The 100,002-nt window shown below is 71.3% G+C and carries 84 protein-coding genes and 6 pseudogenes; 46 read left to right on the top strand and 44 right to left on the bottom strand.

Going from position 1 to position 100,002, the window contains the following annotated elements; genetic code table 11:
- Positions 1-130 precede the first annotated feature (130 nt).
- The 5 genes and pseudogenes from ACWD1U_RS33460 to ACWD1U_RS33440 all read right to left on the bottom strand — a co-directional run.
- Positions 131-400 (bottom strand): annotated as a pseudogene (locus ACWD1U_RS33460) (efflux RND transporter permease subunit); the annotation flags it as partial.
- A 75-nt stretch (positions 401-475) separates the two neighbouring features.
- On the bottom strand, positions 476-1,159 hold the full coding sequence (locus tag ACWD1U_RS33455; RefSeq protein WP_451113121.1) for a response regulator: 684 nt from the start codon (positions 1,157-1,159) through the stop codon (positions 476-478).
- Positions 1,156-2,373: a sensor histidine kinase gene (locus tag ACWD1U_RS33450; RefSeq protein WP_451113120.1), complete on the bottom strand. Its 1,218-nt coding sequence runs from the start codon at positions 2,371-2,373 to the stop codon at positions 1,156-1,158. The genes ACWD1U_RS33455 and ACWD1U_RS33450 overlap by 4 nt, the downstream gene beginning before the upstream one ends.
- A gap of 111 nt (positions 2,374-2,484) precedes the next feature.
- Positions 2,485-2,763, bottom strand: a complete 279-nt coding sequence (gene pspAA, locus ACWD1U_RS33445) for a PspA-associated protein PspAA (protein ID WP_451113119.1) — start codon at positions 2,761-2,763, stop codon at positions 2,485-2,487.
- 23 nt (positions 2,764-2,786) lie between these two features.
- Positions 2,787-3,572, bottom strand: coding sequence for a PspA/IM30 family protein (locus ACWD1U_RS33440; protein ID WP_451113118.1), 786 nt, complete (start codon positions 3,570-3,572; stop codon positions 2,787-2,789).
- Between the two features lie 319 nt (positions 3,573-3,891).
- Here ACWD1U_RS33440 and ACWD1U_RS33435 point away from each other — a divergent pair, with 319 nt between their 5' ends.
- Together ACWD1U_RS33435 and ACWD1U_RS33430 are read left to right on the top strand one after the other, a co-directional pair.
- Positions 3,892-4,491 (top strand): DUF3043 domain-containing protein, encoded by a 600-nt coding sequence (locus tag ACWD1U_RS33435; protein ID WP_451113117.1) that lies wholly within the window; start codon positions 3,892-3,894, stop codon positions 4,489-4,491.
- 83 nt (positions 4,492-4,574) lie between these two features.
- Positions 4,575-5,276 carry a class I SAM-dependent methyltransferase gene (locus ACWD1U_RS33430; protein ID WP_451113116.1) on the top strand — a complete coding sequence of 234 codons (702 nt, stop codon included), beginning with the start codon at positions 4,575-4,577 and terminating at the stop codon, positions 5,274-5,276.
- Between the two features lie 156 nt (positions 5,277-5,432).
- Here the strand turns inward: ACWD1U_RS33430 and ACWD1U_RS33425 are convergent, their stop codons facing one another.
- Positions 5,433-5,645, bottom strand: a complete 213-nt coding sequence (locus ACWD1U_RS33425) for a hypothetical protein (RefSeq protein ID WP_451113115.1) — start codon at positions 5,643-5,645, stop codon at positions 5,433-5,435.
- A 240-nt stretch (positions 5,646-5,885) separates the two neighbouring features.
- Here ACWD1U_RS33425 and ACWD1U_RS33420 point away from each other — a divergent pair, with 240 nt between their 5' ends.
- Positions 5,886-7,085, top strand: a complete 1,200-nt coding sequence (locus ACWD1U_RS33420) for a bifunctional adenosylcobinamide kinase/adenosylcobinamide-phosphate guanylyltransferase (protein WP_451113114.1) — start codon at positions 5,886-5,888, stop codon at positions 7,083-7,085.
- Positions 7,086-7,277: 192 nt separating this feature from the next.
- On the opposite strand, the gene ACWD1U_RS33415 is transcribed toward ACWD1U_RS33420, so the two are convergent.
- The gene (locus ACWD1U_RS33415; RefSeq protein ID WP_451113113.1) at positions 7,278-8,324 is read right to left on the bottom strand and encodes a class I SAM-dependent methyltransferase; all 1,047 of its coding nucleotides are present in this window, start codon (positions 8,322-8,324) and stop codon (positions 7,278-7,280) included.
- A gap of 176 nt (positions 8,325-8,500) precedes the next feature.
- Here ACWD1U_RS33415 and cobT point away from each other — a divergent pair, with 176 nt between their 5' ends.
- Both cobT and ACWD1U_RS33405 read left to right on the top strand, forming a co-directional pair.
- On the top strand, positions 8,501-9,601 hold the full coding sequence (cobT, locus tag ACWD1U_RS33410; protein ID WP_451113112.1) for a nicotinate-nucleotide--dimethylbenzimidazole phosphoribosyltransferase: 1,101 nt from the start codon (positions 8,501-8,503) through the stop codon (positions 9,599-9,601).
- Positions 9,602-9,732: 131 nt separating this feature from the next.
- Positions 9,733-10,431 carry a hypothetical protein gene (locus tag ACWD1U_RS33405; RefSeq protein WP_451113111.1) on the top strand — a complete coding sequence of 233 codons (699 nt, stop codon included), beginning with the start codon at positions 9,733-9,735 and terminating at the stop codon, positions 10,429-10,431.
- Here the strand turns inward: ACWD1U_RS33405 and ACWD1U_RS33400 are convergent.
- Positions 10,371-11,132 (bottom strand): hypothetical protein, encoded by a 762-nt coding sequence (locus tag ACWD1U_RS33400; RefSeq protein WP_451113110.1) that lies wholly within the window; start codon positions 11,130-11,132, stop codon positions 10,371-10,373. The genes ACWD1U_RS33405 and ACWD1U_RS33400 overlap by 61 nt on opposite strands.
- Positions 11,133-11,192: 60 nt before the next feature.
- Between ACWD1U_RS33400 and ACWD1U_RS33395 the strand changes: the two genes are divergently transcribed.
- Entirely contained in the window at positions 11,193-11,975 is a 783-nt protein-coding gene (locus ACWD1U_RS33395; RefSeq protein ID WP_451113109.1) for an adenosylcobinamide-GDP ribazoletransferase, read from the top strand.
- Positions 11,976-12,191: 216 nt separating this feature from the next.
- On the opposite strand, the gene ACWD1U_RS33390 is transcribed toward ACWD1U_RS33395, so the two are convergent.
- The 5 genes from ACWD1U_RS33390 to ACWD1U_RS33370 form a co-directional block, all read right to left on the bottom strand.
- Positions 12,192-12,971 carry an endo alpha-1,4 polygalactosaminidase gene (locus ACWD1U_RS33390; protein WP_451113108.1) on the bottom strand — a complete coding sequence of 260 codons (780 nt, stop codon included), beginning with the start codon at positions 12,969-12,971 and terminating at the stop codon, positions 12,192-12,194.
- A complete protein-coding gene (locus tag ACWD1U_RS33385) occupies positions 12,968-13,627 on the bottom strand; it encodes a spherulation-specific family 4 protein (RefSeq protein ID WP_451113107.1) in 660 nt (219 codons plus the stop codon). The genes ACWD1U_RS33390 and ACWD1U_RS33385 overlap by 4 nt, the downstream gene beginning before the upstream one ends.
- The gene (locus tag ACWD1U_RS33380; RefSeq protein ID WP_451113106.1) at positions 13,624-15,132 is read right to left on the bottom strand and encodes a hypothetical protein; all 1,509 of its coding nucleotides are present in this window, start codon (positions 15,130-15,132) and stop codon (positions 13,624-13,626) included. The genes ACWD1U_RS33385 and ACWD1U_RS33380 overlap by 4 nt, the downstream gene beginning before the upstream one ends.
- Positions 15,129-16,652, bottom strand: coding sequence for a GT4 family glycosyltransferase PelF (gene pelF / locus ACWD1U_RS33375; protein ID WP_451113105.1), 1,524 nt, complete (start codon positions 16,650-16,652; stop codon positions 15,129-15,131). The genes ACWD1U_RS33380 and pelF overlap by 4 nt, the downstream gene beginning before the upstream one ends.
- Positions 16,653-16,798: 146 nt before the next feature.
- Positions 16,799-18,832 (bottom strand): hypothetical protein, encoded by a 2,034-nt coding sequence (locus ACWD1U_RS33370; RefSeq protein WP_451113104.1) that lies wholly within the window; start codon positions 18,830-18,832, stop codon positions 16,799-16,801.
- Between the two features lie 345 nt (positions 18,833-19,177).
- On the opposite strand from ACWD1U_RS33370, the gene ACWD1U_RS33365 reads away from it, so the two are divergent.
- The 5 genes from ACWD1U_RS33365 to aceE all read left to right on the top strand — a co-directional run bounded on the left by ACWD1U_RS33365 (position 19,178) and on the right by aceE (position 28,197).
- Positions 19,178-20,704, top strand: a complete 1,527-nt coding sequence (locus tag ACWD1U_RS33365; RefSeq protein WP_451113103.1) for a leucyl aminopeptidase — start codon at positions 19,178-19,180, stop codon at positions 20,702-20,704.
- Between the two features lie 379 nt (positions 20,705-21,083).
- The gene (gene lpdA / locus ACWD1U_RS33360) at positions 21,084-22,472 is read left to right on the top strand and encodes a dihydrolipoyl dehydrogenase (protein WP_451113102.1); all 1,389 of its coding nucleotides are present in this window, start codon (positions 21,084-21,086) and stop codon (positions 22,470-22,472) included.
- A 63-nt stretch (positions 22,473-22,535) separates the two neighbouring features.
- Positions 22,536-24,344 (top strand): 2-oxoglutarate dehydrogenase, E2 component, dihydrolipoamide succinyltransferase, encoded by a 1,809-nt coding sequence (sucB, locus tag ACWD1U_RS33355; protein WP_451113101.1) that lies wholly within the window; start codon positions 22,536-22,538, stop codon positions 24,342-24,344.
- Between the two features lie 259 nt (positions 24,345-24,603).
- Positions 24,604-25,227 (top strand): GntR family transcriptional regulator, encoded by a 624-nt coding sequence (locus ACWD1U_RS33350; protein WP_451113100.1) that lies wholly within the window; start codon positions 24,604-24,606, stop codon positions 25,225-25,227.
- Between the two features lie 267 nt (positions 25,228-25,494).
- On the top strand, positions 25,495-28,197 hold the full coding sequence (aceE, locus tag ACWD1U_RS33345) for a pyruvate dehydrogenase (acetyl-transferring), homodimeric type (RefSeq protein ID WP_451113099.1): 2,703 nt from the start codon (positions 25,495-25,497) through the stop codon (positions 28,195-28,197).
- A gap of 70 nt (positions 28,198-28,267) precedes the next feature.
- Here the strand turns inward: aceE and ACWD1U_RS33340 are convergent, their stop codons facing one another.
- Positions 28,268-28,408 (bottom strand): methionine/alanine import family NSS transporter small subunit, encoded by a 141-nt coding sequence (locus ACWD1U_RS33340; protein ID WP_451113098.1) that lies wholly within the window; start codon positions 28,406-28,408, stop codon positions 28,268-28,270.
- Positions 28,408-29,976 carry a sodium-dependent transporter gene (locus tag ACWD1U_RS33335; protein ID WP_451113097.1) on the bottom strand — a complete coding sequence of 523 codons (1,569 nt, stop codon included), beginning with the start codon at positions 29,974-29,976 and terminating at the stop codon, positions 28,408-28,410. The genes ACWD1U_RS33340 and ACWD1U_RS33335 overlap by 1 nt, the downstream gene beginning before the upstream one ends.
- A gap of 139 nt (positions 29,977-30,115) precedes the next feature.
- Here ACWD1U_RS33335 and ACWD1U_RS33330 point away from each other — a divergent pair, with 139 nt between their 5' ends.
- Together ACWD1U_RS33330 and ACWD1U_RS33325 are read left to right on the top strand one after the other, a co-directional pair.
- Positions 30,116-31,117: a helix-turn-helix transcriptional regulator gene (locus ACWD1U_RS33330; RefSeq protein ID WP_451113096.1), complete on the top strand. Its 1,002-nt coding sequence runs from the start codon at positions 30,116-30,118 to the stop codon at positions 31,115-31,117.
- Positions 31,118-31,173: 56 nt separating this feature from the next.
- Positions 31,174-31,692: a DUF4240 domain-containing protein gene (locus ACWD1U_RS33325; protein ID WP_451113124.1), complete on the top strand. Its 519-nt coding sequence runs from the start codon at positions 31,174-31,176 to the stop codon at positions 31,690-31,692.
- Here the strand turns inward: ACWD1U_RS33325 and ACWD1U_RS33320 are convergent, their stop codons facing one another.
- The gene (locus tag ACWD1U_RS33320) at positions 31,693-31,929 is read right to left on the bottom strand and encodes a hypothetical protein (RefSeq protein ID WP_451113095.1); all 237 of its coding nucleotides are present in this window, start codon (positions 31,927-31,929) and stop codon (positions 31,693-31,695) included. It abuts the gene before it with no gap.
- A complete protein-coding gene (locus ACWD1U_RS33315; RefSeq protein ID WP_451113123.1) occupies positions 31,926-32,777 on the bottom strand; it encodes a peptidoglycan recognition protein family protein in 852 nt (283 codons plus the stop codon). The genes ACWD1U_RS33320 and ACWD1U_RS33315 overlap by 4 nt, the downstream gene beginning before the upstream one ends.
- 327 nt (positions 32,778-33,104) lie before the next feature.
- Here ACWD1U_RS33315 and ACWD1U_RS33310 point away from each other — a divergent pair, with 327 nt between their 5' ends.
- Positions 33,105-34,289 carry a MarP family serine protease gene (locus tag ACWD1U_RS33310; RefSeq protein ID WP_451113094.1) on the top strand — a complete coding sequence of 395 codons (1,185 nt, stop codon included), beginning with the start codon at positions 33,105-33,107 and terminating at the stop codon, positions 34,287-34,289.
- Positions 34,290-34,296: 7 nt separating this feature from the next.
- Here the strand turns inward: ACWD1U_RS33310 and ACWD1U_RS33305 are convergent, their stop codons facing one another.
- Positions 34,297-34,794: an N-acetyltransferase family protein gene (locus ACWD1U_RS33305; RefSeq protein ID WP_451113093.1), complete on the bottom strand. Its 498-nt coding sequence runs from the start codon at positions 34,792-34,794 to the stop codon at positions 34,297-34,299.
- Positions 34,795-34,866: 72 nt separating this feature from the next.
- Between ACWD1U_RS33305 and ACWD1U_RS33300 the strand changes: the two genes are divergently transcribed.
- Complete coding sequence (locus ACWD1U_RS33300) at positions 34,867-35,769, top strand: TIGR01777 family oxidoreductase (protein ID WP_451113092.1); 903 nt, start codon at positions 34,867-34,869, stop codon at positions 35,767-35,769.
- Between the two features lie 185 nt (positions 35,770-35,954).
- Positions 35,955-37,361: an NAD(P)/FAD-dependent oxidoreductase gene (locus ACWD1U_RS33295; protein ID WP_451113091.1), complete on the top strand. Its 1,407-nt coding sequence runs from the start codon at positions 35,955-35,957 to the stop codon at positions 37,359-37,361.
- A gap of 71 nt (positions 37,362-37,432) precedes the next feature.
- Here the strand turns inward: ACWD1U_RS33295 and ACWD1U_RS33290 are convergent, their stop codons facing one another.
- Positions 37,433-38,905, bottom strand: a complete 1,473-nt coding sequence (locus tag ACWD1U_RS33290; protein WP_451113090.1) for a regulator — start codon at positions 38,903-38,905, stop codon at positions 37,433-37,435.
- Positions 38,906-39,138: 233 nt separating this feature from the next.
- Here ACWD1U_RS33290 and lipB point away from each other — a divergent pair, with 233 nt between their 5' ends.
- From lipB to ACWD1U_RS33270, 4 genes are all read left to right on the top strand, one after another.
- The gene (gene lipB / locus ACWD1U_RS33285; RefSeq protein ID WP_451113089.1) at positions 39,139-39,939 is read left to right on the top strand and encodes a lipoyl(octanoyl) transferase LipB; all 801 of its coding nucleotides are present in this window, start codon (positions 39,139-39,141) and stop codon (positions 39,937-39,939) included.
- 94 nt (positions 39,940-40,033) lie between these two features.
- Positions 40,034-40,999 carry a lipoyl synthase gene (gene lipA, locus ACWD1U_RS33280; protein WP_451113088.1) on the top strand — a complete coding sequence of 322 codons (966 nt, stop codon included), beginning with the start codon at positions 40,034-40,036 and terminating at the stop codon, positions 40,997-40,999.
- Between the two features lie 261 nt (positions 41,000-41,260).
- The gene (locus ACWD1U_RS33275) at positions 41,261-41,473 is read left to right on the top strand and encodes an SCO2195 family GlnR-regulated protein (protein ID WP_451113087.1); all 213 of its coding nucleotides are present in this window, start codon (positions 41,261-41,263) and stop codon (positions 41,471-41,473) included.
- Positions 41,474-41,551: 78 nt separating this feature from the next.
- Positions 41,552-42,256 (top strand): DUF4191 domain-containing protein, encoded by a 705-nt coding sequence (locus ACWD1U_RS33270; protein ID WP_451113086.1) that lies wholly within the window; start codon positions 41,552-41,554, stop codon positions 42,254-42,256.
- A 73-nt stretch (positions 42,257-42,329) separates the two neighbouring features.
- On the opposite strand, the gene ACWD1U_RS33265 is transcribed toward ACWD1U_RS33270, so the two are convergent.
- Positions 42,330-42,797 carry an RDD family protein gene (locus ACWD1U_RS33265; RefSeq protein ID WP_451113085.1) on the bottom strand — a complete coding sequence of 156 codons (468 nt, stop codon included), beginning with the start codon at positions 42,795-42,797 and terminating at the stop codon, positions 42,330-42,332.
- A 210-nt stretch (positions 42,798-43,007) separates the two neighbouring features.
- Here ACWD1U_RS33265 and glnA (ACWD1U_RS33260) point away from each other — a divergent pair, with 210 nt between their 5' ends.
- Together glnA (ACWD1U_RS33260) and ACWD1U_RS33255 are read left to right on the top strand one after the other, a co-directional pair.
- Positions 43,008-44,417 (top strand): type I glutamate--ammonia ligase, encoded by a 1,410-nt coding sequence (gene glnA / locus ACWD1U_RS33260; RefSeq protein ID WP_451113084.1) that lies wholly within the window; start codon positions 43,008-43,010, stop codon positions 44,415-44,417.
- Between the two features lie 143 nt (positions 44,418-44,560).
- Positions 44,561-44,821, top strand: coding sequence for an SCO2583/SCO2584 N-terminal domain-containing protein (locus ACWD1U_RS33255; protein WP_451113083.1), 261 nt, complete (start codon positions 44,561-44,563; stop codon positions 44,819-44,821).
- A 279-nt stretch (positions 44,822-45,100) separates the two neighbouring features.
- Here ACWD1U_RS33255 and ACWD1U_RS33250 read toward each other — a convergent pair whose 3' ends face one another.
- On the bottom strand, positions 45,101-45,697 hold the full coding sequence (locus ACWD1U_RS33250; protein ID WP_451113082.1) for a dihydrofolate reductase family protein: 597 nt from the start codon (positions 45,695-45,697) through the stop codon (positions 45,101-45,103).
- A 309-nt stretch (positions 45,698-46,006) separates the two neighbouring features.
- Here ACWD1U_RS33250 and ACWD1U_RS33245 point away from each other — a divergent pair.
- From ACWD1U_RS33245 to ACWD1U_RS33225, 5 genes and pseudogenes are all read left to right on the top strand, one after another.
- Positions 46,007-46,377: pseudogene (locus tag ACWD1U_RS33245) on the top strand (signal peptidase I).
- A 97-nt stretch (positions 46,378-46,474) separates the two neighbouring features.
- The gene (gene htpX, locus ACWD1U_RS33240) at positions 46,475-47,392 is read left to right on the top strand and encodes a zinc metalloprotease HtpX (RefSeq protein WP_451113081.1); all 918 of its coding nucleotides are present in this window, start codon (positions 46,475-46,477) and stop codon (positions 47,390-47,392) included.
- Positions 47,393-47,399: 7 nt separating this feature from the next.
- Positions 47,400-47,984, top strand: a complete 585-nt coding sequence (gene pspAB, locus ACWD1U_RS33235) for a PspA-associated protein PspAB (protein ID WP_451113080.1) — start codon at positions 47,400-47,402, stop codon at positions 47,982-47,984.
- Between the two features lie 57 nt (positions 47,985-48,041).
- Positions 48,042-49,685 carry an alpha/beta fold hydrolase gene (locus tag ACWD1U_RS33230; protein WP_451113079.1) on the top strand — a complete coding sequence of 548 codons (1,644 nt, stop codon included), beginning with the start codon at positions 48,042-48,044 and terminating at the stop codon, positions 49,683-49,685.
- 90 nt (positions 49,686-49,775) lie between these two features.
- Complete coding sequence (locus ACWD1U_RS33225) at positions 49,776-50,957, top strand: winged helix DNA-binding domain-containing protein (RefSeq protein WP_451113078.1); 1,182 nt, start codon at positions 49,776-49,778, stop codon at positions 50,955-50,957.
- A gap of 28 nt (positions 50,958-50,985) precedes the next feature.
- Here ACWD1U_RS33225 and ACWD1U_RS33220 read toward each other — a convergent pair whose 3' ends face one another.
- The gene (locus ACWD1U_RS33220; protein WP_451113077.1) at positions 50,986-51,597 is read right to left on the bottom strand and encodes a TetR/AcrR family transcriptional regulator; all 612 of its coding nucleotides are present in this window, start codon (positions 51,595-51,597) and stop codon (positions 50,986-50,988) included.
- 100 nt (positions 51,598-51,697) lie between these two features.
- Between ACWD1U_RS33220 and ACWD1U_RS33215 the strand changes: the two genes are divergently transcribed.
- Positions 51,698-52,753, top strand: a complete 1,056-nt coding sequence (locus ACWD1U_RS33215; RefSeq protein WP_451113076.1) for an aldo/keto reductase — start codon at positions 51,698-51,700, stop codon at positions 52,751-52,753.
- Between the two features lie 68 nt (positions 52,754-52,821).
- Here the strand turns inward: ACWD1U_RS33215 and ACWD1U_RS33210 are convergent, their stop codons facing one another.
- Positions 52,822-53,136, bottom strand: coding sequence for a hypothetical protein (locus ACWD1U_RS33210; protein ID WP_451113075.1), 315 nt, complete (start codon positions 53,134-53,136; stop codon positions 52,822-52,824).
- A 229-nt stretch (positions 53,137-53,365) separates the two neighbouring features.
- Between ACWD1U_RS33210 and ACWD1U_RS33205 the strand changes: the two genes are divergently transcribed.
- From ACWD1U_RS33205 to ACWD1U_RS33180, 6 genes and pseudogenes are all read left to right on the top strand, one after another.
- Positions 53,366-53,725 (top strand): arsenate reductase family protein, encoded by a 360-nt coding sequence (locus ACWD1U_RS33205; RefSeq protein ID WP_451113074.1) that lies wholly within the window; start codon positions 53,366-53,368, stop codon positions 53,723-53,725.
- A 220-nt stretch (positions 53,726-53,945) separates the two neighbouring features.
- Positions 53,946-54,977 (top strand): glutamine synthetase, encoded by a 1,032-nt coding sequence (gene glnII, locus ACWD1U_RS33200; protein ID WP_451113073.1) that lies wholly within the window; start codon positions 53,946-53,948, stop codon positions 54,975-54,977.
- 54 nt (positions 54,978-55,031) lie between these two features.
- Positions 55,032-55,332 (top strand): annotated as a pseudogene (locus tag ACWD1U_RS33195) (winged helix-turn-helix domain-containing protein); the annotation flags it as partial.
- 89 nt (positions 55,333-55,421) lie between these two features.
- The gene (locus ACWD1U_RS33190; protein ID WP_451113072.1) at positions 55,422-56,432 is read left to right on the top strand and encodes an NAD-dependent epimerase/dehydratase family protein; all 1,011 of its coding nucleotides are present in this window, start codon (positions 55,422-55,424) and stop codon (positions 56,430-56,432) included.
- Positions 56,433-56,444: 12 nt separating this feature from the next.
- Positions 56,445-56,846 (top strand): annotated as a pseudogene (locus tag ACWD1U_RS33185) (LuxR C-terminal-related transcriptional regulator); the annotation flags it as partial.
- Positions 56,847-57,048: 202 nt separating this feature from the next.
- Positions 57,049-58,587 (top strand): DUF1996 domain-containing protein, encoded by a 1,539-nt coding sequence (locus ACWD1U_RS33180; RefSeq protein WP_451113071.1) that lies wholly within the window; start codon positions 57,049-57,051, stop codon positions 58,585-58,587.
- Between the two features lie 69 nt (positions 58,588-58,656).
- On the opposite strand, the gene ACWD1U_RS33175 is transcribed toward ACWD1U_RS33180, so the two are convergent.
- The gene (locus tag ACWD1U_RS33175; protein ID WP_451113070.1) at positions 58,657-59,109 is read right to left on the bottom strand and encodes a hypothetical protein; all 453 of its coding nucleotides are present in this window, start codon (positions 59,107-59,109) and stop codon (positions 58,657-58,659) included.
- A gap of 164 nt (positions 59,110-59,273) precedes the next feature.
- Between ACWD1U_RS33175 and ACWD1U_RS33170 the strand changes: the two genes are divergently transcribed.
- The 3 genes from ACWD1U_RS33170 (at position 59,274) to ACWD1U_RS33160 (ending at position 62,556) form a co-directional block, all read left to right on the top strand.
- Positions 59,274-59,801, top strand: coding sequence for a tetratricopeptide repeat protein (locus tag ACWD1U_RS33170; protein WP_451113069.1), 528 nt, complete (start codon positions 59,274-59,276; stop codon positions 59,799-59,801).
- Positions 59,802-59,849: 48 nt separating this feature from the next.
- A complete protein-coding gene (locus tag ACWD1U_RS33165) occupies positions 59,850-61,772 on the top strand; it encodes a hypothetical protein (RefSeq protein ID WP_451113068.1) in 1,923 nt (640 codons plus the stop codon).
- Positions 61,773-61,866: 94 nt separating this feature from the next.
- The gene (locus ACWD1U_RS33160) at positions 61,867-62,556 is read left to right on the top strand and encodes a TetR/AcrR family transcriptional regulator (RefSeq protein ID WP_451113067.1); all 690 of its coding nucleotides are present in this window, start codon (positions 61,867-61,869) and stop codon (positions 62,554-62,556) included.
- Positions 62,557-62,782: 226 nt separating this feature from the next.
- Here ACWD1U_RS33160 and ACWD1U_RS33155 read toward each other — a convergent pair whose 3' ends face one another.
- From ACWD1U_RS33155 to ACWD1U_RS33130, 6 genes and pseudogenes are all read right to left on the bottom strand, one after another.
- Positions 62,783-63,139, bottom strand: a complete 357-nt coding sequence (locus ACWD1U_RS33155; RefSeq protein WP_451113066.1) for a 5-carboxymethyl-2-hydroxymuconate Delta-isomerase — start codon at positions 63,137-63,139, stop codon at positions 62,783-62,785.
- A gap of 156 nt (positions 63,140-63,295) precedes the next feature.
- The gene (gene pulA / locus ACWD1U_RS33150) at positions 63,296-68,689 is read right to left on the bottom strand and encodes a pullulanase-type alpha-1,6-glucosidase (protein WP_451113065.1); all 5,394 of its coding nucleotides are present in this window, start codon (positions 68,687-68,689) and stop codon (positions 63,296-63,298) included.
- A gap of 118 nt (positions 68,690-68,807) precedes the next feature.
- Positions 68,808-69,376 (bottom strand): annotated as a pseudogene (locus ACWD1U_RS33145) (non-reducing end alpha-L-arabinofuranosidase family hydrolase); the annotation flags it as partial.
- Positions 69,377-69,516: 140 nt separating this feature from the next.
- Positions 69,517-70,146 (bottom strand): annotated as a pseudogene (locus ACWD1U_RS33140) (glycoside hydrolase); the annotation flags it as partial.
- A 2-nt stretch (positions 70,147-70,148) separates the two neighbouring features.
- Positions 70,149-70,361, bottom strand: coding sequence for a DUF397 domain-containing protein (locus ACWD1U_RS33135; protein WP_451113064.1), 213 nt, complete (start codon positions 70,359-70,361; stop codon positions 70,149-70,151).
- A gap of 3 nt (positions 70,362-70,364) precedes the next feature.
- Positions 70,365-71,183, bottom strand: coding sequence for a helix-turn-helix domain-containing protein (locus ACWD1U_RS33130; RefSeq protein WP_451113063.1), 819 nt, complete (start codon positions 71,181-71,183; stop codon positions 70,365-70,367).
- A gap of 117 nt (positions 71,184-71,300) precedes the next feature.
- On the opposite strand from ACWD1U_RS33130, the gene ACWD1U_RS33125 reads away from it, so the two are divergent.
- Positions 71,301-71,585 carry a hypothetical protein gene (locus ACWD1U_RS33125; RefSeq protein WP_451113062.1) on the top strand — a complete coding sequence of 95 codons (285 nt, stop codon included), beginning with the start codon at positions 71,301-71,303 and terminating at the stop codon, positions 71,583-71,585.
- A 51-nt stretch (positions 71,586-71,636) separates the two neighbouring features.
- Here ACWD1U_RS33125 and ACWD1U_RS33120 read toward each other — a convergent pair whose 3' ends face one another.
- From ACWD1U_RS33120 to ACWD1U_RS33100, 5 genes are all read right to left on the bottom strand, one after another.
- The gene (locus tag ACWD1U_RS33120) at positions 71,637-73,010 is read right to left on the bottom strand and encodes an alpha-amylase (RefSeq protein WP_451113061.1); all 1,374 of its coding nucleotides are present in this window, start codon (positions 73,008-73,010) and stop codon (positions 71,637-71,639) included.
- Positions 73,011-73,129: 119 nt separating this feature from the next.
- Positions 73,130-74,887, bottom strand: coding sequence for a glycoside hydrolase family 13 protein (locus ACWD1U_RS33115; RefSeq protein WP_451113122.1), 1,758 nt, complete (start codon positions 74,885-74,887; stop codon positions 73,130-73,132).
- Positions 74,888-75,101: 214 nt separating this feature from the next.
- The gene (locus ACWD1U_RS33110; RefSeq protein ID WP_451113060.1) at positions 75,102-76,010 is read right to left on the bottom strand and encodes a sugar ABC transporter permease; all 909 of its coding nucleotides are present in this window, start codon (positions 76,008-76,010) and stop codon (positions 75,102-75,104) included.
- A 12-nt stretch (positions 76,011-76,022) separates the two neighbouring features.
- The gene (locus ACWD1U_RS33105) at positions 76,023-77,027 is read right to left on the bottom strand and encodes a carbohydrate ABC transporter permease (protein WP_451113059.1); all 1,005 of its coding nucleotides are present in this window, start codon (positions 77,025-77,027) and stop codon (positions 76,023-76,025) included.
- Positions 77,028-77,145: 118 nt separating this feature from the next.
- Entirely contained in the window at positions 77,146-78,414 is a 1,269-nt protein-coding gene (locus tag ACWD1U_RS33100) for an extracellular solute-binding protein (RefSeq protein ID WP_451113058.1), read from the bottom strand.
- Positions 78,415-78,806: 392 nt separating this feature from the next.
- Between ACWD1U_RS33100 and ACWD1U_RS33095 the strand changes: the two genes are divergently transcribed.
- Together ACWD1U_RS33095 and ACWD1U_RS33090 are read left to right on the top strand one after the other, a co-directional pair.
- On the top strand, positions 78,807-79,841 hold the full coding sequence (locus tag ACWD1U_RS33095) for a LacI family DNA-binding transcriptional regulator (protein WP_451113057.1): 1,035 nt from the start codon (positions 78,807-78,809) through the stop codon (positions 79,839-79,841).
- 93 nt (positions 79,842-79,934) lie between these two features.
- The gene (locus ACWD1U_RS33090) at positions 79,935-80,831 is read left to right on the top strand and encodes a phosphatase PAP2 family protein (RefSeq protein WP_451113056.1); all 897 of its coding nucleotides are present in this window, start codon (positions 79,935-79,937) and stop codon (positions 80,829-80,831) included.
- Between the two features lie 87 nt (positions 80,832-80,918).
- Here ACWD1U_RS33090 and ACWD1U_RS33085 read toward each other — a convergent pair whose 3' ends face one another.
- Positions 80,919-83,927 (bottom strand): bifunctional [glutamine synthetase] adenylyltransferase/[glutamine synthetase]-adenylyl-L-tyrosine phosphorylase, encoded by a 3,009-nt coding sequence (locus tag ACWD1U_RS33085; RefSeq protein WP_451113055.1) that lies wholly within the window; start codon positions 83,925-83,927, stop codon positions 80,919-80,921.
- A gap of 159 nt (positions 83,928-84,086) precedes the next feature.
- Between ACWD1U_RS33085 and ACWD1U_RS33080 the strand changes: the two genes are divergently transcribed.
- From ACWD1U_RS33080 to ACWD1U_RS33070, 3 genes are all read left to right on the top strand, one after another.
- A complete protein-coding gene (locus ACWD1U_RS33080; protein WP_451113054.1) occupies positions 84,087-84,599 on the top strand; it encodes a pyridoxamine 5'-phosphate oxidase family protein in 513 nt (170 codons plus the stop codon).
- 22 nt (positions 84,600-84,621) lie between these two features.
- Positions 84,622-85,071 (top strand): VOC family protein, encoded by a 450-nt coding sequence (locus ACWD1U_RS33075; RefSeq protein WP_451113053.1) that lies wholly within the window; start codon positions 84,622-84,624, stop codon positions 85,069-85,071.
- Positions 85,072-85,140: 69 nt separating this feature from the next.
- Complete coding sequence (locus ACWD1U_RS33070; RefSeq protein WP_451113052.1) at positions 85,141-85,767, top strand: glyoxalase; 627 nt, start codon at positions 85,141-85,143, stop codon at positions 85,765-85,767.
- 111 nt (positions 85,768-85,878) lie between these two features.
- Here ACWD1U_RS33070 and ACWD1U_RS33065 read toward each other — a convergent pair whose 3' ends face one another.
- The 4 genes from ACWD1U_RS33065 to ACWD1U_RS33050 form a co-directional block, all read right to left on the bottom strand.
- Positions 85,879-87,633: an NAD+ synthase gene (locus ACWD1U_RS33065; protein ID WP_451113051.1), complete on the bottom strand. Its 1,755-nt coding sequence runs from the start codon at positions 87,631-87,633 to the stop codon at positions 85,879-85,881.
- 77 nt (positions 87,634-87,710) lie between these two features.
- Complete coding sequence (locus ACWD1U_RS33060; RefSeq protein WP_451113050.1) at positions 87,711-89,654, bottom strand: S53 family peptidase; 1,944 nt, start codon at positions 89,652-89,654, stop codon at positions 87,711-87,713.
- Between the two features lie 159 nt (positions 89,655-89,813).
- Positions 89,814-90,434 carry a DUF305 domain-containing protein gene (locus ACWD1U_RS33055; protein ID WP_451113049.1) on the bottom strand — a complete coding sequence of 207 codons (621 nt, stop codon included), beginning with the start codon at positions 90,432-90,434 and terminating at the stop codon, positions 89,814-89,816.
- A complete protein-coding gene (locus ACWD1U_RS33050; RefSeq protein ID WP_451113048.1) occupies positions 90,431-91,096 on the bottom strand; it encodes a DUF3105 domain-containing protein in 666 nt (221 codons plus the stop codon). Before ACWD1U_RS33050 ends, ACWD1U_RS33055 begins: the two co-directional genes overlap by 4 nt.
- A gap of 621 nt (positions 91,097-91,717) precedes the next feature.
- On the opposite strand from ACWD1U_RS33050, the gene glnA (ACWD1U_RS33045) reads away from it, so the two are divergent.
- A complete protein-coding gene (glnA, locus tag ACWD1U_RS33045) occupies positions 91,718-93,079 on the top strand; it encodes a type I glutamate--ammonia ligase (RefSeq protein ID WP_369197339.1) in 1,362 nt (453 codons plus the stop codon).
- A 167-nt stretch (positions 93,080-93,246) separates the two neighbouring features.
- On the top strand, positions 93,247-93,558 hold the full coding sequence (locus ACWD1U_RS33040; RefSeq protein ID WP_451113047.1) for a hypothetical protein: 312 nt from the start codon (positions 93,247-93,249) through the stop codon (positions 93,556-93,558).
- Positions 93,559-93,829: 271 nt separating this feature from the next.
- On the opposite strand, the gene ACWD1U_RS33035 is transcribed toward ACWD1U_RS33040, so the two are convergent.
- From ACWD1U_RS33035 to ACWD1U_RS33020, 4 genes are all read right to left on the bottom strand, one after another.
- On the bottom strand, positions 93,830-95,047 hold the full coding sequence (locus ACWD1U_RS33035) for an MFS transporter (RefSeq protein WP_451113046.1): 1,218 nt from the start codon (positions 95,045-95,047) through the stop codon (positions 93,830-93,832).
- Between the two features lie 135 nt (positions 95,048-95,182).
- Positions 95,183-96,235, bottom strand: coding sequence for an endonuclease/exonuclease/phosphatase family protein (locus tag ACWD1U_RS33030; RefSeq protein WP_451113045.1), 1,053 nt, complete (start codon positions 96,233-96,235; stop codon positions 95,183-95,185).
- A 177-nt stretch (positions 96,236-96,412) separates the two neighbouring features.
- Positions 96,413-97,063, bottom strand: a complete 651-nt coding sequence (locus ACWD1U_RS33025) for a TetR/AcrR family transcriptional regulator (RefSeq protein ID WP_451113044.1) — start codon at positions 97,061-97,063, stop codon at positions 96,413-96,415.
- A 68-nt stretch (positions 97,064-97,131) separates the two neighbouring features.
- On the bottom strand, positions 97,132-98,733 hold the full coding sequence (locus tag ACWD1U_RS33020) for an MFS transporter (protein ID WP_451113043.1): 1,602 nt from the start codon (positions 98,731-98,733) through the stop codon (positions 97,132-97,134).
- Positions 98,734-98,933: 200 nt separating this feature from the next.
- Between ACWD1U_RS33020 and panB the strand changes: the two genes are divergently transcribed.
- Positions 98,934-99,806 carry a 3-methyl-2-oxobutanoate hydroxymethyltransferase gene (panB, locus tag ACWD1U_RS33015; protein ID WP_451113042.1) on the top strand — a complete coding sequence of 291 codons (873 nt, stop codon included), beginning with the start codon at positions 98,934-98,936 and terminating at the stop codon, positions 99,804-99,806.
- Positions 99,807-100,002: the final 196 nt, after the last annotated feature.

Genomic DNA, 100,002 nt, shown 5'->3' with positions numbered 1-100,002 from the left:
CAGCTTCCTGCGGCCCTGAGCCACCGTCCGGGTCTTGCGGATCTCGAACATCGCACCCCTGGGCTGGGGTGTTGCGACGATCGCTAGAACCTAAGGTGTCCGGGTGGGGCCTCACGTGTCCGTACGAGGATCAGACCTGCGCCGGCTCCGCCTCCTCGGCCGCCTCCGGGCGCTGGGCCGTAAGGCCCTTCTTCGCCGCCCGCTTCTTCGCCCGGCGCTCCTTGCGGAGCTCGAACATCGCGTACAGCGTCGGGACCAGCAGCAGCGTCAGCAGCGTCGACGTCACCAGGCCGCCGATCACGACCACGGCCAGCGGCGGGGCGATGAAGCCGCCCTCGCCGGTGATGCCGAGGGCCATCGGGAGCAGGGCGAAGATCGTCGCCAGGGCGGTCATGAGGATGGCACCTTCCGCTCCCTGGTCCAGCCGCTGATCCTGCTACGGCACATACTCCGGGCGCAGTACGCCCGGCCGGGCTCACTCCACCCTCGGACGGACCAGACCGGACTCGTACGCGATGACCACGAGCTGGGCCCGGTCCCGGGCGCCGAGTTTGGCCATGGCCCGGTTGACGTGCGTCTTCACCGTCAGCGGGCTGACCTCCAGCCGCTCGGCGATCTCGTCGTTGGAGTGGCCGCCCGCGACCAGGACCAGCACCTCGCGCTCCCGGACGGTGAGCGAGTCGAGCCGTTCGCCGCGGGCCGGGTCGCGGTCGCCGTCGGCCGGATCCTCCTGGGCCAGGAAGCGGGAGATCAGACCCGTGGTGGCCGCCGGGGACAGCAGGGCCTGGCCGCCGGCCGCGATCCGGATGGCGTTCAGCAGCTCCTCGGGCTCGGAGCCCTTGCCGAGGAAGCCGGAGGCGCCGGCGCGCAGCGACTGCACGACGTAGTCGTCGACCTCGAACGTCGTCAGGATGACCACGCGGACGTCGGTGAGCTCGGGGTCGGCGCTGATCAGGCGGGTCGCCGCGAGGCCGTCGGTGCCGGGCATGCGGATGTCCATCAGGACGACGTCGGCGCGCTGCTCCTTCGCCAGCCGGACCGCCTCGGCGCCGTCGAAGGCCTCGCCGACGACCTCCATGTCGGGCTCGGAGTCGACGAGCACACGAAAGGCGCTGCGGAGCAGCGCCTGGTCGTCGGCGAGCAGGACACGGATCGTCATGCGGGGTCCTCCCTGGTCGGTGTGCGGTTCTTGACCGGCAGGATCGCATGGACGCGGAAACCGCCGCCGTAGCGGGGACCGGTGGTCAGGGTGCCGCGCAGGGCGGTGACGCGCTCACGCATGCCGAGCAGCCCGTGGCCGCCGCCACTGCCCGGGGCCTCCTCGCCGCTGCCGTCGTCGAGGACGGTGATCTCGATGTTCGGTCCGACGCGTACGACGCTGACCTCGGCCTTGGCCTGGAGCCCGGCGTGCTTCTGCACATTGGTGAGCGCCTCCTGGATGATCCGGTAGGCGGCCAGGTCGACGGCTGCGGGCAGGGCGGTGCCCTGGTCGGCGCGGGCGACCTCGACACGCAGACCGGCGTTGCGGAAGGTACCGGTGAGTTCGTCGAGGCGGTCCAGGCCCGGGGCGGGTTCGGTGGGGGCCTCCGGGTCGCCGGACTGCCGGAGCAGGCCGACGGTGGCGCGCAGTTCGTTGAGCGCGGAGCGGCTCGCCTCACGGACGTGGGCGAGGGCCTCCTTGGCCTGGTCGGGGCGCTTGTCCATGACGTGCGCCGCGACGCCTGCCTGGACGTTGACCAGGGCGATGTGGTGGGCGACGACGTCGTGCAGGTCGCGGGCGATGCGCAGGCGTTCCTCGGCGACCCGGCGGCGGGCCTCCTCCTCGCGGGTGCGTTCGGCGCGTTCGGCGCGTTCGCGGATGGCCTGGACGAAGGCGCGGCGGCTGCGGACGGCGTCGCCCGCGGTGGCGCCGATGCCGGTCCAGGCGAAGATCGCGAGGTTCTCCTGGGCGTACCAGGGCAGGCTGCCGGCCGCCATGGCGGAGCCGGTCAGCACGGTCATGGTGAGCAGGCCGACCCGCCAGGTGGTGGGGCGGTCGGTGGTGGAGGCGACGGTGTAGAGGGCGATGACGGCGGACATCGCGACGGGGGCGCGGGGGTCGCCGGTGACGGACTCCAGGACCGAGCAGGCGCCGGTGAGGGCGAGGACCGTCATGGGGGCGCGGCGACGGAACACCAGGGCGGCGGCGCCGAGGGCCATGAGGAGGAGGCTGAGGGAGTCGGGGGTGCGCAGGGCCCAGCTGACGCTGTCGCGGTGCCGGGGCTCCACGAACGACCCGGCGACCATGCAGACCAGGACGGCCGCGGCCAGGACGGCGTCCATGGCCAGGGGATGTGCCGTGGCCTGGCATCTGGCCCGCTGGAGGGTGCTCACGGCTGTTTACGGTAGCCGGACCGGGGGCCGCGCCCCCAGCCCCCCGTCGGCCTGGACGGCCTCGTCCTCGATCGCCGGACGGGGGAGACGGACCAGCGGCGTTCGCGGCGCTCAGCCCGGAATCAGACCGTCGTCGCTCAGCAGCTCCCTGACTTCCTCCAGGGTCGCGTCGGAAGACGGCAGGATCAGTTCCGACGGTTCCAGGGAGTCGTCCGGCAGGGGTTCGCCCAGGTCGCGGACCCTGGCGAGCAGGGCGTGGAGGGTGCGGCGGAAGCCGGGGCCGTCGCCGTTCTCCATCTCCGCGAGGAGCTCGTCGTCCAGCTTGTTCAGCTCGGTGAGGTGGCCGTCGGCCAGCCTCACCTGGCCCTCCCCCATGATCCGTACGATCATGTCGCCCTCCTAGGCGTGGACCCCTACTGCTTGTCGAAGCGCGGTGTGTCCTGCGGCTGCTGCTGGGACTGCTGCTGGCTCGTGCCACCCTCGAGGGCCTGCTGCCCACCGCTCGAGCCGCCGGCCAGCTCGGCCTTCATGCGCTGCAGTTCCAGCTCTACATCCGTACCACCGGAGAGCCGGTCCAGCTCGGCCTGGAGGTCGTCCTTGTGCATGCCGGAGGGGTCCTCCAGGGCACCGGAGGCGAGCAGCTCGTCGATCGCGCCGGCGCGGGCCTGGAGCTGGGCCGTCTTGTCCTCGGCACGCTGGATCGCCAGGCCGACGTCGCCCATCTCCTCGGAGATGCCGGAGAAGGCCTCGCCGATCCGGGTCTGCGCCTGGGCCGCCGTGTACGTCGCCTTGATCGTCTCCTTCTTCGTACGGAAGGCATCGACCTTGGCCTGGAGCCGCTGGGCCGCGAGGGTGAGCTTCTCCTCCTCGCCCTGGAGCGTCGCGTGCTGCGTCTCCAGGTCGGTCACCTGCTGCTGGAGCGCGGCCCGGCGGGAGAGCGCCTCCCGGGCCAGGTCCTCACGGCCCAGCGCGAGCGCCTTGCGGCCCTGGTCCTCCAGCTTCCCGGACTGCGACTGCAGCTGGTTCAGCTGGAGTTCCAGGCGCTTGCGGCTGGTCGCCACGTCGGCGACGCCGCGGCGCACCTTCTGGAGCAGCTCCAGCTGCTTCTGGTACGAGTAATCGAGGGTCTCGCGCGGGTCCTCGGCCCGGTCAAGGGCCTTGTTCGCCTTCGCGCGGAAGATCATCCCCATACGCTTCATGACACCGCTCATGGGCTTCGCGCGCCCCCTTCTGACCGACTCCGGCTCCAGCTCCTGCGACAGAACCCACAGTACGGGCCCTGCATCCATTACCGCACTGTTCGGGGACGGATGCGCTCATCCCCAAGGACGACTGCGTACGCTCCCGCTCCGGCGTAGGGAGTAGGTGGTCCCCGGGGTTACCGGAGCCCTGCACCCCGGGAAACATCCGGAGGCGTACCCGACGTACCCCTCTGTCCCCTTATTGACGACTGGTGTTGCCGGATCGTTCCCCACGGAACTGGGGTCCATGCCCGGGAAGCCCGTACCCTTGGGTTTTGTGTTCCGTAGCCGTGCGAAGGATGAGAAGGCCCAGGCCGCCGACAAGGCGCCGGTGAACTTCTCCAAGCAGCCCCGCGACCCGCAGGCCCCGAAGGGCAGGCCCACGCCCAAGCGCAGTGAGGCCCAGTCCCAGCGCCGCAGCGTCGCCAACACGTCGATGACGCGCAAGGAGGCCGCCAAGCGCCAGCGCGAGGAGCGCCGCGCCGCGCTGGAGCGGCAGCGCCAGGCGCTGGCGAGCGGCGACGAGCGGTATCTGCCCGCGCGTGACAAGGGACCGGTCCGCCGGTTCGCACGCGACTTCGTCGACTCGCGGTTCAACATCGCGGAGTTCTTCCTGCCGATGGCCGTCGTCATCCTCGTGCTGAGCATGGTGCGGGTGGCGTCGCTGCAGAACGTCGCGCTGCTGCTGTGGCTCGTGGTGATCGTGCTGATCGTGCTCGACTCGTTCGTCTCGGCCTTCCGCCTGAAGAAGCAGCTGAACGAGCGCTTCGCGGGTGAGAACCGGCGCGGTGCGGTCGCCTACGCCCTGATGCGCTCCCTCCAGATGCGCCGGCTCCGGCTGCCGAAGCCCCAGGTCAAGCGCGGAGAGCGGCCCTGACCACGACGCCGTTCTCCGGGGGTGCGGCGGAGGCCTGGCTGGACAAGCTGGGCGGGCTTCGCGATGTCGTCCGCCAGGAGCTGGTGGCCCGCCAGCTGGACGAGCAGATAGTCGGGCGGTTCCCGGTCGGGCAGCGGCTGCGGGTGCTCGACGTGGGGATGGGGCAGGGCACGCAGGCGCTGCGGCTGGCCCGGGCCGGGCACCAGGTGACCGGTCTGGAGCAGGACCCGAAGATGATCGCTGCGGCACGGGAGTCCCTCGCGGGGGAACCGGAGGGCATCCGGGAGCGGATGCGGATCATCGAGGGCGACGGCCGGGACACCGGCGTGCACTTCCTGCCGGGCAGTTTCGACGTGGTGCTGTGCCACGGCGTCCTGATGTACGTGGAGGAGCCCGATCCGCTGCTGGCGGGCCTGGCCCGGATGCTGGCGCCCGGCGGGCTGCTGTCGCTGCTCGTGCGCAACGGGGACGCGCTCGCGATCCGGCCGGGGCTGTCCGGCGACTGGGCGGGCGCGCTGGCCGCGTTCGACACGGTCTCCTACCGCAACCGGCTGGGCCTCGACGTACGGGCCGACCGGCTGAAGGACCTGACGGCGACACTCGCCGGGATCGGGGCGCCGCTGCACGTCTGGTACGGGGTGCGCGTGTTCACGGACACCGCGGTGGACGGCGCGGAGGTCCCGGCCGACATCCGGACGCTGCTGGCGGTGGAGGAGAAGGCCGGACGGACGGATCCGTACCGCGGGGTGGCCGCGCTGCTGCACCTGTGCGGCGTACGGGGCTGACCACTCGAAAGAGGAGGTGGGCGAGGGCCGTCGGCCCCCGCCCCCGGGCTCAGGGGTCCTTGCACTATGCCCGCCCGGGTCGCGTGGCCTGGCACCGCGCCTCGCCGCGTTGCCGGACCACGCGACCTGGTCGGACGCTCATAGGGCGAGGACCCCTCAGGCCTCGGCCGCGTGCAGGCTCATCGGCCCGTAGATCTCCGTGGTGTCCTCGAACAGCCGCACCTGGTCGGCGCCGCCCTCCTTCAGGGCCTTCCAGTGCTCCCCGATCCAGGACTCGGCGTCCCCCTGAGTGGGGAACTCCTCCGGCGGCACCGCGGGCTGGACCTCCGTCCCGTCGGTCTTCTCGAACCGCCACGTCCATGCCGCCATGTACGCCTCCCATGTGTGTGAGCACACTGCACAGCGAAAAGCCGGAACACGGTCCGGCTCCTGACCAGAGCCTATGCGCTCCGCCGGGTGTGCCGTCACGGACTGCGGGTGACCCGTCGCGGGCGGGTTGCACCTCGAACGCCCTGCCGACCTCGCCCAAGGCGCCGTACGGGGCTCCCCGCGACGCTCCCCGGGGGCTCCAGGCGCGCAGGAGCCGCGCGGGCACGCGAAAATCAGTGCGTGGAACTCACTCTCCTCGGCACCGGCGCCCCCGCGGGTCTTCCCCGCCCCGACTGTCCCTGCGCGACCTGTGCGGTCGCCCTCGGCCCGGACGCGCGGGCGGCCACCGCGCTGCTCCTGGACGGGGGGCTGCTGCTCGACCTGACGCCCGGAGCGGCGTTCGCGGCGGCCCGGGCGGGCCGTTCCCTGACCGGTGTACGGCAGGTGCTGCTGTCGCATCCGCACGACGGGCCGGCGGTGGAGGTGCCGGCCGGGCTTCCGCAGCCCGGCCGGGTGCCGGACGGGCGGGAGTTGACGCTGCTGACGGGGCATCGGGTGCGGGCGGTGGCGCTGGACGCGCCGGGCACGGGGTACGCGGTGACCGGGCCGGAGGGGCAGCGGCTGCTGTATCTGCCGCCGGGCGGGGCGCCGGCCGGGCTCGAAGGACCGGCCGAGCCGTACGACATGGTCCTGGCGGATGTCGTGGGACGTCCGGACGCGCTGGCGAAGCTGAGGGCGGTGGGGGCGGTGGGGCCGACGACCGATGTGATCGCCGTCCATCTGGACCACGACGTGCCGCCCGGGCCGGAGCTCGGACGGCGGCTCGCCGCGGCCGGGGCGCGGGCCGTGCCGGACGGGGCGACGCTGGCGGTCGGGGCGTACGAGGACGTTCCGGACGTGCCGCGGCGGACGCTGGTGCTGGGCGGTGCTCGGTCGGGTAAGTCCGTGGAGGCCGAGCGGCGGCTGGAGGCCTTTCCGCACGTGCTGTACGTCGCGACGGGCGGGTCGCGGAACGGGGACGCCGAGTGGTCCTCGCGGGTTGCCGCGCACCGGGAGCGGCGGCCGGGGTCGTGGCAGACGGTGGAGACCTGCGATCTGGTGCCGTTGCTGGCGGAGGAGGGGCCGCCGGTGCTGGTCGACTGTCTGTCCTTGTGGCTGACGGATGCGATGGACTCCGTCGGGGCGTGGGACGACGCGGTGTGGGCGGAGCGGGGGGAGAAGGCTCTGCGGGAGCGGGTGCGGGAGCTCAACGAGGCGGTGCGGGCCACTCGGCGGACCGTTGTCGCCGTGTCGAACGAGGTGGGGTCGGGGATCGTGCCGGCCACCGCGTCGGGGCGGCGGTACCGGGATGAACTCGGGCGGCTGAACGCGGGGTTCGCGGACGAGTGCGAGCAGGTGCTGCTGGTGGTGGCGGGGCAGGCCGTGGTGCTGCGGGGCTGAGGGTGCTCGGCCCGGGGCTGAGGCCGGGCCTGGCGCGGCTCGGCGCGACGAGGTGCCGTCGTGCCGCCGGTGCCGCACCGGCGGCACGACCGCCGGCACCTGACCGGGAATCGGCGGGCCGCGGCTGAGCAGCGCCTGCGGCCCGCGGCTGAGGGGCGTCGGGGTCCCGGCTCGGCGGCGTCGCGTCCGCCGCTACGACGGTTTGAGGGCGATCAGCCGGTACGTGTTCGCGAAGCGGGTGCGGCGGGTCACCGGGGCGATGAGGTGGTCTGCCAGCGCTGCCAGGGCCACCACCGGGATGCCCGCGCGGAGGAGGGCCGTGCGGGTGTGCTGGTGGAGCTGGGGCGGGGGGACCGCCCGCCACGGGGTGTCCGGCGTGGGGAGGGCGTGGGAGAGGGCCAGGGCCGTGGCGCCGGCGAGGTCGTGGGGGATGTGGACGGCGCGGTGGTCCAGGGAAATGATCGTGCAGTCGGCCGCCTCCAGTTCGGCTCTGAGGTTCCGCGGCGGGAGCAGGTGGAGGTGGCGGGGCTGGTCGTAGGGGAGCCACCAGCGGCCCAGGAGGGCGGCGAAGGCGCTGCGGGGGCTCAGGGTCTCGATGAGCAGGTGGCCGCCGGGGCGCAGGACGGTCAGCGCGGCCCGGAGTTCCGCTCGGGGGTCCGGCGTGCCCTCCAGGTGGTGCAGCATGCTGACCACGTCGTAGCGGGCGCGCAGCGGCGTCACGATGCGGGGGTCCGTCAGGCGGCCCACGTGGGCCTCCTCCACCCGGTCGGCGGAGCGTGCGCGGACCACGCGGGGGGTCGGGTCCAGGCCGTCGAACGCGGTGTACGGGAAGTACCGCCGGGCCGTCGCGGGGAAGCTGGCGTGGCCCGTGCCGACGTCGAGCCAGCTCTCCGGCTCCCCGAAGCGCAGCATCGCGCGGGCTGCCGACCGGTGGCGGCGCGGGCTGCCGCGCAGGGCGAGCAGTCCGTCGCTGGCCGGGTCCCTGGGCGCCCCGCGCACGGTCCGGTGGTAGAGGGCGAGCCCCTCGGCCGTGAGCCGCGGGTTCTGGAAGGTGTGACCGCAGTCGCGGCACTCGTCGACGGTGAAACTGCCCGGCTTGTACTGCCGCAGGTCCCCCGTGCGCATCCGGTTGCGCAGCCGGGCGGAGCCGCACCAGGGGCAGTCCTCCCGGCGCGGTTCGTGGACCGGTGCGGTCGCTTGGGGGGCGGGCGGTGCGGAGGGGGCGGGATGTGCGGTCATGGGCGGCTCCCGGGCGCTAGGGCGTACGGCAGAGACGTTCAGCGATGAGAACCGCTTACGACAATCCTCTGCAAAACGGAACGTATGGGATGCCGATCTTGGGTGCAACGACGTCGTCCTGACGGAGTGGTGATGTGGCGCCGTGCTGTTCGACCGCTGCCGGTACTGTTCGGCGAATGAGCTCGCTTAATCTCGACGACTTCACCGATCTGATCGAGCGTCCGGACGGCGGGATCCGCCGTGACGCCGAGGCGCGCCGGGAGCGACAGATCGTGCCCCCCGGGTCGCTGGGCCGCCTCGACGACCTGGGCGAGTGGCTGGCGGCGGCGCAGTCCGCCGTGCCGGTGCGGCCGGTCGAACGGCCCCGGGTGGTGCTCTTCGCCGGTGACCACGGCGTCGCCGAGCTGGGCGTCTCGGCCCGTGCGGCGGGCGGCGCCGGGGAGTTGGTGCGCGAGGTGCTGGAGGGCGGCCGGCCGGTGTCGGTGCTCGCCCGGCGGCTGGGCGTGCCCGTGCGGATCGTCGACATGGCCCTGGACTGCGATCCGGAGGCCCTGCCCGAGGACGTCGTACGGCACCGGGTGCGGCGCGGGAGCGGGCGGATCGACATCGAGGACGCGCTGACCCTGGAGGAGGCCGAGGCGGCGTTCCGGGCCGGGGTCGCGGTGGCCGACGAGGAGGCCGATTCCGGTACGGATCTGGTGGTGCTCGGCGATGTCAGCGTCGGCGGGACCACGGCGGCGGGCGTGCTGGTCGCGGCTCTGTGCGGGGTCGACGCGTCGGTCGTCACCGGACGCGGGGGGCTGGCCATCGACGACCTGGCGTGGATGCGCAAGTGCGCGGCGATCCGGGACGCGCTGCGCCGGGCCCGGCCGGTGCTCGGGGACCAGTTGCAGCTGCTGGCGACCGTGGGCGGCGCGGACCTCGCGGCGATGACGGGCTTCCTGCTGCAGAGCGCGGTACGGAAGATGCCCGTGGTGCTCGACGGGGTGGTGACGGCCGCGTGCGCGCTGGTCGGGCAGCGGATCGCCTTCCGGGCGCCGGACTGGTGGCTGGCCGCGCACGACAGTGGGGAGCCCGGGCAGGCGAAGGCGCTGGACCGGATGGCGCTGGAGCCGCTGCTCACCCACGGCGTGACCGTCGGGGAGGGCGCCGGGGGCCTGTTGGCGCTGCCGCTCGTGCAGGCGGCTGCCGCGCTGGCGGCGGAGCTGCCCGAGAAGCCCAAGGAGTCGGAGGAGCCCGACGAGCCGCAGGCCTTCGAGGTTCCCTCCGGGCAGTGACGCTCGGAAGATCCAGGTCACCCGGGCCTGGCTCAACCTCGTTCCGTTCCGGTCGGTCTTGGAACACGGTGTCGGTTTGACTGAGTCGCAGACACCCTCAGACGTACCGACGCACGGACGAGGACGACCCGATGAGCTCGCTCGCCCGCGGGGCCCGCGCCGAATGGGGGCCGCTGTACGCCGCGGTGCGCGGGCCGCTGCGGGAGCGGCGGTGGCGGGCCGTGCCGATGGCCGGCACGGCCGTGTGCCTCACGGCCGTGCTGCACTTCGTGCACCAGCAGGCGTGGGGCTACCGGCTGGTGCAGAACGTGGGTGCCGTGCGGGCCGAGGACCCGCTGTGGCTCGCGCTGCTGCGGACACCGCTGTCGCTGTTCGTGCCCGCGCTGGATCTGCCGGTGTGGGGCGCGCTCGCACAGATCCTGCTGCTGTTCGGCTTCGCGGAGATCTGCCTGGGCCGGTGGCGGACCCTCGCCCTCGCCTACGTCGCCACGCTCGCGGGCACGCTGTACGCGCGCCTGGGCATCTGGCTGGGCCCGAACTCCCCGCTGGGTCTGCCCGCCTCGGACGCCTGGGTCGTGGACACGGGGCCGTCGGCGGCGGTGGTCGGCCTGGCCGTGTTCCTCGGATGGCGCTACCGCGCGTACGTCACGGCCGGGGTGGTGATCGCGGCGATGGCGGTCGAGGTCGCCGTGATGGAGAACCTCGCGGGTAAGGAGCACCTCGCGGCGATCGCCGCCGTGCTGGCGCTGTGCGCGGTCGGTGAGCTGCGTCAGCGGCGTTCGAGGGCCCGGGCCGGCTCGGGGTCGGGCGCGCCGCCGATCCAGTCCTGAAAGGCGCGCCGGGGGCCCGCCCAGCGGCGGTCGTGGTGGTAGGCGCGCAGGCCGGACTTGGCCCGGGCGCGGGGGCGGCGCCGGTAGAAGCGCTTGGCCCACGGGGAGCCCGGGCGGGCCAGCCGTACGGCGGCGACCAGGGCGACGAGGGGGATGATCACGCCCAGCACCGCGAGGCGGACCTTGCCCTTGAACAGGGCGATGAGCGCGAACAGGAAGTTCACGAGGACGTTCCCCAGGACGGCGGCGCGGTTCTGCTGCTGGTCCTCGGAGAGGTCGTCGACGCCCAGGGGCGAGAAGCCGATCAGGAGCAGTCCGACGAGGGAGGCGGTGAGGACGACCATCTCGACGCTCTTGCGGCCGTCCGGGGTCCAGTAGACGTCGGCGAGGTGCAGGATCAGGGCGAACTCGTCGAGGACGAGGCCCGCGCCGATGCCGAAGATCACCGCGGCCAGGCACGAACCGAAGCCGTGCCGGCCGCCGGCGACCGCGCCGAACCCGCCGACGAGCGTCAGGATGACCCCGGGGACCACATGGTGGACGTGGACGCCTCCGGTGCTGACGTTGCGGAAAGGCCCCTTGCCCGCCCGGATGAGGCGGGTGATGCCCCGGGTGATCACGAAGGTCAGCACGAACGCGACGAGGGCGAGGAGCAAGGGCAGCTTGCCGGGTTCGATGATGTCTCGCTCCAGCCATCCCATATGCGCACTTTATCCTCGGCTGCCGTTCCCGCTCTCCTGACCGGCCGGTAGCCTGCGCCGGTGCCCAGAACCTCACCCCTCGACGGTCTCCGCTTCGCCTTCGGCACCCTCACGGTGATCCCCGTGCGGGTGACCCGGTGGGACCGGCAGGCGGCGCGCGGCGGCATGCTGTGCGCCCCGCTGGCCGGGCTGGCGGTCGGTTCCGCCGCCGCCGTCCTCGGGCTGGTGCTGCTGTTCCTGGGGGCGGGCGCTCCGCTCGCCGCGGTGGCCGGCGTCGCCGTCCCCGCGGTGCTCACCCGAGGGCTGCATCTGGACGGGCTCGCGGACACCGCCGACGGGCTGGGCAGCGGGAGGCCCGCCGAGGACGCCCTGCGGATCATGAAGCAGTCGGACATCGGCCCGTTCGGGGTCATCACCCTCGTCCTGGTCCTCCTCGCCCAGGTCGCCGCGCTCACTCAGGCGTACGACGCCTCCTGGGCCCGGGGCGCCTTCGCCGCCGTGGTCTCCGCGACGGTCGCCCGGCTGGCGCTGACGCTGGCGGCCCGGGCCGGGGTGCCGGCGGCACGGCCGGAGGGGCTGGGGGCGGCGGTGGCGGGGGTGGTGCCGGTGCGGGGAGCGCTGGTCGCCGTCGTCGCCGTCGCGGGCGGGGGGATTGCGGCCGGCGCGGGCTTCGCAGCGTACGACGCGGCCCGGACCGTGCTCGCGGTCGCTCTCTCCCTGGCCGCCGCCGAAGCGCTCCTGCGACACTGCACACGCCGTTTCGGCGGGATCACCGGGGATGTCTTCGGCGGCCTGGCGGAGACGGCGGCGACCACGGCGCTGGTCGTCCTGTCACTGGGCTGAACGATCTCCCGGACTCCTCCTGCATCGCCTTCGACGCCTCGCAGGACCCGGGCTCACGCTGTGGAACAAGTCGGTGCCGTACGCCGGGCATCGTGCTGTCGGTGCCGGCGCGGGCGGTCGCCGTGGCGCTGTTCCCGCTGAACGCGCCGGCGGTCCTCTCCCCCGGCCGCCGATCCCTCGCCGACCGTGGCGGGCGGGTCGGACACGGGAGCGGCCTCAGCATGCCCGTCGCCAAGCCCCCAGTTCGTACTTCTTGAGCAGCGAACTCAGTCTCAAGCGGCGGGAGTCGGCGCAGAAGCGGCCGGTGGGCACCTCGTACTCGACGTGGAAGACGGCCTTGCCCGCCTCGACGAAGGGTTTCAGGGCCGCGCACTCGCCGTACTGGGCGCACTGTTCGTTGACCGCGAAGTCGAAGTCGCCGACCAGGTCCGTGATTTGGTCCAGGTCGTTCTTCAGGCCCACGGCCAGGCCTCGGTCGTGGGCGAGGCGGGCGACGAGGCGGTTGTAGCGGAGCTGGTCGGCGGCGGTGAGCGGGAAGCCGGTGTCGTTGCGGTAGCCGTCCATGTTGTCGGCCTCGACCGCGTCGAATCCCTTGTCGCGGCACATGTCGATCCGGGCCGCCATGAGCGGCTCCAGCACGTCGGTGCGGCGGATGTCGAGCCAGCGCTCGCCCTTCCAGCCGTTGCCGCGGCCGAGGACGGCCTTCGGGAACTTCGCCGCGTCCGGGCGGAACTCCTCCCAGGCGCCGGTGGACAGGTAGCAGATGACCTTGCGGCCGTCGTCGTGCAGCCGCGCGACCGTCTCCTCGGAGTGGTCGAAGCCGTCGATGTCGTAGACCGGCACGTCGACGGAGGTGTCCAGGCGCCCGCTGAGCTGCCACTGCCAGGCGGTGCCGGGGCGGGGCTGCCAGCGGGGGCCGGGTTTGTCGTCGGTGGTCTGCGTGCAGCCCGCGAGCAGCAGGACGAGCAGGGCGACGAGCGCAGGCGGGCGTCTCACGGGGCGTTCTCCGGGTTGTCCAGGGTGTACGGCAGGGTGCCCCAAGGATGGTCTCCGGTGCCGGGCACCGCGCAGTGCACCGCCGCTCCCCGCGCCCGGGCCAGGCTCGCCGGGTCGGCCCCGGGCGGCACGCCGTGGATGAGGTGGCACAGCCGTACGTCCGGGCCGCCGGGCCGGGGCTGCGGAGGCAGAGCGCGGTACGAGGACCAGGTGCCCTCGAAGGTGACCAGGACGTCGGCGATGCGGGCGTAGCAGGGGTGCGGTGTCGCGCCGTGGTTGAGGACGAGGGTGGCGCAGCCGGCACCCCAGGCCGCGACCGCGAGTTTCTGGTAGTGCTCGAACTCCTCGGGCCCGGACGGGACCTGGTCGAGGAAGGCGCCGTCCGTGCCGTACCAGTCGCGGTGCCGGGTGAGGTCGCGGACGGCGTCCGTGTGGGGGCGGCGGCCGTAGGCGGTGTCGGCGTAGCCGAGGACCCGGACCCCCGCGGCCCGCAGCCGCGCGGCGACCTCGGCGAAGGCCGGGTCCGGGCGGTCGCCGGGGCCGCTGGCCGGGTTGAGGACGACCCCGTAGAGGCGGGGTGCGGCGGCGACGATGGCGTCCCACTCGGCGGGGCGCACGGAGGGGTGTTCGTAGTACGGGACCAGGAGAGTGCTCATCGGTGGGCGGTTGCCCTCCCCAGCAGGCCGCACACCAGGGCGGCCTGGACGGCGGCGGCCGTGCCGTAGACGGCCGCACCGGCCAGGTGCGGATCGCCGGTGCGGGTGACCAGCAGCAGGGTCTGGGCGAGGGCGGCGGCGCAGCACACCGCCGTCGCGCCGGTCACCGCGCCGAACGACTGGAGCAGCAGCCCCGTCCACAGCACCACGCCCAGCAGGAGCAGTCCGGCCAGCCGTACACCGCCCGGGACCGGGGCGTGCGGCCACAGGGCGGAGGCGGCGAGGCTCAGTACGAGCAGGGCGGCGAGGTAGGCGGCCAGGCACTGCACGACCGTGCGGACCGTGGTCCGCCAGAAGTCCCGGGCGGTGCCGCTGGAGCGCAGTCCGGTGAGGCTGTCGCTGCGGAAGCGGTACAGCAGCCACTCGGCGGGGCCCATGCTGAGGGTGAGCGCCACGGCGGCGGGCGCGGCGACCGCGCCGGCCGTCCCGCCGGCGAGGACGTCGCCGAGGGCCGCGTACAGCACGAGGACACCGGTGCCGAGCCCGAACAGGGCGTACGGCAGGGAGCCGGTGAGCCGGGGGCCGGCGGGGCCGCGGTGTGCGGGGGCCGTGCCGAACGCGCCGAACGGGAGCAGGGCGACGAGCCCGGCAATCCGGCCGTCCCCGTCCTTCAGGGCGGGCGCCACCTCGCGCAGGGCCAGCAACGCGACCGCCGCCAGGGAGCCCGGCAGCAGGGCCAGGCTCGCGGCCTCGGGCAGCGGGTCGACCAGGGACAGGACGGCGCCCGCCGCCATCGGCGCCAGCGCGATCAGCAGCCGCCGTTCGCGGCCCATCACCAGCAGGACGGTCGCCGCCGCCAGATAGCAGGACTGCCCGGCGGCGAAGGCGACCACGGCCGGGGCGGCGGCGCCCGCGAACGCCAGGGCGACCAGCGAGCCGAGCAGCGCTCCGGCCGGGGCACCGAGCAGCAGGGCACGCCGGGCGGCCATCCGGTCGCCCAGTCCCAGCCACGCGTACGCCCGGTGGGCGAGGCCCTGGTTCCACGTCCAGCCGCACAGGGCGCCGGCCAGCAGCGGGACCGTGCCCGTGGGGAGTTTGAAGTCGCCCGGGCCGGTGAACAGGGGTGCGCCGAGGACGTAGGCGAGACCGGGCAGGGCGAAGACGACTCCGCGCAGCAGACAGCCGAGCAGGCCGATCCGCCAGGGGTCGTGGACCGGGCCGTCGGGCTCGGGGTAGCTGCGTTCGACGCGTTCGTAGAGGGTCTCGGCGAGCGCGAAGGAGTTCTTCACGCCGTACCGCTCGCGTATCTGGTCGTCGGAGAGGCCGTCGGACTCCAGCAGCGCGGCCACCTCGTCCGGGTGGACGGCCGCGGCCACGAAGTCCTCCAGACGGTCGGCCAGTTCGTCGACCGGTTCGGGCCGCGCCCAGCTGGGGGTGCGCTGCCGGGGGATGCCGGGGAGGCTGTCCGGGCGGGAGCCCGGGGGCAGCCAGACGCTTCCGCTCACCAGATGGCCCCGCCCGTCGCCACGGCCCCGTACCAGGGGTCGCGCAGTTCCAGGGTCCAGTCGGCCACGGTCTCCAGCGTCGGCTCGTACACCTCGTCCCCGCCCGCGAGTTCCTTGTAGATGGTGCGGAAGGCGTCCACCGAGCGGCGCAGCGTGAACCGGTCGATGACCCGCTGCCGCGACAACCGGCCCAGTTCCAGACGCCGTCGCTCGTCCTTGAGCAGGGTCAGCGCGGCGGCGGCCATCTTCTCCGGCTCGCGCGGGGGCACCACCAGGCCCGTGTCGCCGACCGCCTCACGCACGCCGCCGACATCCGTCGACACCGTCGTACGGCCGCACGACATGGCCTCGATGATGGAGAACGGGAAGCCCTCGGAGATCGACGACAGCATGACCAGATGCCCGGCCGCATAGGCGCGCCAGACCTCGCTGATGCGGCCCTCGAAGGTCAGGCCGTCGGTGACGCCCAGTTCGGCGGCGAGCTTCTCCAGCCGGGTGCGGTAGGCCTCGACGCCGGGCGGCACCGGGCCGAAGAGTCTGAGCCGGGTCGCCGGGATCTCCGCGCGCACCATCGCGTAGGCGCGGATGAGGGTCTCCAGGTCCTTGATGGGGTCGATCCGGCCGCACCAGGACAGGGTGGGGACCTCGGGCTCGGGGCCGGCGTGCGCGAAAGCGGCCGGGTCGACGCCGTTGTAGACGGTGCGGATCTTGTCGGAGGCGGCGCCGCCGCGCTCCTCCCAGCGGCGGTTGTACTGGTTGCACGGCGTGATCAGGTCGGCGGCGCGGTAGCCGTAGGAGTTCAGCTCGCGGTAGAAGCCGAGCATGAACGCCTTCACGGGCCAGCGCTGGGCGTCGCGGCGGTAGCCGAGGTAGCGCTCGCGCAGGTAGATGCCGTGCTCGGTGAGCAGGAACGGTACGCCGTCCAGGTGGCGGGCGGCGAGTGCGGGCAGGGTCGCGAGGCCGCTGCTGACGGCGTGTGCGACGGAGTCCTCGGGTATGCGGACGCCGAGCGGGCGCAGGGCGTGTTCCAGCAGGTCGGTCGCGGTCAGCGCGTCGTGCACGGTGGGGCGGGCGGCGGCCGTCGGCAGATGCGGCATGGTCCAGATCCACATCAGCGACCGCAGTGCCGACTCGGTGCGCAGCGCGGCCGAAAGGCGTCCGTCGCGGGCGAGTTCGGCCAGCTCCATCAGGGAATCGCCGAAGTCGGCGTGCGAGCCGGGGTCGAGGAAGGAGAGCAGGAAACGCTCGTAGGCCTCCGTGAAGCGGCGGCGGGCCCTGCCGTACGGGGGCCTTCCGCGGCCCGGGCGCGGGCCCCAGGTGGGGACCGAGGTGTGCGCGTAGACGTTGGGCGGCAGCTCCCAGGTGACGGGTTCGCGGCCGTTGCCGGTGAGCGAGACGATGTGGAAGTCCACCTCGGGCATGCCCTTGACGAGCTGGTCGCACCAGGTGCTGACGCCGCCGTGGACGTGCGGGTAGGTGCCTTCCGTGAGCATGGTGACATGACGGCCTGTTCGCCTCATGCGGTGTTTCCCCCTGTATTGCGGATGATGTGCGGGGAGCTGCCTGCCCGGATGCCGGGTGCGGGCTTCGTTCGGCTGGTCGCGCCCCCCGCGGCGGGGCCGCATACACATACGGCCCCGCGCCCCTTGGAAAAGGGCGTCGCCCTCTACGGCAACTTCAGCGTGAGGGCTGAGTTGAGTGCCGCCGGCGTCGTCCAGTCCGAGCGCGCTCCCGCGTACGGGGTGCCGAACGCTGCGGTGCCCAGCAGGGTTTGCTTCTGCGTGCCCTCCGGCGCGGTCACCGGGATCTGCGTCCCGGACGGTGCGGTGACCGTGACGGTGCCGCCGATCCGGTACGCCGTCACGCGGCCGGCGGCCAGGGCGGTCTGCCAGGCGGCGCGGCGCTGCACCTCGGTACCGATGGCGCTGTGCCGGGGGTTCTCCAGCGGGGTGTTGTCGGCGAACAGTGCCCGGTAGTCGTCGAGCACCTTCTCCATGACCGGGTAGAGCAGCCGGTCCTCGGCCAGGTTGGACTGGTGCGCGTAGTGCGGCCGGGGGTCGCCCGCGAGGGCGTGCCCGAGAGCGGTGCGCGTCTCCTGCGGGACGATGTGCTCGGCGTAGCCGGTGGCGGGGTCGAGCGGCTCGTCCAGGCAGGTCGAGGTCGGGTTGTCCTCGCAGACGCCGCTGCCGCCGTCGGCCCGCGAGGTGTAGACCCAGTTGTACTCGTCGGCCATCTCGGCGGCGGTGCCCACGTTGTAGTACACGTTCATCGGGTGACGCGGGACGGTCAGGGCGTTGCCGACCGCCCGCTGCTCGGGCTCGCGGGAGTTGTCCGAGGCGATCCACTTGACGCCGGTGTCGGCGAGGGCCCCGGCCAGGTTGGGGTTGTCGGCCGGCTGCTGGGGCAGGGTCTTCAGGCCCGAGTGCTCACCGGTGACCAGTTCGGCGCGGTCGACGGGGAGGCCCTTGCCCACCGCCCAGTCGTGGTTGTCGCGGATCTGCGCGGCGATCTCGGCGCGGCTCATGTACTTCGTCGAGCCGTCGGCGTTCTTCGCGCAGCTCCACGGCACGCTGGAGGTGTCCTGGACGCAGCCCAGGAAGGGGTGCGTGTAGGTGTGGTTGACCCAGCGGTACTGCGCCTTGTCGGCGAGCAGCCGGTCGGTGAGCGCGTCGGTGCCGCCGTGCTGGGCCTTCCACTCCTCGCCGGAGCCCGCGTTGTAGACCATGTCCATCGTGAAGCCGTGCTCGCGCTGCCACTGGGCTGCGTAGGCGGCGTCGTCCGCGGTCATGCGGATCGGCGTGGTGCCCTCGCCGTCGCCGCCCGCGCAGTCGAAGTCGCCCGGGGTGCAGTTGCGCTCGGTGTCCCAGCGGCTGTCCGGGGCGAACACGTCGTCGACGTGCACGGCGAAGGAGTGGCGGGTCCGGCCCAGGTGCACGCCCTGGGTGAGCCACTCGACGATGCCCCGGGCCAGCAGCCGGAACTGCTGCTGGTTGCCGTTGTAGGCGAACGTCACGACGAGTTCCCGGCGGCCGTCGTGTGCGTACTCGCCGACCAGGCTGCCGCGGCCGGTACCGCCTGGCACGGGGATGTCGACGTAGCTGGTGAAACCGGCGCGTGGCCGGGCGACGTAGCCGTAACTCTCCTGGACGGACGGGGCGTTGTCCTCGAACCGGAACGCGCCGTCGAGGTAGCCGAACCAGCCCGTCTTCCCGGCCGCCGTGACGGACGCCTCGCGCCCGTCGAGGGTCCCGGCCCAGCCGCCCTCACTGGTGTAGTCGAGGCCGACCTCCGGGTGGGCCCAGGTGTAGGCGTCGACCTGCGGGATGCCGTACGTCCGCTCGTAGGCCTCCAGTGCGGTCTGCTCGGCGGAGCCCGCGCCGAAAGGGGCCTCGTTCGGCAGGACGACGCCCTGGTACTTGGCGCGGGGCCGGCCGTTGACCGTGTCGCTCAGGAACGACTCGGTGATCTTCGGGCGGCCGGCGTCGTTCAGGTCGATCGTCGTGTACGGGACGCCCGTGTTCTTCAGCTGGGCGGTGACGGCCTTCACGGGGCTGTCGCCGTTGTCCACCACCAGCACCTTCAGATCGATGCGGGGTTCCTCGGCGGCCGCCGCCCCGGGCGCCGCCGCCCCGGACGTGATCATGCCTGCCGCGGTCATCGCGGCGGCCGTGTTCCTCCATCTGCGCGCACGCTGCGCCATGGTTCCTCCCCCAGAAGATCTCCGAGATCCTCTTGCGGTCGCACAGAGGAGGATCCGTGGAAATCATGCAAAGCGGTGAGCGGGACGCTCACCGGATCGCGATGAGTGTGACCCAGTTCACCGGTGTGAGGGATCGAGAAATGGCCACTACGCCACCGGCAGGGAACGCCCGCAGGAATGAGCGAACGGGGCCACGCGCGTAGTCTCGACGTCGAGTGTTCGCCGCACCGGGGAAGGCCCCGTGACCACCAGACCCTGAGGTCGGAATATGGTCGGCTGTCGGGCCCGGTCGACCCACACCGTTCGACCACCGCAACTTCACATCGGAAGCGAGATTTCACCACCGTGACTGCTCTCACTCTCAGCACCGCCGCGGCGCCCGGTCTGCGGGCCGACGCCATCGTGATCGGTGTCGCCAAGAGTGCCAAGGGGCCGGTCGTCGCACCGGGCGCCGAGGCCGTGGACAAGGCGTACGACGGCAGGCTCGCCGGCGTCCTGGAGACTCTCGGCGCCTCCGGTGCCGAGGGCGAGGTGACGAAGCTGCCGGCGCCGTCCGGCTTCAAGGCACCGCTCGTGCTGGCGGTGGGCCTGGGCGCGGTGCCCGAGAAGGACGCCGACTACGACACCGAGGTCCTGCGCAAGGCCGCCGGCGTCGCCGCCCGCGCCCTGGCCGGGTCAAAGAAGGCCGCCTTCGCCCTGCCGCTGACCGCCGCCGCGGACGCCGCCGCGATCGGGGAGGGCGCGCTGCTCGGCGCGTACTCCTTCGACGCATACAAGGACAACGGCAAGGACCCCAAGGCGAAGAACGGCAAGGGCCCTCTCGCCGAGGCCACCCTGCTCGGCGGCAAGCCCCGCGACAAGGCGTACAAGGCCGCGATCGAGCGGGCCGTCGCCGTGTCCGAGGAGCTCAACCGCGCCCGCGACCTGGTCAACACCCCGCCGAACGACCTGAACCCCGAGGCGTTCGCCGCGATCGCGCAGGCCGCGGCCAAGGAGCACGGCATCAAGGTGCAGGTGCTCGACGTGAAGGCCCTGGAGAAGGGCGGCTACGGGGGCATCCTCGGCGTCGGCGCCGGATCGGCGGCGGGACCGCGCCTGGTGAAGCTGTCGTACACCTCCTCCAAGGCCAAGAAGCACCTCGCGTTCGTCGGCAAGGGCATCACCTATGACTCGGGCGGCATCTCGCTGAAGCCGGCCGGTCACAACGAGACGATGAAGTGCGACATGAGCGGTGCGGCCGCGGTGTTCGCCGCGGTCGTCGCCGCCGCGCGCCTCGGCCTGGAGGTCAACGTCACCGGCTGGCTGGCGCTGGCCGAGAACATGCCCTCCGGGTCCGCGACCCGTCCGGGTGACGTGCTGCGGATGTACAGCGGCAAGACGGTCGAGGTGCTCAACACCGACGCGGAGGGCCGGCTGGTGCTGGCCGACGCGCTGTGGGCGGCGTCGCAGGAGAAGCCGGACGCGATCGTGGACGTGGCGACGCTGACCGGGGCGATGGTGCTGGCGCTGGGGAACCGGACGTTCGGGATCATGGGCAACGACGACGCGTTCCGCACGGCGCTGCACGAGGCGGCCGAGGAGGTCGGCGAGCCGGCCTGGCCGATGCCGATGCCGGAGCACCTGCGCAAGGGGATGGACTCGCCGACGGCCGACATCGCGAACATGGGCGAGCGGATGGGCGGCGGCCTGGTGGCCGGGCTGTTCCTGCGCGAGTTCGTGGGCGAGGGCATCACCTGGGCGCACCTCGACATCGCGGGGCCTGCCTTCAACGAGGGCGGGCCGTTCGGGTACACGCCGAAGGGCGGCACGGGCAGCGGTGTGCGGACGCTGGTGCGGCTGGCCGAGCTGACGGCTTCGGGCGACCTGGGCTGAGTTCGCCCCTTGGCTGATCTCGCCGGCTGTACGGCGAGTACGGGGGCGTGGGGGTTGTTCGCGCAGCTCCCCGCGCCCCTTTCGGGGCGTGACCCCGCTGTCCGTCGCAGGCGAGCTCGGGGGCTGGCCGGGCCCGTGCGACGGAGCCGCAGATCGAATACGGCCCCCGCCCCCTCGGTTCGCCGCCCTCTCGTCCGTCACATGTGAACGTGGGACGTCTCACACACCGGCCCGGCGTCTCTTTGTGTGTCGACAAGTGCGAAGATGGGGCTCGGCAGGACAGGGCCCCACCGAAGGGCCGAAGAACGAGCGGCCGGACACCAGCCGCCTGCCGGTCAGTGAAGACCGGCTCACGGCGCACATGCATGGAGGACGTGACGTGGCGAACGACGCCAGCACCGTTTTCGACCTAGTGATCCTCGGCGGTGGTAGCGGTGGTTACGCCGCGGCCCTGCGCGGGGCGCAGCTGGGCCTGGACGTCGCCCTGATCGAGAAGGACAAGGTCGGCGGCACCTGCCTGCACCGGGGTTGCATCCCCACCAAGGCCCTGCTGCACGCGGGAGAGATCGCCGACCAGGCCCGCGAGAGCGAGCAGTTCGGTGTGAAGGCCACTCTCGAGGGCATCGACATCGCCGGGGTCCACAAGTACAAGGACGGCGTCGTCGCCGGCCTGTACAAGGGCCTGCAGGGGCTCGTCGCCTCCCGCAAGGTGACCTACATCGAGGGTGAGGGCCGGCTGTCCTCCCCCACCTCCGTCGACGTGAACGGCCGCCGCGTCGAGGGCCGTCACGTCCTGCTCGCGACCGGCTCCGTGCCGAAGTCGCTGCCCGGCCTGGAGATCGACGGCGACCGGATCATCTCCTCCGACCACGCTCTCGTCCTGGACCGCGTGCCGAAGTCCGCGATCATCCTGGGCGGCGGTGTCATCGGCGTCGAGTTCGCCTCCGCGTGGAAGTCCTTCGGCACCGAGGTCACGATCGTCGAGGGCCTGAAGCACCTCGTCCCGGTCGAGGACGAGAACTCCTCCAAGCTCCTGGAGCGCGCGTTCCGCAAGCGCGGCATCAAGTTCAACCTGGGCACCTTCTTCGAGAAGGCCGAGTACACCCAGGACGGCGTCAAGGTCACCCTCGCCGACGGCAAGGAGTTCGAGGCCGAGGTCCTGCTGGTCGCCATCGGCCGCGGCCCGGTCTCCCAGGGCCTGGGCTACGAGGAGCAGGGCGTCGCCATGGACCGCGGCTACGTCCTGGTCGACGAGTACATGCGCACCAACGTGCCGACCATCTCCGCCGTCGGTGACCTCGTCCCGACCCTCCAGCTCGCGCACGTCGGCTTCGCCGAGGGCATCCTGGTGGCGGAGCGTCTGGCCGGTCTGAAGACCGTCCCGATCGACTACGACGGTGTCCCGCGGGTGACGTACTGCCACCCGGAGGTCGCCTCCGTCGGTATCACCGAGGCCAAGGCCAAGGAGGTCTACGGCGCGGACAAGGTCGTCGCTCTGAAGTACAACCTCGCGGGCAACGGCAGGAGCAAGATCCTGGGCACCGCGGGCGAGATCAAGCTCGTCCAGGTCAAGGACGGTGCCGTCGTCGGCGTCCACATGGTCGGCGACCGCATGGGCGAGCAGGTCGGCGAAGCCCAGCTGATCTACAACTGGGAGGCGCTGCCCGCCGAGGTCGCGCAGCTCATCCACGCCCACCCGACGCAGAACGAGGCGCTCGGCGAGGCCCACCTGGCCCTGGCCGGCAAGCCGCTCCACGCGCACGACTGACCCCTCGGTCGACGAACGCGACGACACAGACTTCCGTACTTTCCGTAAGGAGCAACCGAAACCATGGCGGTTTCCGTAACCCTTCCGGCGCTCGGCGAGAGCGTCACCGAGGGCACTGTCACCCGCTGGCTGAAGGCCGAGGGCGAGCGCGTCGAGGCCGACGAGCCGCTGCTCGAGGTGTCGACCGACAAGGTCGACACCGAGATCCCCTCGCCCGCAGCCGGTGTCCTGGCCTCCATCAAGGTCGCCGAGGACGAGACGGTCGAGGTCGGCGCCGAGCTGGCCCTGATCGACGACGGCAGCGGCGCGCCCGCCGCCGCCCCGGCCCCGCAGGCCGAGCAGGTCGCCGAGCCCGCTCCCGAGCCGGCCGCGGCCGCACCGTCCACCGAGCAGGCCGCCCCGGCGCCCGCTCCCACCGCCGACGCCGCCGCCGGCGGCGGCTCCGCCGAGGGCACGGACGTCGTCCTGCCCGCGCTCGGCGAGTCCGTCACCGAGGGCACCGTCACCCGCTGGCTGAAGTCGGTCGGTGACAGCGTCGAGGCCGACGAGCCGCTGCTCGAGGTCTCCACCGACAAGGTCGACACCGAGATCCCGGCGCCCACTTCGGGCACGCTGCTGGAGATCGTGGTCGGCGAGGACGAGACCGCCGAGGTCGGCGCCAAGCTCGCCGTCATCGGCGAGGCGGGTGCCGCTCCGGCCGCCGCCCCGGCGCAGGAGGCCCCGGCCGCCCCGGCCCAGCCCGAGCCCACCCCGGCTCCGGCTGCGGCTCCGGCTCCGGCTCCGGCGCAGCCCGCCCCGGCCCAGGAGGCCCCGGCCCCGCAGGCTCCGTCGGCCCCGGCCCCGCAGCAGCAGACCACCCCGGCTCCCGACCCGGCCCCCGCCGCTCCGGCGCCCGCCCCGGCCCCGGCTCAGGCCCCGGCCGCCGCCAAGCCGGCCGACGACGGCGCCTACGTCACCCCGCTGGTGCGCAAGCTCGCCGCCGAGCAGGGCGTCGACCTGTCCACCGTCCAGGGCACCGGCGTCGGCGGCCGTATCCGCAAGCAGGACGTCGTCGCCGCCGCCGAGGCCGCGAAGAGCGCCGCCGCCGCCCCGGCCCCCGCCGCCGCCGCTCCGTCGGCCGCGAAGAAGGCCCCGGCTCTGGAGGCGTCCCCGCTGCGCGGCCAGACCGTCAAGATGCCGCGGATCCGCAAGGTCATCGGCGACAACATGGTCAAGGCCCTGCACGAGCAGGCCCAACTGTCCTCGGTGGTCGAGGTCGACGTCACCCGCCTGATGAAGCTGCGCGCCCGTGCCAAGGACGCGTTCGCCTCGCGTGAGGGCGTCAAGCTCTCCCCGATGCCGTTCTTCGTCAAGGCCGCGGCCCAGGCGCTGAAGGCGCACGCGCCGATCAACGCCCGGATCAACGAGGCCGAGGGGACCATCACCTACTTCGACACCGAGAACATCGGTATCGCGGTGGACTCCGAGAAGGGCCTGATGACCCCGGTCATCAAGAACGCCGGTGACCTCAACCTCGCCGGTATCGCCAAGGCGACGGCCGAGCTCGCGGGCAAGGTCCGCGCCAACAAGATCACCCCGGACGAGCTGTCCGGCGCGACCTTCACCATCTCCAACACCGGGTCGCGCGGCGCGCTCTTCGACACGATCATCGTGCCGCCGGGCCAGGTCGCCATCCTCGGCATCGGCGCGACGGTCAAGCGCCCCGCCGTCATCGAGACGGAGGAGGGCACGGTCATCGGCGTCCGCGACATGACGTACCTGACCCTGTCCTACGACCACCGCCTGGTGGACGGCGCCGACGCCGCCCGCTACCTGACGGCGGTCAAGGCCATCCTGGAGGCGGGCGAGTTCGAGGTCGAACTCGGCCTCTGACCTCCAACGCCGGTACGGCTGTACGGTGCCCCCGCTCGGAGACCTCCGGGCGGGGGCGCTGTGTTGGGGTCGCGGGGAACTGCGCGACAAGCCACACACCACCGTCAGTCACACGACAACCCACACTCCAACGGCGGCCGAACAGCACCACTCCCTCATGTAAGGCTCGTCTCACCTGCACCAAAGCGCCGTCACCCACCCCACCCGCGGAGCGAACCCGCCGTATTGTCTAAGCGTCAATCCCGACTGAGGAGCCTTCATGACCGCGCCCGTCATCCACTCGCTACGCGAGCAGATCCGCGAGCACATCCTGGAGGGGATCATCAGCGGACGCTGGCAGCCGGGCGAGCGGATCGTCGAGCGCCGGATCGCCACCGAACTGGAGGTCAGCCAGACCCCGGTCCGTGAGGCACTGCGCGAGCTGGAGTCGCTGCGCCTGATCGAGTCGGCTCCGAACAAGGGCGTCCGCGTACGGAACCTGACCGCCGCCGACCTGGAGGAGAGCTACCCGGTCCGGGCAGGCCTGGAGGCCATCGCCGCGGAGCTGGCGGCCCAGTCCCTGTCGGAGGACTGCTCCGCACTGGAACCGCACGTCACCGCCCTGTACGAGGCCGACCGCAGGTCCGACGGCACGGGCCAGGTCCGCCACACCGTCGCGTTCCACCGCGAGCTGGTCCGCGCCGCCGGCAACTCCGTGCTGCTGCACACCTGGGAGGGCCTCGGCATCGAGGTGTTCACGGCCCTGTCGATCCGCTGGCTGGGCACCCGGCAGCAGTCGTACGCCGAGGAGCACGAGGAGCTGGTCGCCGCCTTCAAGCGCCGCGACCCCGGCATCGCCGAACTCGTGAAGGCCCACGTCCTGGGCTGCGCGCCCCGGGCGTGACACCCGAGCACGCCCCTGCTCAAACGCCTCCGACCTGCGAAAATCCTCCGGAAAGCCGTCACCGCGTGCCACCGCCGGAGGCACCCCGTGCCTACTTTCTCGTGATCAAGAGGTTTTGCCTGTCAACCCTTTGATCGATCATCGATCAGCGAGTTACAGTCGCCGACGGGCTTGCCACCCAAGCCCCAGCCCTGTCCTGCCAAAGACCAAGGGCACCCCCGATCCCCTTACGTGAGGGAACCCCCTTCGACTGAGGAAGGCGGCGACATGACCGACCCCAACGCCATCCAGCCGAGCGAGCTCGACCAGCTCCCGGACCGGGACCCGGAGGAGACCGCCGAATGGCAGGCCTCCCTGGACGCGGTCGCCACGGCGGCCGGGCCGCACCGGGCCGCGTATCTGATGCGGCGCACGCTGGAGCGCGCCGAGGGCGCCGGCATCGCGCTACCGAAGCTCCTCGAGACCGACTACGTCAACTCCATCCCCACATCCGCCGAGCCGGCCGTGCCCGGCGACGAGGCGATGGAGCAGCGGATCACCGCGTGGAACCGCTGGAACGCGGCCGCGATGGTGACCCGGGGCAGCAAGTACGGCGTCGGCGGCCACATCGCCACCTTCGCCTCCGCCGCCTGGCTGTACGAGACCGGCTTCAACCACTTCTTCAAGGGCAAGGAGGCCGACGGCTCCGGCGACCAGCTCTACATCCAGGGCCACGCCTCCCCCGGCATCTACGCCCGCGCGTTCCTCGACGGCCGCCTGAACGAGGAGCAGCTCGACAACTTCCGCCGCGAGTCGGGCGGCAACGGCCTGCCCTCCTACCCGCACCCGCGCCGCCTGCCCTGGCTGTGGGAGTTCCCGACGGTCTCGATGGGCCTGGGCCCGCTCTCCGCCATCTACCAGGCGCGCTTCAACCGCTACCTCACCAACCGCGGGATCAAGGACACCTCCGCCTCACACGTGTGGGCGTTCCTCGGTGACGGCGAGATGGACGAGCCCGAGTCGACCGCGGCCCTCGCGCTCGCGGCCCGTGAGGAGCTGGACAACCTCACGTTCGTCATCAACTGCAACCTGCAGCGCCTCGACGGCCCGGTCCGCGCCAACTTCAAGATCGTGCAGGAGCTGGAGGCCCAGTTCCGCGGTGCCGGCTGGAACGTCGTCAAAACGCTGTGGGGCACGGCCTGGGACGAGCTGTTCCAGCTCGACACCACGGGCGCGCTGGTACGCCGTCTGCGCCAGGTACCGGACGCGCAGATCCAGACGTACCAGACCCGCGACGCGGCGTACATCCGCCAGGACTTCTTCGGCGGCGACCCGGCGCTGGCGGAGATGGCGAAGCTGCTGAGCGACGACAAGATCCTCGAGTGCTTCCACCTCTCGCGCGGTGGTCACGAGGCCCGCAAGGTGTACGCCGCGTACAAGGCGGCCGTCGAGCACAAGGGCGCGCCGACCGTGATCCTGGCCCAGACGGTCAAGGGCCACACCCTCGGCGAGGGCTTCGCGTCGAAGAACGCAAACCACCAGATGAAGAAGCTGACGGTGGACGAGTTCAAGAACATGCGCGACCTGCTCGGCCTGCCGATCAAGGACAGCGACTTCGTCGACGGCGTGGTCCCCTACGGCCACCCGGGTGCCGACTCCCCCGAGGTCCGCTACCTCCAGGAGCGCCGCGCCGCCCTCGGCGGTCCGGCCCCGGCCCGCCGGGTCCACCCGGTCGCGCCGCTGCCCGCCCCGGCGGAGAAGGCGTTCGCGTCCTTCGACAAGGGCTCCGGCTCGCAGAACGTGGCCACCACCATGGCGTTCGTCCGCCTGGTGAAGGACCTGGTCCGCGACAAGGAGACCGGCAAGCGCTGGGTGCCGATCGTCCCGGACGAGGCGCGCACCTTCGGCATGGAGAGCCTCTTCCCGTCCCTCGGCATCTACTCGCCGAAGGGCCAGACGTACGAGCCGGTCGACCGCGACCAGCTGATGTACTACAAGGAGGCCGAGAACGGCCAGATCCTCAACGAGGGGATCACCGAGGCCGGTTCGATGGCCGACTTCATCGCCGCTTCGACGTCGTACGCGACGCACGGCGAGACGATGATCCCGTTCTACATCTTCTACTCGATGTTCGGCTGGCAGCGCACGGCCGACCAGATGTGGCAGCTCGGCGACCAGCTCGGCCGCGGCTTCCTCATCGGTGCGACGGCCGGCCGCACCACCCTGACCGGTGAGGGCCTGCAGCACGCCGACGGCCACTCCCCCGTCATCGCCGCGACCAACCCGGCGGCGCTGACGTACGACCCGGCGTTCGCCTACGAGGTCGCGGCCATCGTCAAGGAGGGCCTGCGCCGGATGTACGGCGAGGCGGCCCCGGGCGAGGACCAGAACGTCTTCTACTACCTGACCGTCTACAACGAGCCGCTGCCGCAGCCCGCGAAGCCGTCCGTCGACGGCATCGACGAGGGCATCGTCAAGGGCCTGTACCGCTTCAACACGGCGGAGTCGGCGGGCATCACGCCCCCGGCCGACGCCCCGCGCATCCAGCTGCTGGGCTCCGGTACGGCGATCCACTGGGCGCTCAAGGCGCAAGCGCTGCTCGCCGAGGAGTGGGGCGTGGCGGCCGACGTGTGGTCGGCGACGTCCTGGAGCGAGCTGCGCCGGGACGCCCTGGAGGCGGACGAGGCGCTGCTGCGCGGCGAGGAGCGGGTGCCGTTCCTCCGGCAGGCGCTCCAGGCTGCCGAGGGCCCGGTGCTGGCGGTCTCCGACTACATGCGCCAGGTCCCGGACCAGATCGCGCAGTGGGTCGAGCAGGACTGGTCCTCGCTGGGCGCCGACGGCTTCGGCCTCTCGGACACCCGTGAGGCGGCCCGCCGCCACTTCGGTGTCGACGCCGAGTCGATCGTCGTCGCGGCCCTGGCCCAGCTCGCCAGGCGCGGCGAGGTGAAGGCGACGGCCGTGAAGGAAGCGCGCGAGAAGTACGGTCTGTAAGGACGACGAAGCGGTCGCCGGCCCGCACGCTCCTGGGGCCGGCGGCCGCTTCCGTGGTACCGCCGGGAGACTACTCGGGGTGCGGGACCGTCGCCTCGTCGGCGGTCGGTCCCGGGTCGGGGTGGCGGCGGAGCTGGACGATGGCCAGCCCCAGGCCGCCCCAGACGATGAGGATCGCGATGATCATCATGATGATGGCGCCGCCGGACATCAGCGGTCCTCCTTTCCGTGCCGCTCGCCCTTTCGGTGGTCCTGGGCCTCCTCGAGGGTCTCGATGTCCAGGTCGCTCAGCCCGCCTTCAGCCGCCTTCCACGGGATGAGGGAGAGCAGCACGCCGACCACCAGCGCGGCGATCGCCACGCTCCAGCCCGCTCCCAGCAGGAAGTCGGTGGGGTAGCCCTCGTAGTTCTCGTCGAACTCCGAGCGCAGGCTGTCGATCATCATCCAGCCCAGCACCACGGGGGTGACGACGCCGAGGCAGATCCGCCACCAGTGGCCGAGCCGCATGGCGGAGGTGGCGTCGGCGTCACGTTGCAGTTCGGGCAGCTTGCGCATGAACCAGGCCACTGCGATCACACCGACCAGCGCGGCCATCGCGATGCCGTACTGGTTGATGAAGTGGTCGGAGGCGTCGAGCAGGTAGACGCCCTGATTGGTCGGGAACAGCAGGATGGAGGCCACCGCCACGGCGCCGCCCACGCCGAACACGGCGGGCACGCGGCGCATGCCGGTGCGGTCCTGCACGGCGCAGACCACCACCTGGACGATCGAGATCAGCGAGGACAGACCCGCGATCACCAGGGACACGAAGAACAGCACGCCGAAGGCACCGCCCAGCCACATCTGGGAGATGATCGTCGGGAAGGCGACGAACGCCAGCCCGAGCCCCGCGGTCGCCACGTCGCTGACGGGCACTCCCGCGGCCTGCGCCATGAAGCCCAGCGTGGCGAACACGCCGATGCCGGCGAGGATCTCGAAGGAACTGTTGGCGAACCCGGCGACCATGGCGGAGCCGGTGAGATCGGCGCGGCGCCGCAGGTAGGACGCGTAGGTGATCATGATGCCGAAGCCGATCGACAGCGAGAAGAAGATCTGGCCGTAGGCGGCCACCCAGACGCTGCCGTTGGTCAGCTCCGACCAGTCGGGCCGGAAGAAGGCGTCCAGCCCCCGCGCCGCACCGTCCAGGGTGAGGGCCCGGATCACCAGGGCGACGAAGAAGACCACCAGCAGCGGGATGAAGATCTTGTTGGCCTTCTCGATGCCGCGCCGGATGCCGAACGCCAGGATGCCCAGCACCGCCACCCAGACGGCGATGAGCGGCCACAGCACCCCGGAGACGTAGCCGGAGACGAAGCCCGGCTCCTCGGACGCCTTGAGGAAGCTGCCGAAGAGGAAGCCCTCCGGGTCGTCGCCCCAGGCCTGGTCGACGGAGAAGCCGACGTAGCGGACCGCCCAGGCGATGATGACCGCGTAGTACGTGGCGATCACGAAGGAGATCGCCACCTGCCACCACCCGATCGCCTCCGCCGGGCGGGCCATCTGCCGCAGCGCCGCGGGGGGCGAGGTCCGGTATCTGCGCCCGATCGCGTATTCCATGATGAGCAGGGGGATACCGGCGGTGAGCAGGGCGATGAGATAGGGGAAGAGGAAGGCGCCGCCGCCGTTCTCGTAGGCGACGGCCGGAAAGCGCCAGATGTTGCCGAGCCCGATGGCGGAGCCGATCGCCGCCAGCAGGAATCCCGTGCGTGTGGCCCATTGTTCGCGAGGCTGTTTCGCCATGTGTGTCCTCGTCGAGGGACGTCCTGTTGGATTCACCGAACCTCTGCATGCTGAACTCCGACCGACGCTAACAGCGGTGACGGCATGATCACAGGGTGTGTACAGCCAGGCAGGTGGCGCGCCCGGCACAATGGCGGTCATGCGTGCTGCCCGGCTGATCAAGATGGTGCTGCTGCTCCAGTCCCGGCCCGCCATGACGGCCGCCGAACTCGCCCGTGAGCTCGAGGTCTCGGAGCGGACGGTGACGCGGGACGCGCAGGCGCTGTCGGAGGCGGGCGTGCCGGTGTACGCGGACCGGGGCCGGGTCGGCGGGTACCGGCTGGTCGGCGGGTACCGCACGCGGCTGACCGGGCTGCACCGCAGCGAGGCCGAGGCACTGTTCCTGTCCGGGGTGCCGGGTGCCCTGCGCGAGATGGGTCTGGAGGACGCCGCCTCGGCCGCCCGGCTGAAAGTGTCGGCGGCGCTGCTGCCGTCCCTGCGGGACGCCTCGCGGACGGCGGCGCAGCGCTTCCATCTGGACGCGCCGAACTGGTTCAAGGAGCCGAAGACGCCCGCGCTGCTGCCGGCGGTCGCCGACGCGGTGTGGGACGACCGGCGGATCACCGCGCGTTACCGGCGCGGGGAGGACGAGGTCGTCCGGGAGCTGGAGCCGTACGGGCTCGTGCTGAAGGCGGGCGTCTGGTACCTGTGCGCACGGGTGGCCGGGGGCGGGTCCTTCCGGGTGTACCGGATCGACCGGTTCGAGGCGGTGGAGCCGGGCGCGGAGCGCTTCGAGCGGGAGCCGGAGTTCGACCTGCCCGCGTTCTGGGAGGAGCGGGCGGAGCAGTTCGCGCGGTCCATCCTGCGGGCGCGGGTCGTGGTGCGGCTGTCCCCCGACGGTGTGCGCGCACTGCCGTACGCCCTCGACTCGCTGTCCGCCCGGGAGGCCCTGACCGGCGCGGACGCCCCGGACGGCGACGGATGGGTGACGGTGGCCCTGCCGGTGGAGTCCGAGGAGGTCGCCCACACCCAGCTGACGGCGCTGGGGCCGGAGGTCGAGGTGCTGGCGCCCGAGAGCCTGCGCGAGCGGTTCGCCCGGGACGCGCTGCGGCTGGCCGGGCTGTACCGCTTCGGGCACGACGGCTCCGAGGGCGGCGCATAACGATCCCGCGCACTCCGGGTGCGCCCCTGTGCCCCAGGGCCGATGCTTGACCCGTGATGGACGAGACGGAGTTCTGGGAGCTGGTGGACGAGGCCCGGGAGGCCGCCGAGGGCGACCCCGAGGAGCAGGCCGACCTGCTCGTGGAGCGGCTCGCCCAGCTGGACCCGGACTCGGTCCTGGATTTCGCCCGGCACTTCGAGTCCCGCTACAACCGGGCCTACCGGTGGGACCTGTGGGGCGCCGCCTGGGTGCTGCTCGACGGGGCGAGCGACGACGCCTTCGACTTCTTCCGCTGCTGGCTGATCGGCCAGGGCCGCGAGGTCTTCGAGGGCGCCGTCCACGACCCGGACGCGCTCGCCGGTCTGCTGGGCGACTTCGACCAGGAGATCGACGGCGACGGCGAGGAGCTCGGCTACGCGGCGGACGAGGCCTACGAGCAGCTCACCGGCGTGGTCGCCCCCGATCTGGAGATCACTCCGGCGCCGCTGGAGCCGGAGGGCACGCCGCTCGACTTCGAGGACGAGGGGCTGCTCGCCGAGCGCTACCCGCGGCTCTGGGAGCGCTTCAGGGGCTGATCAGGCCACCTTGCGGCGGCTCGTGTCCGACGGGATGTGCGCCTGCGTCCGCTCCGCCTTCACCGCGTGGTGCAGGGGGGCCGCGTTGGCCTGGCCGAGAGCGGAGGCGGTGGCCGCGGCCGGTCCCAGGACGACGGTCGCGACCGCGCAGAGCACCGCCCAGGGGCCGCGCGTGGCCGCGGTCCGCGTTCCCGGGTTCCTGGGCTTCTCCGGGTTCTTCGTACGGCCGTCGTTCATGGTCCCCGCCTCCGGTCGGCTGCCTGTGGTGACGACCGTAGGGCGCCCGTATCTGAGGAGACCGCGCTTCCGCTGTGGCCTTCCTGTGCGTCTGCCGGCCGGCCCTGGAGCCGGGCGGCGAGCTGCCTGATCTCGGGCAGGCGGGCGTGCAGGGCGGCGCCCGGGCAGCTGGTCGTGTAGCCGTCGTTGTGGCCGGCCAGGGCGGGCAGCCTGGCCGTGGTGCCGGCCGCGTACCGGCTCAGGCCGTTGCTGGAGACCAGGCGGACGCCGGCCCGCGGGTCGGTGCCGGTCAGGCCCAGCTTCCAGGCGGACAGCGCGGCGACGGCCCGGATCAGGGGGCGCGGGACGGGCATGCCCGCGGTGAAGGTGCCGAGGGCGGCGATGCCCGTGGTGCGGTGGTTGAAGCCCTGGGTGTGGGCACCGGTGACGGCGCGTTCGACGCCGCCGGCGCGGCCCTCGTAGATGGTGCCGCAGCGGTCGACGACGAAGTTGTAGCCGATGTCGTCCCAGTCGCGGGTGCCGGTCTGGCCGGTGTACACGTCGCGGATGATGCGAGGCGCGTCGGCGCAGTCGTAGCCGTTGGGCGTGTCGGTGTGGTGGACGAAGACGGCGGCGACCCGGTCGTCGTAGCGGGGGCGGGGCTGCTTGCGGGCGGCGTCGCCCAGCCAGTGCGATCTCGGCACGATGTGCGGGCGCGGGGCGGTGTAGGGCGTGGCGGTGGGGCGGTGCGCGCCCGCGCGGGCGCCGGTCTCGGCGGCGTTCTCGACTCCGTGGGCGCACAGCACCAGGGCCACGACGGCGGCGATGCCCGGTAGGCAGCCGAGCAGCACCCGGGCCGCGCGCGGCATGCCGGCTGTGCCGGATGTCCCGGCGGCGCGGTGCCTGCGCGTACCCCGCCGTCTTCGGAAGGCACGCATGATCCCACTGTCGGACCGATCCGGTCCGTCCGCGATGTGTGATGTGCCACCTGGTGGAACCATCATCACGGTCCGCGGCGTTTCTCCGAATGCACGCGGGTGGCCGGTTCGATCATCCCGTGCGCGTACGACTGATCACCGGGCCCTTCCCCCGCGTACTAAGGGGTCCTTGCACGATGAGCGTCCGATCAGGCCGCGCGACCCGGGCGGGCACAGTGCAAGGACCCCTGAGGGGTTCCGAGAGAAAGGCAGCGTTGCGTGGACCTGCTCGACATCCTGCTGTTGCTGGTCGTCCTGGCCTACGCGGCGTCCGGGTACCGGCGTGGGCTGGTGGCCGGATGCGTGTCGCTGGCGGGCTTCGTGGGCGGTGCGGTCGTCGGCGTGTGGATCCTGCCGTGGGTGATGGGCCTGGTCGAGGCGGGGACGACGCAGGCCACGGTGACGGCGGTGTTCACCGTGCTGCTGCCGGCGGTGGTGGGGCACGAGCTGGCGGGCCGCCTCGCGCTGCGTCTGCGGCGGGAGCTGGACCACGGGCCGCTCAGAGCGGCGGACGGGATCGGCGGGGCCGTGGCCAACTCGGTGGCCGTGCTGATCGTGGCCTGGGTGGCCGCGAGCGTGCTGGGGGCGTCCTCGTCGCCTCTGGTCACCTCGGCGATCCGGGACTCGCGGCTGCTCGGCGCCGTGCAGCGGACCATGCCGGACACCACGCCGGCCTGGTTCTCGCGGGCCACCTCCGCGCTGACCCAGGCGGGCTTCCCGCAGGTCTTCAACCCCTTCGAGAACGAGTCGACGGCCGAGGTCGCGCGGCCCACCGGCGACAGCGTCACACCGGCCGCCACCAGCGCCGCCAAGCTGAGCACGGTGAAGATCGAGGGCGTCTCGGGCACCCAGGGCCGCGAGGGCAGCGGGTTCGTGTACGCGCCGGAGCACGTCATGACCAACGCCCATGTGGTGGCCGGCATCGACCAGCCGACGGTGCAGATCGGCGGGGTCGGGCGGACGTACGAGGCGCGGGTGGTGCTGTTCGACCCGAAGAAGGACGTGGCCGTGCTGTACGTGCCGGGTCTCGAGGCGCCCGTGCTGCGGTTCGACGACCACGCCGAGCGCGGCGACTCGGCGGTGGTCGCGGGCTACCCGCAGGACGGCGACCTGAACCTCCAGGCGGCGACGGTCGCGAACCGGGTGCGGGCGACGGGCCAGAACATCTACAACGACGGGACGGTCACCCGCGAGATCTACTCGATCCGCTCCACGGTCCGCCCCGGCAACTCCGGCGGCCCCCTGCTCACCACCGACGGCCGGGTGTTCGGCGTGGTCTTCGCCCGCTCCACCTCGGACGCCGAGACGGGCTACGTGCTGACGGCCGACGAGGTCGCCTCCGACGCGGAGCGCGCGGCGAACGCGACGGCGCCGGTGGACACGGGCGAGCTGGCCGAGTCGTAGCACCGGCTCACAGAAAGCGCCCCATGAACACGTCGTCGACGTACTCCCCGTCGAGCAGGAACTCCTCGGGCAGAATCCCCTCCACCACGAACCCCTCGGCCTCGTAGAGCTTGCGGGCCGGGGTGTTGTGGCCGAGGACGCGCAGGGTGAGGCGGCGGGCGCCCCGCCGGCGGGCATCGTCGACGGCGGCCCGGATCAGGGCCCGCCCGACACCCCGGCCGCGCGCGTTCTCCGCGACGGCGAAACCCTGGATCTGGCGGACGTGCCGGTTCGATTCGAGCGGCGTGGGGAAGCCGAGGCGGAGACAGCCCGCGAGCCGGTCCCCCAGTTCGGCGACGAGGCAGTCCTCGGGCGCGTGCCGCTCGCTGAAGAAGGGCGGGTAGGGCGGCTGCGGCTCGGGCGTCACGGCGTGCAGGTGCGACCAGGTGAGGCGGTCGAGCCGGGCCAGTTCCTCGCCGTCCCCGGGCATGGCGGTGCGGATGCGGACTTCGCGGGGCTCGGGCATGGGCGTCACCCTAGGTCGAGAAGGCCGTGGCCCGACAGCGGTTTTGGCGGGGCCGCCGGGCAGGATGGGGCCATGGAACGCTCACGAATCGCAGTGGCGGGTGCGTCCGGTCTCATCGGAGGCGCCCTGGTGCGGTCTCTGACCGCCGACGGGCACGAGGTGCACCGCCTGGTGCGGGGGACTCCTCGGGCGGCCGGAGAGGTCCGCTGGGACCCCGAGAGCGGGCAGGTGGACGCGGCCGGGCTCGCCGGGTGCGACGCGGTGGTCAACGTGGCGGGGGCCGGGGTCGGCGACCGGCGCTGGACGGACGCCTACAAGCAGCGGATCCGCGACAGCAGGGTGAACGGCACGGCGGCCCTCGCCCGGGCGGTCGCCTCGCTGGACGAGGGGGACCGGCCGCGGGTCTTGGTGAACGGCAGCGCCATCGGCTACTACGGCGAGACCGGGGACCGGACCGTGGACGAGAGCGCGCCGGCGGGTAAGGGTTTCCTGCCCGAGCTGTGCGTGGAGTGGGAGGCCGCCGCCGCCCCCGCCCAGGAGGCCGGCGTCCGCACGGTGTTCACCCGGACCGGGCTTGTCGTCTCCCGCGAGGGCGGTGCGTGGGGGCGGCTGTTCCCGCTGTTCCGGGCCGGGCTCGGCGGACGCATGGGCGACGGGCGGCAGTACTGGTCGTTCGTCGCGCTGCACGACGAGATCGCGGCGATCCGGCATCTCATCGACACCGACGGCCTGTCAGGGCCGTTCAACATCACCGCCCCGAACCCCCTGACGAACCGTGAGATCACGGCGGCGATGGGGCGCGTGCTGCACCGCCCGACGCTGTTCGCCGTGCCCGCGCCCGTGCTGCGGACCGTGCTCGGCGAGATGGCCGGGGACGTGCTCGGCAGCGCCCGGGTACTGCCGACGCGACTGCTGGAGTCGGGCTTCCGGTTCGCCTTCCCGGAGATCGAGGGGGCGATCCGGGCGGCGCTGTGACACTAGCCCCTGCGATCACGAGATGCCCTCCGGCGCCCGTATGCGACCGCTGTGCGACCGTGCCCTGTCGATGCGCGACTCCCCCTGACTGATCACCGCCCTACCCTCGACCAGAACTCGCGTATCCCTGGGGCCTGTTGAGGGCATGACGTCTCCAGCGCCCGCGCAACCTCGAGGAGGGGCACGTGCTTGAGCCCGCGTACCAGGCGGACGTGGTCGTCGTGGGAGCCGGGGTCGCCGGACTCTCGGCCGCGCACCGGCTGACCAGCGCTGGAGTGACGACCACGGTCCTGGAGGCCGCCCATCACGTCGGCGGCCGCATGGCCACGGAGAAGATCGACGGCTTCCGGCTCGACAGGGTCGGCCAGTTGCTGTCCACGGCGTATCCCGAACTACGGCTGACACCCGGCCTGGGCGGACTGGTGCTGCGCCCCTTCGCGCCCGGAGTGCTGCTGCACGGCGACGGCCGCCACCATCGCGCGGGCGTCCAGTCGGGCGCAGGGGGTGCACGGGGCGCACTGCACGCGGTCCGTGCGCTGGCGAGTGCGCCCCGGTCGCCGTCCGCGCCCAGGCCGCCCAGGAAGCCGGTGGCCGTGCCCGGCCGGCAGGTATCCGTGCCCCGCAGCCGGTCCGGCGCCCCGCTCGGCACGGCCGTCGACCAGGCCCGCCTCGGCGCCGCCCTGACCCGGCTGGCGGACACACCCGCCGAACGGCTGCTGGCCCGCCCGGAGTTGCCGGCCGGTGAGGCCCTCGCGGCCCGCGGACTGCCCGCCCGGACGATCGACGGCTTCCTGCGTCCGCTGCTCGCGGCCCTGCTGTGCGACCCGGGCCTGACGACGTCCAGCCGGTGCGCGGACCTCGCGCTGCGCGCCTTCGCGAGCGGTCGGCTGTGCGTGCCGGAGGGCGGCGCGGAGGCCCTGCCGGAGCTGCTGGCGCGGACGCTGCCTGCGGGCACGGTGCACACCGGCGTGCGAGTCACCTCCGTCTCCACGACCTCGGTGACCACCGCGGAGCACGGTGAGATCCGCTGCCGGGCGGTGCTGGTGGCGACGGACGCCCGGGCCGCGGCCGGGCTGCTGCCCGGGTTGCGGGTGCCGGAGTTCCATCCGGTGACGGTGGTGCACCACACGACCGACGAGCCGCCGGGGACGGGGGCGTCGCTGTTGCTCGACGCGGATCTCGGCGGGCCGGTCGCGCATACGGCGGTGGTCAGCCAGGTCGATCCGTCCCGGGCCCCGGCCGGGCGGGCACTGGTGTCGTCGACGGTGCTGGGGCGTGCGCCCGGGGATGTCGACACCGCTGTGCGGATGCATCTGGCGCGGCTGTACGGGATGTCGACGGCCCGGTGGGAGACGTTGGCCGTGCACCGGACGGTGGAGGCGGTGCCGGCGATGCGGCCGCCGCATGATCTGCGGCGGCCGGTGCGGTTGATCGCCGGGCTCTATGTGTGCGGGGATCACCGGGACACCAGCACCGTCCAAGGCGCCCTGCACTCCGGGCATCGGGCTTCGGCGGCCATTCTGGCGGATCTGGGGGCCGGGCGGTCCATGCATGCCGCCGATCCCCTGCCGACTGTGCCGCGGGCCGCGTAGGTGCTTCGCCGGGTGCGGGTGCGTGGAGATCGCGATCGCCCGCGGCTGCCCGTACCCCGCGAGAAGGCGCCTCACCCGAGGGCCGCCACCTTGTCGCGGTACGTCCGCACGGGCGCCGCGTCCTTGTAGGGCTCCAGTCTCCGCTCGAAGTCCCTGACGTACTCCACGGCCCGCACCGAGCGCATCTCCGCCGCCTGGCCCGCCGCCTCCGCCCCCAGCCGGCAGGCCTGGTCGATCTCGCCCAGGCCGAGGCGGGCGGTGGCGAGGACGACGCGGCAGAAGAGGCGACTGCGGGCGTAGGAGGGGGCCCGGAGCTGGAGTGAGCGTTCCGCGTGCTGGGCGGCGGCGCGGAACTGCTGCAGGTCGCGGTGGCAGTGGCCGAACTCGTCGGCGAGCTGGGCCTCGTCGAAGAACTTCACCCAGTGCGGTACGTCGTCCCCGGGCCGGGCCGTCTCCAGGGCGCGCTCGGCTCGGACCAGGGCGGCGGTGCAGGCCCGGACCTCGCCGAGCACCCCGTGCCCGCGCGCCTCGGAGGCGTGCAGCAGGGCCTGCAGGACGGGCGGGCCGGAGGTGCCGACGCCCTGCTGGGCCACCCGGGCGAGCTGTACGGCCTCCCGGCCGTGCCCGAGGTAGACGGCCTGGCGGCTCATGGTGACCAGTACGTACGCCCCGTACGTCCGGTCCCCGGCCGCCTGGGCGAGCCGGAGCGCCTGCACGAAGTAGCGCTGGGCCAGGCCGTGCGCGGCGATGTCGTACGAGGTCCAGCCGGCGAGCCGGGTCAGGTCGGCGGCGGCCGCGAACAGCCGGCGGCCGGTCTGCTCGCCGTAGGTGCCGCGCAGCATCGGCTCGCACTCGTGCTCCAGGTAGCGCACGAGGGCCTGGCGGGCGTGGCCGCCGCCGTAGGCGTCGTCGAGGGTGCGGAAGAGCTCGCCGACCGAGCGCAGGGCGGCGATGTCGCCGGCGGTGACCTTCTGGCCGGGTCCGCGTTCGGCCGGGCCGCGTCGGCGGGGCGGGGACGCCGCGTCCTGCTCGGCCGGGGGGCGGAGAGCGGGGCGGCCCTGCGCCGGGATGCGGGCGGCTGCCGGCTCGCCCCGGGCGACCTTCTCGTCGGCCCGGCCGATCAGCCAGTCCCGGCTGGGCACGACGAGCCCGGCCGGGGTGAAGGCGATCTTGCGGAGCTCGGCGTGGCTGCCGGAGTCCTTGCGCCACAGCCCGCTGACGATGTCGACGGCCTCCTCGGGGGTGGCGGCGAACTCCAACCCGGCGTAGACGGGGGCACAGGCGTCCAGGCCGAGGTCCTGGGCGGTGAGGCGGCGGCCCAGGCGCCGGGTGAAGACCTCGGCGATCAGGGCGGGCGTGGTCCCCCGGGGCTGCTGACCGCGCAGCCATCGGGTGACGGAGGTCTTGTCGTATCTCAGGTCGAGCCCGTGTTCGACACCGAGCTGGTCCACGCGACGGGCGAGTCCCGCGTTGGAGAACCCCGCTTCTGCGATGAGCGCGGCGAGCTGTCGGTTGGGGGTGCGCTGCGCGGGTCGTTCCGTCATCTGCGGTGCGGTCTCCTGCCTTCCGGCCTTCGTGCGCGGATTGCCTGTGAGCAGGCCTTATGCCTTGCTGAACGGCGCGAATGTAGCGGAGAGTAAACACCCCATCACACATTTCCCCGGACATTCATCCGATCGTGTGAGGATTGACCCCGGGACTGACGTGTCCGGGCCGGACGTACAGTGGCTTGGGCGCGTTACGTGCCTGACACACCGTCCGAGGGAGGCGCTTGCCGATGAGTGGTCTGCGGTTCGTCCGCATGGGGTTCGGTGACGAGGCCGTCGAGTACCAGGAGGCCTGGGACGAGCAGCGCCGGGTGCACGCGGCGCGCTTCGCGGACGAGGTCCCCGACACCGTCCTGCTCCTGGAGCACCCGCCGGTCTACACGGCCGGACGGCGCACGGCGGAAAACGAGCGCCCCCTCGACGGCACGCCGGTCGTCGACGTGGACCGCGGCGGCAAGATCACCTGGCACGGGCCCGGCCAGCTGGTGGGCTACCCGATCCAGAAGCTCCCGCGCCCGGTGGACGTCGTGGCCCATGTACGCCGCCTCGAAGAGGCCCTGATCCGCACCTGCGCGGAGTTCGGCCTGGAGACGAGCCGGGTCGAGGGCCGCAGCGGGGTGTGGGTACTGGGCGACCCGGTCGAGCGGCGCCCCGCGCTCGGCGGCCTGGCCCTGGACTTCGACCCCCGTCTGCACGACGAGGAGTTCGACCCGCGCCTGAACGGCCCGGAGTACGCGCCGTCCAACGCGGGCCAGCGCCGCGAGGACCGCAAGATCGCCGCGATCGGCATCCGCGTGGCCAAGGGCGTCACCATGCACGGCTTCGCGCTCAACGTGAACCCGGACAACAAGTGGTTCGACCGGATCATCCCGTGCGGGATCCGTGACGCGGGTGTCGCCTCCCTGGCGAACGAACTGGGCCGCGATGTGACGATCGAGGAGGTCCTGCCGGTCGTCGAGCGCCACCTGAGGGACGTGCTGGAGAACGCGGAGCTGAGGCCCCGGGAGATCGAGAAGACGCCGGCGGCATAAAACGGGCTGTGGAGGGGCTGGCACCCACACAGGCATTCAAATCGACGGGCGTACCCTTGAGGGCGCCGAAGAATCAATCGCTAGGGAGCCGGTCGTGTCCGCAGTCGCACCCGACGGACGCAAGATGCTGCGCCTGGAGGTCCGCAACAGCCAGACCCCCATCGAGCGCAAGCCCGAGTGGATCAAGACCCGGGCGAAAATGGGCCCCGAGTACACCAAGATGCAGAACCTCGTGAAGAGCGAGGGTCTGCACACGGTCTGCCAGGAAGCCGGCTGCCCGAACATCTACGAGTGCTGGGAGGACCGCGAGGCGACCTTCCTCATCGGCGGGGACCAGTGCACCCGGCGCTGTGACTTCTGCCAGATCGACACCGGCAAGCCCGAGGCGCTCGACCGCGACGAGCCCCGCCGCGTGGGTGAGTCCGTGGTCACCATGGACCTGAACTACGCCACGATCACCGGCGTCGCCCGCGACGACCTGGAGGACGGCGGCGCCTGGCTGTACGCCGAGACCGTGCGCCAGATCCACCAGCAGACCGCCGGACGCGAGGCCGGCCGGACGAAGGTCGAGCTGCTCGCCCCCGACTTCAACGCCGTCCCGGAGCAGCTGGCGGAGGTCTTCTCCTCCCGCCCCGAGGTCTTCGCGCACAACGTCGAGACAGTCCCGCGGATCTTCAAGCGCATCCGCCCGGGCTTCCGTTACGAGCGCTCCCTGCGGGTGATCACCGAGGCCCGTGACTATGGCCTGGTCACCAAGTCGAACCTGATCCTCGGCATGGGCGAGACCCGCGAGGAGGTCAGCGAGGCGCTGAAGCAGCTGCACGACGCGGGCTGCGAGCTGGTCACCATCACGCAGTACCTGCGCCCCTCCGTGCGCCACCACCCGGTGGAGCGCTGGGTCAAGCCGCATGAGTTCGTGGAGCTGAAGGAGGAGGCCGAGCAGATCGGCTTCTCCGGGGTGATGTCCGGCCCGCTGGTGCGCTCCTCGTACCGCGCCGGGCGGCTCTACCGGATGGCCATGGAGCAGCGGGACGCACGCATCGCGCCCCAGGCCGTCTGACGAACCGCCACCGTCTCTGCCCAGTACAGGGCGAGACACTCGTGTGAATTCGCGCACAAGACACTACTCGTCGGTAGTGACCGATTCGACGCGGTCCTGACCGTCCTCGCAGATGAGGGCGCATGTCAGGACCGCGTTCGCGTTCGGCCGCCCCCCGCCGAGGCTTCATGGGTGTTTGACCGGTCGGACACGCCCTGGTAACACCAATCAGTGACGCTGGACTCACAGCACGTACACCCGCACCGAGGGGGGACCTCACCCATGCAGGCCGCGCCCGTTCGCGCCACCGCGATCCCGTCCTTCACGACCGCCCTGCGTGCAGTCGAGTCGCTGCTGATGAGCAGCGGTCAGCGCACCGCCCGCCGCAACGCCTGGACCTCTGTACTGGAGGACCGCCGTCGCGCCAAGGACCGGTTCGAGGCGCAGCGCGTTCTCGAGCAGTCCGTCTCCCGGTCCGTCTCGGTCCGTCCCTGACCCCCCCCGCCCCGCACCCTCGAGGCCCGGTGGACACTGCCGTCGTCGGCGCTTGTGGGGCCACGTAGACTTCGGGGCATGGCGAGGAAGGAAACCGCAGCGGACGCTGCGAACCCCGGGCGACTGAAGCAGATCGCCCTGACCTACAAGATGACCCGCAAGGCCGACAAGAAGATCGGTCTTGTACTCGCGGCTATCGGAATCGTCACCTTCGGTGTCTTCCTCGCGATCGGTTTCTTGATCGGTCACCCCATCTATCTCGGCATCCTGGGCCTCCTGCTCGCCTTCCTCGCGACGGCGATCGTGTTCGGGCGCCGGGCCGAGCGGGCCGCCTTCGGGCAGATGGAGGGCCAGCCCGGTGCCGCGGCGGCGGTGCTCGACAACATCGGCCGGGGGTGGACGACGACCCCCGCGGTGGCGATGAACCGCAACCAGGACGTGGTGCACCGCGCGGTCGGCAAGGCCGGCATCGTGCTGGTCGCCGAGGGCAACCCGAACCGGGTGAAGGCCCTGCTCGCCGCCGAGAAGCGGAAGATGAACCGCATCGTCGCGGACGTCCCCGTGCACGATCTGCTGGTGGGCACGGGCGAGGGCCAGGTCGAGCTGAAGAAGCTGCGCACGACCATGCTGAAGCTGCCGCGCGTACTGACCGGTCCGCAGGTCACCGCGACCAACGACCGGCTGCGCGCCCTGGGCGACCTGATGAGCAACATGCCGCTGCCGAAGGGGCCCATGCCGAAGGGCATGCGGCTGCCGAAGGGCGGCGGGCCGAAGGCTCGCTGACACCCCGCACACGACGGCGAAGGGGCGCCCGGACCACTCCGGGCGCCCCTTCGTCATCGGCGCATGACACCCGTCAGATGCGGACCTCGACCGTGCCCGCCAGCCGGTCGTGCAGGCCGCGGCCGTCGCGGTCCCAGATCAGGGCGGGGATCGCGAGGAAGAGCAGAACGGTCCGCAGGACGGCCCGCCAGGGGCTGACGCGGCCGGTGTCCAGCGCGAGCACCCGGATGCCGAGGAGCCGCTTGCCCGGGGTGAAGCCGACCGTACCCACCGTGAGCACCATCAGAGCGAACATGATGAGGGGCGCCCAGATCTGGGCCGCCTCGTTGTAGCTCTGGGTGATGAGGCCGTATGCGATCAGGAGACTCAGACCCCAGTCCACGGCCAGGGCGCCGAGCCGGCGGCCCGGACGGGCGATCGAGCCGGGGCCCTCCTCGGGCAGACCCAGCTGCTCACCCCGGTATCCGAAGTCGACACCGGCCTCTTCCGCGGCCGCGCGGGGCCCGGAAAGCCACGATCCGAGTGCTTGCCTGTTGTCCACCCGTCCACGGTACTGCGCCCGTATATGACCAGGGCTCGGCGGGGTGCGTAGGGGCTACGGTGAAAGCGGAGCCGGTTAACTTGCGCGAAACAATTGGGTCACGCCAGAGAAATCACCCGTCCCTAGGGTCGAGGTCAGCGTGTGCCACCCGCACTGGCCGCACGAACGAACTACCACCCCGGCGGGACGGTCGGGAGTAGGAGGAGCTGGATGTTCCAGAACGCCGACGAGGCCAAGAAGTTCATCGCGGACGAGGACGTCAAGTTCATCGACGTCCGCTTCTGCGACCTCCCGGGCGTGATGCAGCACTTCACGGTGCCTGCGGAGGCGTTCGACGCCGAGGAGGAGCTCGCCTTCGACGGCTCCTCGATCCGGGGTTTCCAGGCCATTCACGAGTCCGACATGGCGCTGCGCGCGGACCTGTCGACCGCCCGGGTCGACCCGTTCCGCCGTGACAAGACGCTGAACATCAACTTCTTCATCCACGACCCGATCACGGGCGAGCAGTACTCCCGTGACCCGCGGAACGTGGCGAAGAAGGCCGAGGCCTACCTCGCCTCCACCGGCATCGCCGACACGGCGTACTTCGGTCCGGAGGCGGAGTTCTACGTCTTCGACTCCGTCCGCTTCGCGACCAGCGCGAACGAGTCCTTCTACCACATCGACTCCGAGGCCGGCGCCTGGAACACCGGTGCCCTCGAGGACAACCGTGGTTACAAGGTCCGCTACAAGGGCGGCTACTTCCCGGTCCCGCCGGTCGACCACTTCGCCGACCTGCGTGCCGAGATCTCCCTGGAGCTGGAGCGGTCCGGCCTGAAGGTCGAGCGCCAGCACCACGAGGTGGGCACCGCCGGCCAGGCCGAGATCAACTACAAGTTCAACACGCTGCTCGCCGCCGCCGACGACCTCCAGCTCTTCAAGTACATCGTGAAGAACGTGGCGTGGAAGAACGGCAAGACGGCGACCTTCATGCCGAAGCCGATCTTCGGTGACAACGGCTCGGGCATGCACGTCCACCAGTCGCTGTGGCAGGGCGGCTCCCCGCTCTTCTACGACGAGGCCGGTTACGCGGGCCTGTCGGACACCGCCCGCTACTACATCGGCGGCATCCTCAAGCACGCCCCGTCGCTGCTGGCCTTCACCAACCCGACGGTGAACTCTTACCACCGCCTGGTGCCGGGCTTCGAGGCGCCGGTGAACCTGGTGTACTCGCAGCGCAACCGCTCCGCGGCCATGCGTATCCCGATCACCGGCTCGAACCCGAAGGCCAAGCGCGTCGAGTTCCGCGCGCCCGACTCCTCCGGCAACCCGTACCTGGCCTTCTCGGCGCTGCTGCTCGCGGGCCTGGACGGCATCAAGAACAAGATCGAGCCGGCCGAGCCGATCGACAAGGACCTCTACGAGCTCGCCCCCGAGGAGCACGCGGGCGTCCCGCAGGTCCCGACCTCGCTCCCGGCCGTCCTCGACTCCCTCGAGTCCGACCACGAGTTCCTCCTCCAGGGCGACGTGTTCACGCCGGACCTGATCGAGACGTGGATCGACTACAAGCGCACGAACGAGATCGCGCCGCTGCAGCTGCGTCCGCACCCGCACGAGTTCGAGCTCTACTTCGACGTGTGATCGACACCCCTGTCGACCGTACGGTGCCCCCGTCTCCCTTCGCGGAGGCGGGGGCACCGTCGTATGACCGGATCCGGCTTCACAGACGGCCCCGGACGCGGGATCATCGGTACTGACACGGTTGTTCGAGAGAGGTTACGGGGATGTCCGAACGGCACGACGGTGAGCGGGAGTTCGACCTCAGATGGGCGGACAGCGCCGAGCACAAGGAGCCCTCGGCCCGGGCCCGTATGCTCGCCGCGCGCTGGAAGCACGACCCGCCCGGGCCCGTGCCGTTCCGCGCCGACCCGGAGCACGTGGGTTCGCGTCGCCGGTCCTCGTGGGTGTCGACGGCCGTGGTGCTCGGCTGTGTGGCGGCGGTGATCGTCCTGCTCGGGTACATCAACTTCCGGGCCCCGTACTAGGTGCACTGATCACGCCACGGACGCGGTGTCCGGCACGCGCCACCGCCGCGTTGTCGTCACTCTCCCCCACTCTCGGCTTCGCTCGAGCGGGAGGGGCCCCGCCGCTCCGCATCGACTCCCTCCTCCGCCTTGCCGCCGCGAGCGCCGTAGCCCGCTCACGGCGACCGGCAGGCCGCTGCCGATTCCCTGCGACCTGACCCGAACGACCACGGCGGCGCTTGCCCGACACGCTGAGCGCGCACGCGCGTGGCCTCGCACAAGCGCCGTCCGCCGGGGCGCTCAGCTGGTGACGCGCGTGTAGGTCAGGAAAACCGCACCGCTTTTGAGGACGGTCTGATCCGCGAGTGTCCAGGTGCGCGGGTCGAAGGCAGCCTTGCGGGAGAACAGCGGGATACCGTCGCCGATGGTCAGCGGGCCGACCTTGAGGATCATCGCGTCGATCTCGGCGTACAGGGAGCCGGCCAGCTCGGCGCCTCCGAGCAGCCAGATGTCCTTGCCGTCCTGCTGCTTCAGCTCCCGCACGGTCGCCACCGGGTTGTCGGCAACCAGTTCGACGGCCGGGCCGGGGATCTCGGTCAGGGTTCGGGAGAACACCAGATGCCGCAAGTGGGGGTAGGCGTCGGTGATTCCAGCCGCGAGACCGATCTCGTAGCTGCGCCGGCCCTCGAGGACGGTGTCGAAGCGCGTGCCCGCCGCCGTGACGGACAGTGCCTGCCGGGCCTGGACGGGTAACGTCTCCGGGTACTCGGCGACGAGGTGTTGTACGTAGTCCTCCTGAATGGGCCAGAAGCCGTTCGGACCGGTGGGATCCGCGCCGTCCGGGCCGGCGATGAAGCCATCGAGAGTGGTGGCGATGTAGTAGACGAGTCTGCGCACGCAGGTTCCTTCCGTCAGTCCGGTGTCGCGGTGCGGCCCGGGGCCGCCGGGTGGCGGGGCCAGGATGCGGGGCCGCTGAGCGATCATGCACCCGATCGACCGGGTGAACCACTGTGTCGCCGAATTCAGTGAACATTCGCATGCGCGCCGGGGCCGACTGCTGTTGAAGCCAGCCGACAGACGCTGTCGCTCGAAGCAAACAGAGCCAGAGCAGGACAGCGCGGCGGCGAGACCGCATGACACTTGGAGACACCACCAGCGAGATCACCATCACCCCGGGGCCGAAAGCCTCAGGTAGCGTCCGGCCACGTGAACGACAGCGTGTATGTGGGCAACGCGGGCCGGGACGCGGCGCTGGACCGGGGATGGCTCCTCGGGCACTTCAAGGACGTCGGGGATCCGCGCCACAGCGAGGCAGTGGAGATCAAGTGGGGTGTGCACCCGCGGGGCGGCGAGCGCTCGCAGTGGGTGAGGGGTGAGAAACGGACAGCGCTCCTGGTCCTGATCAGCGGGCGCTTCCGCGTCGAACTCCCCGGGCGCAGCGTTCTGCTGGAACAGCGGGGTGCTACGTGGTGTGGGGACCCGGCGTCGATCACTCGTGGTGTGCCGAGGAGGAGTCGGTGGTGCTGACCGTCCGATGGCCGTCCGTGCCCGGCTACGCGGTGACCGCCGACGGCTGACGTCTTTGCCGGTCCTGGGGGCGACCACGACCCCTTCATGGGCGGGGCCGGGTGCACACTGGCAGTGGGACGAGTGCCTGACTGCGGGGTGAGGCAGATGCACAGCCGTTTCCGGAGCGATCGGCGGTTGACCACCCGGATGGGGATCACGCTGTTCCTGCTCGGGTTGGTGTACGTGGGGTTCGTGGCCGCGCTGATCGTGCTGCTGAAGTCGTGGGTGCTGGTCGTCGTGGTCGCGGCGGCGGTGCTCGGCGCGCAGTACTGGTTCTCCGACCGGATCGCCCTGTACGCCATGCGCGGGCGGGTCGTGGAGCGCGACGAGTACCCCGAGCTGCACGCGGTGATCGACCGGCTGTGCGCCCTCGCCGACATGCCCAAACCGGTGGTCGCCGTGTCCGGTATGGACATGCCGAACGCGTTCGCGACCGGACGGAACCCCGACCACGCCGTGGTCTGTGTGACGACCGGCCTGCTCAGGCGGCTGGAGCCGGCGGAGCTGGAGGGCGTGCTCGCGCACGAGTTGTCGCACGTGGCGCACAAGGACGTCGCCGTGATCACGGTCGCCTCGTTCCTGGGTGTGCTCGCGGGGCTGATCGTGCGGTTCGCCTTCTACTCGCAGTTGTTCGGCGGGGGCAGGCGGGACCAGAACACGGCCGCGGTGTTCGCCGCGGTGATGGGCGTGTCGGCGGCCGTGTACGCGATCAGCTTCCTGCTGATCCGGGCGCTGTCCCGGTACCGCGAGCTGGCCGCGGACCGGGCGGCCGCGCAGCTCACCGGCCGGCCATCGGCGCTGGCCTCCGCGCTCACCAAGGTCTCCGGCGACATCGCCCGCATCCCGACGAAGGACCTGCGCACGGCCCAGGCCTTCAACGCCTTCTACTTCACGCCGGCGCTCGGCCGCGAGCCCGGCGTCGCCCGGCTCTTCTCGACCCACCCGAGCCTGGAGGAGCGGCTCGACCAACTGGGCCGGATCTCCGCCGAGCTTGGCGAGACAGCGGCACCCGGAGGGGTGTGAGCGACGCATGGGGCTGATGGACATCCTGCTCGGCCGGACCAAGCCGGTCGTGGCGGACCTCGACCGGATCTTCGCGCTGCCGTCGGCGGCCGTGACGCTCGAGGCCGCCGCGGGCTTCACACCCACCGGGCAGGGTGCGGTCTGTTTCGCCACGGTCGAGGGCGCGGCCTTCGAGCAGACCCACCGCGAGGTGCAGGCGCTGCTGGACGCGGACACCGACCGCGACGGCCCGCCGGTGGAGCTGCGGCAGGACGACTACGGCTACTCCTGGCTGGTCTCGCGCCGCTCTCCCGACCAGCTGGCGGCGCTCGTGAACGATCTGCACGCCGTCAACAGCCAGATGGAGGTCAACGGGTACGGCCCCCAACTGCTGTGCTCGCTGGCCGGGTTCGAGGACCGGTCCGGCCGGCGCCTCGCCCTGGTCTACCTCTACAAGCGCGGCACCTTCTACCCGTTCGCGCCCGTGCCGGGAGAGACGCAGCGACGGGACAACGCGCTGGAACTCCAGGTGCGGGCGGCGCTCGCCGGCGACCTGCCGATCGAGCAGGACCTGGGCCGCTGGTTCCCCTTGTGGGGAGCGCCGGGCCTGTGATCGCCCGCTGTGCGTGATCGCGCCTCACGCGGCCCGGCCGCGTGAATGAATGGCCGTATGAGTGAGCTGATCCCCTTCACACATACCGTCGGCGGTGAACGACTCAGCGGGCTGTCCGGCGGCACCGGCCCGGGTGAGCCGGCCAGGGCGACCGCCGTCCTGCTGCACGGCGCGGGCAACGGCGGCAAGGAGCGGCTGATGCCGTTGCTGTCGGAGTTCGCCGCGCACGGCTGCCACGTCCTGGCCTTCGACTTCTCCGGGCACGGGGAGAGCACCGGCCTGCTGCGCGAGCTGAGCCTGCGCCGCCGCTTCGAGCAGGCCGTGTCCGTCATCGACGCGCACGCGCGCGTGGACGGGCCGCTGGTCCTGGTCGGCTCCAGCATGAGCGGCCAGACGGTGGCCGATCTCGTCCGGCACTACGGGGACCGGGTGGCGGCACTGGGGCTGTGTGCGCCGGCGGTGTATGCGGCTCAGGCGTGGGACGTGCCGTTCGGTGCGGGGGACGGGCGGTTCAGCGAGATCATCCGGCGGCCGGGAAGCTGGCGTGAGTCGCCCGCGCTCGACGTCCTGCGGGCGTACGAGGGACGGGCGGTGCTCGCGGTGCCGGGCACGGACGAGGTCATCCCGCCCGCCGTGACGGAGGCCGTCTCGGAGGCGCTGGCCCGCCGCGCCCAGTTCACCCACTGGGAACTGCCCGATGCGGAGCACCGGTTGGGTCGGTGGTTCCGTGACCACCCGGGCGACCGGCGTGAGTTCGTCACGGCCGTACTGACCGGGCTGGGCGAGCGGGGCTGGACGGCCACGCGCGCGTGGGTGGCCAAGCAGCTGCCGGAAGGCCGTACAGTCGACAAATCGGCCTTGCTGAGCGGTGGTTGGAGCGCCCAGATGCGGCGGCTCACCCTCGACGACGGCACCGAGCTGGCGCTGCGGACCTTCGTGAAGCCCTTCTTCCGGCGGCACGCGCCCGGGCTGCTGGCCCGCGAGGCGGAGATTCTCACACTCCTGGCGGAGCAGGAGGGCGTGCCGGCCCCCGAACTGACCGGCCTGGACGCGACCGCCGAGCACTGCGACCACCCGTCCCTGCTGATGTCCGTGCTGCCGGGCCGGGTCCGGGTGGACGAGGAGGACGACCTGGACCTGCGGGTGGACCTGCTGGCAGCCCAACTGGCCCGGATCCACCGGGTCGTTCCCGAGGAGCGCCCTCGGCTGTACCAGGCGTGGACGTCCCCCGAGCGGGTGCTCGCGCCCGAGGGTGCGATGTGGGGGCGAGCAGTGGACGTGATCCGCCGCGACCCGCCGCCGTACGAGGGCTGTTTCCTGCACCGCGACTTCCATCCGGGGAACGTGCTGTTCACCGGCTCGGGGGCCGGCCTGCGAATCAGCGGTGTCGTCGACTGGGTGGACACCTCGTGGGGTCCCGCCGACCTGGACGTCGCCCACTGTTCGACGGCCCTGGCACTGCTGCACGGCCCGGCGTACGGCCTCGGTTTCCGGGAGCGCTACGAGGCACACGGTGGCCGGCACCTGGCCGACGGCCCGGACCACCTGTACTGGCGGCTGCTCGACGCCCTGGCCTACGCCCCCGACGCTTCGAAGCTGGCGGGCCCGTGGCGGGAGCTGGGCCGGACCGATCTGACGCCGGAGGTGCTGGGCGGGCGGCTGGAGGCGTATGTGGCGGGTCTGCTGGAGCGGTACTCCTGAGAGGCGGTGGCCGGTGCGGGCGACGGCCGATTGTCAGTGGCGCTCGCGATGATGCAGTCGGGTCGGAGGACGTGACGAACGGAGGCCGGTATGGGCGGGGCGCAGCGGTACATCGGGGTGGCGGAACGGCGGACCCGGCTCGCGCTGCGGCAGCGGCTGGCCGGGCAGGCGCGGGCGGGGACTCCCGAGGAGGTCGCGAGTTCGCTCGTCGCCCTGCACGGCACGGACCCGGCGACGGTGTATCTGGCCGTGGGCGCGCGGCTCGCGGACCCGGCGAAGACGGTGGCGGAGACCGGGCGCGCGCTGTACGACGACCGTTCTCTGGTGCGGATGCACGGCATGCGGCACACGGTCTTCGTGTTCCCCACGGCCCTGACCGCCGTCGTGCACGCCTCGACCGGCCTGGCGGTCGCCGCCCGGGAGCGGGCCGCGCTGCGCAAGGACATGGCGGCGGCCGGGGCGCCGGACGCGGCCTGGCTGAAGGAGGTCGAGGAGTCGGCACTGGCGGCACTCGCCCGGCGCGGGCAGGCCACGGCGGCCGAACTCGCCCAGGACGAGCCGCGGCTGCGGGAGCAGTTCGTGTACGCGGCCGGCAAGAGCTACGAGGGCCTGCACACGGTCTCGACCCGGCTGCTGAAAGTGCTGGGCGTCGAGGGGAGGGTCGTACGCGGCCGCCCGCTCGGCTCCTGGACGTCCAGCCAGTTCCGCTGGGCCGTGGCGCCCGAGCACCCCGAACTGGACCCGGCGCGGGCGCAGGCGGAGCTGCTGAGACGGTGGCTCGCCGCGTGCGGTCCGGCGACCGAGGCCGATCTGAAGTGGTGGACGGGGTGGCGGGTGACAGAGGTCCGCCGGGCGCTGTCCGCGATCGGAGCGCAGCCGGTGTCGCTGGACGAGGGCACGGGATACGTGACCGACGGCGACGTCGACGAGGTGGCCACGCCCGGCGAGCCCTGGGCCGCGCTGCTGCCCGCCCTCGACCCGACGGCGATGGGGTGGCAGCAGCGCGACTGGTATCTCGCGCCGGAGCTGCGGCCCCGGCTGTTCGACCGCAGCGGGAACGTCGGGCCGACGGTGTGGTGGAACGGACACGTGGTCGGCGGGTGGGCCCAGCGGCCCGACGGGGAGATCGTCTGGCGGATCCTCGACGAGGAGGGGGTGGGCCGGGAGGCACTCGCTGCGATCGAGAGGGAAGCGGAGCGGCTGAGCGGGTGGGTGGGGACGACCAGGATCACACCACGTTTTCGTACGCCGCTGGAGAAGGAGCTGGCGTAGCCAGGAGGGGCGTCGGGGCTCCGCGGCGTCAGACTCGTACGTACACCCCCGCTCGCGCCGCAGTCGCCGCCGCCTCCGCCGCCCGGTCGGCCATCGTCTCGTCGAGGCGGCCGCCGCTGACCAGCAGGTGGTAGTAGAGCGGGGCGGAGACGGCACGGACCACTTCGTGTGTGTCGGTGCCCTCGGGTACCTCGCCACGGTCGACGGCCTGCCGGACGCAGGGGGCCCACTCCCTGACGCGGATGTCGTAGAAGCGGTGCAGCGCCGCCGCCGTCTTCGTGTCGCCGGTGGCGGCGGCGATCAGCGCCTTGAACAGCGGCCCCTGTCGAGGGTCCGTCAAGGTCCGCTGCACCAGCCGGGCGTTCGCCGTCAGATCGCCGAGCAGTGAACCGGTCTCGGTGCGCGGCGCCGACTGCTCGGCCATGTCCGCCAGGAGGTCCGCCACCAGCCCGGTCACCGTCCCCCAGCGGCGATAGACGGTCGTTTTGCCGACACCGGCACGGCGAGCGATGTCCGCCAGGTCCAGGCCGGTGAAGCCCCGCTCGGTCAGGGCGTCCTCGGCCGCGCGCAGCACCGCCTCACGGACCCGTGCCGTGCGCCCCCCGGGCCGCACGGTCCCCGGCTCGCCCCCATCAGCCATAACGGCACTCCTGTTCCATTAATACCTTCCCTCTGCTACTTTAGTAACCCTTAACGAAACCAGAGACCCATTAATGGGTAACTCCTGGGAGGGGACCGAGATGGAATACAGGCGACTGGGCGCGTCGGGACTCATGGTTCCGGTGCTGAGCTTCGGTGCCGGAACCTTCGGCGGCCGGGGCCCGCTGTTCGGCGCGTGGGGCAGCACCGACGCGCGGGAGGCGCGCCGCCTGGTGGACATCTGTCTGGACGCGGGGATCACGATGTTCGACACCGCCGACATCTACTCCGCCGGCGCGTCCGAGGAGACGCTCGGGGAGGCGATCAAGGGCCGCCGGGACCAGGTGATCGTCTCCACCAAGACGAGTCTGCCGATGGGCGACGGACCGGGCGACGCGGGCTCCTCCCGCTCCCGGCTGATCCGTGCCTGCGAGGACGCCCTGCGCAGGCTGGGCACGGACCACCTCGACCTCTTCCAGCTCCACGCCTTCGACGCCGGGACACCGGTGGAGGAGGTGCTGGAGACGCTCGACTCGCTGGTGCGAGCGGGCAAGGTGCGTTACACCGGCGTCTCCAACTTCTCCGGCTGGCAGGTGATGAAATCCCTCGCGGCAGCGGAGCGGCATGGCCACCCGCGCTATGTGGCCCACCAGGTGTACTACTCCCTCATCGGCCGCGACTACGAGTGGGAGCTGATGCCGCTCGCCCTCGACCAATGCCTCGGCGCCATCGTCTGGAGCCCTCTGGGCTGGGGCCGCCTCACCGGCAAGATCCGTCGCGGCACACCGCTCCCGCCCGGCAGCCGGCTGCACCGCACCGCCGACTACGGCCCGCCCGTCACCGACGAGCACCTCTACGGCGTGATCGACGCGCTGGACGAGATCGCCGAGGAGACGGGCAAGGCGGTGCCGCAGATCGCCCTCAACTGGCTGCTACAGCGGCCGACGGTGGCCTCCGTGCTCATCGGCGCCCGCGACGAGCAGCAGTTGCGCCAGAACCTCGGCGCACTCGGCTGGACCCTCTCCCCCGAGCAGGTGGCGAAGCTCGACGCGGCGAGCCACCGCCCTGCGCCGTACCCCTACTTCCCCTATGAGCGGCAGGAGGGCTTCGCCCGCCTGAACCCGCCGGTGTTCGCGGCACCGGGCCGTGCGGCATGACGAAGCGCCGGGCACCCCGCGGACAGGGCACCCGGCGCTCGGGATCGGTCGGCTCGGGGCGGATCGGGTCAGCGCGAGTACCGCATGAGCGCCCTCACCATGTGGCACGTCGTGTCCGACGGCGGGTGGACGCCGATCAGTTCCGCCGTGTCGCGGATCGTCTCGTTGCGGGCCTGGTTCGGCATGTGGACGCCGGAGTCGAGCAGGGCGATGGCGAGGCGCATCGCCTTGAGGCGACGGTTGTGCGAGACGTACCACTCGCGCGGCCGGCCCGGCGGCAGCGGCCGCTTCTCCACGGGTACGTACGGCAGGTCGAGCGGGACGGGGCGCTTCGCGGTGGACTGGGTGGGCAGCGGCTTCGGCTTGAGTGCGGCAGCGGGCACAGGCATCCTCCTGTCGCGGTGAGGGCGGCACACCGGGATCCTCGGCGATCCCGGCGCCACCCTCGAACACTGCTTACAGTTTACCGCCCGGCACTGACATCAGGCAGTCCGCAGAGTCCAGTAAAAGTCCAGGTGGGAACGGAAATTGGCGCGGCGTCACGGCAGGTCCACGAGGGGCGGGTGAGTCGGCAGAAATTCGAACAGCGGCGACGGCGCGTACCGTGGCCTCATGGAGATCTGGATCAACCCGGCCTGCTCGAAGTGCCACAGTGCCGTGCAACTGCTCGACGCCGAGGGCGCCGAGTACACCGTCCGCCGCTACCTGGAGGACGTGCCGAGCGAGGACGAGATCCGGGGCGTGCTGGACCGGCTCGGACTGGAGCCCTGGGACATCACCCGCACCCAGGAGGCCGCCGCCAAGGAACTCGGCGTCAAGGAGTGGGCCAGGGACGCGAGTTCGCGGGACCGGTGGATCAAGGCCCTCGCCGAGCATCCCAAGCTGATCCAGCGGCCGATCATCACCGCGGACGACGGCACGGCGGTGGTCGCGCGCACCGACGAGGCCGTACGGGACGCCCTCTCCCGTTAGAGATCTCCTGTAACCGCTGAGTAACGCCACTTCCTCGCACGCGGACCCTCACACCGTGAGGTAGGGCACAGCGACACCAGGTAACACGGGGTTCACATTCGAGCAATGGCCGGGAAATCGCCTGTTGACAGGCTGCCGGGCATTGACGCGGCGCCCCAGTGCCGCAGCGCCGCAAGCACCCGCGATACGCGCCCAGACACACCCCCGAAGGATGTGGCCCGTGACCTTCAAGGCTGAGTACATCTGGATCGACGGCACCGAGCCGACGGCCAAGCTGCGTTCCAAGACCAAGATCATCGCGGGCTCCCCCGCCGGTCTCGACGCGCTGCCGATCTGGGGCTTCGACGGGTCCTCCACCAACCAGGCCGAGGGCCACGCCTCGGACTGTGTCCTCAAGCCGGTCTTCACCTGCCCGGACCCGATCCGCGGCGGCGACGACGTGCTGGTGCTGTGCGAGGTCCTGAACATCGACCTCACCCCGCACGCCAGCAACACCCGTGCCGCGCTGGCCGAGGTCGAGGAGAAGTTCGCGGCGCAGGAGCCGATCTTCGGCATCGAGCAGGAGTACACCTTCTTCAAGGACGGCTACCCGCTCGGCTTCCCCAAGGGCGGCTTCCCGGCCCCGCAGGGCGGCTACTACTGCGGTGTCGGCGCCGACGAGATCTTCGGTCGTGACGTCGTCGAGGCGCACCTGGACAACTGCCTGAAGGCGGGCCTGGGCATCTCCGGCATCAACGCCGAGGTCATGCCCGGCCAGTGGGAGTTCCAGGTCGGCCCCCTCGCCCCGCTGGAGGTCTCCGACCAGCTGTGGGTGGCCCGCTGGCTGCTCTACCGCACCGCCGAGGACTTCGACGTCGCCGCCACCCTCGACCCCAAGCCGGTCAAGGGCGACTGGAACGGCGCCGGCGCGCACACCAACTTCTCCACCAAGGCGATGCGCGAGAACTACGACGCGATCATCACCGCGGCCGAGTCGCTGGGAGAGGGCTCCAAGCCGCTCGACCACGTCAAGAACTACGGCGCGGGCATCGACGACCGCCTGACCGGTCTGCACGAGACCGCCCCGTGGAACGAGTACTCCTACGGCGTCTCCAACCGCGGCGCCTCGGTGCGTATCCCGTGGCAGGTCGAGAAGGACGGCAAGGGCTACATCGAGGACCGCCGCCCGAACGCCAACGTCGACCCGTACGTGGTGACCCGCCTGCTCGTCGACACCTGCTGCTCTGCGCTGGAGAAGGCCGGCCAGGTCTGACCGACGCCACCCGGCTCGACGCCTTACGGCTCCCGAGGGGCGCCCACCTTCACGGTGGGCGCCCCCGCGTTGCACCGGCTGCGTGCCGTCGACCGGGACGAGGTGGTGACCGTCGCGGATCTGCTGCCGCCCGGTGCCACCTGGCTCCCGGCGCCGCGGCACACCCTGCCCACGCTGCCGGGGCAGCCGCCGATGACCGGCTACCTGGTGCTCGTCCCGGCCGACCGGCAGCCGTCGTTCCCGGCGCCGGTGCCGGACCGGCCGGAGGCAGGCGGTGCCGGGTCCCGTCCGAGCCGGACCGCGACCCGCTGATCCGCGTCGACACCGGCAGCGCACCGCCCAGATGGCCGGGCGACGGCGCACTGAGGCCCCTGCCCCGCCGGCCCGTCTGCTGACAGCAGATCTCCGTTCCGTCCCCTCGCCCCACCGGGCAGGGTCTGAGGCATGAGGCTTCTGATGCTCGGTGGGACGCAGTTCGTGGGACGGGCCGTCGTGGAGGCGGCGCTGGAGCGGAGCTGGGAGGTGACCGTCTTCCACCGGGGGCGGCACGAGGCACCGCCGGGCGCGCGGTCGCTGCTCGGCGACCGTACCGCGCCCGGGGGCCTCGCCGCCCTGGCCGAGGACGCGGGCGAGTGGGACGTCGTCGTCGACACCTGGTCGGCGGCGCCCCGCGCGGTGGCGGACGCGGCCCGGCTGCTGCGGGGCCGCGCCCGCCGGTACGTGTACGTGTCGAGTTGCTCGGTGTACGCGTGGTCCCCGCCCGCCGGGTACGGCGAGGACGCGCCCGTGGTGGAGGGCGCCTCGCCCGACGCGGACGCGACCGACTACGCGCGGGACAAACGCGGCGGTGAACTGGCCGTCCTGGACGCCTTCGGCGAGGACCGGTCGGTGCTCGTACGGTCCGGGCTGATCCTCGGCCCGTACGAGAACGTCGGCCGCCTCCCGTGGTGGCTGACCCGGATGGCGCGCGGTGGCCCGGTCCTGGCGCCGGGGCCGCGCGACCTCCCCCTGCAGTACGTCGACGTCCGAGACCTGGCCGAATGGACCCTCGGAGCGGTGGACCAAGGGCTGAGCGGCCCCTACAACCTGATGAGTCCTCAGGGGCACGCCACGATGGGGACGTTCCTCGAGGCGTGCGCGCGGGTCACGGGCGGTGCGCCCGAACTTCGGTGGACAGAGCCCGAGGTGATCCTCGGCGCGGGCATCGAACCGTGGGTCCAGTTGCCGGTGTGGGTGCCGCCGGGCAGCGACCTGCACGACGCCCTGCACAGCGCCGACGTCTCGGGGGCGCTCGCGACCGGCCTGCGCTGCCGGACCGTCGAGGAGACCGTGGCCGACACCTGGGACTGGCTGCGCGGCATCGGCGGTTTCGCACCCCAGCGGACGGACCGGACGCGGAAGGGGCTCGACCCGGCGGTGGAGGCGAAGGTGCTCGCGGCCGGCACGGACGCGTGAATCACCGCACGCTGCGTGGAGCAGCTGTACGCGCGTGAGCTGCTCGCCGACGGCAGCGGCGGGGTGGGGTATCTGCTGAAGGACCGGGTGTTCGACGCCGAGCAGTTCGTGGACGCGGTGCGGCGGGTCGCCGCCGGTGGTACGGCGATGGACCCGCAGGTCATCCAGCAGCTGCTGGCGCGGCAGGCGGGCGACGGCCGGCCGCTGGCCCGGCTGACGCCCCGAGGGCGGGAGGTGCTGGAGCTGATGGCGCAGGGCCGGTCCAACGCGGCGATCGCCGGGAAACTGGTCATGACGGAACGGGCGATCGCCAAGCACACCGCGAACATCTTCGCCAAACTGGGCCTTGAGGTCTCGGACGACGACAACCGGCGCGTGCTGGCGGTTCTCGCGTATCTCGACCACGGCCGGTGAAACCGGACCGGCTTTTCACCCACCGTCGAGGATCGACAACTCCCGGTGCGCAAGGGGCTGTTGAGAACACAGCTCCCTCACGAATCTCGCATCAATTTCCGAGACCTCTGAACACCTCTGGGACGCCTTCCGTAAGGAAGGGAGCCGCTTCACTCCTGTCGGGCGCCTCGATGCCCCCGAAAAAGGAAGTCAGAGGAGTTCCATGGGACGCAACACAAGAAAACGCCGTACGCCACTGGCCACCAAGGCCATTGCCGCATCGGCGGCCCTAGCGCTCGGTGGGGGCGGGCTGATCTGGGCGAACTTCTATGCCTCGGCGCACGAGGAGAACTCGGCGAACCAGACGAAGTCCGCGGGCGCACAGATCGCCACGATCCAGTGCCCGGACGTGGGGCAGAAGCTGACCGACGTGCCGGACGGCGCCCGCCAGGGGGTGGACCAGGAGCTGGCGAACCTCGACAAGCAGATCACCGAGGCGTACTCCAGGCTCGCCTCCACACGTCAGGCGCAGGCTGGTGACCCCGGCTTCGTCAACAACGCGATCCTCGGCCCGCTGCAGTCGAAGCGGGTTGCCGCCATCGACCGGATCGGGATCAACATCCGGCGCGTGGGCGGCCAGGCTCCGCAGGGGCTCGACCAGCTCGCCACATGCAAGGGCATGGCCGCCGACCAGCCGGAGACCAACGACGGCAACGGCCAGAACGGCGACCAGAACAACGGCGGTCAGGACCAGGGGCAGGGCCAGGACCAGGACCAGGGTCAGGACAACGGCCAGGACCAGGGCGGTGGTCAGGTCGGTGACAACGGCAACGGGGCCGCGGGCCCGGTGGCCGCCGACTTCGTGGACATCAACCAGGTCCAGCCGAACTCCCGGGACCTGCAGAACGGTCTGGCCGCCAACGGCGACAGCGGTTCCACCGGCTCCTTCACCGCCGAGTGCGGTGTCAATGAGAACAACCTGTTCAACAGTGACAACCTGATCGTCGCCCCGGGTGTCGACAACGGCGCGCACCACACGCACGACTATGTCGGCAACCAGGACAACGACGCGTTCTCCAGCGACGAGGACCTGGCCAACGCCGGCACCTCGTGCAAGAACCAGGCCGACAAGTCCACGTACTACTGGCCGGTGCTGCGTCTGCAGGACGGTACGCAGGAGTTCGACGCGGGCGATCTGGGCGGTGGCGCCGAGGGCAACGTCGGCAAGATCCTGAAGGCCAGCCAGGCCGAGATCAAGTTCGTCGGCAACAAGAAGAGCGACGTCGTCGCGATGCCGAAGTTCCTGCGCATCATCACCGGTGACGCCAAGGCCTTCACCAACGGCCTGAAGAACGCCAACACCTCGTTCAGCTGCACCGGGTTCGAGGACCGGCAGGTGACCGACAAGTACGTGATCTGCCCCCAGGGCAGCCAGGTGGTGCGGACGTCCAACTTCCAGAGCTGCTGGGACGGACAGAACATCGACAGCGCCAACCACCGCGACCACGTCGCCTTCGTCCAGCAGGACGGCAGCTGCCCGAACGGCTTCCAGGCGATCCCGCAGCTCCAGGTCCGCCTGGTGTACGACGTGCCGGCCCCGACCATCGAGAACGGTCAGGTGAAGGCCCCGTACGCCGTGGACGGCTTCCCGGAGCAGCTGCACAAGCCGATCACCGACCACAACGACTTCATCAACGTCATGGACGAGAACCTGATGAACAAGGTGGTTCAGTGCATCAACAGCGGCGAGGACTGCAAGTAGCAGCCCCGTAGAAAGCCGGCGGTGGGATCTCCCACCGCCGGCTTCCGCGTGTCGTGCGAAGCGAAGCTGTCAGTTGTCGCGGTGACCGGAGTGCGCCGGCTCGTCGCCCTCTCCGCCACCGGTGGAGTGATCCGCGTGGTTGAGCCCCACCTCGACGGTGCCACCCAGCGCGCTGCGCAGGCCTTGCAGCACATCCTCGTGGCCGACGGCCACCCACTTGCGCCCAACCAGGTAGAAACCGCCGTAGTCCTTGGCCGTGTTGATCCACTCGCGCTGCCCGCGGTCCGTGGAGAAGGTCGCGAGGACGTACTTCTCCTTGCCCTTCTTGCAGATGGCCTGGCGGATGGTGTCCGCGTCGGTCTGCATGTTCGGCTTGCACTCGGCCTCGGCCGCGATGTGCTCCAGGCTGCCGGTCACCGTCTCCGGAACGGCCGCCTCGTCCTTGCCGCCGGATCCGCAGCCGGCCAGCGCCAGTATCGCCACCGCGCCGCTCAGCGCCAGCATCGGTCGGGTCACCCTCATCTGTTCCTCCGGTCCTTGTGACGGCACGGTCCTGGTCACGGCACGGTCCGGACACATGCCGCACGGAGCCCCGGCGAGAGGCTCTCGCCTTCGATACGGCCGCGGAGCCCGAAGCGCTCAAAATTCTCGTGCCTCCGCGCGCACCGCTGTGCGAGGGTGTCCCGATGAACCAGGACTGGGAAGATCGCGTGGCCGCTGCGTGGGCCGGGTTCGACGACTACGCCGAAACCGAGGAGGACGAGGCCCGCTTCCGCGCCGACGTCGACGCCCTCGTCGCCGAACTGCCCGAAGGCAGCCCGCTCGGACCGTTCGAGCAGGCCTGCGCCTGGGACTCGACAGGTCACTCGGACAAGGCGGTCCCGCTGTACCGGGAGGCGCTGGAGCTCGGTCTCGCCGACGCAAGCCCCTACAAGGCCCGCCGCACGAAGATCCAGCTGGCCAGCTCGCTGCGGAACATCGGGCAGGCCGAAGAGGGCGTCGAGCTACTGGAACCCGAACTGGACGCGCCGTCCGACGAACTGGACGACGCCGTGCGTGCCTGTCTCGCCCTGTGCCTGTCCAGCCTGGGCCGTGACCGAGAGGCGCTGTCGCTGGCCCTGGGCGCCCTGGCCCCGCACCTGCCGCGGTACCAGCGGTCGATGGCGAACTACGCCCGGCTGCTCGTGGAGCCCGGGGAGCGGCCGGGGGCGTAACGCTCCGCAGTCAGGTGACCATCCAAGGATTCGCTCGTTCTGCTGAACGTGCAGTCACAGGATGTCGCCCAGCGCCCCGCACCCCCCTCCCCGGCCGGCCAGGTCGTCGACGTCGGGCAGGCCGAGGCCGCCCTCGTCGAGCACTATCCACGGCTGGTCCGCCTGGCCTACCTGGTGCTGCCGCCGCGCCTGAGCCGCAGCAGGCGCGTCCTGACCGCACACGCCCTCACCCAGCGCGCCCTCCCCCGCAACCGCACTTCCGCCCCCGTGATCCCGGCCCAGTCGACCGGCCGGGACGGCGACCCGGGTTACGCCCTGATCCGGCTCCAGGTGCTGCGTACGGCGCTGGAGGCGGGGCTGCCGCTGAGGCTCATGGCGTGGCCCAAGAGGTCCCAGCTGCCTGCGCTGCTGCCGCAGGTGTGGGGCCTGAAGCTGTTCCCGCGTTCCGGCGGCGCCGACGAACTCGCCCTGGACCAGCGGCTGTCCACCCTGTCCGGACCCGCCCGGGCCGCGTACGCCCTGCGCGGCCTGGAGCGGCTCACGGACGAGGGGGTGGGCGAGGTCCTCGCGGCGGCGGGCGTCGCCGACCCGGAGGGTGCGCTGCTGGAGGCCGGCGGGGTCCCCGCGCAGTACGGGCTGCTGGACTCCCCCGAGTTCGACCCCTGCTCGCTGCAGGCCCGGCCCACCGATCTGATGCGGCGCCGCCAGCACCTGAAGGCCGCCCTGGCCGCCGGTGCGGCGCTGCTGGTGTGCGGGGCGCTGCTGGGACTGCCCGGGGAGGGCTGGGGCCCCGACGGTGCCGCCGCACCCCCGTACGCACGGAACCCGGCCGCTCAGGCCGCCCTGGACCCGGCGAAGCTGACCCGGGTCTCCCCCACGGCGTGGCGCAGCTCGGCGCGCACCGACTTCTCCGTGTGGCCGGCCCGCGGCGACCGCACCGGCGACCAGGCCCTGCTGCGTCGCGCCCTGGCCGTCTGGGCCCGCCCCGGCGAGACGGTCCAGGTGTCGGCGACGCCCGGCACCCTGTCCGGCGGCCCGGCCGGACCGCCCCAGCTGCTGTACGCGGGGACGGTCGACGCGGCGCGCGTGGTGATCCTGTACGACGGTCTGCGCATCGCCCGGTACGCGGAACCGACGGACGGCACCCGGGGCGCCGCCCTCGACTTCGCCCGGGTCGACGGCGCGGGGCGGGCCGAGTCGGGCGCGGTGGTCCTCGGCCGGGCCGACGGCAACGTCCGGTATCTGACGGCCCCCTGGGTCACGACGGCGGGCGAGCGGGATCTGATGAAGCCGGGCTCCGGCGCCATGGACCTCGGCCTCACCGACGGCGTGACCGCGCCGCTGGCCAGCCCGGCCCTGCGGTCGGGGCCGTGCACCTCGTGGAACGTGCTGCAGCTCGCCGACGGCACCGGGACCCGCCTGCTGACCGACCTGGGCGAGCTGGTCCCGGCCCGGCTCACCGCCGGGCGGCCCGGGTCCCCGGGTGAGGCGTCCCGCACGGCTGCGCTGCGCACCTGGGAGCCGTTCGCCTGCTCGCTGGGCACGCTGCGTTCCGCGGGCGTGCGCAGCGTCAACGCCTGGGCGTTCAACGAGCAGCCGCTGCCCGACGCGAGCGGATCGGCGGCCTGGGTGTGCACACGGGCAGAGACCTGGCGGGGCGGCGGCGCCCGGGTTCTGGCGCAGTTCCACACGCCGGGCGGGGCGTACGGGGCGGTGGCGGCGAAGGCGGAGAACGTACCGGCGTGCGGGGCGCGTGACCCGCATGTGCTGGCCGGGGTGCTGTGGAAGTCGAAGGCGGGTGGCTGGTACCTGCTGGCCGCCGGCAGCCGGGACACCGCGTCGATCCGGGCGTCCGGCGGGGTCGACGGGGCGGCGCCGAGCAGTCTGCTGACCGTGCCGGCCGAGCAGGGGGCGCAGGCCGAGCTCAGAGGGACGCTGAAGGACGGGCGTTCGGTCGGCGGGCTGCGCTGACGGACGGTTCCGCGGCCCGCCCGGGTGGACTCCGGCGAACGTGCGCGATCGATCCGGCCCGTTCGAGGCCGGAATCGATCGGTAAGGTGTTCGTATGACTACCGGGGTTCGCCGCAGAATGGGAGTCGAGGAGCGGCGGCAGCAGCTGATCGGCGTCGCCCTCGAACTCTTCAGCCGCCGCTCGCCCGACGACGTCTCCATCGACGAGATAGCGTCGGCCGCCGGCATATCACGCCCGTTGGTCTACCACTACTTCCCTGGCAAACTCAGCTTGTACGAAGCCGCGTTGAAGCGGGCCTCGGACGATCTCGCGGGCCGGTTCGTGGAGCCGCACGAGGGTCCGCTGGGTGCCCGGCTGCTGCGCGTGATGCGCCGCTACTTCGACTTCGTGGACGAGCACGGGCCCGGTTTCTCCGCCCTGATGCGCGGCGGGCCGGCCGTCGGCTCGTCGACGACCAACGCGCTCGTCGCCTCCGTACGGCAGGCCGCGTATGTCCAGATCCTTTCGCACATGGGCGTGAAGGATCCGCCCGCGCGCCTCGAACTGGTGGTCCGTTCCTGGATCTCGCTGGCCGAGTCGACGGCACTGATCTGGCTGGACGGCAGGCGCATCCCGCGCGAGGAGCTGGAGTCCCAGCTCGTCATCGACTTCGCCGCGCTCGCCGCGGTCAGCGCCGCCCACGACGAGGAGATGGCCGCGCTGCTGCGCGGCATCGTCGAGGACGAGCCGGCCGACGGCCCGTTCGCGGGCCTGGCCGGCCGGCTGATGGCCCTGGCGGGCTGAGACGGGCAGGGCCTGTCGGTGGGATCAGGTCGCAGGGAATCGGCCGGGGCCCGTCATCGCCGTGAGCGGGGTCTGGTGCGTGCGGCGGCAGGGCGGAGCCGGGAGTCGATGCGGAGCGGCGGATACCCCTCCCGTTCGAGCGAAGCCGAGAGTCGGGGAGAGTGACGACAACGCGGCAGACGCGTGTCCCGACCCCGCCTCTGCGGCGTGCGCCGAACGACAGGCCCTAGCTTTCGAACTTCCGGTACGAGGGGTCCAGGTCACGGACTTCGGCGGAGGCGTGCAGCGCGAGGCCGTCGGCGGGCTTCAGATGCCTGCGCAGCAGCTCCAGCGCGGCCTCGGTGAGCCGGGCCTTGGTCTCGTCGGTGCGGCCTGCGAGCAGCGCGATGTGGACGTGCACATGGGCGTGTCCCTCGGCCTCGGGGCCGACCACGATGTCCTCGGTCGGGCGGAACCGGGTCTTGCACGCCGGCGGCTTGGCGGCCGCGATCTCGACCGTCGCCTCGTGCAGCGCCTTGGCGAACCCGGGCCGGTCGAAGTCGTCCGCGAGGTCGGCGGAATAGTCGACGGTGATCTGCGGCATCAGCACTCCTGTTCCAGGTCGATGGGCCCACCCTAGGCCCTGTCGTCACATCCCCGCCTCCCCCACCCTCCGGGCGACGACGGGGATGTGACGACGGTCCCTGGCCGCAGGTGGGGCGGCCCGCCGGTCGCGGTCCGCCCCAGCTGCCCCGGTGGGCTATCCGACGGCCCGGGTGAAGACCGCGACCGTGCGCGCCGGAACGGCGAAAGTGCCCGATTGCGCCGCATAGGCGGAGGACTTCGCGATGGCGTCCGCCCCTGCCGCCTGCACCGGATGCAGCCGGTAGCCGGTCCCGGCGAGTGCGGGCACGCGCTGCTCCTGCCGCTCGGGGGTGGCGTTGAAGACGACGACGAGGTCACCGAGCCGCATGGTGATCACGCCGGGCGTCTCGTCCTTGCCGGACAGCGGGAAGGAGAGCCGGGACCGCACCTGCTCGGCCGTGCCGAGGGAGAAGTCCTTCTCGGTGCTGCGGATCCGCAGCAGGTCGCGGTACGCGGCAGAGGCGCCCTCGATCTGCTCGCAGCCCACCCTGACCTTGGTCAGCAGCGGCTTGGCGTACGGCCACTTGCCCATGTTGTCGGCCGCCATGGGCAGTCCGCGGCCGAAGCCGTTGCCGTCGGCGCAGTTCCAGTGGACGGCGTTGAACCAGTCGCCGCTGTCGTAGGAGTTGCGGTCCAGGGACTTGGAGCGCAGCAGGTCGGTGCCCGCCTGGGAGAGGGCCGGGCCCTGCGAGAGGGTGGCCGTCGCCATGGCCAGGACCTGCATCCGGGCCCGGTCGGACGCCGTCGTGTCCGTCGGCAGCTTGAAGGCGAGCGCGTCGAACAGGGACTCGTTGTCGTGGGCGTCGGCGTAGGCGAGGGCGTCGCCCGGGGCGTCGGCGTAGCCGGCGGGGGCGCCGTTGTAGTCGACCTCGGAGCCCTTGACCTCCTTGCCGCTGGTGTCCGTGAACGTGAAGGCGCCCAGGTTGCCGGTCAGGCCCACCTTGATGAGGTCCTGGTAGTGCAGAAGGCGGGCCTTCTGCTCGGCCGGGGTGCCGTTGCTCTTCGAGGAGTTGGGTGCGGTGTACAGGCCGGAGGCGAAGCCCTGGACGCCGGGGTCGTCGTCGAAGGGGCCGCCGCCGCGCACGGCGTCGCGGGCGCGGTCGGAGAAGGTGGCGATGCCGGTGCCGGCCATGTTCTTCTGCGTGGCCTGCACGAACCGGGCGTCGTCGGCTACCTCGCCGAAGTTCCAGCCCTCGCCGTACAGGATGATCTTCTTGCCGTCGACGCCGTCCTTGGCGAGGGTCAGCTCGTCCAGGGCTTTCCTGACCGCCAGGATGTTGGCCTTGGGGTGGTGGCCCATGAGGTCGAAGCGGAAGCCGTCGACCTTGTACTCCCTGGCCCAGGTCACGACCGAGTCGACGACGAGCTTGGCCATCATGGCGTTCTCGGTGGCCGTGTTGGCGCAGCAGGTGCTGTTCGCGACCGAGCCGTCGGCGAGAAGCCGCTGGTAGTAGCCGGGGACGATCCTGTCGAGGACGCTCGTCTTCTCCTGCCCGCCGGCCGCGGTGTGGTTGTAGACGACGTCCATGACGACCCGAAGACCGTCGTCGTTCAGCGCCTTCACCATCGTGCGGAACTCGACGGTGCGGGCGGTGCCGTCCGGGTCGGTGGCGTAGGAACCCTCGGGGACCGTGTAGTGGTACGGGTCGTAGCCCCAGTTGTAGGCGTCCTTCGCGGCGATCTTGCCGACGCACTCCTGTTGCTTGTCCGAGTCGGCCGGGTAGGAGGCGAGGTCGCAGTCGGTCTTTTCCTGGTCGGCCGTGCGCTCCGGGATGGTGGCGATGTCGAACGCGGGCAGCAGGTGGACGTACGAGGTGCCCGCCTCCGCCAGCTCCCGCAGGTGCTTGGAGCCGTCGCTGCCCTTGTCGGTGAAGGCGAGGTAGGTTCCGGGGTGCTTCGCCGTCCGGTCCTCCACGGAGAAGTCCCGGATGTGCAGCTCCTGGATCTGGGCGTCCCGCAGCGGTACGGCCCTGGGCTTGGTGTACGTCGACCAGCCGGCGGGCTTGAGGGCCTTGTCGTCCAGATCGGCGACGAGGCTGTGCTCGGAGTCGGCGGTGAGGGCGAGGGCGTAGGGGTCGGTGACCTTGTTGGTGACGACCTCGCGGACGCTGGGCGCCCAGACCTTCACGACGTACCGGTAGGGCTTGCCCTTCCAGGACTTCGGGCCGGTGACGGACCAGACGCCGGTGGTGTCGTCGCGGCGCATGGCGACGGTCTTTCCCTCCAGCTCCAGGGCGACGGACTGCGCGGTCGGCGCCCACACCGACAGGGTGGGGCGGCCCCGGGAGAACGTCGGCCCCAGGTCGGCCCGCGTGGCGTCGTACAGGTCGTCCAGGACACCGGCGATCTGGACGCCGGTGGCCGCGAGCACGGCCCCGTTCGCGGCGTGCTGCGTGGCGACGACCTGGCCGCGCAGGGCCTCGCGGACCCGGTCGCGGTCGCGTGGGTCGACGCTCCAGGCGTCGTACTCCTTCAGGTGCGGGAACCTCGCCTTCTGGGCGTCGGTCAGCTCGCTCTTCGACAGGCGCAGCCACTTCGCGTCGCCGGTCAGGGCGCCGTCCCGCACCGCGATCGAGCCGTCGCGGGCGTAGAGCAGCTGGGTGGAGGCGGCCGCGTCGGAGCCGTTCCAGGCGAGGGTGTTCCGGTCGACCCAGACCGCCTTGGACGTGGTCAGGTCGAGGGCGGCGGCACTGCCCGCGGGCTGCGGGAGCAGGTGCTTCTCCTGCCCGCTCAACAGCCACACCTCGTGGCCGTTCGCCTTGAGGTCGAGCGACTGGTCGGTGGGCAGGTCCTTCTCGTCGCCCATGTGCAGGATGTAGCTGAGGCTGGTGGCTCCGTCGGTGAGCGGTACCTCGAAGACTGCGCCATAGGAATCAGTCTTGACCGGTTCGAGGGGCTTCGACCACTCGGTGGGGTTCGCGGCGCCGGTCCAGACGTGCAGGCCCCAGCCGTCGTAGTTCCCGTCGGCCCGGTGGTAGTGCAGGACGGCCTTGCCCTTGTCGGGCGCCGGGTACTCGGGCCGCTCGGTGGTGACGGTCTCCTTGCCCTGCTCGATCCAGATCTCGCCGGTCCTGGTGACGTCGATCGTGCGGTCGGCGGAGACGTCCTTGTCGCCGTCCTTGTCGATGACGAGGAAGCCGACCTTCGAGGCGCCGGGCTTGAGCTTGACGTAGGCGAAGGCCCCGTAGGCGTCCCGGCCGGTGAAGGGGTGGCTCTCGGGCCACTCGGTGGTCTCGCCCTCGGCCAGGTCGCCCCAGGCGTACAGGCCCCAGTCGGCGTAGTCCCCGTCGGCGCGCTTGTAGTGCACGATCGCGTAGTCGCGGGAGGAGACGGTGGGCGGCTCCTCGGCGGGCGGGGTGCCGGTGGTGGAGGCGGCGAGGGCGCTCGCGGTGCGGTCGGCCGAGTCGATGACGACGGCCTTGTAGCGCAGGGCCGTGCCGCGCGCCACGTCCTTCCCGATCGTGTGGGTGACCTTGAACGGGGCGTGGTCGGCGGAGCCGAGGACCTGCCACTTTCCGTTGCCGGTCTGGGCGGCGAAGACGACTCGGTTGAGCTGCCCGCCGTCCACATCGGCGGTGAGCTCGACGGTGCCGGTGGCGCCGGCCGCCGGGGCCTTCAGGGTGATCGTCGGCGCGGTGGCGGGCTTGGCGAGCCTGCCGGACGCCTTGAGGACGATCGCCGAGCCGGCCGGGACGGTGACGGTGAGCTTCTTGTCGCCGTCGCTCTTCGGGGAGGCGCTGGTGCCGTGGATGCCCTTGAAGGTCATGCCGGCCGAGCCGGTCGGGAAGGTCGCCGTCCTGGCCTCGCCCGCGTTGTTGAAGGCGACGACGTACTCGGTGCCGTTCTTCGCGTCGGTGCGGGAGAAGGCGTAGACGCCCGGGCCGTCTGCCGCGTACCGCTGCTGCTGGACGCCGTCGGTGAGCGCGGGGTTGGCCTTGCGGAGCGCCGCGAGGGCGCTGATCTGCCGGTAGAGCGGCGCCTTGGTGTCGTAGGCGTCCTCGGCGTGGGTGCGGTCGGTGCCGATGCGGTCGTCGTCGAGGTAGTCGGCGGTGCGCGAGGCGAACATGGTCTGCCGGGCGTCCTTGTCGCCGCCCGGGCCGGTGAAGCCCTGCTCGTCGCCGTAGTAGACGACGGGGTTGCCGCGGCTGAGGAACATCAGCTCGTTGGCGAGCTTGTCCTTGGCGAGGAGCTCGGCGTCGCTGGCCTTCGGGTCGTCCTGCTTCAGGAAGGACCCGATCCGGCCCATGTCGTGGTTGCCGAGGAAGGTGACCTGCTCGTACGCGTTGGCCTTGCCGGTCGTGTACTTGTAGTCGTCGCCGAAGACATCGGCGAGCTTCTGCGCGCTCGCGCCCTGCGAGGCGTACTGGCGGGCCGCCTCCTGGAACGGGAAGTCGAGCGTGGCGTCGAGGCGGCCCTGGGTGACGTACGGGGAGGTGACGTCCGTGTCGGCCGAGTACACCTCGCCGAACATGAAGAAGTCGTCCCGGCCCTGCTTGGCGGCATAGGCGTCGAGGGCGGTCGCCCACTGGGTCCAGAACTCCATGTTGACGTGCTTCACGGTGTCGATCCGGAAGCCGTCGACGTCGAAGTCCCGTACCCAGCGCTGGTAGATCTTCTCCATGCCCCGCACGACCTCGGGCCGCTCGGTCCACAGGTCGTCGAGCCCGGAGAAGTCACCGTGGGCGGAGCTCTCACCGGCGAAGGTGGAGTCGCCGCGGTTGTGGTACATCGTCGGGTCGTTGAGCCAGGACGGGACCTTGTTCCTGCCGGTGACCTTCGGCGTGCGCGGGAAGGAGCCGCTGTCGACCTCGGGGAAGTCCCGTTGCCCGTCCGCGTAGTCCGCGTCGTCGAAGGGCCTGCCGTCCTTCGTCAGGTACGGGAACGCCCCCTTGGACAGGTAGTCGTAGGACTTCTCCTCGTAGTCGACGACGTCCGCGGTGTGGTTGGTGATGACGTCGAAGAAGACCTTCATGCCCTTGGCGTGGGCCTTGTCGATGAGGGTCGCAAGGTCCTCGTTGGTGCCGAAGTGCGGGTCGACCTGGGTGAAGTCGGTGATCCAGTAACCGTGGTAACCGGCGGATGCGTTCGCTCCGGTGCCCTGCACGGGCTGGTTCTTGAAGATCGGGGCCATCCAGAGGGCGGTGGTGCCCAGGCCCTTGATGTAGTCGAGCTTCTTGGTCAGGCCCTTGAGGTCGCCACCCTGGTAGAAGCCCTTGTCGGTGGGGTCGTAGCCGGTGGACAGGCGCGAACCGGTCAGCCCGCCCTTGTCGTTGCGCGGGTCGCCGTTGGCGAAGCGGTCCGGCAGGACGAAGTAGAACTGCTCACGGGTGGCGTCGTGGCGGGCGGGCTCGGCGGCGAGCTTCGCGTCGGACGGAGGCGCCGGCGGAGTGGCCGCCCCGGCGGCGAGAGGCTGGACGAGTGCTGCGGCCAGCGCGGTCGCGGTGACCGCAGCGACCCGTCCGGCACGGGAGGTTCGGCGCCTGGACGGCACCGGCCATCTCGGTATCACTGACGTGGACTCCTTGCGATTGCGGCTCTCTCGGGTCCGACCCCGCGCGACCGTATCGCCGCCGAAACGCTTACAGCAAGAGTCCTGAAACCGTTGGAAAGATTTTTCAGCGGCGCCCTCAGCAGGTCGAGTTGGTCTGCGTCAGCAGGCCCAGCCGCCACGGGAGCGTGTTGTAGGGGCCGCTCGCCGCGGGGTCCATGCCCTGGTGGAGGTACTAGAGTCGGCACGGATTGACGGTCAGTGTCTGGTCGTTGGTGTGGCGGACCATCTCGCCGTGGCTGATGTCCCGGGTCCAGGGGGTGCCGCCGAAGGTGACGTTGTTCGAGCGCGCGAAGGGGTTGGACTCGGTGTCGGCCAGCGGCTTCCAGCTGCCGGCGATGCTGTTCGACGTCCAGGACCGGAAGTACCGCTTGCCGTCGCTGCCGATGGCCTCGTTGAGCAGCAGGTAGGTGTTCGAGCCTTGATCTTGTAGACGTTGGCGGCCTCCCACAGGCGGTACTTGTTGGAGTCCTGCAACGCGATGACGGTGTTGGTGAAGCCGTTCGGGTAGTTGACCCGCGAGGTCTCCGACCGGTACAGGTGGCCGTTGTCGTCGGAGGAGAACAGGTAGCACTTGGCGCTGTCGCAGACGACCCAGAAGTCCACCCAGTGGCCGCTGCCGATGTTGTCCCTGATGATCTGCGGCATGTGTGGCCGGCGTGGGTGTCGACGAAGCCGCGGGCCGTCGCGTCGGCCTCGATCGCCCTGGTGTAGTTCTTCTGCTGGTTCCAGCCGAAGGAGTCGCAGCAGACGACCTTGTATCCGCCGGCCCACGCGACCGGCCCGAAGACCTTGGTGAACTCGGCCGCCTGGGCGGACGTGAGCCGCATGGAGTCGTACGGGGCGGTGTAGTCGGGCTCGTTGACGAACCCCAGGTCCGTGATACGGATGCCTTCCTGGGCGTAGAACTTGGCATATTGCACGAAGTTGTTGGCGTACGCCCGGCGCCAGTCGCCGCTCGCGCAGGTGGCACCGGCGAGGCCGCACAGCGTGCCGCCGTTCGCGTCGGTGCCGTTGGTCTTCATATAGCCCGGGGCGCTCCAGGCGTCGGCGTAGAAGCGGTTCACTCCGTACGCCTTGGCCTGCCGGGCGAGCCACACCTGGCCCTTGTCGTCGCGGTCCCAGACGTACTTGGGGGTCGCGTTCGGTCCGCCGGGGTCGGTCGGCTGGATGCCCGAGTCGATGCCGAGGCGCAGGATGCTCAGCCCGACGCCGGTGGTCCTGCTGAACAGCAGGTCGAGGATCTCGCGTTGGCGCTGGGCGGGCAGGCCCTGCGAGCCTCGCATGATCTCGGCCCGGCCGAAGTGCTCGGAGATGCCGAAGCCGTCGATCGGCTGGTGCCGGGTGGACCCGTTGACGGTCGCCGAGGCGTCCGCCCGGGTGTCCGCCGGCGACGCCCGTGGCCGGCCGTACCTCACCGTCACGAGCAGCCGGTTCGGCGTATCCCCCCGATGAACGCCGCCCAGGCGGAGGGGGCGAGGAGCAGAGCCGGGCCGGTGGGATTCTTGCTGTCGCGGACGGGGACGATGCCGGGGATGTTGTCGGCGAACTCCAGGCAGTCTCCCCCCTGACCATTGCTGTACGTACTTTTGCGCCACCTGGCGCTGCTCAGGTCGGTTCGCGCGGCACGCATGAGCTACTCCTCCATCGCGGAACGGATCACAGCCAGAGACTCGTCAGGAGGGAGGGCCTTGGCCTGGAGCAGATCGTAGGCCAGGGCATACTCGGCGACCTCCTCCGGCGTCTCCACCAGCTCCCCGGAGTGGGAACCTTCGGTGTAGGCCACGTCGGGCCCACGCTCGAAGCCCAGGAGGGTCAACGACCCTCCCATGACCGGGTGTTCGCCCTGCCCGAAGGGCAGTACCTGTACGACCACGTGCGGTGTCCGCGCCATGCGGAGCACATGTGCCAACTGCTCGCGCATCACCGCGCGGCCTCCGACGGGGCGGCGAAGCACCGCCTCGTCCAGGATGCACCACAGCAGCGGCGGAGCACTCCGCTCGAGAATCGCCTGCCGCGCAAGTCGGGCTGTCACCAGCTCCTCAACCTCGGCGTCGGTGTCACGAGGGCGGCTGATGCGCAGCAGGGCACGTGCGTAAGCCTCCGTTTGGAGGAGACCGGGCACAGCTTGCGCCATGTACTTGAGCATCCTGGTCGCCTTGGCCTCGTACTCCACGAACTTCCGCGCCCAGTCCGGGATCGGCGTCCGCTTGATGTGGCCCCACAGGTCGATGAGGTCGCCATCCGCGCCGAGAATCGCGTCGAGTCTGGCGTTGACGTCTTCGGGTGGGGTCTCCTTGCCCAGCTCGAACTGGGCGATACGGCTGTGCGCGATGGGGATCTTGTCGCCGAGCCGGCGCTGGGTGAAGCCGGCGCGGATGCGGAGCTTGCGAAGCTTCACGCCGTAGAGGGCGGGGAGCGAGATGGACGGGTCGAGTTCCTTCGGCGCGGGCATCGCTGACCCCCGTTTTCGTTCCGGCACCGCGAAAACCGTTACCCCTGGTGATCGTAGCCGTACGCACCGATGCTCATGGGTGGAAGTCGCGATCAGCACGAGAGAGGTGCGGCAGACATGGCAAGGGCGGAGCGCAGGACAGACGGTGCGAGGAGCGCACAGATCCGGGACGCGAAGGCGGCGAGCGACGAACTGGGCGCGGCCCTCGCCGAAGTGGGCGTCCTGCTGCCGTCCCTGGGCCTGGACACCGTCTGCCTCGCAAGCGACTACCTGCCGCCCCTTGTGGATCTCGGACGCTGCACCCCGCACACGGCCCGGAAGTTGGCCGCGGCTCTGCGGGAGAACGAGCTGCTCGCCAAGGTCCGGGAGGCGAACCGGCAGAGCGTCAACCGTCTTCGATAGCTCGCCCGGCAAGCGTGAGCACGCGCGCCGGGCAGCTCGTCGCGAGGCGGCTCAGCAGCTGGACTTGCCGGCGTGGATCGCCAGGGCGGTGTTGGAGCCCAGGGTGGCGGTGAACTGTCCGCCGGAGTTCACCGTCACCGTCGTGTTGTTCTGGACATTGCAGTACGTCCCCGCAGGCAGCGACGTCTGGTACGTCCGGCTCAGCGAGCCCGGCTCGTGGTTGATGGCCACGAACCCCTTGCCGCCCCGGCCGAAGGCGATGGCGTCGCCGCCGTTGTCCCACCAGTCGGTGACCGGCTCGCCGCGTGTGGCGTTGCGGAAGCCGACCATGGACCTGATCTCCGGCCAGTTGTGCTGGCACTTCCAGCCGTCCTGCCAGCAGGCGTTCACCTGGCCGCCGTTCGGCGGGCCGGCGTCGTGGTCGGTGAACTCGTACCCGGAGTTGATGTCGGGGGCGCCGTAGGGCCAGGCGAGCATGAACACGTGGGCCAGGGTGTAATGGGCGCCGTCCTTGTAGTTCAGCGTGGAGCCGTTGCGCTCGGTGTCGTGGTTGTCGACGAAGACGCCGGCCACCGAGCTGTTCATATAGCCCCAGCCCTCGCCGTAGTTCCTCAGATAGGCGAGGTTCTCGTTGTTGAAGACCCGCTTGAGGTCGTAGGCGTAGCGGAACTCCTGGACGTCGCCGTTGCCCGAGTACTCGGTGGGCTGCACGGCCTCTCCGCTGCCGTGGATGACCTCCTGCTTCCAGTACGCCGACGGATCGCTCAGCCTGGACTTGATGTTCGCCAGGTCGGCGGCGTCCATGTGCTTGGCCGCGTCGACGCGGAAGCCGTCCACGCCGAGGGAGAGCAGGTCGTTCATGTACCCGGCTATGGCCCCGCGGACGTAGCCCTCCCCCGTGTCCAGGTCGGCGAGGCCGACCAGTTCGCAGCGCTGGACGTTCCAGCGATCCTGGTAGTTGCTGATATGGCTCGTGCAGTCGTCGAAGTCGTACGAGGAGTACAGGCCGGGGTAGTCGTACTTCGTGTACGACGAGCCGCCGGTGCCGGTGCCGTTGCCCGCCGACATGTGGTTGACGACCGTGTCGACGACGACCTTCACACCGGCCGCGTGGCAGGTGTTCACCATGTTCCGGAAGGCCGCGCGGTCACCGAGCCGGCCGGCGATCTTGTAGCTGACCGGCTGGTACGACGTCCACCACTGAGGGCCCTGTATGTGCTCGGCGGGCGGGGAGACCTGGACGTAGCCGTACCCGGTGGGCCCGAGGGTGGTGGTGCACTCGCGGGCCACCGAGGCGAATTTCCACTCGAAGAGGACGGCGGTGACGTCCTTGGTGCCAGGTGGGGAGGCCTGTGCACTAGTCGTGTTCATGACAACCGAGACCGCGGCGAGCGCGACGGCGGTGGCGAGGAATCTGCGTGCCATGTGGGGTTTCCTTCTTCGTTGAAGGTTCTTGCTGCAAGGTTCAGAAACCTTGCGGTAACGCAGATGGTAAAGGCCCGCCACCCGAAAGGGCAGCGGGCCGTACGAAATTCAAAGGAAATTCAGGCGCGGGCCCCCGCGGTCGCGGTGGTCCACCACACCGTGGTGTCGGCGGGCACCTTCGCCTCGTCGTCGACCTCGACGATCTCCCCGCTCGCGACCAGCACCCGGCCGTACGCCGGCATCGCCACGGACTCGCCGGTGGTGTTCGCGACGCACACGAACTCCCCGCGCCGGAAGGCGAGCACGCCCTCGGGCGCCCGCAGCCACTCCACCGAGGTACCGGCCCCGAGGTCGGGCTGCTCGCGGCGCACGGCGAGCGCGGCCCGGTACAGCTCCAGCGTCGAGCCGGGCACACCGGTCTGCGCCTCGACGCTCAGCTCGCCCCAGCCGTCCGGCTGCGGCAGCCAGCTGCCCCCGTCGCCGAAGCCGTACGACGATCCGGTCCTGGTCCACGGGATCGGCACCCGGCACCCGTCGCGGAAGCCGTCCTGGCCCGCGCCCCGGAAGTAGGCCGGGTCCTGGCGCACCTCGTCCGGCAGGTCGACGACGTCGGGCAGGCCGAGCTCCTCACCCTGGTAGATGTACGCGGAACCGGGCAGCGCCAGCATCAGCAGGGTCGCGGCGCGGGCCCTGCGCAGGCCCAGCTCCCGGTCGCCGGCCAGGCGGATCTGGGTGCCGAGGCCGGCCGGGTTGGCGAACCGGGTGGCGTGCCGGGTGACGTCGTGGTTGGACAGCACCCAGGTGGCGGGGGCGCCGACCGGGCGCATGGCGTCCAGCGTGCGGTCGATGACCTCGCGCATCTCGGCGGCGTCCCAGTGGGTGCTGAGGTACTGGAAGTTGAAGGCCTGGTGCAGCTCGTCCGGGCGGACGTAGTGGGCGGTGCGCTCGATGGTCGGCGTCCAGGCCTCGGCGACGAAGATCCGCCCGCCCGTCTCCCACCACCGCCCCTCCGGCGAAGGCCCTTCGGGCCCCTTCTTCTCCGCGTACTCGTCGAGGATGAGCCGCCACTGCCGGTAGATCTCGTGCACGCCCTCCTGGTCGAAGAACGGCATGACATCGTTGCCCAGCAGCCTCACCTGGTCGTGGGATCCAAGGTCGGGCAGCCCCTCCGCCTTCACCAGACCGTGGGCGACATCGATCCGGAAACCGTCGACGCCCATGTCCAGCCAGAAGCGCAGGATGGAGCGGAACTCGTCGCCGACCGCCGGGTGCTCCCAGTTGAAGTCGGGCTGCTCGGGTGCGAAGAGGTGCAGGTACCACTCGCCTGGTGTGCCGTCGGGTTCGGTGACCCGGGTCCAGGCCGGGCCGCCGAAGATCGACTCCCAGTCGTTGGGCGGCAGTTCGCCGTCCTCGCCCTTGCCGGGGCGGAAGTGGTAGCGCTCCCGCAGCGGGGAGCCCGGGCCCTCGGCGACGGCCCGTTTGAACCACTCGTGCTGGTCGGAGGAGTGGTTGGGCACGAGGTCGACGATGATGCGCAGGCCCAGCTCGTGGGCGTCGCGGATCAGCGCGTCGGCGTCCAGGAGGTTGCCGAACATGGGGTCGACGGCCCGGTAGTCGGCGACGTCGTAGCCGGCGTCGGCCTGCGGCGAGGCATAGAAGGGGCTGAGCCACACGGCGTCCACGCCGAGGTCGCGCAGGTACGGCAGACGGGTGCGGACACCCTCCAGGTCGCCCATGCCGTCGCCGTTGCTGTCGGCGAAGCTGCGCGGATACACCTGGTAGATCACCGCGTCCCGCCACCAGTCGCGCCGCTTGGCGATGGTGGCGACGGCCGTCGCGGAAGTGGGGGTCGAGGCGGCTGAGTGCTGCTGGCTCATGTCGTCCTTGATGCGTAACAGAGAGGTGGTCATGTGAGGCATGGGGTGAGTGACGAGGTGGCCGCGGCACTGCGGGGTCGGATGGGCGCCGCGGCCACCCCGGGCTTGGGGAGTGCGGTTCGGCAGTGCCCCGAGGGGCGCTGGGAACCGCGCGAGCAACCGCGACGGCGCCGACGGGCGACGACCCGTCTCGGCTCCACCGGCGGAGCGTGCGTCACCCCTTCGTGCCACCCGCGGTGAGCCCGGTCACCAGGTTCTTCTGCACCAGGTAGAAGAACAGGGCAGCCGGTATCGCGATCAGCACAGCCGTCGCGGCCATCAGGTTGCGCTGCGCGTCGTGCTCGCTCACGAACGTCTGCAGACCGACGGCGAACGTGTAGTTGTCGTCGCTCAGCATGAACGTCGAGGCGAACGCGACCTCACCGAAGGCCGTGAGGAAGCTGTAGAACGCCGCGACCGCGAGTCCCGGCTTGGCGAGCGGCAGGATGAGCCGCGCGAACGTGCCGAAGGGGGTCAGCCCGTCGACGCGCCCCGCCTCGTCGATCTCGAACGGGATGGTGTCGAAATAGCCCTTCATCAGCCAGGCGCAGTACGGCACGATCGTGGTGCAGTTGACAAGGATGAGACCAAGGTAGCTGTCGATGAGCCGCAGATCGGAGAGGATCTGGTACATCGGCACGATCAGTACCGCGATCGGGAACATCTGGGTGACCAGCAGCACCCACATCAGCTTCCGGTAGCCGGGGAACCGCATGCGGGAGACCGCGTAGCCGGTGGACGCGGCGACGACGACTCCGATGAGCGTCGTGCCCAGCACCACGACCAGCGTGCTCTTCAGCCAGTCGAAGAAGCTGGTGTCCCGCAGGACGAACGCGTAGTTGTCGAGCGTCATCTTGGCCCAGATGCGTCCGGGGTTGAGGTAGTCGTCCTTGTCCGGTCCGAGGGACAGGAAGAACAGCCAGGCGACCGGGAAGAGCGCGGTCAGGCTCGCCACGATCAGCACGGCGTGCGAGGCGAGGGACGCCGCGCGGCTCTGCTCGCCGCGCCGGCGCGTGCGGCCGGGGGCGTTCGCGGGGCGCCGCTCGGTCGCCGGGGCGGAGGTCTCGGCGGTGGTCGTACTCATGGAACTCCTGCCTCAGATCGCGAGCTGCTGCTCGTGGCGGTTCAGCCAGCGGCGGTAGAAGGAGGTGAAGACGATCAGGAGGGACAGCAGCAGGATTCCGTACGCCGCGGACTGGGCGTAGTCGCGCGGCTGCTGCCCGAAGCCCAGGTGGTAGGCCCAGGTCACGAGGATCTGCGCGTCGGGCGCGGAGTTGCCGAACAGCAGGAAGATGATGGCGAACTGGTTGAACGTCCAGATCACGCCGAGCAGGACGACGGTGGTGCTGACGGACCTGAGGCCGGGCAGGGTGACGTACCGGAAGCGCTGCCAGGCGTCCGCGCCGTCCATCTCGGAGGCCTCGTACAGGCTCGCGTCGATCGACTGCAGGCCGCCGAGCAGCGAGACCATCATGAACGGCACACCGCACCAGGTGTTCACCATGATCGCGGAGAACCGCTGCCAGAAGGTGTCCTCCAGCCACAGCGGCGTCGGCAGGTGCAGGAAGTCCAGGCCGCTGTTGATGATGCCGCCGTCGGCCAGCATGAACCGCCAGCCGAACACGGTGACGAAGGTCGGCACCGCCCAGGGCAGCACCAGGATCAGCCGGTAGAGGGTGCGGCCGCGCAGCTTCTGGTTGAGCAGCAGGGCGAGGCCGAGACCGATGCCGTAGTGCAGGGCGACGCAGGCCGCCGTCCAGAAGACCGTCCACAGGAAGTGCGACCAGAAGCGGTCGTACGCCGTCGGGCCCCACAGGATGTCGGCGTAGTTGTCCAGACCGATGAACTTGTAGGTGGCGTCGATGTGGTTGACGCCGATCGTGCGGGCGGTGTTGAGGCTGGTGGCGTCGGTGAACGTGAGGTACAGGCCGTACGCCAGCGGGTACAGCACGAGGACCCCGAGGACGACCGCCACCGGGGCGATCATCGCGTAGGCGTACCAGTGCTTGTGGAAGCCGTTCTTCAGCCGCCGGCCCGGCCCGGGTCGCGGTTCCCGCTCACCGCGCCGCTTGCCGGTCGCTCGGTCGATGACGACTGTCATGGTTCGACACCTTCTGGAAGTTCAAGAAGTTCAAAGGGAGCTGCCCGGGTCCAGGCGCGGACCGGTGGCCGCCGGACCCCCTCCCCCGTCGACAGGGGATCCGGCGGCCACGCGGCGGTCACTTGCTGTAGTCCGGCACCAGCTTGGCGATGGCGATCTCGGCGTCGCCGAGGCCCTTGTCCAGGGACTCCTTGCCGCCCGCGATCTCGATCAGCTCGTCGTCGAGCGGGCCCCACAGGGAGCTGTACGCGGGCAGGGCCGGGCGCGGCCGGGCGGAGGACAGCACGCCCTGGTAGCCGGCGATGCCGGGGTCTGCCTTGACCTTCGCGGTGTAGGCGTCCTCGCGGGTGGGGAGTGTGGAGTTCTTCAGCGCGATGGTCTCCTGGGCCTTCGCCGAGGTCATGAACTTCACGAACTTCAGCGAGGCCTCCTGGTGGGCCTTGTCCGAGCCCGCGTACACCGAGAGGTTGTGGCCGCCGGTCGGGGCGCCCGCCTTGCCGGTGGAGCCGGCCGGGACGGTGGCGATGCCGAGGTTGTTCTTGTCCTTGAAGGCGGAGCCCTTGTAGAAGTTGGTGATCTCCCACGGGCCCTGGACGATCGAGGCGACCTTGCCGCTGACGAACGCCTCCTGGATGTGGGCGTAGGCTTCGGCGGTGGTGTCGGCCTTGTGCAGGCCCTTGCCGCTGAAGAGGCTCTTCCAGGTGCCGTAGGCCTTCTTGGCCTCGGGCGAGGTGACGGTGATCTTCTTGGCGTCGACGTCGACGGTGTCGGTGCCCTCGCCGTAGAGGAAGGTCTGGGCGTAGTAGCCCTGGGTGGAGCCCCAGTAGCCGTCGACGCCGGTCTTGTCCTTGATGGTGGCGGCGGCCTTCTTCAGGTCGTCCCAGGTCTTGGGGGCCTCGACGCCGGCCTTCTCGAACAGGGCTTTGTTGTAGACGAGGGCGAGGGTGTCCGTGGTGAAGGGGACGCCGTAGGTCTTGCCGTCGTACTTGGCCTGCTCGATCAGGCTGGGCCGGAACTCGTCCTGCTCGGCGAGGGCCTCGGTGCCGTCCAGCGGCGCGAAGAAGCCCTTCTTGGCGAAGGCCGGGGTCCAGCCGACCTCGGAGCGCAGCACGTCGGGGGCGCCCTTGGAACCGGCGGCGGTGTCGAACTTGTTCTGCGCCTGGTCGAAGGGGACGTTGACGTAGTTGACCTTGATGTCCTTGTTGGCTGCCTCGAACTCCTCGACCAGGGCCTGGTACGTCGGCGCCTCGTTGGTGGCGTTGGAGGTGTCCCACCAGGTGATGGTGACCGGGCCGTCGGCCTCGTCGCCGCTGTCGCTCCCGCCGCACGCCGTCGCCGCCAGGGCGAGGGACGCCACCAGCGCGGTGGCCGCTATGCCACGCCGCATGAGTTCTCCTTGAGGGTGAAAGCCCGTTTGGTGCTGCCGACTGCGTCGTCGGCCGCCGGGCGTCGGTGAGATTAGCCGCGCCGCGAGGCGTCGCGAAAGACCTTGCAGCAAAAAGTTGCAAGAGGTACGGATGGTTATTCCGCCGTGACCTCTCCTCGGACTCCCCGGAGCCCGTATTTCCTGCTGTTCGATGGGGAGTGGGACAGCTGTGCAAGACTCTGCAAGCACTTGCCATCCGTTTCCGTCGGGGGAATCATCCGTTGCGGGACCGGACGCCGACACGACTTCGAGGGACCGCGATGACCCAGCAACCCGCAGCGGGCCGCGCGACGGCGCGCACCAGGCGTCCCGTCGGTGTGCAAGCAGCATCCCGGCCGCTACAGTCCGGTCCTGTGACCACACGGCTTGCCGACATCGCCGCGCAGGCGGGGGTGAGCGAAGCGACCGTCAGCCGCGTCCTCAACGGCAAGCCGGGCGTCGCCGCCACCACCCGCCAGTCCGTGCTGGCCGCCCTCGACGTGCTCGGTTACGAACGCCCGGTGCGTCTGCGGCAGCGCAGCGAGGGCCTGGTGGGCCTGATCACCCCGGAGCTGGAGAACCCGATCTTCCCGGCCCTGGCCCAGGTCATCGGCCAGGCGCTGACCCGGCAGGGCTACACGCCGGTGCTGGCCACCCAGACCCCGGGCGGCTCGACCGAGGACGAGCTCACGGAGATGCTCGTGGACCGCGGGGTCGCCGGCATCATCTACGTCTCCGGACTGCACGCGGACACCACCGCCGACATGCAGCGCTACGACCGGCTGCGCGCCCAGGGCGTGCCCTACGTGCTGGTCGACGGTTTCTCGCCGAAGGTGCAGGCGCCGTTCATCTCTCCCGACGACCGCGCGGCGATGAGCCTGGCGGTGACGCACCTGGTGTCCCTGGGGCACACGCGTATCGGCCTGGCCCTCGGGCCCAAGCGGTTCGTGCCGGTGCAGCGCAAGATCGAGGGGTTCGTGCGCTGCATGCAGGACCGGCTGGGCCTGGGCGCCGAGACCGTGGAGACGGAGCTGGTGCAGCACTCCCTCTACACCCTGGAGGGCGGCCAGGCCGCGGCCACGGCCCTGATGGAGCGGAACTGCACGGCCGTGGTGTGCGCCAGCGACATGATGGCGCTGGGCGCGATCAGGGCGGCGCGGCAGCGCGGTCTGGACGTGCCGAAGGACATCTCCGTGGTCGGCTTCGACGACTCCCCGCTGATCGCCTTCACCGACCCGCCGCTGACAACCATCCGCAAGCCGGTCCCGGCGATGGGCCAGGCTGCCGTGCGCACGTTGCTGGAGGAGATCGGCGGGACGCCCGCACCGCACAGCGAGTTCGTGTTCATGCCGGAACTGGTGGTCCGCGGCTCGACCGCCTCGGCACCTGGGGAACGCGGTCGCTCCTGAGGTCCGCGGCCCGGGACCGCCGGAGAACATGCGGCCGGGACCGGGTCGCGGGATGATCGGTGGGGAAGTCCTTTTCTGGCAAACTCTGTGCCTATGGGTGACACGACCGTGACGACGCTGGAAGGCCGGAAAACGGCCCTTCCGCACTCCGCCACGGGCGAGACCGGGCCGGGTCCGCTGCGCCGGCTGCGCACCCCGCGCCGCCCCAGGTTCTGGTTCGAGATCCTGCTGATCGCGGTGAGTTACTGGACGTACTCGCTCGTCCGCAACGCCGTGCCGGAGCAGAAGGCCGAGGCGCTGCGCAACGCCGACTGGATCTGGCGGGTCGAGCACCAGCTGGGCATCGCCGTCGAGGAGTCCGTCAACCACGCCGTGAACTCGGTGACTTGGCTCATCATCGGCATGAACTACTACTACGCGACGCTCCACTTCGTGGTCACGCTGGGTGTGCTCGTCTGGCTGTACCGTCGCCATCCCGGCCGCTACGCGGCAACACGGCTGGTGCTGTTCGCGGCCACCGCCGTCGCCCTGGTCGGTTACTACCTGTATCCGCTGGCGCCCCCGCGGCTGATGAACGGCGGCGACTTCATCGACACCGTCATGGTGCACCAGACCTGGGGTTCGATGGCGTCCGGCGACCTGAAGCACATGTCCAACCAGTATGCCGCGATGCCGTCGATGCACATCGGCTGGTCGGTGTGGTGCGGCCTGACGATCTTCGCCCTGGCGGCGATTCCCTGGGTGCGGGTGGTGGGTCTGCTGTACCCGGCGCTGACGCTGGTGGTCATCGTCGCCACGGCCAACCACTTCTGGCTGGATGCGGTCGGTGGCGTGCTGTGCCTGGCGTTCGGTTTCGCGGTGGCGTGCCTCTGGTACGGGAGGCAGCCGTACGCGTTGCCGAGGGCGGTGCCGGGGCGGCGGCCGGGCGAGTCCCGGGAGGCGAGCGAGCCCCAGAGGAAGGGCAGAGCGTTGGCACGGACCGAGGGCTGAGTCACCGGCCTCGATACGCCACGTGCCCGGCCGTCACCGTCAGCAGCGAACCGACCGGCCCGGGCGAGGAGAACCGCACGACTGGCCCTAGCGCTCGGTCACCCCGTAGAACAGCTCCTCCACCACGCCCCGGGCCCTGCGTGCCGTGCGCCGGTATCCGTCGAGCATGTCGCCGACATGGCCGGGGCCGTATCCCAAGTACCGCCCCACAGCGGCCAGTTCGCGCGGGTCTGAGGGGAAGGTGTCGGCGGCCCGGCCACGTACCAGCATCACCGCGTTGCGGACGCGGGTGGCGAGGACCCAGGCCTCGTCGAGGATCTCGGCGTCCTCGTCGGTGATGAGCCCGGCCGTGCGGGCGGCGGCCAGGGCCTCCCTGGTCCGGGTCGTGCGCAGGCCCGGTTCCTCCGCGCCGTGCCGCAGCTGCATGAGCTGCACGGTCCACTCGACGTCTGACAGACCGCCCGGTCCGAGCTTGGCGTGCAACTTGGGGTCGGCGCCGCGCGGCAGTCGCTCGGACTCCATACGGGCCTTCAGCCGCCGGATCTCGCGGACGGCCTCGTCGCCGAGCCCGTCGGCCGGGTAGCGCAGCGGGTCGATCAGCTCGACGAAGCGGCGGCCGAGATCCTCGTCCCCGGCGACGGGTTCGGCCCGCAGCAGCGCGTGCGACTCCCAGGTCAGGGACCACCGGCGGTAGTACGCCTCGTACGACTTGAGGGTCCGCGCGAGCGGCCCGGACTTGCCCTCCGGACGCAGGTCGGCGTCGATGAGCAGGGGCGGGTCGGCGCTGGGGATCTGGAGCAGGCGGCGCATCTCGGAGACGACCTTGCCGGCCGCCTGGGAGGCCTCCCGCTCGTCGACGCCGTCGCGCGGCTCGTGCACGAACAGCACGTCCGCGTCGGAGCCGTAGCCCAGTTCGTGGCCGCCGAAGCGGCCCATGCCGATGATCGCGAACCGGGTGGGCAGGCTGTCGCCCCAGCCGTCCCGGACGACCGCGTGGAGCGTGCCGGCGAGGGTCGCGGCGGTCAGATCCGACACCGCGCCCCCGACCCGGTCCACCAGGGCGCCCTGGTCGGCCTCGGCGGGCTGCTCCTCGGTGCCGTAGGAGCCGACGATGTCGGCAGCCGCCGTACGGAACAGCTCGCGGCGGCGCACGCCACGCGCGGCCGTGACGGCCTGGGCGGCCCCGTCGGCCCGGCGCACGGCGGCGAGTATCTCCTGCTCCAGGTGGGCGCGCGGCCGTGGCTCCAGCCCGCCGCCGTCCCCGTCGCCGAGCAGCGCGACCGCCTCCGGGGCGCGCATGAGCAGGTCGGGCGCGAGCCGGCCGGCGGACAGCACCCGGGCCAGGTTCTGCGCGGCGGCGCCCTCGTCCCGCAGCAGCCGCAGGTACCAGGGCGTCTTGCCGAGGGCGTCGGACACCTTGCGGAAGTTCAGCAGGCCCGCGTCGGGATCGGCCGAGTCGGCGAACCAGCCGAGCAGGACGGGCAGCAGGGTGCGCTGGATGGCGGCCTTGCGGGTGACGCCGGAGGCCAGGGCCTCCAGGTGACGCAGGGCGGAGGCCGGGTCGGCGTAGCCGAGGGCGACCATGCGTTCACGGGCCGCGTCGGTGCTCAGCCGCGCCTCGCCGGTGGCGAGTTGGGCGACGGCGTCGAGCAACGGCCGGTAGAACAGCTTCTCGTGCAGCCGGCGTACGACCGTGGCGTGCCGCCGCCACTCGCGGTGCAGGTCGGCGACCGGGTCGGTGCGCAGGCCGAGGGAGCGGCCGATGCGCCGCAGCTCGGCCTCGTCCTCGGGGACCAGATGCGTCCGCCTCAGCCGGAACAGCTGGATGCGGTGCTCCATGGAGCGCAGGAAGCGGTAGGCCTCGTCGAGCTGGGCGGCGTCGGCGCGGCCCACGTAGCCCCCGGCGGCGAGAGCCCTGAGCGCGTCGAGGGTCGTGCCGCTGCGCAGGGAGGTGTCGGTCCGGCCGTGCACCAGCTGGAGCAGCTGCACGGCGAACTCGACGTCCCGGAGGCCGCCCGGCCCCAGCTTCAGCTGGCGGTCGACCTCGGCGGCGGGGATGTTCTCCACGACCCGGCGACGCATCTTCTGCACGTCGGGGACGAAGTTCTCGCGCTCGGCGGCCTTCCACACCAGCGGCTGCACGGCGGCGACGTACTCCTCGCCGAGCTCGAGGTCGCCGGCCACCGGGCGGGCCTTGAGCAGCGCCTGGAACTCCCACGTCTTGGCCCAGCGCTGGTAGTAGGCGAGGTGGCTGGAGAGGGTCCGCACGAGCGGGCCGTTCCTGCCCTCGGGGCGGAGGTTGGCGTCGACGGGCCAGATGGAGCCCTCGACCGTGGTCTCCGAGCAGATCCGCATCATGTGGGAGGCGAGCCGGGTCGCGGCACGGACGGCCTTGGTCTCGTCGGCCCCTTCGACGGCCTCCCCCACGAAGATGACGTCCACGTCGGAGACGTAGTTCAGCTCGTGGCCGCCGCACTTGCCCATGGCGATGACGGCGAGCCGGCACAGGGCGTCGTCCTCGGGCGCGGACGCCTTGGCGATGCCGAGGGCGGCGCGCAGGGTGGCGGTGGCGAGGTCGGCCAGTTCGGCGGCGGACTCGGCGACACCGGTGGTGCCGCACACGTCACGGGCGGCGATGGACAGCAGGCAGCGCCGGTAGGCGACGCGCAGGGAGACCGGATCCGTGGCCTCCGCGAGGCCGGCCTCGAACTCCTCCAGCCCGGGGTGCAGGTCCCGCGACTCGTACGTCACGAGCGCCTGCCAGTCGCCCGGGTGCCGGGCGAGGTGGTCGGCGAGGGCGGTGGAGGCGCCGAGCACGCCGAGCAGCCGGTCGCGCAGCGGCTTGGCCGCGATCAGCGTGTCGAGCAGCTCCCGGCGGGCGCCGGGGTCCGGCTGGGCCTCCAGCAGCCGGACGAGCCCGAGCAGGGCGAGATCGGGGTCGGCGGTGGACCCCAGCGCCTCCAGCAGCACCGGGTCGTCGCGCAGGGGTGCGAGCTCGATGCTGTCCAGGAGCCGCTCGGCGGCGGAGGCGTCGGTGAAACCGTGCCGCAGCAGCCGTGTGAAGGTGCTGCTCCTGCGCCCCGGCACCGCCGCCATCCGGGCCTCCCTCGCACTGTTCCTCGGACGTCCATCGGATCAAGGTCGTAAGGCTTCGAGCCTAACCGGAGAGGCGGGGAGAAGCGCCGATGAGTTCTAGGGGCGGACGGGGTCTGCATGAGGAGGAGCAGAGGACGAGCAGAGGTCGGGAGGACGCTCATGACCACCACGCACCCGCAGACCCGTCTCGACCGGCGCTACAGCGACGAGACGGCCACCGCGACGGACTGGCGGGTCGCCGAGGCGCGGCTCAGCGCGGCGGAGCTGTTCTGGATCACGACGGTACGGCCGGACGGACGCCCGCACGTCACCCCGCTGCCGGCCGTCTGGTCGGACGGCGCCCTGCACTTCTGCACGGGCCCGGACGAACGGAAGGCGAGGAACCTCGCGGAGAACCCCCACGTCGTGCTGACGACCGGGACGAACACCTGGAACAGGGGCTACGACCTGGTCGTGGAGGGCGAGGCGAGGCGTGTCACCGACGACGCCCGGCTACGGGAGCTGGCCGCCGCGTGGGAGACGAAGTACGGCAGTTCCTGGCACTACGAGGTACGGGATGGCCATTTCCGCCACGGTGCGGGCCGCGCGGCCGTCTACTCGGTGGCGCCGCGCACCGCTTTCGGCTTCGGTAAGGGGGAGCCGTTCAGCCAGACGAGGTGGCGGTTCGCATGACGCCGGACGAAGGAGTCTCGCCATGGACATCACCCTCGAGGTCATCCCGCTGCCCGTGACCGACGTCGACCGCGCCCGGGACTTCTACCGGGACAGGGTCGGCTTCCACGTGGACATCGACCAGGAGGTCATGCCCGGTATGCGCATCGTCCAGCTGACCCCTCCGGGGTCCGGCTGCTCGATCGCCCTGGGCGAGTCGGTCTGGGAGATGACCCCGGGCCCGACGCCGGCCCCCGGCAGCTACCAGGGCCTGCAACTGTGCGTGGCCGACATCAAGGCGGCCCACGCGGAACTGGTCGCCCGCGGCCTCGACATCTCGGAACCGGTCCAGTACGCGCCGGACGACGGTGCCACGTTCATGCACTTCCGGGACCCGGACGGGAACGGCTGGGCGGTGCAGGAGTACCGCAGGCGGGCGACGGAGCCGCTGCACGTGCTGCTGGCGAATCTGAAGCGGCAGCAGGCGGGCTGACCCTTCCCAGGGCTGTTCCGGTCAGGAATCGAGAAGCCGGGTCCCGGCGCCGCGGCTAGCGTCGTTGTCATGACTTCCCCCGCATCCGTCACCCTCGAGGTGGCCGACCCGGCCGCCGCCGACCGCTTCTACTCCACCGCCTTCGGCCTGGACGACCGGCTGCGTCTGCGGGCCTCGGAGGCACCGACGTCCGGCTTCCGCGGGTTCACGCTGTCGCTCCTGGTGTCGCAGCCGGCCGATGTCGACGCCCTCGCCGAGGCGGCCGTGGCCGCCTCAGCCACGACGCTGAAGCCCGCGGCCAGGTCGCTGTGGGGCTACGGGGGCGTCGTCCAGGCCCCGGACGGGACGATCTGGCAGATCGCCTCGTCGTCGAAGAAGAACACCGGCCCGGCGACCCGGCGGATCGAGGAGTTCGTGCTGCTGCTGGGCGTCGAGGACGTGAAGGCCAGCAAGCAGTTCTACGTCGGTCGGGGGCTCGCCGTGGCGAAGAGCTTCGGCAGCAAGTACGTCGAGTTCGCCGCCGGGGCGGGTCCCGTCAAGCTGGCCCTGTACAAGCGCCGCGGCCTGGCCAAGGTCGCCGGCGTCTCTCCCGACGGCACCGGATCGCACCGGCTGGTGATCGGCGGCGAGGCCGGGCCGTTCACCGACCCGGACGGATTCGAGTGGACGACGGCGTCGGAGACCGCGTCGCTGTGACCGGCGGCGCGGGCGCACGCCCGCACCGCCGGAGGGAGCCTGCGCCCGCCACCGCCGGGCGGGTCCCGCGCGGGCGGGGCAGGCGCACGGTGATGCCCCCGAGGGGAGCCGTCAGACCGACTCCCGCCAGCGGTTCGTGATCGGCAGCCGCCGGTCCTTCCCGAAGCCCTTCGCCGAGATCTTCGTCCCCGGCGGGTACTGCCGGCGCTTGTACTCGGCCGTGTCGACCATGCGCAGGGTCTTCGTGACCAGCGCCCGGTCGTAACCGGCCGCGACGATCTCGTCGGCGCCCCGGTCCTGGTCGACGTAGAGCTCCAGGATCGCGTCCAGTACCGGGTAGTCGGGGAGCGAGTCCGTGTCGACCTGGCCCGGGCGGAGTTCCGCGCTCGGGGGCTTGGTGATGGAGTTCTCGGGGATCGGCGGGGTCTGGCCGCGCTCGCGGGCGGCCCGGTTGCGCCACTCGGCCAGGCGGAAGATCGACGTCTTGTAGACGTCCTTGATGGGGCCGTACGCCCCGACCGAGTCGCCGTAGAGCGTGGAGTAGCCGACCGCCAGTTCCGACTTGTTGCCGGGGGCCAGGACGATGTGGCCCTCCTGGTTGGAGATCGCCATGAGCAGCGTGCCGCGCAGGCGCGACTGCAGGTTCTCCTCCGCCAGACCGTTCAGGCCCAGTGAGCCCATGTACGCGTCGAACATCGGCTCGATGGCGACCGTGCGGTAGTTCAGGCCCGTGCGGCGGGCCAGTTCGGCCGCGTCGTCCTTGGAGTGGCCCGAGGAGTACTTCGACGGCATCGACACGCCGTAGACGTTCCGCGCGCCCACCGCGTCGCACGCGATCGCGGCGACCAGCGCCGAGTCGATGCCGCCCGACAGGCCGATCAGGACCGACGTGAAGCCGTTCTTGGCGACGTACGCCCGCAGGCCCACGACGAGCGCCGAGTAGACCTCCTCGTCGTCGTCCAGGCGGTCCGCGTAGCCGCCCGTGAGCTCCGGCTCGTATCCAGGCAGCGGGTCCTGTGAGAGCACCACCCGGTCGATGCGCAGGCCGTCGTCGACCACGCCCGTCGGGGCGTCGGGGGTCGCCGCCGGCAGGTCCAGGTCCAGGACCACGCAGCCCTCGGAGAACTGCGGCGCCCGCGCCACGACCTCGCCGTCCTTGTCGACGACGATCGAGTCGCCGTCGAAGACCAGCTCGTCCTGGCCGCCGATCATGGCGAGGTACGCCGTGGTGCAACCGGCCTCCTGGGCCCGCTTGCGGACCAGCTCCAGCCGCGTGTCGTCCTTGTTGCGCTCGTAGGGGGAGGCGTTGATCGAGACCAGCAGGCCCGCCCGGGCGGAGCGGGCCGCGGGGACACGGCCGCCGTCCTGCCAGAGGTCCTCGCAGATGGCCAGGGCGACATCCACGCCGTGGACGCGCAGCACCGGCATGCTGTCGCCGGGCACGAAGTAGCGGAACTCGTCGAAGACGCCGTAGTTCGGCAGGTGGTGCTTGGCGAAGTTCAGGACCACCTCGCCGCCGTACAGCACCGCTCCGGCGTTCTGCGGCGCGCCGGCCGGCTGGCCGTACTTCGGCTGGGCGGTCTCGCAGCGGTCGAGGTAGCCGACGATCACCGGCAGCTCTCCGAAGCCCTCGTCGGCCAGGCGCGCGGCGAGAGTGCGCAGGGCCGCCCGGGAGGCTTCCACGAAGGACGACCGCAGGGCCAGGTCCTCGACGGGATACCCGGTCAGCACCATCTCCGGGAACGCCACGAGATGCGCTCCCTGCTCGGCGGAGTGCCGGGTCCAGCGGACGATCGACTCGGCGTTCCCGGCGAGGTCGCCGACGCTCGAGTCGATCTGGTTCAGGGCGAGACGTAGTTGAGGCACGAGGTCAGTGTAATCGTCAGAGCGACGCAATGGGGTGGTGTGGGTCACCCCACACCACCCCGGTGCCCATGCGGAGGTCAGCGTCGCCGGTAGGACTCGACGTAGCCGTTCGCGGGCGTGCCCACGCCGGTGACGTCGTCGTAGCCCTTCACGGCCGCGAGCGAGCTGTCCTTGCCCAGGCTGCGCACGGACGTGGCGAGACCGCCGGTGGCGTCGTAGCCGTTCACGAAGTCGACGCGGGCCACGGCCAGGCCGGAGCCCGTCGGGTCGTCGGTGACGTCGTGGTAGACCTTCGAGCCGGCCTTGGCGTAGATCGCCGGGTTGGCGAAGCCGATCGCCTCGCCGCCGCGGGCCTCCTGGGCCAGGGCCTGGATGGCCGCGATCGTCGGCGCCGCGAGCGAGGTGCCGCCGATGCGGTACTCGCTGTACGCCTGCGTCTTCCCGTCCGGCAGGGTCTGGGTCTGGCCGACCAGGAAGCCGGTGTTCGGGTCGGCGATCGCCGCGATGTCCGGCACGACGCGGTTGCCGTCCGCGCTGTTGGCCTTCGCCAGCGCGCCCGGCACGACGCCCTTCTGGTACGAGGGCTCCGCCACCGTCCTGCTGGTGCCGCCGCCCGCGCCGGAGGTGAAGGCGCCGGGGAAGTCGGTCCAGGTCTTGCCGTCGGCCGACAGGTTCGCCTTGTCGGTGCCCCAGCCGGTCTCCCAGAGGTACGTGTCGTTCTTGCCGACGGCGAGCGAGGTGCCGCCGACGGCGGTGACCCACGCCGAGTCGGCCGGGGAGTCGACCTGCTTCGTCCCGGAGTTGGCGACCTCGTCGCCGTCGTCGCCGGAGGAGAAGTAGAAGCCGATGCCCTCGACCGCGCCGAGCTGGAAGACCTGGTCGTAGGCGGCCGCGAGGTCGGGGGTCTGCGCCGCCTCGACCTCGCCCCAGGAGTTGGAGACGATGTCGGCCAGGTGGTGGTCGACGACCTTGCCGAGCGCGTCGAGCAGGTCGCTGTCGTTGCAGGACGCGGCGCCGACGTAGGTGACGTCCGAGGCCGGCGCGACCGCGTGCACGGCCTCGACGTCCAGGGTCTCCTCGCCGTACCAGCCGGAAGCCGAGCACGCCTTGGTGTCCGTGTACTCCTTGGGCAGTACCTGGTGCAGCTGACCGGTCTTCCACGCCGCGTCGCCGTGCTTGCCGGCGTAGGTTCCCGCGTCGTAGGCGATCGTCGGCCAGGCGTACGCGTCCGTGATGGCGACCCGGACGCCCTTGCCGGTGCGGGTGCCCGCGCCGTACGCGGCCCGCAGCTGCTTGCCGGTGTAGCCCTTGACCGCGTAGGGGATGTGCTTGCCGTACGCGGTGGGCAGCGTGCTCGCGGTGTTCGAGCCGTAGTACGAGGAGAACGGCCCGGCGTTGCGGAACACGGTGTCCGGCGGCGGGAGCTGGTCGTCGTGCGTGGCCATGTGGGGGGCGTTGTCCAGGCCGGTCACGGTCAGGACGGCGTCGGCCAGGCCCGCCGGCACGGAGGCGGTGCTCGCCGGGGCGCGGTAGGTCTTCGAGCCCTTGGCGAAGTTGTGCAGCTGGGTGCCGAACGCCTTCTCGGCGGCGGCCACGTCACCGGTGGCGGAGACGTAGTGCCGCGTGACGCCGGTGACCTTCAGGCCGGCGGCCGTCAGCCAGGACTTCACGGCCGCCACCTGGGCCTCGGTCGCGCCGAAGCGGGCCTGCGCCTGCTGGGCGGTCAGGTACTTGCCGTACGCGGGCGACTTCGGGTCGGAGACGGCCCTCGCGTACGCGGCGAGGCCGGCGGCGTCCTTGCCGGCGAGGTAGACCCGGGCCGTGACCCGGGCGCCGTCGGAGGTGGCGCCCTCGTCGGCCCTGGCCGTGGCCCACGCGGGCCTGGTCCCGGCGAGCAGGTCGCGGACCGGGTGGCTTGCGGCGTGAGCCGCGGGTACACCGAGCGCCAGCGCGCCCGCGAGCATCGGCAGTGTCGCTGCCACACTCACCCCGGCGCGCATCGTGGCGCGGTTGGATCTCATGGAACCCCCTGTGCGGTTCGTTCGCGAGTCGATCACTCGACGGTCGTCACTCTCGCGATGAACCGTTCATGCAAGGGGAATACGGAACCCAAGAAGCGCCCCAGCCGGGCCAAGAGAAGCCCAAGGAGCCATGATGCAGGGCGATTTGAGGCTTACGCCCTACGGACGGGGCGCGGCACCGCGCGCCTTGAGCAGATCCGCCATCAGATTGATCTCCGACTGCTGGGCGTCCACCATGCCCTGCGCGAGCCGCTTCTCCACCCCGACCGTGCACTTCTCCACACAACCCTCGGCCATGTGGATGCCGCCCTCGTGATGGACCGTCATCAGCCGCAGGTAGTAGATCTCCGCCTGCTTCCCGCTGAGTTCGCCGAGCTTTTTCATCTCGGTGTTGGTCGCCATGCCGGGCATCAGCGCGCCGTCCTTGCCGGAGGCCATGCCGCCCATGCCCATCCAGCTCATCGGCGGCTCGGAGGACACCTTCGGCAGGCCCCACAGGTCGAGCCAGCCGAGCATCATGCCGCGCTGGTTGGCCTGGGTCTGCGCGATGTCGTAAGCGAGGCGCCGCACCTCCTCGTCGTCGGTGCGGTCGCGCACGATGTACGACATCTCCACGGCCTGCTGGTGGTGCACCGCCATGTCCCGCGCGAACCCGGCGTCAGCGGACTCGGCGGAGGGAGTCCTGCCGCTGCCGTCGTCCCCGGCGACGGCGTAGGTGATCGCCCCGGTCGCGACGAGCGCCGTCACCGCGGCCCCGGCGATCAGGCCTACCTGCCTCACTTCGACAGTCCGTTCGTGCAGGCGGCGCCCGGCTCGGGGGTCTGCTCGCCCTGGACGAACTTCTCGAAGAACTTGTCGACGTCCGGGTCCTTCGCGCCCGTCACGGTGCGCTGGTGGCCCCATGCCGAGAGCATGATCGGGTCCTTCTGGTCGTCCATCGGGCTCATCAGCGTGTACGGCGTCTTCTTCACCTTCGCCGCGAGCGCCTCGACGTCGGCCTTCTTCGCGTCGGCGTTGTACGTCACCCACACCGCGCCGTGCTCCAGGGAGTGCACGGCGTTGGTGTTGTCGATCTCCTCGGTGTAGACGTCGCCGTTGCAGTTCATCCAGACCGGGTTGTGGTCGCCGCCGACCGGCGGCTCGGAGGCGTACTTCACGGCCTTGGTGACGTGGTTGCGGGACAGCTTCCCCTTCCAGGTCTTCACGCCGTCCTTCCCGGTGACGAACGTGCCCTTGGCCGAGGAGTCGCTCGCCGCGGTGTCACTGCCCTTGTCGTCCTGGGACCGCACGAGCACGACGCTGCCGACGACCAGGCCGCTGACGATCACTACGGCGGCCACGATGGTGAGGATCCGGTTGCGGCGCTCACGGGACCGCTCGGCGCGCCGCATCTCCTCTATTCGCGCCTTGCGTGCCGTGCTGCTCTTGTTGGCGGAGCCCATGAGGTGTCCTTCGTGGGAAAAGTGACGGTCGGGTGAGCTGATCGTAATGGTGGACACGGGGCGCCTCGTAGAGCGGCCGCCGGAATGGGCCGAATCGATACGGCACCGACAGCTGCGCGAACGCTTGGGAGTCCCGGGGCGGGCCCTTGCTGTGGTTACCGGCCGGTGCCACGCCCTTGTCGATCATGCCGGGCCCGCACCGCCCGCGGAACGGCAGCGGTCCGCACACGTACCCGCACGTGCCCTGGGGCGATGAGAGCGCGTCGGCGAGGTCGGCCAGGCCGGAGCGGGTGCCCGCCGGGTGCCCGCCGGGCGTCCGGCTCCGCAACGGGGCTCCTCCGGGCTCGACTGCGCGCACGCTCATCGGTTGCATCCGGATGGAAAATTTGAGCGGGTCGGGCGGCGAAGCGGACCGGCCATTACGGATACCGGTGCGAGCAGGCACTATGGGCGGAAGAGCAGTTCACCCGCCGTACGCGAGGCGTTCGGACCCGGGCCGGCCGGGCGATCATGGTCCGCAACGCGTACGAAATGCTCGTGTGGTGGGATGCTCAGGTGCCCGACCGCCTCCCGTGGTACGGAAGACAGGCGGCCTGACCAGCAAGGATGGGGAAGCGGAAGATGGACAAGCAGCAGGAGTTCGTACTCCGGACGTTGGAGGAGCGCGACATCCGGTTCGTACGCCTGTGGTTCACGGACGTGCTGGGCTTCCTCAAGTCCGTCGCCGTGGCCCCGGCCGAGCTGGAACAGGCCTTCGACGAGGGCATCGGCTTCGACGGCTCCGCGATCGAGGGCTTCGCCCGGGTCTACGAGTCCGACATGATCGCCAAGCCGGACCCGTCGACCTTCCAGATCCTCCCCTGGCGTGCGGAGGCCCCGGGGACGGCCCGCATGTTCTGCGACATCCTCATGCCGGACGGTTCCCCGTCCTTCGCCGACCCGCGCTACGTGCTCAAGCGCGCCCTGGCCCGCGCCTCCGACCTGGGCTTCACCTTCTACACCCACCCGGAGATCGAGTTCTTCCTGCTGAAGGACCGGCCGCTGGACGGCAGCCGCCCGACGCCCGCCGACAACTCCGGCTACTTCGACCACACCCCGACCAACGTCGGCATGGACTTCCGCCGCCAGGCGATCACCATGCTGGAGTCGATGGGCATCTCGGTCGAGTTCTCCCACCACGAGGGCGCGCCGGGCCAGCAGGAGATCGACCTGCGCTACGCGGACGCGCTGTCCACGGCCGACAACGTCATGACGTTCCGCCTGGTCATGAAGCAGGTGGCGCTGGAGCAGGGCGTGCAGGCGACGTTCATGCCGAAGCCGTTCTCCGAGCACCCGGGCTCCGGCATGCACACCCACCTCTCCCTCTTCGAGGGCGACCGCAACGCCTTCTACGAGTCGGGCTCGGAGTACCAGCTGTCCAAGGTGGGCCGGTCCTTCATCGCGGGCCTGCTGCGGCACGCCGCGGAGATCTCCGCGGTCACCAACCAGTGGGTCAACTCCTACAAGCGCATCTGGGGCGGCGCGGAGCGCACGGCGGGCGCGGGCGGCGAGGCCCCGTCCTACATCTGCTGGGGTCACAACAACCGCTCGGCGCTGGTCCGCGTGCCGATGTACAAGCCCGGCAAGACGGGCTCGGCCCGGGTCGAGGTCCGCTCCCTGGACTCCGGGGCGAACCCCTACCTCGCCTACGCCGTCCTGCTCGCCGCCGGCCTGAAGGGCATCGAGGAGGGCTACGAGCTCCCGCCGGGGGCCGAGGACGACGTCTGGGCCCTCTCCGACGCGGAGCGCCGCGCGATGGGCATCGAGCCGCTCCCCCAGAACCTGGGCGAGGCCCTGACCCTGATGGAACGCAGCGACCTCGTCGCCGAGACCCTCGGCGAGCACGTGTTCGACTTCTTCCTGCGCAACAAGCGGCAGGAGTGGGAGGAGTACCGCTCGGAGGTCACGGCGTTCGAGCTGCGGAAGAGTCTGCCGGTGCTGTAAGGGGGCGGCCGGTACCGTCTGGGCCGCGCCTCGGGAAGCGGCGGCCCCACACGGTGGGGCCGCGAGGCGGTCCGGCTGATGCCGGTGGCCCTGGTGACCTCGTGCCACGGCGGACGGGGTCGGCGGGTGACTGTGCCGGCCCCGGCACGGTGGTGTGTGATCGCTCCATGCGTCCTGAGAACTGTGTGACCAGGAACCACATCGCGGTGTGGAACGAACGCGTGCTGCCGCCGGGAGCGGTCCGGGTCACGTTTGGGACGGTGCTGCGTGGCTCCTTCGTGCCGCTCCTGGTCTGGTGCGGCGTCGCCTGCTTCGCGTACGTCGTCTACAACCCGGTCGTGGCGCTGGCCCTCGGCGGGCTCTTCGCGCTCTCGGTCCTCGCCGGAATCCGCATCCGCCGCAAGGCGCGGCACTCCCTCCGGTGCAGCTTCTACGGCGCGCTGGGGGGCGTGCTCGACAAGTCCATGGCCGGGTTCTGAGGCGTGTGACGCAAGGAGCGTCTCGACCCTCCCCGGCGAGCAGTGCTCCGCTCACCTGACGACCGCGCCGCCACCGTCGAGTCCGACACCGACTCCTGCGCGGTCAGCCCCGTCAGGCCTCCCTGTTCGCCCGGCGGTCGGCCGGGGGGAGGAGTGCCGGCAACCGGGATTCGCCGATCGGCGGTCGTCGCCACACGGCGCCGGACTCCCCGACGAACGGAACGGCAGCCCGTGGGAAGCCGATCCCACGAACTGCCGTGTGCGGAAGCCGTCAGTGGCGCACTGCCTCCGCCTCCTGCGGGACATGGCTCGCCACGACCCGCTCGCGCCCGGCGACCGGAGCCCGGCGCCGGTCCACCGCGGCGGCCAGCGCCGCCACCCCCAGGCCGAGGACGGCCAGGACCGCGCCCGCAAGGGCCGGGGAGGTGACGCCGAGGCCCGCGGCCAGGGCGAGGCCGCCGATCCAGGCGCCGCCGGCGTTGGCCAGGTTGAAGGCGGCCTGGTTGGCCGAGGAGGCCAGGGACGGGGCCGAGGAGGCCTTCTCCATGACCATCAGCTGGAGCGGGGAGCCGGTGGCGAAGGCCGCCATGCCGAGCAGGACCACGGCGACGGCGGCGGTGAGCTCCGTGCGCATCAGGAGCGGGAACAGCGTCAGGACCGCCACCAGCGAGGTCAGGCCGCCGAACAGCGTGCCCCGCAGGGAGTGGTCGGCCAGACGACCGCCGAGCAGGTTGCCGACGGTGGCGCCGACACCGAACAGCGCCAGCAGCAGGGTGACGCTGGCCTCGGAGTAGCCGGCGGCGTCCGTGAGCATCGGGGTGATGTAGCTGTAGGCCGCGAAGAGGGCGCCGAAGCCCGCGACGGTCGTACCGAGCGACAGCCAGACCGGGACGGAGCGCAGGGCGGCGAGTTCGCCGCGCAGGCCGTTCGCTGTGGCGTGCTCGTGGTCGTGCGGGATGAGGAACGCGAGCGCGGCGATCGCCGCCAGGCCGATGGCGCTGACGCCGAGGAAGGTCGCCCGCCAGCCGAGGTGCTGACCCATGAGGGTCGCGACCGGGACGCCCGCGACGTTCGCGACGGTCAGGCCGAGGAACATCAGCGAGACCGAACGCGCCTTGCGTTCGGGGGCGACCATGTTCGTGGCCACGACGGCACCCACGCCGAAGAAGGCGCCGTGCGGCAGACCGCTCAGGAAGCGGGCGGCCAGCAGCCAGCCGTTGTCGGGCGCGAGGGCCGACAGGGCGTTGCCCACGACGAACAGCCCCATCAGGCTGATGAGGACCGTGCGGCGGGACATCTTGGCGGTGACCGCGGCCAGCAGCGGGGCTCCGATGACGACGCCCAGCGCGTACGCCGACACCAGGTGGCCGGCGCTGGGTATCGAGATGTTCAGGTCGTCCGCGACATCGGGCAGCAACCCCATCATCACGAACTCGGTGGTGCCGATGCCGAAGGCACCCACGGCGAGGGCGAGCAGGGCCAGGGGCATGAAGAACCTTTCGAGACTTGCTGGGTATCCGTACGCCTTATGTTCAAGTACGGAACAAAGTCTCGCAGGCTCACTATTCCGCGAGGTGAAGCCCCGGTGGCCGGATTCTGGCGAGAAGGTCCTGACCTGGGGTTTTCAGGATCCGGTTGTGGCGACCTTCACACGGGCCGCGACCGGCAGATGGTCGCTGCCCGTCTGCGGGAGGGTCCACGAGCTCTCCGGCTGCAGGCCCCGGACCATGATCTGGTCGATGCGCGCCATGGGGAACGACGCGGGCCAGCTGAATCCGAAGCCGTCGCCGGCCGCGCCCTGGGTGGAGCGCATCTGGGAGGTGACGGCGTTCAGGGCGCGGTCGTTCATGGTGCCGTTCAGGTCGCCGAGCAGGACGACGTTCCGCAGGGGTTCGCGGGCGATGGCCTCGCCGAGGTACTCGGCGCTGCGGTCGCGCTGCCGGGCCGTGAACCCGGCCTCCATCTTCACGCGCACCGACGGCAGATGGGCGACGTAGACCGCGACCTGTCCGGCCGGTGCGGTCACGGTGGCACGCATCGCGCGCGTCCAGCCCATGTCGAGGTCGACGTCCCGCACATCGGTCAGCGGGTACTTGCTCCACACTCCGACCGTGCCGTGCACCGAGTGGTAGCGGTACGTCGGCGCCAGCGCCTTCTCGTACGTCGGGACCTCGTTCGGGGTCAGCTCCTCCAGAGCCAGCACGTCCGCACCGGAGGCGGCCACGTCGCGGGCGGTGCCGAACGGGTCCGGGTTGTCGGCGTTGACGTTGTGCGTGACCACGGTGAGGTCGCCGCCGGACGCCGTCTTGTCGCTGAGCAGGCCGCCGAAGAGGTTCAGCCAGACCAGCGCCGGCAGCACCACGGCGATCAGCGCGGGCGCGGACTTGCGGACCACGGCGAGCAGCAGCAGTACCGGGACGAGGAGCCCCAGCCAGGGCAGGAACGTCTCGATGAGGCTGCCCAGGTTGCCGATGGTGTTCGGGATCTGCGCGTGCAGCAGCATGATCACGGCCAGCAGCACCGCGCACCCGGCCACGATCAGGCCGCGCCGCCAGATCCGTGGGTCGCCGCGCCAGCCGCCGGTCAGCCGGTCGAGCAGGCGCCGAAGCCGAGTTCCCCGGTGCTCGGGCCCCGAGCCGCCGTTGTCCGTCTCCGTCATGTACGCCTGCTGCGCCATACCGTCGCCTCACTGCCCGCCGTGCACACCATCGCCCCCGTGCCTTACGACCCTAGGGGATGATCCGTTCCGTTCCCGCCGTCCCTCGACGGCCGTACGGGGGCGATGACGTCGGAGTACCTGCGGCAAGTTCCGGTCACACCCGCCGAAAGCGCGCTCTGTGACGAAACGCGCACACTAGGGCCGGGGGGAAAGCGGACTGACGGGTGGTGAGCTGCCGGGGCGCAGCCCTTCCAGCAGCGTGTCGACGACCTGTTCGGCGAGGCCGTCCGGGAGGTCGGCGTCCGGGTTCAGGAGGGAGCGCACGAGCATCGGCCCGACGAACAGGTCGTTCAGCAGCTCGACGTCGACGTCCGTGCGCAGTTCACCGCTCTCCTGGCCGCGGCGCAGGACCTCCATGCCGAGCCGGCGGCGCGGCGCGACGACGGTGGCGTGGTAGGCCGCCCAGATCTTCGGGCTGCTCTTGATCTGGGCGTGCACGCTGTGCAGGATCGCCGACGAGCGGTTGGCCAGGCCGCGCCGGCGCACCTGCTCCAGCAGCACCACGAGGTCGTCGCGCATGGAGGTGCCGGGGAGCGGCGGGTCGGGCGGTTCGGCGGAGCGAACGACGTCGACGAACAGTTCCTCCTTGCCGCTCCAGCGACGGTAGATGGTGGCCTTTCCGACGCCGGCGGTGCGGGCGATGCGCTCGATGGACAGCTCCGCGAGGGGCACGCCCTCCTCCAGGAGCTTCATCACGGCCTCGATGATGGCGCGCTCGACGGCCTCGCTTCTGGGGCGGCCCCTGGCGGGTCCGTCGTGCGGTGGCTGCCGTTCGGCGAGGCTCACGTCGCTGCGTCCTTTCCTGGCCGGTGAAGACCGTTGCTGGCTGGGGCGGGCAGTGAATTCTCCCGGGGTCACGACCCCGTGCGCGACAACTCCTTCTCGTCCTCGTCCCGTTGGGGTGCCGGCTGCCTGCCCGGCAGGAACAGGGCCACGACGACCGCGCCGATCAGGGCGACGCCGGCGCCCCACAGGGCTGTGACGTGCATCGCGTGCAGGAACGCGTCGTAGGCCGGGGTGACCAGCGTCTTGCCCTCGGGGCCGAGCTTCGCCGCGATGCCGAGTGTGGCCTCGATGGACTCCCCCGCGGTGTGGCGCAGGGCCGGGGGCAGGGTGCCGAGCTCGTCCTCGACGCCCGTGCGGTACGCCGTGGACAGCACCGAGCCGAGGACGGCGATGCCGAGGGCGCCGCCGACCTGCCGGAAGGTGTTGCTGAGCGCGGATGCGGAGCCGGCCTTCTCGCGGGGCAGGGCCTGCATGATGACGACGCTGACCGGCGTCATGATGTGCGCCATGCCGGCGCCCATGAGGAAGAAGATCACTTCCATGACCCAGATGGGCGTGTCGGCTCCCAGGGTGGCGAACGCGGCCAGCATGGCGGCGATGACGAGCATGCCGGCCGTGGTCGTGGCCCTGTTGCCGAAGCGGTCCACCACCAGCCGGGCGCGCGGCGCGAAGATCATCTGGGCGGCGGCCAGCGGCAGCATCAGCAGACCCGTCTGCAGCGGCGAGTAGCCGCGCACGCTCTGCGTGTAGAAGACGGAGAAGAAGGTCACGCCCATCAGCGCGAAGAAGACCAGCGCGATGGCACCGATGGCGGCCGAGAAGACCTTGTTCCTGAAGTACGTGACGTCGATGGACGGGTGGTCGCTGCGCTTCTCGAACACGACGAACGCGACGAGTACGGCGATGCCCGCGCCGATCGTCGACAGCACGGTGACGTCGGTGAAGTCGGCGAGTTGACCGCCCTTGATGATGCCGTAGACGAGCAGCACCAGGCCGACGACGGACAGCACCACGCCGACGGGGTCGAGGCGGCCCGGGTTCGGGTCGCGGGAGTCGGGGACCAGCCACAGCATCAGTGCGAGCGCGAGCAGCACGATCGGCACGTTGATGAGGAAGACCGAGCCCCACCAGAAGTGGTCGAGCAGCACGCCGCCGGTGATGGGCCCGATGGCGATGGCGAGTCCGACGCCGCCCGCCCAGATGCCGATGGCCTTCGGCTGCTCCTCGCGCTCGAAGACGTTCATGAGGACGGCGAGGGTGGCCGGCATGACGAACGCGGCGCCCAGGCCCATCACGGCCCGGAAGCTGATCAGCTCGCCCGGCGAGCCGGAGAACGCGGCGAACGCGGAGCCGATGCTGAACACGGCGAGGCCGCCGAGCAGCACCTTCTTGCGGCCCAGCCGGTCGCCGAGCAGTCCGGCGGTGAACAGCAGGCCCGCGAAGACGAGGGTGTAGGCGTTGATCGCCCATTCCAGCTCGCTCTGCGTGGCACCGAGGCCGGTCGGGGCGGGCGTGGAGATCGTCTTGATGGCGACGTTGAGGATCGAGTTGTCGAGGACGACGATCAGCAGGCTCAGCATCAGCACGCCGAGGATCGCCCAGCGGCGCCGGTGCACCGCTTCCGGTATGCGCGGGCCGGTGGGGGCGGCCGGGGCGGCAGGAGTAGTCATGGGTGCGAGCCTAGGTCCATTTCGATACGATACCGTCTCGTATTGGAATACTCTTACCCGGATCTTACGCGGCAACCGCCCGCGGAGCCTGGGCGGAACTCACGGGGCCTCCCCTAGCCCTCTGTGGCACGAGGTGCCACCATGGACGTGGTCCGGGGACGCCGTCAGGGCGCCTCGAGATGACGTGTTAGGAGCGTGCAATGACGCAGCTTCCGGCTGCCCAGACGGCTCAGCAGCCCTCCGACGGCGGCAAGGCCCTGTACGGGGGCAAGGGAACCCGCCGTATCACCGTGCGCGACATCGCCGCCGCCAAGGAGCGCGGCGAGAAGTGGCCGATGCTCACCGCGTACGACGCGATGACCGCGTCCGTCTTCGACGGGGCCGGGATCCCGGTGATGCTCGTCGGCGACTCCGCGGGCAACTGCCACCTCGGGTACGAGACGACCGTGCCCGTCACCCTCGACGAGATGACCATGTTGTCGGCGGCGGTCGTACGGGGCACCTCGCGCGCCCTGATCGTCGGCGACCTGCCCTTCGGTTCCTACCAGGAGGGTCCGGTGCAGGCGCTGCGCTCGGCGACCCGGCTGGTGAAGGAGGCGGGCGTGCAGGCCGTGAAGCTGGAGGGCGGCGAGCGGTCGCACGAGCAGATCCGGCTGCTCGTCGAGTCCGGCATCCCGGTCATGGCGCACATCGGCCTGACCCCGCAGTCGGTCAACGCGATGGGCTACCGCGTGCAGGGGCGGGGCGAGGAGGCCGCCCAGCAGCTGCTGCGGGACGCCAAGGCCGTGCAGGACGCCGGGGCGTTCGCGGTCGTCCTGGAGCTGGTCCCCGCGGAACTCGCCGCCGAGGTGACGCGGGTGCTGCACATCCCGACGGTGGGGATCGGGGCGGGCCCCGAGACCGACGCGCAGGTGCTGGTGTGGACCGACATGCTGGGTCTGACCGGTGGGCGCGTACCGAAGTTCGTGAAGCAGTACGCGAACCTGCGTGAGGTGATGGGGAACGCGGTGAAGGCGTTCGCCGAGGACGTCGTCGGCGGAACGTTCCCGCAGGAGGAGCACTCCGTCCACTGAGGCCATAGCGGTACCACGGACAGCCCGTCGATCGTCCCCCGTCGACGGGCTGTCCCCTTTTGCGCCTAAGGGGTCCTTGCACTATGAGCGTCCGATCAGGTCGCGTGGCCTGGTGCCGTGCATCGCAAGGCGCCGGAGTGCCCTGGTAGCGGAGCTACCTGGGCATTTCGGCAACGCGGCGAGGCGCGGTGCCAGG

The sequence above is a fragment of the Streptomyces sp. NPDC002788 genome (genome assembly GCF_053592115.1).
Note: the sequence above shows the minus strand (reverse complement) of the source record. Positions and strands in the feature narration are given on the sequence as shown.

What these genes read in the sequence shown, in the direction of transcription:
- ACWD1U_RS33455 (WP_451113121.1), bottom strand. Translation starts at nt 1,159, where the DNA reads ATGACGATCCGTGTCCTGCTCGCCGACGACCAGGCGCTGCTCCGCAGC.
- pspAA (WP_451113119.1), bottom strand. Translation starts at nt 2,763, where the DNA reads ATGATCGTACGGATCATGGGGGAGGGCCAGGTGAGGCTGGCCGACGGC.
- ACWD1U_RS33440 (WP_451113118.1), bottom strand. Translation starts at nt 3,572, where the DNA reads ATGAAGCGTATGGGGATGATCTTCCGCGCGAAGGCGAACAAGGCCCTT.
- ACWD1U_RS33425 (WP_451113115.1), bottom strand. Translation starts at nt 5,645, where the DNA reads ATGGCGGCATGGACGTGGCGGTTCGAGAAGACCGACGGGACGGAGGTC.
- ACWD1U_RS33415 (WP_451113113.1), bottom strand. Translation starts at nt 8,324, where the DNA reads ATGACCGCACATCCCGCCCCCTCCGCACCGCCCGCCCCCCAAGCGACC.
- cobT (WP_451113112.1), top strand. Translation starts at nt 8,501, where the DNA reads ATGAGCTCGCTTAATCTCGACGACTTCACCGATCTGATCGAGCGTCCG.
- ACWD1U_RS33405 (WP_451113111.1), top strand. Translation starts at nt 9,733, where the DNA reads ATGAGCTCGCTCGCCCGCGGGGCCCGCGCCGAATGGGGGCCGCTGTAC.
- ACWD1U_RS33400 (WP_451113110.1), bottom strand. Translation starts at nt 11,132, where the DNA reads ATGGGATGGCTGGAGCGAGACATCATCGAACCCGGCAAGCTGCCCTTG.
- ACWD1U_RS33385 (WP_451113107.1), bottom strand. Translation starts at nt 13,627, where the DNA reads ATGAGCACTCTCCTGGTCCCGTACTACGAACACCCCTCCGTGCGCCCC.
- pelF (WP_451113105.1), bottom strand. Translation starts at nt 16,652, where the DNA reads ATGAGGCGAACAGGCCGTCATGTCACCATGCTCACGGAAGGCACCTAC.
- ACWD1U_RS33370 (WP_451113104.1), bottom strand. Translation starts at nt 18,832, where the DNA reads ATGGCGCAGCGTGCGCGCAGATGGAGGAACACGGCCGCCGCGATGACC.
- sucB (WP_451113101.1), top strand. Translation starts at nt 22,536, where the DNA reads ATGGCGGTTTCCGTAACCCTTCCGGCGCTCGGCGAGAGCGTCACCGAG.
- ACWD1U_RS33350 (WP_451113100.1), top strand. Translation starts at nt 24,604, where the DNA reads ATGACCGCGCCCGTCATCCACTCGCTACGCGAGCAGATCCGCGAGCAC.
- aceE (WP_451113099.1), top strand. Translation starts at nt 25,495, where the DNA reads ATGACCGACCCCAACGCCATCCAGCCGAGCGAGCTCGACCAGCTCCCG.
- ACWD1U_RS33340 (WP_451113098.1), bottom strand. Translation starts at nt 28,408, where the DNA reads ATGTCCGGCGGCGCCATCATCATGATGATCATCGCGATCCTCATCGTC.
- ACWD1U_RS33335 (WP_451113097.1), bottom strand. Translation starts at nt 29,976, where the DNA reads ATGGCGAAACAGCCTCGCGAACAATGGGCCACACGCACGGGATTCCTG.
- ACWD1U_RS33330 (WP_451113096.1), top strand. Translation starts at nt 30,116, where the DNA reads ATGCGTGCTGCCCGGCTGATCAAGATGGTGCTGCTGCTCCAGTCCCGG.
- ACWD1U_RS33325 (WP_451113124.1), top strand. Translation starts at nt 31,174, where the DNA reads ATGGACGAGACGGAGTTCTGGGAGCTGGTGGACGAGGCCCGGGAGGCC.
- ACWD1U_RS33320 (WP_451113095.1), bottom strand. Translation starts at nt 31,929, where the DNA reads ATGAACGACGGCCGTACGAAGAACCCGGAGAAGCCCAGGAACCCGGGA.
- ACWD1U_RS33315 (WP_451113123.1), bottom strand. Translation starts at nt 32,777, where the DNA reads ATGCCGCGCGCGGCCCGGGTGCTGCTCGGCTGCCTACCGGGCATCGCC.
- ACWD1U_RS33305 (WP_451113093.1), bottom strand. Translation starts at nt 34,794, where the DNA reads ATGCCCGAGCCCCGCGAAGTCCGCATCCGCACCGCCATGCCCGGGGAC.
- ACWD1U_RS33300 (WP_451113092.1), top strand. Translation starts at nt 34,867, where the DNA reads ATGGAACGCTCACGAATCGCAGTGGCGGGTGCGTCCGGTCTCATCGGA.
- ACWD1U_RS33290 (WP_451113090.1), bottom strand. Translation starts at nt 38,905, where the DNA reads ATGACGGAACGACCCGCGCAGCGCACCCCCAACCGACAGCTCGCCGCG.
- lipB (WP_451113089.1), top strand. Translation starts at nt 39,139, where the DNA reads ATGAGTGGTCTGCGGTTCGTCCGCATGGGGTTCGGTGACGAGGCCGTC.
- ACWD1U_RS33275 (WP_451113087.1), top strand. Translation starts at nt 41,261, where the DNA reads ATGCAGGCCGCGCCCGTTCGCGCCACCGCGATCCCGTCCTTCACGACC.
- ACWD1U_RS33270 (WP_451113086.1), top strand. Translation starts at nt 41,552, where the DNA reads ATGGCGAGGAAGGAAACCGCAGCGGACGCTGCGAACCCCGGGCGACTG.
- glnA (WP_451113084.1), top strand. Translation starts at nt 43,008, where the DNA reads ATGTTCCAGAACGCCGACGAGGCCAAGAAGTTCATCGCGGACGAGGAC.
- ACWD1U_RS33255 (WP_451113083.1), top strand. Translation starts at nt 44,561, where the DNA reads ATGTCCGAACGGCACGACGGTGAGCGGGAGTTCGACCTCAGATGGGCG.
- htpX (WP_451113081.1), top strand. Translation starts at nt 46,475, where the DNA reads ATGCACAGCCGTTTCCGGAGCGATCGGCGGTTGACCACCCGGATGGGG.
- pspAB (WP_451113080.1), top strand. Translation starts at nt 47,400, where the DNA reads ATGGGGCTGATGGACATCCTGCTCGGCCGGACCAAGCCGGTCGTGGCG.
- ACWD1U_RS33230 (WP_451113079.1), top strand. Translation starts at nt 48,042, where the DNA reads ATGAGTGAGCTGATCCCCTTCACACATACCGTCGGCGGTGAACGACTC.
- ACWD1U_RS33225 (WP_451113078.1), top strand. Translation starts at nt 49,776, where the DNA reads ATGGGCGGGGCGCAGCGGTACATCGGGGTGGCGGAACGGCGGACCCGG.
- ACWD1U_RS33220 (WP_451113077.1), bottom strand. Translation starts at nt 51,597, where the DNA reads ATGGCTGATGGGGGCGAGCCGGGGACCGTGCGGCCCGGGGGGCGCACG.
- ACWD1U_RS33215 (WP_451113076.1), top strand. Translation starts at nt 51,698, where the DNA reads ATGGAATACAGGCGACTGGGCGCGTCGGGACTCATGGTTCCGGTGCTG.
- ACWD1U_RS33205 (WP_451113074.1), top strand. Translation starts at nt 53,366, where the DNA reads ATGGAGATCTGGATCAACCCGGCCTGCTCGAAGTGCCACAGTGCCGTG.
- ACWD1U_RS33190 (WP_451113072.1), top strand. Translation starts at nt 55,422, where the DNA reads ATGAGGCTTCTGATGCTCGGTGGGACGCAGTTCGTGGGACGGGCCGTC.
- ACWD1U_RS33180 (WP_451113071.1), top strand. Translation starts at nt 57,049, where the DNA reads ATGGGACGCAACACAAGAAAACGCCGTACGCCACTGGCCACCAAGGCC.
- ACWD1U_RS33175 (WP_451113070.1), bottom strand. Translation starts at nt 59,109, where the DNA reads ATGAGGGTGACCCGACCGATGCTGGCGCTGAGCGGCGCGGTGGCGATA.
- ACWD1U_RS33170 (WP_451113069.1), top strand. Translation starts at nt 59,274, where the DNA reads ATGAACCAGGACTGGGAAGATCGCGTGGCCGCTGCGTGGGCCGGGTTC.
- ACWD1U_RS33160 (WP_451113067.1), top strand. Translation starts at nt 61,867, where the DNA reads ATGACTACCGGGGTTCGCCGCAGAATGGGAGTCGAGGAGCGGCGGCAG.
- ACWD1U_RS33155 (WP_451113066.1), bottom strand. Translation starts at nt 63,139, where the DNA reads ATGCCGCAGATCACCGTCGACTATTCCGCCGACCTCGCGGACGACTTC.
- ACWD1U_RS33135 (WP_451113064.1), bottom strand. Translation starts at nt 70,361, where the DNA reads ATGCGTGCCGCGCGAACCGACCTGAGCAGCGCCAGGTGGCGCAAAAGT.
- ACWD1U_RS33130 (WP_451113063.1), bottom strand. Translation starts at nt 71,183, where the DNA reads ATGCCCGCGCCGAAGGAACTCGACCCGTCCATCTCGCTCCCCGCCCTC.
- ACWD1U_RS33125 (WP_451113062.1), top strand. Translation starts at nt 71,301, where the DNA reads ATGGCAAGGGCGGAGCGCAGGACAGACGGTGCGAGGAGCGCACAGATC.
- ACWD1U_RS33120 (WP_451113061.1), bottom strand. Translation starts at nt 73,010, where the DNA reads ATGGCACGCAGATTCCTCGCCACCGCCGTCGCGCTCGCCGCGGTCTCG.
- ACWD1U_RS33115 (WP_451113122.1), bottom strand. Translation starts at nt 74,887, where the DNA reads ATGAGCCAGCAGCACTCAGCCGCCTCGACCCCCACTTCCGCGACGGCC.
- ACWD1U_RS33110 (WP_451113060.1), bottom strand. Translation starts at nt 76,010, where the DNA reads ATGAGTACGACCACCGCCGAGACCTCCGCCCCGGCGACCGAGCGGCGC.
- ACWD1U_RS33105 (WP_451113059.1), bottom strand. Translation starts at nt 77,027, where the DNA reads ATGACAGTCGTCATCGACCGAGCGACCGGCAAGCGGCGCGGTGAGCGG.
- ACWD1U_RS33100 (WP_451113058.1), bottom strand. Translation starts at nt 78,414, where the DNA reads ATGCGGCGTGGCATAGCGGCCACCGCGCTGGTGGCGTCCCTCGCCCTG.
- ACWD1U_RS33090 (WP_451113056.1), top strand. Translation starts at nt 79,935, where the DNA reads ATGGGTGACACGACCGTGACGACGCTGGAAGGCCGGAAAACGGCCCTT.
- ACWD1U_RS33085 (WP_451113055.1), bottom strand. Translation starts at nt 83,927, where the DNA reads ATGGCGGCGGTGCCGGGGCGCAGGAGCAGCACCTTCACACGGCTGCTG.
- ACWD1U_RS33080 (WP_451113054.1), top strand. Translation starts at nt 84,087, where the DNA reads ATGACCACCACGCACCCGCAGACCCGTCTCGACCGGCGCTACAGCGAC.
- ACWD1U_RS33075 (WP_451113053.1), top strand. Translation starts at nt 84,622, where the DNA reads ATGGACATCACCCTCGAGGTCATCCCGCTGCCCGTGACCGACGTCGAC.
- ACWD1U_RS33070 (WP_451113052.1), top strand. Translation starts at nt 85,141, where the DNA reads ATGACTTCCCCCGCATCCGTCACCCTCGAGGTGGCCGACCCGGCCGCC.
- ACWD1U_RS33060 (WP_451113050.1), bottom strand. Translation starts at nt 89,654, where the DNA reads ATGAGATCCAACCGCGCCACGATGCGCGCCGGGGTGAGTGTGGCAGCG.
- ACWD1U_RS33050 (WP_451113048.1), bottom strand. Translation starts at nt 91,096, where the DNA reads ATGGGCTCCGCCAACAAGAGCAGCACGGCACGCAAGGCGCGAATAGAG.
- glnA (WP_369197339.1), top strand. Translation starts at nt 91,718, where the DNA reads ATGGACAAGCAGCAGGAGTTCGTACTCCGGACGTTGGAGGAGCGCGAC.
- ACWD1U_RS33040 (WP_451113047.1), top strand. Translation starts at nt 93,247, where the DNA reads ATGCGTCCTGAGAACTGTGTGACCAGGAACCACATCGCGGTGTGGAAC.
- ACWD1U_RS33035 (WP_451113046.1), bottom strand. Translation starts at nt 95,047, where the DNA reads ATGCCCCTGGCCCTGCTCGCCCTCGCCGTGGGTGCCTTCGGCATCGGC.
- ACWD1U_RS33030 (WP_451113045.1), bottom strand. Translation starts at nt 96,235, where the DNA reads ATGGCGCAGCAGGCGTACATGACGGAGACGGACAACGGCGGCTCGGGG.
- ACWD1U_RS33020 (WP_451113043.1), bottom strand. Translation starts at nt 98,733, where the DNA reads ATGACTACTCCTGCCGCCCCGGCCGCCCCCACCGGCCCGCGCATACCG.
- panB (WP_451113042.1), top strand. Translation starts at nt 98,934, where the DNA reads ATGACGCAGCTTCCGGCTGCCCAGACGGCTCAGCAGCCCTCCGACGGC.